At 55.0% G+C, this 101,970-nt stretch carries 100 protein-coding genes and 2 pseudogenes; 61 read left to right on the top strand and 41 right to left on the bottom strand.

Annotation, left to right across the window (positions count from 1 at the left end; genetic code table 11):
* Positions 1–240 (top strand): annotated as a pseudogene (locus tag ACR0KX_RS20450) (hypothetical protein); the annotation flags it as partial.
* A 482-nt stretch (positions 241–722) separates the two neighbouring features.
* Here the strand turns inward: ACR0KX_RS20450 and ACR0KX_RS20445 are convergent.
* A complete protein-coding gene (locus ACR0KX_RS20445) occupies positions 723–1,022 on the bottom strand; it encodes an MBL fold metallo-hydrolase (RefSeq protein WP_170417797.1) in 300 nt (99 codons plus the stop codon).
* An 84-nt stretch (positions 1,023–1,106) separates the two neighbouring features.
* Between ACR0KX_RS20445 and ACR0KX_RS20440 the strand changes: the two genes are divergently transcribed.
* Positions 1,107–2,018: a homocysteine S-methyltransferase family protein gene (locus tag ACR0KX_RS20440; protein ID WP_170417800.1), complete on the top strand. Its 912-nt coding sequence runs from the start codon at positions 1,107–1,109 to the stop codon at positions 2,016–2,018.
* A gap of 464 nt (positions 2,019–2,482) precedes the next feature.
* Here the strand turns inward: ACR0KX_RS20440 and ACR0KX_RS20435 are convergent, their stop codons facing one another.
* Genes ACR0KX_RS20435 through ACR0KX_RS20400 form a run of 8 tightly spaced genes read right to left on the bottom strand, consistent with a single transcriptional unit; the run spans position 2,483 to position 9,863 of the window.
* Positions 2,483–3,310: a citryl-CoA lyase gene (locus tag ACR0KX_RS20435; RefSeq protein ID WP_170417803.1), complete on the bottom strand. Its 828-nt coding sequence runs from the start codon at positions 3,308–3,310 to the stop codon at positions 2,483–2,485.
* Positions 3,307–4,503, bottom strand: coding sequence for a CaiB/BaiF CoA transferase family protein (locus tag ACR0KX_RS20430; protein ID WP_170417806.1), 1,197 nt, complete (start codon positions 4,501–4,503; stop codon positions 3,307–3,309). The genes ACR0KX_RS20435 and ACR0KX_RS20430 overlap by 4 nt, the downstream gene beginning before the upstream one ends.
* Positions 4,503–5,948 (bottom strand): aldehyde dehydrogenase family protein, encoded by a 1,446-nt coding sequence (locus tag ACR0KX_RS20425; protein WP_170417809.1) that lies wholly within the window; start codon positions 5,946–5,948, stop codon positions 4,503–4,505. Before ACR0KX_RS20425 ends, ACR0KX_RS20430 begins: the two co-directional genes overlap by 1 nt.
* Positions 5,945–6,640: a hypothetical protein gene (locus ACR0KX_RS20420; RefSeq protein WP_170417812.1), complete on the bottom strand. Its 696-nt coding sequence runs from the start codon at positions 6,638–6,640 to the stop codon at positions 5,945–5,947. Before ACR0KX_RS20420 ends, ACR0KX_RS20425 begins: the two co-directional genes overlap by 4 nt.
* Positions 6,637–7,647: an agmatinase family protein gene (locus ACR0KX_RS20415; RefSeq protein ID WP_170417815.1), complete on the bottom strand. Its 1,011-nt coding sequence runs from the start codon at positions 7,645–7,647 to the stop codon at positions 6,637–6,639. The genes ACR0KX_RS20420 and ACR0KX_RS20415 overlap by 4 nt, the downstream gene beginning before the upstream one ends.
* Positions 7,644–8,519, bottom strand: a complete 876-nt coding sequence (locus ACR0KX_RS20410; protein ID WP_170417818.1) for an arginase family protein — start codon at positions 8,517–8,519, stop codon at positions 7,644–7,646. The genes ACR0KX_RS20415 and ACR0KX_RS20410 overlap by 4 nt, the downstream gene beginning before the upstream one ends.
* Positions 8,519–9,193 carry a hypothetical protein gene (locus ACR0KX_RS20405; RefSeq protein ID WP_170417821.1) on the bottom strand — a complete coding sequence of 225 codons (675 nt, stop codon included), beginning with the start codon at positions 9,191–9,193 and terminating at the stop codon, positions 8,519–8,521. The genes ACR0KX_RS20410 and ACR0KX_RS20405 overlap by 1 nt, the downstream gene beginning before the upstream one ends.
* Positions 9,186–9,863: an arginase family protein gene (locus tag ACR0KX_RS20400; RefSeq protein ID WP_170474326.1), complete on the bottom strand. Its 678-nt coding sequence runs from the start codon at positions 9,861–9,863 to the stop codon at positions 9,186–9,188. The genes ACR0KX_RS20405 and ACR0KX_RS20400 overlap by 8 nt, the downstream gene beginning before the upstream one ends.
* 178 nt (positions 9,864–10,041) lie before the next feature.
* Between ACR0KX_RS20400 and ACR0KX_RS20395 the strand changes: the two genes are divergently transcribed.
* Positions 10,042–10,749 (top strand): IclR family transcriptional regulator, encoded by a 708-nt coding sequence (locus tag ACR0KX_RS20395; RefSeq protein WP_170417827.1) that lies wholly within the window; start codon positions 10,042–10,044, stop codon positions 10,747–10,749.
* An 8-nt stretch (positions 10,750–10,757) separates the two neighbouring features.
* On the opposite strand, the gene ACR0KX_RS20390 is transcribed toward ACR0KX_RS20395, so the two are convergent.
* From ACR0KX_RS20390 to ACR0KX_RS20375, 4 genes are read right to left on the bottom strand one after another with little or no spacing between them, the layout of a single operon-like run.
* A complete protein-coding gene (locus ACR0KX_RS20390; protein WP_170417829.1) occupies positions 10,758–11,561 on the bottom strand; it encodes an ABC transporter permease in 804 nt (267 codons plus the stop codon).
* A gap of 10 nt (positions 11,562–11,571) precedes the next feature.
* Complete coding sequence (locus ACR0KX_RS20385; protein ID WP_170417832.1) at positions 11,572–12,474, bottom strand: ABC transporter permease; 903 nt, start codon at positions 12,472–12,474, stop codon at positions 11,572–11,574.
* On the bottom strand, positions 12,471–13,559 hold the full coding sequence (locus ACR0KX_RS20380; protein ID WP_170417835.1) for an ABC transporter ATP-binding protein: 1,089 nt from the start codon (positions 13,557–13,559) through the stop codon (positions 12,471–12,473). Before ACR0KX_RS20380 ends, ACR0KX_RS20385 begins: the two co-directional genes overlap by 4 nt.
* 60 nt (positions 13,560–13,619) lie before the next feature.
* Entirely contained in the window at positions 13,620–14,678 is a 1,059-nt protein-coding gene (locus tag ACR0KX_RS20375) for an ABC transporter substrate-binding protein (RefSeq protein WP_170417838.1), read from the bottom strand.
* A 520-nt stretch (positions 14,679–15,198) separates the two neighbouring features.
* Here ACR0KX_RS20375 and ACR0KX_RS20370 point away from each other — a divergent pair.
* Complete coding sequence (locus ACR0KX_RS20370; RefSeq protein ID WP_093037018.1) at positions 15,199–15,831, top strand: tyrosine-type recombinase/integrase; 633 nt, start codon at positions 15,199–15,201, stop codon at positions 15,829–15,831.
* Between the two features lie 122 nt (positions 15,832–15,953).
* Here ACR0KX_RS20370 and ACR0KX_RS20365 read toward each other — a convergent pair whose 3' ends face one another.
* From ACR0KX_RS20365 to repA, 5 genes are all read right to left on the bottom strand, one after another.
* The gene (locus ACR0KX_RS20365; protein WP_170417841.1) at positions 15,954–17,615 is read right to left on the bottom strand and encodes a caspase family protein; all 1,662 of its coding nucleotides are present in this window, start codon (positions 17,613–17,615) and stop codon (positions 15,954–15,956) included.
* A gap of 329 nt (positions 17,616–17,944) precedes the next feature.
* Positions 17,945–19,054 (bottom strand): Fic family protein, encoded by a 1,110-nt coding sequence (locus ACR0KX_RS20360; RefSeq protein ID WP_170417844.1) that lies wholly within the window; start codon positions 19,052–19,054, stop codon positions 17,945–17,947.
* 154 nt (positions 19,055–19,208) lie between these two features.
* Positions 19,209–20,264: a helix-turn-helix domain-containing protein gene (locus ACR0KX_RS20355; protein ID WP_170417847.1), complete on the bottom strand. Its 1,056-nt coding sequence runs from the start codon at positions 20,262–20,264 to the stop codon at positions 19,209–19,211.
* A 177-nt stretch (positions 20,265–20,441) separates the two neighbouring features.
* A complete protein-coding gene (gene repB, locus ACR0KX_RS20350) occupies positions 20,442–21,410 on the bottom strand; it encodes a plasmid partitioning protein RepB (protein ID WP_170417850.1) in 969 nt (322 codons plus the stop codon).
* Positions 21,410–22,594 carry a plasmid partitioning protein RepA gene (gene repA, locus ACR0KX_RS20345; RefSeq protein ID WP_170417853.1) on the bottom strand — a complete coding sequence of 395 codons (1,185 nt, stop codon included), beginning with the start codon at positions 22,592–22,594 and terminating at the stop codon, positions 21,410–21,412. The genes repB and repA overlap by 1 nt, the downstream gene beginning before the upstream one ends.
* A gap of 836 nt (positions 22,595–23,430) precedes the next feature.
* Between repA and ACR0KX_RS20340 the strand changes: the two genes are divergently transcribed.
* Positions 23,431–23,688 carry a type II toxin-antitoxin system ParD family antitoxin gene (locus ACR0KX_RS20340; protein ID WP_170417856.1) on the top strand — a complete coding sequence of 86 codons (258 nt, stop codon included), beginning with the start codon at positions 23,431–23,433 and terminating at the stop codon, positions 23,686–23,688.
* Positions 23,685–24,029, top strand: a complete 345-nt coding sequence (locus tag ACR0KX_RS20335) for a type II toxin-antitoxin system RelE/ParE family toxin (protein ID WP_170417859.1) — start codon at positions 23,685–23,687, stop codon at positions 24,027–24,029. Before ACR0KX_RS20340 ends, ACR0KX_RS20335 begins: the two co-directional genes overlap by 4 nt.
* Before the next feature lie 54 nt (positions 24,030–24,083).
* On the opposite strand, the gene ACR0KX_RS20330 is transcribed toward ACR0KX_RS20335, so the two are convergent.
* Together ACR0KX_RS20330 and ACR0KX_RS20325 are read right to left on the bottom strand one after the other, a co-directional pair.
* Positions 24,084–25,139 carry a tyrosine-type recombinase/integrase gene (locus ACR0KX_RS20330; RefSeq protein ID WP_170417862.1) on the bottom strand — a complete coding sequence of 352 codons (1,056 nt, stop codon included), beginning with the start codon at positions 25,137–25,139 and terminating at the stop codon, positions 24,084–24,086.
* Between the two features lie 184 nt (positions 25,140–25,323).
* Positions 25,324–26,658, bottom strand: a complete 1,335-nt coding sequence (locus ACR0KX_RS20325; RefSeq protein ID WP_170624856.1) for a tetratricopeptide repeat protein — start codon at positions 26,656–26,658, stop codon at positions 25,324–25,326.
* Between the two features lie 99 nt (positions 26,659–26,757).
* Between ACR0KX_RS20325 and ACR0KX_RS20320 the strand changes: the two genes are divergently transcribed.
* The 3 genes from ACR0KX_RS20320 to ACR0KX_RS20310 are packed head-to-tail and all read left to right on the top strand — an operon-like array spanning position 26,758 to position 29,461.
* A complete protein-coding gene (locus ACR0KX_RS20320) occupies positions 26,758–26,976 on the top strand; it encodes a hypothetical protein (RefSeq protein ID WP_170624857.1) in 219 nt (72 codons plus the stop codon).
* A 25-nt stretch (positions 26,977–27,001) separates the two neighbouring features.
* Positions 27,002–28,468 carry a guanitoxin biosynthesis MBL fold metallo-hydrolase GntH gene (gene gntH, locus ACR0KX_RS20315; protein ID WP_480588556.1) on the top strand — a complete coding sequence of 489 codons (1,467 nt, stop codon included), beginning with the start codon at positions 27,002–27,004 and terminating at the stop codon, positions 28,466–28,468.
* A gap of 12 nt (positions 28,469–28,480) precedes the next feature.
* A complete protein-coding gene (locus ACR0KX_RS20310) occupies positions 28,481–29,461 on the top strand; it encodes a CobW family GTP-binding protein (protein ID WP_170624858.1) in 981 nt (326 codons plus the stop codon).
* Positions 29,462–29,808: 347 nt separating this feature from the next.
* On the opposite strand, the gene ACR0KX_RS20305 is transcribed toward ACR0KX_RS20310, so the two are convergent.
* Complete coding sequence (locus ACR0KX_RS20305; RefSeq protein ID WP_170624859.1) at positions 29,809–31,047, bottom strand: tetratricopeptide repeat protein; 1,239 nt, start codon at positions 31,045–31,047, stop codon at positions 29,809–29,811.
* A gap of 106 nt (positions 31,048–31,153) precedes the next feature.
* Between ACR0KX_RS20305 and ACR0KX_RS20300 the strand changes: the two genes are divergently transcribed.
* The 4 genes from ACR0KX_RS20300 (at position 31,154) to ACR0KX_RS20285 (ending at position 34,847) form a co-directional block, all read left to right on the top strand.
* Positions 31,154–31,528 carry a hypothetical protein gene (locus ACR0KX_RS20300; protein ID WP_170624860.1) on the top strand — a complete coding sequence of 125 codons (375 nt, stop codon included), beginning with the start codon at positions 31,154–31,156 and terminating at the stop codon, positions 31,526–31,528.
* Positions 31,529–31,561: 33 nt separating this feature from the next.
* Positions 31,562–33,190, top strand: a complete 1,629-nt coding sequence (locus ACR0KX_RS20295; RefSeq protein ID WP_480588552.1) for a sulfatase-like hydrolase/transferase — start codon at positions 31,562–31,564, stop codon at positions 33,188–33,190.
* A gap of 67 nt (positions 33,191–33,257) precedes the next feature.
* Positions 33,258–34,004, top strand: coding sequence for a hypothetical protein (locus tag ACR0KX_RS20290; RefSeq protein WP_170624862.1), 747 nt, complete (start codon positions 33,258–33,260; stop codon positions 34,002–34,004).
* Between the two features lie 198 nt (positions 34,005–34,202).
* Positions 34,203–34,847 (top strand): hypothetical protein, encoded by a 645-nt coding sequence (locus ACR0KX_RS20285; RefSeq protein ID WP_170624863.1) that lies wholly within the window; start codon positions 34,203–34,205, stop codon positions 34,845–34,847.
* 45 nt (positions 34,848–34,892) lie between these two features.
* On the opposite strand, the gene ACR0KX_RS20280 is transcribed toward ACR0KX_RS20285, so the two are convergent.
* Both ACR0KX_RS20280 and ACR0KX_RS20275 read right to left on the bottom strand, forming a co-directional pair.
* Positions 34,893–36,098 carry an adenylate/guanylate cyclase domain-containing protein gene (locus ACR0KX_RS20280; RefSeq protein ID WP_170624864.1) on the bottom strand — a complete coding sequence of 402 codons (1,206 nt, stop codon included), beginning with the start codon at positions 36,096–36,098 and terminating at the stop codon, positions 34,893–34,895.
* An 81-nt stretch (positions 36,099–36,179) separates the two neighbouring features.
* Positions 36,180–37,208 (bottom strand): LacI family DNA-binding transcriptional regulator, encoded by a 1,029-nt coding sequence (locus tag ACR0KX_RS20275; protein WP_170624865.1) that lies wholly within the window; start codon positions 37,206–37,208, stop codon positions 36,180–36,182.
* Positions 37,209–37,320: 112 nt separating this feature from the next.
* Here ACR0KX_RS20275 and ACR0KX_RS20270 point away from each other — a divergent pair, with 112 nt between their 5' ends.
* From ACR0KX_RS20270 to ACR0KX_RS20220, 11 genes are all read left to right on the top strand, one after another.
* Positions 37,321–38,832, top strand: a complete 1,512-nt coding sequence (locus tag ACR0KX_RS20270; protein WP_170624866.1) for a tripartite tricarboxylate transporter permease — start codon at positions 37,321–37,323, stop codon at positions 38,830–38,832.
* Positions 38,829–39,284, top strand: a complete 456-nt coding sequence (locus ACR0KX_RS20265) for a tripartite tricarboxylate transporter TctB family protein (RefSeq protein WP_170624867.1) — start codon at positions 38,829–38,831, stop codon at positions 39,282–39,284. Before ACR0KX_RS20270 ends, ACR0KX_RS20265 begins: the two co-directional genes overlap by 4 nt.
* Positions 39,285–39,328: 44 nt before the next feature.
* Entirely contained in the window at positions 39,329–40,288 is a 960-nt protein-coding gene (locus ACR0KX_RS20260; RefSeq protein ID WP_170624868.1) for a tripartite tricarboxylate transporter substrate binding protein, read from the top strand.
* A gap of 55 nt (positions 40,289–40,343) precedes the next feature.
* Positions 40,344–41,765 carry an acylating sulfoacetaldehyde dehydrogenase gene (gene sauS / locus ACR0KX_RS20255; protein WP_170624869.1) on the top strand — a complete coding sequence of 474 codons (1,422 nt, stop codon included), beginning with the start codon at positions 40,344–40,346 and terminating at the stop codon, positions 41,763–41,765.
* Positions 41,762–43,273, top strand: a complete 1,512-nt coding sequence (locus ACR0KX_RS20250; RefSeq protein ID WP_170624870.1) for an AMP-binding protein — start codon at positions 41,762–41,764, stop codon at positions 43,271–43,273. The genes sauS and ACR0KX_RS20250 overlap by 4 nt, the downstream gene beginning before the upstream one ends.
* 198 nt (positions 43,274–43,471) lie before the next feature.
* Positions 43,472–44,560, top strand: coding sequence for a P-loop NTPase family protein (locus tag ACR0KX_RS20245; RefSeq protein ID WP_170624871.1), 1,089 nt, complete (start codon positions 43,472–43,474; stop codon positions 44,558–44,560).
* Positions 44,557–46,155, top strand: coding sequence for an ABC transporter ATP-binding protein (locus ACR0KX_RS20240; RefSeq protein WP_170624872.1), 1,599 nt, complete (start codon positions 44,557–44,559; stop codon positions 46,153–46,155). The genes ACR0KX_RS20245 and ACR0KX_RS20240 overlap by 4 nt, the downstream gene beginning before the upstream one ends.
* Positions 46,146–47,705, top strand: a complete 1,560-nt coding sequence (locus ACR0KX_RS20235; RefSeq protein WP_170624873.1) for a sensor histidine kinase — start codon at positions 46,146–46,148, stop codon at positions 47,703–47,705. Before ACR0KX_RS20240 ends, ACR0KX_RS20235 begins: the two co-directional genes overlap by 10 nt.
* Positions 47,702–48,370: a response regulator transcription factor gene (locus tag ACR0KX_RS20230; protein WP_170624874.1), complete on the top strand. Its 669-nt coding sequence runs from the start codon at positions 47,702–47,704 to the stop codon at positions 48,368–48,370. The genes ACR0KX_RS20235 and ACR0KX_RS20230 overlap by 4 nt, the downstream gene beginning before the upstream one ends.
* A gap of 312 nt (positions 48,371–48,682) precedes the next feature.
* A complete protein-coding gene (locus ACR0KX_RS20225) occupies positions 48,683–49,231 on the top strand; it encodes a cupin domain-containing protein (protein WP_170624875.1) in 549 nt (182 codons plus the stop codon).
* Positions 49,232–49,254: 23 nt separating this feature from the next.
* On the top strand, positions 49,255–50,439 hold the full coding sequence (locus ACR0KX_RS20220) for a mandelate racemase/muconate lactonizing enzyme family protein (RefSeq protein ID WP_170624876.1): 1,185 nt from the start codon (positions 49,255–49,257) through the stop codon (positions 50,437–50,439).
* Between the two features lie 85 nt (positions 50,440–50,524).
* On the opposite strand, the gene ACR0KX_RS20215 is transcribed toward ACR0KX_RS20220, so the two are convergent.
* Entirely contained in the window at positions 50,525–51,052 is a 528-nt protein-coding gene (locus tag ACR0KX_RS20215) for a MarR family winged helix-turn-helix transcriptional regulator (RefSeq protein WP_480588548.1), read from the bottom strand.
* A gap of 121 nt (positions 51,053–51,173) precedes the next feature.
* Between ACR0KX_RS20215 and ACR0KX_RS20210 the strand changes: the two genes are divergently transcribed.
* From ACR0KX_RS20210 to ACR0KX_RS20185, 6 genes are all read left to right on the top strand, one after another.
* The gene (locus ACR0KX_RS20210; RefSeq protein ID WP_170624878.1) at positions 51,174–52,433 is read left to right on the top strand and encodes a ferric reductase-like transmembrane domain-containing protein; all 1,260 of its coding nucleotides are present in this window, start codon (positions 51,174–51,176) and stop codon (positions 52,431–52,433) included.
* Between the two features lie 26 nt (positions 52,434–52,459).
* A complete protein-coding gene (locus tag ACR0KX_RS20205) occupies positions 52,460–52,951 on the top strand; it encodes an enoyl-CoA hydratase (RefSeq protein ID WP_170624879.1) in 492 nt (163 codons plus the stop codon).
* Positions 52,952–52,991: 40 nt separating this feature from the next.
* A complete protein-coding gene (locus tag ACR0KX_RS20200; RefSeq protein ID WP_170624880.1) occupies positions 52,992–54,338 on the top strand; it encodes an efflux RND transporter periplasmic adaptor subunit in 1,347 nt (448 codons plus the stop codon).
* A complete protein-coding gene (locus ACR0KX_RS20195) occupies positions 54,335–57,454 on the top strand; it encodes an efflux RND transporter permease subunit (RefSeq protein WP_170624881.1) in 3,120 nt (1,039 codons plus the stop codon). Before ACR0KX_RS20200 ends, ACR0KX_RS20195 begins: the two co-directional genes overlap by 4 nt.
* A 23-nt stretch (positions 57,455–57,477) precedes the next feature.
* Positions 57,478–57,813, top strand: coding sequence for a potassium channel family protein (locus ACR0KX_RS20190; RefSeq protein ID WP_170624882.1), 336 nt, complete (start codon positions 57,478–57,480; stop codon positions 57,811–57,813).
* 133 nt (positions 57,814–57,946) lie between these two features.
* Positions 57,947–58,750, top strand: coding sequence for a bestrophin-like domain (locus ACR0KX_RS20185; RefSeq protein ID WP_170624883.1), 804 nt, complete (start codon positions 57,947–57,949; stop codon positions 58,748–58,750).
* 200 nt (positions 58,751–58,950) lie between these two features.
* Here ACR0KX_RS20185 and ACR0KX_RS20180 read toward each other — a convergent pair whose 3' ends face one another.
* Complete coding sequence (locus ACR0KX_RS20180) at positions 58,951–60,285, bottom strand: tetratricopeptide repeat protein (RefSeq protein WP_480588544.1); 1,335 nt, start codon at positions 60,283–60,285, stop codon at positions 58,951–58,953.
* 410 nt (positions 60,286–60,695) lie between these two features.
* On the opposite strand from ACR0KX_RS20180, the gene ACR0KX_RS20175 reads away from it, so the two are divergent.
* The 7 genes from ACR0KX_RS20175 (at position 60,696) to ACR0KX_RS20145 (ending at position 68,689) form a co-directional block, all read left to right on the top strand.
* On the top strand, positions 60,696–62,363 hold the full coding sequence (locus ACR0KX_RS20175) for a sulfatase-like hydrolase/transferase (protein WP_170624885.1): 1,668 nt from the start codon (positions 60,696–60,698) through the stop codon (positions 62,361–62,363).
* A gap of 68 nt (positions 62,364–62,431) precedes the next feature.
* The gene (locus ACR0KX_RS20170) at positions 62,432–63,163 is read left to right on the top strand and encodes a hypothetical protein (RefSeq protein ID WP_170624886.1); all 732 of its coding nucleotides are present in this window, start codon (positions 62,432–62,434) and stop codon (positions 63,161–63,163) included.
* 112 nt (positions 63,164–63,275) lie between these two features.
* Positions 63,276–64,385: an HlyD family secretion protein gene (locus ACR0KX_RS20165; RefSeq protein WP_170624887.1), complete on the top strand. Its 1,110-nt coding sequence runs from the start codon at positions 63,276–63,278 to the stop codon at positions 64,383–64,385.
* 120 nt (positions 64,386–64,505) lie between these two features.
* A complete protein-coding gene (locus ACR0KX_RS20160) occupies positions 64,506–65,354 on the top strand; it encodes a formylglycine-generating enzyme family protein (protein WP_170624888.1) in 849 nt (282 codons plus the stop codon).
* Positions 65,355–65,574: 220 nt separating this feature from the next.
* Positions 65,575–66,231: a YSC84-related protein gene (locus ACR0KX_RS20155; protein WP_170624889.1), complete on the top strand. Its 657-nt coding sequence runs from the start codon at positions 65,575–65,577 to the stop codon at positions 66,229–66,231.
* 59 nt (positions 66,232–66,290) lie between these two features.
* Positions 66,291–67,487, top strand: a complete 1,197-nt coding sequence (locus ACR0KX_RS20150) for a DUF3300 domain-containing protein (RefSeq protein ID WP_170624890.1) — start codon at positions 66,291–66,293, stop codon at positions 67,485–67,487.
* 50 nt (positions 67,488–67,537) lie between these two features.
* Positions 67,538–68,689: a BamA/TamA family outer membrane protein gene (locus ACR0KX_RS20145; RefSeq protein ID WP_170624891.1), complete on the top strand. Its 1,152-nt coding sequence runs from the start codon at positions 67,538–67,540 to the stop codon at positions 68,687–68,689.
* Positions 68,690–69,030: 341 nt separating this feature from the next.
* Here the strand turns inward: ACR0KX_RS20145 and ACR0KX_RS20140 are convergent, their stop codons facing one another.
* From ACR0KX_RS20140 to ACR0KX_RS20130, 3 genes are all read right to left on the bottom strand, one after another.
* Positions 69,031–69,984 (bottom strand): helix-turn-helix transcriptional regulator, encoded by a 954-nt coding sequence (locus ACR0KX_RS20140; protein WP_152460691.1) that lies wholly within the window; start codon positions 69,982–69,984, stop codon positions 69,031–69,033.
* Positions 69,985–70,171: 187 nt separating this feature from the next.
* The gene (locus ACR0KX_RS20135) at positions 70,172–71,461 is read right to left on the bottom strand and encodes a helix-turn-helix domain-containing protein (protein WP_152460690.1); all 1,290 of its coding nucleotides are present in this window, start codon (positions 71,459–71,461) and stop codon (positions 70,172–70,174) included.
* Between the two features lie 367 nt (positions 71,462–71,828).
* Positions 71,829–72,287 carry a hypothetical protein gene (locus ACR0KX_RS20130; RefSeq protein ID WP_170624892.1) on the bottom strand — a complete coding sequence of 153 codons (459 nt, stop codon included), beginning with the start codon at positions 72,285–72,287 and terminating at the stop codon, positions 71,829–71,831.
* Between the two features lie 419 nt (positions 72,288–72,706).
* Here ACR0KX_RS20130 and ACR0KX_RS20125 point away from each other — a divergent pair, with 419 nt between their 5' ends.
* The 19 genes from ACR0KX_RS20125 (at position 72,707) to ACR0KX_RS20035 (ending at position 87,311) form a co-directional block, all read left to right on the top strand.
* Positions 72,707–73,063, top strand: a complete 357-nt coding sequence (locus tag ACR0KX_RS20125) for a hypothetical protein (protein ID WP_142638830.1) — start codon at positions 72,707–72,709, stop codon at positions 73,061–73,063.
* Positions 73,064–73,111: 48 nt separating this feature from the next.
* Positions 73,112–73,525, top strand: a complete 414-nt coding sequence (locus tag ACR0KX_RS20120) for a thermonuclease family protein (RefSeq protein WP_170602109.1) — start codon at positions 73,112–73,114, stop codon at positions 73,523–73,525.
* Positions 73,526–73,999: 474 nt separating this feature from the next.
* Entirely contained in the window at positions 74,000–74,623 is a 624-nt protein-coding gene (locus tag ACR0KX_RS20115; protein ID WP_152460688.1) for a hypothetical protein, read from the top strand.
* The gene (locus tag ACR0KX_RS20110; RefSeq protein WP_152460687.1) at positions 74,620–75,045 is read left to right on the top strand and encodes a TSCPD domain-containing protein; all 426 of its coding nucleotides are present in this window, start codon (positions 74,620–74,622) and stop codon (positions 75,043–75,045) included. Before ACR0KX_RS20115 ends, ACR0KX_RS20110 begins: the two co-directional genes overlap by 4 nt.
* The gene (locus tag ACR0KX_RS20105; RefSeq protein WP_152460686.1) at positions 75,042–75,686 is read left to right on the top strand and encodes a lytic transglycosylase domain-containing protein; all 645 of its coding nucleotides are present in this window, start codon (positions 75,042–75,044) and stop codon (positions 75,684–75,686) included. Before ACR0KX_RS20110 ends, ACR0KX_RS20105 begins: the two co-directional genes overlap by 4 nt.
* Positions 75,683–75,964 (top strand): HAD family hydrolase, encoded by a 282-nt coding sequence (locus ACR0KX_RS20100; protein ID WP_152460685.1) that lies wholly within the window; start codon positions 75,683–75,685, stop codon positions 75,962–75,964. The genes ACR0KX_RS20105 and ACR0KX_RS20100 overlap by 4 nt, the downstream gene beginning before the upstream one ends.
* 3 nt (positions 75,965–75,967) lie before the next feature.
* Complete coding sequence (locus ACR0KX_RS20095; RefSeq protein ID WP_152460684.1) at positions 75,968–76,246, top strand: VirB3 family type IV secretion system protein; 279 nt, start codon at positions 75,968–75,970, stop codon at positions 76,244–76,246.
* Entirely contained in the window at positions 76,221–78,605 is a 2,385-nt protein-coding gene (locus tag ACR0KX_RS20090) for a VirB4 family type IV secretion/conjugal transfer ATPase (RefSeq protein WP_480708738.1), read from the top strand. The genes ACR0KX_RS20095 and ACR0KX_RS20090 overlap by 26 nt, the downstream gene beginning before the upstream one ends.
* On the top strand, positions 78,602–78,739 hold the full coding sequence (locus tag ACR0KX_RS20085; RefSeq protein ID WP_170425207.1) for a hypothetical protein: 138 nt from the start codon (positions 78,602–78,604) through the stop codon (positions 78,737–78,739). Before ACR0KX_RS20090 ends, ACR0KX_RS20085 begins: the two co-directional genes overlap by 4 nt.
* Positions 78,739–79,485 (top strand): type IV secretion system protein, encoded by a 747-nt coding sequence (locus ACR0KX_RS20080; RefSeq protein ID WP_152460682.1) that lies wholly within the window; start codon positions 78,739–78,741, stop codon positions 79,483–79,485. The genes ACR0KX_RS20085 and ACR0KX_RS20080 overlap by 1 nt, the downstream gene beginning before the upstream one ends.
* The gene (locus ACR0KX_RS20075; protein WP_152460681.1) at positions 79,482–79,982 is read left to right on the top strand and encodes a hypothetical protein; all 501 of its coding nucleotides are present in this window, start codon (positions 79,482–79,484) and stop codon (positions 79,980–79,982) included. Before ACR0KX_RS20080 ends, ACR0KX_RS20075 begins: the two co-directional genes overlap by 4 nt.
* A complete protein-coding gene (locus tag ACR0KX_RS20070) occupies positions 79,979–81,034 on the top strand; it encodes a TrbL/VirB6 family protein (RefSeq protein ID WP_152460680.1) in 1,056 nt (351 codons plus the stop codon). The genes ACR0KX_RS20075 and ACR0KX_RS20070 overlap by 4 nt, the downstream gene beginning before the upstream one ends.
* Positions 81,035–81,060: 26 nt before the next feature.
* Positions 81,061–81,696 carry a VirB8 family type IV secretion system protein gene (locus ACR0KX_RS20065; protein ID WP_170624898.1) on the top strand — a complete coding sequence of 212 codons (636 nt, stop codon included), beginning with the start codon at positions 81,061–81,063 and terminating at the stop codon, positions 81,694–81,696.
* On the top strand, positions 81,696–82,511 hold the full coding sequence (locus tag ACR0KX_RS20060) for a TrbG/VirB9 family P-type conjugative transfer protein (RefSeq protein ID WP_152460678.1): 816 nt from the start codon (positions 81,696–81,698) through the stop codon (positions 82,509–82,511). Before ACR0KX_RS20065 ends, ACR0KX_RS20060 begins: the two co-directional genes overlap by 1 nt.
* Positions 82,511–83,191 carry a hypothetical protein gene (locus ACR0KX_RS20055; RefSeq protein WP_152460677.1) on the top strand — a complete coding sequence of 227 codons (681 nt, stop codon included), beginning with the start codon at positions 82,511–82,513 and terminating at the stop codon, positions 83,189–83,191. Before ACR0KX_RS20060 ends, ACR0KX_RS20055 begins: the two co-directional genes overlap by 1 nt.
* Before the next feature lie 11 nt (positions 83,192–83,202).
* Positions 83,203–84,036, top strand: a complete 834-nt coding sequence (locus tag ACR0KX_RS20050) for a TraB/TrbI/VirB10 family type IV secretion system protein (RefSeq protein ID WP_170575215.1) — start codon at positions 83,203–83,205, stop codon at positions 84,034–84,036.
* A 118-nt stretch (positions 84,037–84,154) separates the two neighbouring features.
* A complete protein-coding gene (locus tag ACR0KX_RS20045; RefSeq protein WP_421597054.1) occupies positions 84,155–85,255 on the top strand; it encodes an ATPase, T2SS/T4P/T4SS family in 1,101 nt (366 codons plus the stop codon).
* A gap of 12 nt (positions 85,256–85,267) precedes the next feature.
* Positions 85,268–85,426 (top strand): DUF4177 domain-containing protein, encoded by a 159-nt coding sequence (locus ACR0KX_RS20040; protein WP_152460674.1) that lies wholly within the window; start codon positions 85,268–85,270, stop codon positions 85,424–85,426.
* Positions 85,419–87,311, top strand: a complete 1,893-nt coding sequence (locus ACR0KX_RS20035) for a type IV secretory system conjugative DNA transfer family protein (protein ID WP_170474331.1) — start codon at positions 85,419–85,421, stop codon at positions 87,309–87,311. Before ACR0KX_RS20040 ends, ACR0KX_RS20035 begins: the two co-directional genes overlap by 8 nt.
* Positions 87,312–87,525: 214 nt before the next feature.
* Here the strand turns inward: ACR0KX_RS20035 and ACR0KX_RS20030 are convergent, their stop codons facing one another.
* The 3 genes from ACR0KX_RS20030 to ACR0KX_RS20020 form a co-directional block, all read right to left on the bottom strand.
* The gene (locus ACR0KX_RS20030; protein WP_214646850.1) at positions 87,526–87,864 is read right to left on the bottom strand and encodes a c-type cytochrome; all 339 of its coding nucleotides are present in this window, start codon (positions 87,862–87,864) and stop codon (positions 87,526–87,528) included.
* A gap of 245 nt (positions 87,865–88,109) precedes the next feature.
* On the bottom strand, positions 88,110–88,577 hold the full coding sequence (locus ACR0KX_RS20025) for a DUF411 domain-containing protein (RefSeq protein WP_170417767.1): 468 nt from the start codon (positions 88,575–88,577) through the stop codon (positions 88,110–88,112).
* Positions 88,578–88,651: 74 nt separating this feature from the next.
* On the bottom strand, positions 88,652–89,281 hold the full coding sequence (locus ACR0KX_RS20020) for a cation efflux transmembrane domain-containing protein (protein ID WP_170417770.1): 630 nt from the start codon (positions 89,279–89,281) through the stop codon (positions 88,652–88,654).
* Positions 89,282–89,355: 74 nt separating this feature from the next.
* On the opposite strand from ACR0KX_RS20020, the gene ACR0KX_RS20015 reads away from it, so the two are divergent.
* Positions 89,356–89,772: a MerR family transcriptional regulator gene (locus ACR0KX_RS20015; protein ID WP_170417773.1), complete on the top strand. Its 417-nt coding sequence runs from the start codon at positions 89,356–89,358 to the stop codon at positions 89,770–89,772.
* 209 nt (positions 89,773–89,981) lie between these two features.
* Here the strand turns inward: ACR0KX_RS20015 and ACR0KX_RS20010 are convergent, their stop codons facing one another.
* From ACR0KX_RS20010 to ACR0KX_RS19965, 10 genes are all read right to left on the bottom strand, one after another.
* Positions 89,982–91,019 (bottom strand): hypothetical protein, encoded by a 1,038-nt coding sequence (locus ACR0KX_RS20010; RefSeq protein ID WP_170417776.1) that lies wholly within the window; start codon positions 91,017–91,019, stop codon positions 89,982–89,984.
* 87 nt (positions 91,020–91,106) lie between these two features.
* The gene (locus ACR0KX_RS20005; RefSeq protein ID WP_170417779.1) at positions 91,107–92,942 is read right to left on the bottom strand and encodes a relaxase/mobilization nuclease domain-containing protein; all 1,836 of its coding nucleotides are present in this window, start codon (positions 92,940–92,942) and stop codon (positions 91,107–91,109) included.
* On the bottom strand, positions 92,939–93,358 hold the full coding sequence (locus ACR0KX_RS20000; RefSeq protein WP_170417782.1) for a hypothetical protein: 420 nt from the start codon (positions 93,356–93,358) through the stop codon (positions 92,939–92,941). Before ACR0KX_RS20000 ends, ACR0KX_RS20005 begins: the two co-directional genes overlap by 4 nt.
* A 472-nt stretch (positions 93,359–93,830) precedes the next feature.
* Positions 93,831–94,031: a hypothetical protein gene (locus ACR0KX_RS19995; protein ID WP_170417785.1), complete on the bottom strand. Its 201-nt coding sequence runs from the start codon at positions 94,029–94,031 to the stop codon at positions 93,831–93,833.
* Positions 94,032–94,714: 683 nt separating this feature from the next.
* A complete protein-coding gene (locus ACR0KX_RS19990) occupies positions 94,715–95,257 on the bottom strand; it encodes a hypothetical protein (protein WP_170417788.1) in 543 nt (180 codons plus the stop codon).
* Between the two features lie 22 nt (positions 95,258–95,279).
* On the bottom strand, positions 95,280–95,570 hold the full coding sequence (locus ACR0KX_RS19985; RefSeq protein WP_152460667.1) for an addiction module antidote protein: 291 nt from the start codon (positions 95,568–95,570) through the stop codon (positions 95,280–95,282).
* A gap of 5 nt (positions 95,571–95,575) precedes the next feature.
* Positions 95,576–95,869 carry a type II toxin-antitoxin system RelE/ParE family toxin gene (locus ACR0KX_RS19980; protein WP_170417791.1) on the bottom strand — a complete coding sequence of 98 codons (294 nt, stop codon included), beginning with the start codon at positions 95,867–95,869 and terminating at the stop codon, positions 95,576–95,578.
* Between the two features lie 115 nt (positions 95,870–95,984).
* Entirely contained in the window at positions 95,985–97,850 is a 1,866-nt protein-coding gene (locus tag ACR0KX_RS19975) for a ParB/RepB/Spo0J family partition protein (RefSeq protein WP_170417794.1), read from the bottom strand.
* Positions 97,851–98,068: 218 nt separating this feature from the next.
* A complete protein-coding gene (locus ACR0KX_RS19970) occupies positions 98,069–98,473 on the bottom strand; it encodes a DUF3768 domain-containing protein (RefSeq protein WP_152460664.1) in 405 nt (134 codons plus the stop codon).
* A 527-nt stretch (positions 98,474–99,000) separates the two neighbouring features.
* Positions 99,001–99,252: a WGR domain-containing protein gene (locus ACR0KX_RS19965; protein WP_170418006.1), complete on the bottom strand. Its 252-nt coding sequence runs from the start codon at positions 99,250–99,252 to the stop codon at positions 99,001–99,003.
* A 251-nt stretch (positions 99,253–99,503) separates the two neighbouring features.
* Between ACR0KX_RS19965 and ACR0KX_RS19960 the strand changes: the two genes are divergently transcribed.
* The 4 genes and pseudogenes from ACR0KX_RS19960 to ACR0KX_RS19945 all read left to right on the top strand — a co-directional run.
* Positions 99,504–99,896 carry a GFA family protein gene (locus ACR0KX_RS19960; protein ID WP_152460663.1) on the top strand — a complete coding sequence of 131 codons (393 nt, stop codon included), beginning with the start codon at positions 99,504–99,506 and terminating at the stop codon, positions 99,894–99,896.
* A gap of 102 nt (positions 99,897–99,998) precedes the next feature.
* Positions 99,999–100,301 (top strand): SH3 domain-containing protein, encoded by a 303-nt coding sequence (locus ACR0KX_RS19955; RefSeq protein ID WP_152460662.1) that lies wholly within the window; start codon positions 99,999–100,001, stop codon positions 100,299–100,301.
* 155 nt (positions 100,302–100,456) lie between these two features.
* A pseudogene (locus ACR0KX_RS19950) lies at positions 100,457–100,597 on the top strand (DUF6429 family protein); the annotation flags it as partial.
* Positions 100,598–100,712: 115 nt separating this feature from the next.
* Positions 100,713–101,970: DUF7986 domain-containing protein (locus ACR0KX_RS19945; protein ID WP_480708737.1), on the top strand; the 1,258-nt coding region annotated here is incomplete at its 3' end.

Below are 101,970 nucleotides of genomic sequence, written 5' to 3'. Positions count from 1 at the left end.
CCTGCCCTGGATGGCAAGACCCCGCGCCAGGCCGTTCGCAGCACGGCGGGCAGGAAGAAAGTCATAGACTGGCTGAAGACAATCGAAAACCGCAGCGCGCGCCAGACCGGCTCTCCGGTGGCTGAGTATGATTTCGGCTGGATGTGGGACGAGCTTGGTCTGTCAGACTACCGAAATTGGACCAGCGATGGTTCTTGCAAAAACCGTTCCAAAGCTTCGCCTCCTGAACCCATCGACTAACCCATGTTTTCCCGGCTGCGTCTTGCAGAGATGTGGCAAGGGTTATGCTGTCGCTGCGCGTCCAGATGGTTTGCCTCGTGACAGCTGGGGCACAACAAAATTTCAGTCTCCGTGGACACACCGGTTTCATAATCGAAACAGTACTCTTGTCCACATATTTCCAGCACCTCTCCACTCTTGGCCAGTTCCGAACTTGTCACCTCGCAGTGATCACAAATTCCGTCCAAGAGAGCTGATTGGAGTTCAGAAAGAACCACTGTTTTCTGAAAATTGCACACTCTGTCACTCATAACTGCTTCAGGCTTTCACAAAATGGTGAAGAGAGAAAGCTTGTGAAACAAGAATTCAAGGGAATGTGACATAGCCCAATGGGTTCGAGATTTAGTTTCGCCGATCATTGCCTGTAAGCTGCGCGGCGCGTCGAACTTTCACGTCAGCCGCCATCCCACAACAGACCCGCGCACATCAAAATACAACCTGGGCTAGTCCTCCCAGCGAAACGCGTCGTTGTCCGCCTTCACCCGACCAATAGACGGCAAAGCGAAGTGGTTTCCCAGCACAATACATCCCGTTTCCGAGGCGCTTTCCAACAGTTTCCGACGGGATGTCACGGCCATCTCAGCATCGGAATCAAACATAAAATGCCACTCGGGATGCCAGCACTGGGCGGTTGTATGGATTGCATCACCTGTAATCAGAGCGCGCCGGTCGCCACTGGTGATTTCGACCGAGACATGACCTGGTGTTTGGCCTGGCGTGGGGATCAGAGTGACGGAATACACCCTGTCGCAGTCCTAAGGTTCACAGGAGGCCCGAGACAAAGTAGGTTTCTTGTGCAGAGGTAACGGCAATAGGCGTGGATCAGAATGGCGCGACAGCTCCCACTCGAAGGTAACAAGCCCTTTCTGGTTTACGCCGGCACTGGCACCGACCTGATTTTCAATCATGGAATTGAGCTTCCCGGTTTCGCGTCGTTTCCATTGCTGGAAGAACCTGGCACCAGGGTGATACTGGCCGGTCAAATGCAGGCTCTTGTCGATCTGGCCCGTGAAATGAATGTCGGATGCATCCTTGATGCGCCCACATGGATGGCGAACGCCGACCGGGCAGCGCCCTTGGGGTACGATGCAGAGCGGCTCGCCGAAGTAAACAAAGATGCGGTCAGTCTAATGGAAGACGTGCGCCAAGCTGCCGCTCGCGATGATGTACTGGTGTCGGCCTGCATCGGCCCGCGCCATGATCCTTACGCCGACATCCCGCCGGTACCCGTCGAAGATGCACGTCAATACCACGCCGCTCAAATGCACAGCCTGAAAGACACAAGCCTCGATCTGGTCACCGCTTATACATTCAACCGCCCAAGCGAGGCAGCGGGATGCATCCTCGCCGCCCGGGACGCTGAACTGCCGATCATCATGTCTCTGGTTGTTGAGACAGACGGGTGCCTGGCAGACGGGACCAAACTTGTGGACGGAATTGACCAGATCGACGCAGCAACCGACTCGGCGGCGCTGTTTTTTATGGTCAACTGCGCTCACCCTACCCATTTCGCCGGAGCGCTTGGCAACCACCCCCGGCTGAGAGGCCTTGTGGCGAACGCTTCGAGTTGCTCGCATGCGGAACTTGACGAAGCAGATGAGCTGGACGAAGGCGATCCAGCTGAACTTGGTAAACAGATTGCCGCGATTGCGAGGCAGAATCCGTCGATCCAAGTATTTGGAGGATGCTGCGGTACCGACATGCGCCATCTGAAATCGATGATCAGCGAACTAGCATAGCCAACTTGGTTCAATCTGAGCGATAACGCTGAGATCTAAGGTGATCCCGTAATTTCTTTCCACAACTTGTTAGGAGATCGGCCCATTCCTGCCGTTGACCGAGGGCGCGCATCGCTGCGGTGCGGCCCACCAGACCGGACTTTAGCTGCGACTGCGAAATCCAGCGATCGACAAACTCACGCATCGCGGACCAAGTGTGAATTCGCCGCGCTTGTCGCGATGGCAGCTCGGTGCGCTTCGCTGACGTCAGAACAAGCGTGAAAATGTATCGATTCTCGCCTGGATTGAAATACCTTCAAAGACAACACCAAAGAAGTGAATCTTTGTTCAGACTAACATGTTGGGTCTGCTTCTAGGGGGGGATGCCCAATGACCGAGACCGGCAAAACAGTCCACACGCCAGTGGCGCTTCAATGCCAAGTTCGGTGTGAATTTAGGCGTTCGCACCATCAATGGTCATCGGGTTAGCGCTCCGATTTGACACCAATATATTCCGGCAGATAACGCGGCGGCATTGGCCCCTTGTTCCGCCCGCCCTGTTGAATCTGTTCCCAGCCATGAGACAAGACGCCAACCGAGCGGGAAAGACAGAACAATCCCCGGGAAAGCGGTGCCGGGAACCCCAATTCGCAAAAGATAACAGCCGTGGCCCCATCGATATTCATCGCGATATCGGCACCGCGCTTACGTCCGATTTCCGTCTGTATAGCTTCACCGATATCGGCAAATCGCCCTTCTACAGTGCCTGACATCGCGGCCTCGCGTACCAACGCCATCAATCGCGGTGCGCGGGGATCGACGGGCTTGTGGAAACGGTGGCCAAAACCCGAGACGATCTTGCCATTTTCCTCACACCAGGCGGCGATACCGTCGCGGACGGCAACTTCCTGTTCAGCGCCGTCATCCATCCGTTTGGCGACGTCGAAATAAAGCTCGGCGCATTGTTCACCGGCGCCGCCATGCACGTCACCCAACATGTTGACCCCGGTGGCCATGACGTTGTTGAGCCCCAGCCCACAGGTCGCGGCCATACGCGCTGCGGCTATCGATGGCGCCTGCGGACCATGATCCACGCCCGCCACCAGCGCGCATTCAAAAAGCGCCGCCTGTTCTGGCGTGGGCAAATTGCCGCGCACCATGAGCCAGATCATCTGAGCAAAGCTGACGTTTCCGATCAGGTCCTGGATCGGGTGGCCGCGAAAGGCGATCCGCCCCGGAGCCATGTCGATAATTTCGGTGCGCCACCAGTGGCAAATGGCATCGGCGTCATTGCGTCCTGCGGGGTCCGTCATATCGCGCCATCCTTTGCCAGTTTTTCAATGTCTTCCGGTGAAAGACCTAACTCGCTCCAGATTTGAGAGTTGTGCTGCCCCAATGTGGGCGGTGGTGCATCGACGGTGGGCGCGCTGCCGTCCAATTTGATCCCGGTCGTGGCAACCTGAATGTCGCGTCCGACGCCGGGGACGTTTTCAAACTGGTCGAGGAAACCGCGGTCTGCAACCTGCGGCATTTCCAATACTTCCGGCACTGTCAAAACCGCTCCTGATGGCACACCAATGCTATTGAGTTCCTTGGCCCAGTCGCGCGGTGACCGGGTCTTCAACACGGTCTCCAGCTCAGTTTTCAGAGCCAGCCTATTGCGTTTGCGATCCTCGCGCGTGGCATATTCAGGCCGCTCGCGCAGCGCGGCCAATCCCAGGTGGTCCGTCAGTAGCTCCCATTGCTGGTCTTTGTTTGCGGCAATGTTGATCAACCCGCCCTTCGCTTCAAACGCACCGGAAGGCGCCGAAGTGGGGTTTTCATTGCCATTGGCAGTCGGATTGACGCCGGCGATCAGATAGTTCGACACCACCCAGCCCATTGTCGCCAGCACCGATTCCAGCATCGACACATCAATAAAGGTGCCGCGCGGATTGGCGTTCAGAGCAGATGAAATCGCAAAGGCTGCGGTGATGCCCCCCACAGTGTCTGCCACCGGATATCCAACGCGCAGCGGCGCGCTGTCGCTATCCCCGGTGATCGACATCACACCCGAGGTTCCCTGTATGATCTGGTCATAAGCCGGGCGGCGTATCCACGGGCCCTCTTGGCCAAAGCCGGAGATAGCACAATAGATGAGGGTCGGATTGGCCTCTTTCAGGGTCTGGTAGCCCACGCCGAGGCGCGTCATGACGCCGGGCCGGAAGTTTTCAACCACGACATCTGCAGTTTCGACCAGTTTCAGAAAAATCTCTCGACCCCGTGGGTTCTTGAGGTTGACCGTGACCGATTTCTTGCCCGCGTTCTGGGCGAGAAAGGACACGCCCATGTTGACTTTGTTCAGCTCTGGGTCGGCCCCCAGTTGGCGGGCGAGATCGCCCCGACCGACGGCTTCGACCTTGATAACCTCGCCGCCCAGATGCGCCAGATGATGACAACAGAACGGACCGGCAAGGACATTGGTCAGATCAAGAACACGAATGCCCTTCAAAGGTGTCTGCGACATTATCCGCGCCCCGCGTGTACAACCTTGGCCGCCGTGAAAAACTCGCGGCAATAGCTGCCTTTTTCCGGTGCACCATAAGAGGATCCCTTTCGGCCCGTAAAGGGTGCGTGGAAATCCATGCCGGCGGTGGGCAGATTGACTTGTATCATGCCTGCTTCGGCGTTCTGCGAGAAGTGATCGATTTTGGCGGGATCCCGCGTGACAATTCCTGCGGACAATCCAAATTCGCAGTCGTTGGACGTGGCCAGGGCGGCGTCGTAATCCGGCACGCGTAACACGGCGGCGATGGGCCCAAAGATTTCGTCTCGTGCCACGGCTGCGTCGGGTGACACATCCGTAAACAACGCAGGCGCAAAGTAATGGCCGGTTGTTTTGGATTTGACCTCGCCACCACCTGCGGCAAGCGTTGCACCGTCATCCACAGCCTGAGACACGTATCGTTTGTCGATGGCGAGCTGCGCTTCACTGGCGACCGGACCAATCTGGGTTTCCGGAGCGCGCGCATCACCGATCCGAAGGTCTTTCATTGCCGCGCAAAGACGGTCAACAAATGCGTCGTGAATGCCCTCGGTCACAATCAGGCGGGAAGACGCTGTGCAGCGTTGTCCGGTTGAGAAAAAGCTGCCCTGAACGGCGCAGTGCACCGCCAGATCCAGATCGGCGTCATCCAGCACGATCAAGGGGTTCTTCCCCCCCATCTCCAGCTGCATTTTCGCTCCTCGCGCAAACAGCGCCGCCCCCATATGGCGACCGACGGGTGTGGAACCGGTGAATGTGACCCCGGACACCTTGGGGTGCGTAACGATTGCCTCCCCAACCTCACGGCCTTTTCCCATCACAAGGTTGAACACCCCCTCAGGCACGCCCGCACGGGCAATAATATCGGACAACATCCATGCCGATCCGGGCACCAGTTCGGCAGGTTTGAACACAACCGTATTGCCATAGGCCAGAGCGGGTGCGATTTTCCATGCGGGGATCGCCAGTGGGAAATTCCAGGGCGTGATTACGCCCACAACGCCGATTGGCTCGCGTACAACATTTAGCGACACACCTTCGCGCAGAGATTGGTAGGTGTCGCCGGTCGCACGATACGCCTCAGCCGCGAAATATTTGAACAAATGCCCGGCGCGATGCGCTTCGGCCTTGGCTTCGGGCAAGGTTTTGCCCTCTTCGCGGGCCAGCATATCGCCCAGCTCGTCTACACGGGCGAGGATTTCCGACCCGATCCGGTCGAGCGCTTCGAACCGGACCAGAGGCGATGTCTTGCGCCAATTCGGCAGGGCCGCGGCCGCGGCCTCGATTGCGTCAACCGTTTGATCGGCGCTTGCCCGGGCATACTCGCCGATCGTGTCGTTCAGGTCGGACGGGTTGACATTGGGGGCCGCGTCGCTGCTAGCAACCCATGATCCGGCGATAAAGTTGGCAAAGGGGTTTGCAGTCATAGCGCTTCCTCAAGAACTGGTCGCCACCCGATATCTTCATGCCGGTGGTCCACAGTATTCACGTAAAAATAGGTCGGGCCATGATAGCCCCTGCACACCCGCCCATCGGCCCGTCTGGCAACCGGTTCGGCGGTCCAGCTGACCGCGCCGAACCAGTTCCACAAACGGTTATGAGGCGAGGTCAGATGATCCGGGCAAAGCGGTGCTGTACTATTGGCCGGGTCCGGTTGCGGAGCGTTCAACGCCCCGCTGCCCCCCACCAGCGCATCCCATTCATTGGGGCGCGTCGCCCCCTGAAAAGGGTCACTACAGGGCGTATCCCCCCCCGTAAGCAACCGGCAGCGAAACAGGCGTCCATCAATCGACAGCTCTGTGCCATGGACATACCCCGCATCATCCAGATCCTGCCAGCTGACGCGGCTCATAAGCATCCGGTCGGCGACCATCAATCTTCTTCCACCGTCCTCAAATAGATGCCAGTTCAGGCGCAGGTTCGGGTCTTTGGGACTGTCGGTGAGCGCCCAGTTGTCCCAATTCGGGTCGCGTTCAAATTCCGGTAGGTTCCCGGGTTGCAGGCCCTCGTAAGGGCAAAGCGCTGACAGGTCTGTGATCCAGGGCCGTGTCGCGGGCGCAAGTGTTTTTCCTGCATGGGAAAACCCACCCAGCTGCTCTGTTCCTTTGTAGTCCATCATTGCTCTGTCACCGCCCCGGTCACAGGTTGTGTGCGGAAGCGACGCAGGATCCGGAACAACATTTCTGCAGCCAGAAATTCGGTACGCTCCGACGGATCAAGAGGAGGGGACACCTCAACAATATCCAGTCCACCCAACGGGGCCTCGGCCAGCCCATCCAGCAGATCGTAATACTGACGCGGTGTAATACCGCTATGAACGATTGAGCCGGTGCCGGGGAGGTAGCCAGCGTCCATCGCATCGATGTCGATTGACAGATACAGTTCGTCACATCCCTTCATGGCATGCTCCAACGCCTGACGAATTGCCTCTGCCGTCCCCAATTTATGTACGTCGCCAGCCGAAAACACCCGACCGCCCTGCTCTTCGATCAAGGCGAGTTCACCGCTGTCGACCCAACCGGTGATCCCGACCCAAACCATATTGGACACGTCGACATTGGGCAGTTCGGAAATCCGACGGGCATTGGTTGCGTGGTTATGGCTGCCCCACGCGCCAAGCCGGTCAGAGAAATCCAGATGACCGTCGATCTGGATATACCCAAAACGTGCATTTGGTGCGCGTTTGGCCAACCCACGGGAATAGCCAAGGCAGGCCGGGAAGCTATTATAGTGATCACCGCCCAGTGCCAGAGGGATCGCCCCTCCAACGCTCAGCGCCTCGGTCATTGCGGCAATGGCCTCGGTGGTTGCGTCTACATCCTCAGGGGTGATCACTGCATCCCCGCAATCCACGAGCCAGTCGCTGGCCGTTGCGCTTCTTTGGCCCGTATCTGGATCAAAACTGACCCCCTGCGGTCGCATGGATTGCAATACCGTCGTTGCCTTACGCAGCGCCTCGGGACCAAACCTGGTTCCGAGCCGGCTTGAATGTGTCCAATCGCTGGGCATACCCACCACACCGATTTGGCCCGGACGGACGTCGGCGGCATCGAGCAGAGGCCCATCAAACAGCCGATACCCCGGTTGTGCCAGAGGCGGGAGAAATGTCGTTATCGCTGCAGTCATGTCAGTACTTTTTCCTTGGAAGTTTGGCGGCGCGGAAAATCAATCCCAAAGCCGAGGCGCGCATAGATAAACGCCAGAAGAGCCGTGACCATCAGGCGTTGGCCAACCTTCACGACACCCATTCCGGGACGGTTCGGATTCAGACCGGTCAACATAATGGCGCTGACCTCGTGCCGTCCCAAAAGCTCAAGCCATTGCACCACCGTCGCAAGATCGCAGCCCCCCAAACGGGGCCGATCACAAAGCGCACTGAGCGATGTTTCAAACACCGAGAGATCAAACCGAACAAACAACGGCTTTGATGGATCCCGCCACTCTGAAAACGCGGCACGCTGCGCGGCAGTATCTCTATTTACCGGCGTGGTCGTTCCGTTCGGCAAGGGCGCAATATGAAAATCGCGCGCATCGGCTGGTGTACCGCCAAGCTGCACTGTCTGACAATGAGGGAGCGCGCTCCGCGCCGTCTCGGACATGCGATCTGATCCGCCCAAAAAGATTGCACAGGCGCCATTGTCGCTGATCTGACGCATGGCCGCCTTCAAGGCCGCGTGGATCGCATCTTCGGACCCCGGTGCAATATCTCCGAGATCACAAAGCCGCTCGTGCAGGCCATCGGTACTGATATCCTGACGCGCATCGATATCTACGGGGTGACTGAATTGTGGATTTGCGTGCCAACCGAAATAGACCGAGGTTTCGCGTAATGCACGCGGCGCCAGAGATTGCCCTGCATGAGGTGCGTTTGTATCTTCAAACGGGATGCCCAGTACGGCCAGATCTCCAGACCGGACGTCGCCGATTGCTTTGGTCTGAGAGCGCATGAACGACAGATGCCCTGCCATGCGCGGCAACGGGGCCGAACGTAGAGGCATCAGCCTGCTCCTTTCTCAAGACGAGCTGTGACCGCTTGCAGGATCGCCAGTGCAGCGCGGGTTTCAGCCTTGCCACGGTTGTCCAGTTCCGGGGCAAGCCCAAAAACCGCAGCCGCGATGGTATCGCCCGGGGTGGCGTCAATTTGCGCGATCATTTGTGCTGGTGACATTCCCGTCAGGCGATGCGGGTGCGATACCCATTTGCCCGCAAGCTCTTGTAAATCCACAGACAGGATGACCGGTTGGGTGCGGGGCAAATGGCTCACTGCGCCGCCATTGACCCCAATGATGGGAACATCCGCACCTGTGACCTGTCTTGCGGCGACGTCAAGCGCTTCCAAACCGCTGGAATCGCCGCCTACCAACACCATGCGGGCACCGGTTTCAAGAACCGATTCACATTGCGAGGCAACTGCGAGAAAATGCTTGTCAGGTTCTAGCGGAAAGACGTTCACGTCCCCAAGGTCAATTGCATTCGCGGGTGTTACTGTGGGGCAGGACGCATACCGAAGCTGGCGCGCGAGATAGCGTTGCCCTGCCGATGGCCGGGCGAGATTGTCACAAAAATAGCCTGCAATCGCGACCTGACCGGGCACGAGATCTTCCAGATCGCCAATGGATGCGCCCAGAAAACTGGGGATCGCGTCAAACTGTATTTGCGCCGCTTCACTCATTGTGCAACGCCGCGTTCAGGGTTTCGATCGCCGCCAGTTCCGACATTCCCCTGGTGTCGCGCGCAGGCGCAAGGCCGGTGATCACAATCGCCTGCCATTTACAGGACATGGCACCAATGACGGAAACCAGCGTTTCAGGTTTCATCCCGCCGGGATTTAGGCCGACGCTGCCAGCTGCATGCCCCAGATCAATGACCGATATGTCGATCCACAAGACAGCGCGCTCGGGCGTGTCAGAATAGTCGCCGTGCCCTTCATCCAACTGCCGCGCGGTGCGCCAATCCATCTTGCGCTGGCTGATCAGATCCCAGACACCAGCAGGTTGATCGCCGTTCAATCCCACCCAGATCGTGTTGGCTGTTCGCGTCGCGATATCACGCCGGGCCAACGGCATGGCCGCGACAACTGGCAGATCAGGCAAGGCCCCCAGCACACCCGAGGCGACATCAGACGCGCCACCCAAGACAACGGGTACAACACCGTGATCCACCATTTGCGTCACAAGTTGTTCCAACGCGGCAGGCCAATCCCCTGACAGGTCCAGATTGCCAAGATCCCGACCATCTACAGGCAGTCCGATCCCAAGTTGGGCAGTCATTTTGCGCAGCGCATCGGGTGCCAGAGAGGTGCCGGATCGGGGCCCGGTGTTAACTTCGCTCGGAACGCCCATAACCCCAACACAATCAGCCTTACATTGCGAATGAATGCCAAAAGGAAGGTCCGCATAACCAGCTGTTATCATTTGTTTCCGCGCGCTATTCATTGCCAGACGCCTTCGTTATTTGCGATTTCCAATTGCGCTCAAACCGGCTATAAAAAGCGACGGATTTGCGTCGAAAGGTCTGCCTATGCCCGACAAGCCCCGATCCCCTGACGCCAATGGTGGTGTCGAAGCGGTAGAGCGCGCATTGCGTGTGCTGGACATCTTTGAGCCGGGCGATGCAGGCCTCTCTTTGAAGGAGGTTGCGGACCGCAGCGGGGTCAACAAGGCGACAATTCTGCGTCTGAGCGTGTCGCTTGAAAAGTTTGGTCATATTACGCGAGACGCCGAGGGTCTGTTTCACCTCGGGCCGTCTTTGTGGCGTCTTGGATCCGTGTTTCGCCAAAACCTGCGGATGGGGCCAATTGTGCGACCGGTGCTTGCGAATTTGGTGAATGCGACCGGCGAAAGTGCGTCGTTTTATGTGCAACGCGGCAACTCTGGCGTGTGCCTCTACCGGGTCAATTCGCCAAGGCTTGCGCGGGATCACGTTCAGGAGGGCGAGATCATTCCGCTGAGCATGGGCTCTTCGGGTCAGGTGCTGGATGCTTATTCCATCCGGCAGGGAAAACAGGCGGCCAGCATCCGAAAGGCCGGGTATTATCTCAGCCTTGGTGAACGCGATCCTGACGTCGCCGGACTGTCGGTTCCTGTTCTTGGGTTCGAAGATGAATTGCTGGGCGCGATCAGCTTGTCCGGCCTGCGCGTCCGCTTCAATGACACAGCCGTCGAAAAGTATCGCGCGGCGGTCCTTGATGCCGCCCGCCAGATTCGGGTGGAGTTTGGCGAAAAATAAGACCCGCATCATTGTGCCTTGTCTTTCCGACGCCCGATCATCTGCACACCGATAAGCGCCGTGATGGACACGACAATCAGACAGGTCGAGATCGCCGCGATTGTCGGATCAAGCTGATCACGCAGTGAATTGAACATGCGCCGGGTGATTGTGGCGTTTTCCCCGCCCGAGACCAGCATCGAGATCACAACCTCGTCCAGCGACGTGATAAATGCCAGAAAAGCCCCTGTCTGGATCGAGAATTTCACCTGCGGTACGGTGATTGTCCACAATGCGTATGCACGGGACGCCCCTAAGCTGCGCGCTGCAAGCTCCTGATCGAAATCATAATTCTGCAATCCCGACATCACCGTCACGATCACGAATGGCAGCGCCAGCGCAGTATGGGCGATCACGATCCCGGTCAGTGTGTAATTGAGCCCCAGCTTGGCATAGAGGCTGAACACTCCAACAGCGATCAGGATCACTGGCACGACAATCGGCATGATCACAAGGATTTGAGCCGCGCTCCTGATACGAGGCGCAGAGCAATGCAGACCATAGGCACAAAGTGAGCCCAGGGGCGTCGCGATTGCCGTGGTCAGCGCCGCCGCGATCAGCGAGGTCTTTGTTGCGCTCATCCATTCCGGCGACGTGACATAGGCCACGTACCAGCGAAACGAGAGCGATGTCGGCGGGAATTCCAGATAGGATGCCCCCGAAAACGACATCGGGATAACGATCAGCGTGGGCAGGATGAGAAAGAACAGCACAGCAATGCCGACCACTGTCAGCCACAGGCCGTCGATTTTACGTTGTCCGACTTGTTCCATTTTCAGATCCTCAGCGCATAAACAGTTTGTCGAGCCCGAAGACACGGTTCATCAGCCAGATCATCGCCAGCGCCAGCAACAGCAGGACCACGCCCAGGGCTGATGCGGCCCCCCAGTTCGAATAGACTGTGATGGTGCTTTCGATACGCTGCGCCAGCATCTGAACCCGGCCACCGCCCAGCAAAGCCGGTGTGACAAAGAACCCAAGCGACAGGATGAAAACCAGCACGATGCCGGCAAAAAGGCCCGGCAGGGACATTGGGAAAAATACCCGCCAAAAGGCCCCGCGCGGGCTGGAACCAAGGCCCACGGCGGCTCGGACCAGGTCGCCGTCAATATTGCGCATAGTGGCGTAGAGCGGCAGAACCAAAAAAGGCAGCATGATATGCACCATGCCAATGATGGAGCCGGTCAGATTGTGCGCCAGTTGCAGCGGTTCTTCGATAATGCCAAGTGACATCAGCGACGAATTGATGATCCCATTGCGCTGCAAAAGCACCAGCCACGCATAGGTCCGCACCAGAACCGAGGTCCAGAAGGGGACCAGCACAAACACCATCAGAATGGCCGCTGTTTTGTTCGGCATCTTTGTCAGCCAGTAGCACAGCGGGTAGCCGAGAAGGACGCAAATCACCGTCACGGCAATGCTGATCTGAAACGTGACGACAAAGGTTCGCCGATAGAGAGCACTACTAAAGATGCGCGTGTAATTTTCCGTGCTCAGTTCGCCTGCCGCATTGAAAAACGACAGCGAAGACAGCCAGAAAATCGGCAGGAAGACGACGATCAAGATCGTCAAAACCGCAGGCATCGAAAGCCCAAGAAACGTCAGTTTTTCGCGGCGTTCTTCGGATTTGAGCGTGCTGGCATTCTGAAGAGTCCCAGCACCTTCATACGTCTCGGCGATACTCATGCCACATGTTCCGGTACGATGATCGTATCTTCGGGATGCAGGGCAAGGCCGATTTGCTCTCCCTTCGACGGCAACCCGGTTTGGCCCGCGCGATTGGCAGGCACACGCACATTGATCTGACCAGCGCTGTCGTGCTGAACGATCACTAGAACGCTGTCGCCCTGATAAATGATGTCATGCACTTGGCCGGACAGGTCATTGGCGGCGTCTGGCACCGCGCCTGCTGTGACTTCCAGCAACTCGGGCCGGATGATCAGACGATGGCCTCCGCTGCCCAGCGCAATAGGCGTATTGGATTTCAGAACGCGCTCGCCAAGCTGCGCCGTGTCATTCGCTACACTAACCGGCAGGGAAATGGATTCCCCGATAAAATCCGCCACAAAGAAACTATGCGGCTGGCGATAGAGCCGCTCAGGCGTCGCGATCTGTTCGATCCGCCCATGATTGACCACTGCAATCCGGTCCGACATCGTCAGGGCTTCGCGCTGGTCATGGGTCACGTAAACGACAGTTGCATCCAGCTTTTCATGCAGCGCCTTCAATTCGATTTGCATATGTTCGCGCAACTTCTTGTCGAGCGCTGACAACGGCTCATCCATCAGAATGATCTGCGGCTCAAAAACCATGGCGCGGGCAAGGGCCACGCGCTGTCTTTGTCCCCCGGATAATTGCGTGATGCGCCGGTCGCCATAACCGCCCAGCTGCACGGTCTCCAGCGCGCGCTCGGCGCGGGCCTTCTGATCGCTTTTGGACACCCCGCGAATTTTCAACGGATAAGCCACGTTTTCTGCGACCGTCATGAACGGAAACAACGCATAGCTTTGGAACACCATGCCAAGGCCGCGCTTGTGGGGCGGCGTTGCAATCATTTCCTGTTCGCCAAACCGGATCGACCCGCCATCAGGACGCACAAATCCGGCCAGCGCCATCAAAAGCGTCGTCTTGCCGGAGCCTGATGGCCCCAGCAATGTCAGGAACTCGCCCGCGGCGATGTTCAAAGACACGTCATTCAGCGCTTTGACCGATCCGTAGGCCTTGCACAGGTTGGATATATCGATGGGAAGGGAGTGGGCTGCAGGTGACATGGGGGCTCCTAACCTGACAAAAATGGGCGCAGCACAAGATGTGCCGCGCCCAGATATTTTTTACTGTTGGATCAGCGTGTCAAACTCTTCGGTCAACTCGCCCAGCTGGCCGATGTAAAAGTTCGGATCGACCAGAAGCTGCTTGCCATAGTTGTCGGGATGTGTGTTGACCTTCACTGCCATCTCATCCGAGATTATCCCGGTGCCGAAGGCACCCGAATTCACCGGACCCAACGGCATGGTCACCGCCAGCCTCGCCTGTGCTTCGGCGCTCAGCAATTCGTTGATAAGGCGCATCGCGTTGTCTTTATTCGGAGCCCCCTTGGGAACCAACAAGCAGTCCACGTCCATCGTGCCGCCATCAAAGGCATAGGCCACATCAATGCCCGACGCGATCACGCTTTCTACGCGGTTATGGCCCATATGGATCACGTCCACTTCGCCGTCACGCAGCAACTGCGCCGATTGCGACCCGCCGCGATACCAAACGGTAACTTCGGGGGCAATCTCACCCAGCTTGTCCCATGCGCGCGCCTTGCCCTCATTCGTGGCCAACGTGTCATAGATCTCGGCCATCGGCACACCATCCGCCATGAGCGCGGCTTCGAGGTTATAGTTCACCTTGCCGTGCATACCGCGCTTGCCGGGGAAGTTTTCCAGATCCCAGAACTCTGCCCAATTGGACGGGCCATTGTCGCCAAATGCATCCTTGCGATAGGCAATCACCTTGGTGAAGTTGATGAAGCCGATGTAATTGTCATGGATCAGCTCTTTCGGAATGCCTGTGGTGTCAACAATCGAATAGTCGATCGGCTCAAGGCTGCCTTCCCGGCTCAGGGTTTCACACGAAGGCAAATCCTGTTCTGTAACGTCCCATGCAACGGCACCCGCCGTGATCTGCGCGCGCACGTCCTGAATGCCGTTTGTCGTATCTTCCTTGACAGTGATATTCAGCGCACCAGCGGCAGGTTCCAGCATGGCTGAGCGCAAGGCATCCTGAAACGAGCCTCCCCAGGACGCAAACACGACCTCTCCCTCGGCAAAGGCAGGCGAAGCAATGGCCAGGCCACCTGCCACTAGCGCCGTGGTGAGCTTCAGTTTTTGGTTATCTTTCATCATGTCAGGCTCCTCCCGAACTGTTGGTTGGTTTGTGGCTTCGCGACATGCGCGGCTCCACATAATCATTCGCAATCGTTTCATCTAGCAAAACGTCATTTCAGTTTTACTAGAGCTGATGTTGGAATTGGTCAAGGATTCTTTTGCCCCGTAGGATTCACACTCCCGTTTCCTGAGCATCAGAGCCTGGAAAATCTCGCAATTCGCGCATTGGTGCAGCATTCATCTGGGTTCGATCTTGCACATATGGCGTCTGAAGCGATCTTCGTCTGACCCGAAGTTAACTGCCACCGATTGAAGCATTTGGTGGAACGTGCGGACCGCAAACTCTCACTCGCTTTGCGTTGATCCGCGAATTTGAGTGGCAGCTTCTTGACAGTATGCGCCAATTGATCCTGACGACAGAATTGGTCAATTTGGGCTCAGCCCCGACCTCGGATGCGACGCAGCATCCCGTGATATGGAGGCATCGTCAACGTCAGGTTGTCGTTGTGGGAGGGCATGGCGGATCGGAGGATCAGTCATGGAAACACCAAACTTACCGGCCATTCGTGCGCTTCGCCCGGCTTGGAACAAAGGGCGCATCGTTGGGCAAAAACGGCCACTGAAACCAAAACACGTCTGGGCAATCCGTGTTCGACTTGAACTCGCCGAGAACCATCGGGACCTGGCGCTGTTCAATATGGCAATCGACAGCAAACTGCGTGGCTGCGATCTCGTGAAGATGAAAGTCGTCGACGTGATGGCGTCCGGCCAGATCAAGGAACGAGCTTCGGTGTTGCAAAGCAAAACGCAGAAGCCGGTTCGTTTTGAAATCTCCGAAGGCACACGCGCCTCGGTTGAAAAGTGGATGGAAGATGAGCTCATGGTCGGCTCGGAGTACCTATGGCCGGGTCGTTTCCATGAACGCTTGCACATCTCGACACGCCAGTACGCCCGGATCGTCCGGGATTGGGTCACGTCGATCGGTCTGGAGGCCAGTGCATACGGAACGCATTCGATGCGGAGGACAAAAGTCACACAGATCTACAAGAAGACCGGCAACCTGCGGGCGGTCCAGCTGCTACTTGGGCACACCAAGATGGACAGCACCGTCCGGTATCTCGGTGTTGAGCTGGAAGATGCGCTTGCGATCGCAGAGGCCATTGAAATCTAACAACTTGGGCCGTCTTCGCGGACGGCCCAAACAAGACCTTGGCGAAATCTGCGGCGAACAGCGACGAGGAGCCCAGAGCGACGGTCTTCTTGCGGAGCAGGCAAGGACATCGCTTTAAAGTTTCAACTGACACGGCGTATTAGAAAATTCAGAAAAAACTGCCCGTCAATCCTGCGCGGCTCGTAGACAAGCCTTCTTCCTGGCGAAAGTCCTTCGGGCAGTTTGACGCTTATATTGACCTTATAGGGTGTCGCCTGCCCGAAATGCGAACTCAATGTGAAGCGCAATTTCAACTGACCGGAGTCATCGAATTTGCCAGTGAAGTCCCTAAACCAAGGCCCTTCGGCCGCAAAGCCTTGGGCAGATAGCAAGGTCAGCTTGTCTCCATTGCGATTGATGCGCAAGGCTGCAAGTGGCTCGATTTTTCCGGGGAAATAGGCCTTGTCGGGCCGACTGGTTGTTTGCCAATAATCATCGTCCCATCTGCGTCTGATTAAGACAATGTAGTCACCATCAAAAGTCGCGAAAGACGGCGCGACCAACTGATTACAGACTCTTCCTTGCTCTCCTCGAAGTGCGGCAAGAGTTTCACTGGTCTCGAGGCTCTCAGGCGTCAGTCCAAGATTCTCTCTAGCGCTGATATACCGAGAGAAAGCAGATCTCGTGCGTGGGCCCGCAACACCGTCCGCTGTGCCAGCGCTGCAGCCAACGCGATTTAGCTCAGTTTGTATATCACGGATCAGGCTGCGCGTCTCTGTATCATCCTTCGCGCTTTGAGGCGATGTCGGCACAAGAGCTGCTACTTTGTCTCGCGCAGTACTACTGTTGCCCGGCACTTCGTCCTTCTGGTGCTCAGCAAGCAAGTCGTCCCGCAACGAAAGGGCGAGCGCGACTGCAAAATGATCCCTTTCGCCTTCGTATCGCTCCAGAAACATCTCGATCGCATCAAGCCTTCCGAGCGAACGCGCAAGTTCAAAGTCCGCATAAATCTGGTCTTCGACACGCTCAATTTCTTCCTCTGGCGTCGAGCCTGCAGCCGCATCTGGAACAAGAAAAATGTCTCTGGCGGGAAGCGAGCCATAAGTAAATGGCTCCTGATAGCCTTCTGTCAGAGTGTAAACCCTGTCGCGGACTCGCCGAAACAACTTGCCAATCTCAAGTCCGGGTTCCTCGATGTGGTTGAGCAGAGCCTGAGCATAGGGGCTGTTGCGGCCATCGCCGTCAAGCGCCAGCGTTCCGCTCCTTGCAGCATATCCAACCAACACACCTCCCGGATCGATACGTGCAAGTCCGCGTCCAATTGAGCGGGTGCTGTTTGTGCGCTCCATAGTCGCGAGGAATGGATTGTTGCGGCAGGCGTCAACCAACACGATCTTCAAGCCGGGTGCGCCCGCGATGGAGCTAATCAATGTGTTGAGGCGGATTGCCTCGAGTTCGATGTCACGGTCGCTCCGCAGTTCCGCACTGACAGGGATCAGGAAGTTCGTGTTGTCCAACTCGATGCCGTGGCCGGCGAAGTATACGATGACCGACTCGGCGTTTTTTGCCTTTTCTCCAAAGTCACGTATGGCAAGGCGCATGTCGCGGTAATCCAGATCAAGACCTGTTGTGACCTCAAACCCGATCCTGCGCAATGCCTCTGCAATGTCGATCGCATCATTCGACGGGTTTTTGAGATTGCTGACATGTTGGTAGTTCGCATTGCCAATTACCAAGGCAACTTTGTCCGCCAGCACCATCGCAGGCAGAAAACAAAACACAACTGAGAACAGGATACGCTTCATGTGAAATATCGCCGTTAACGCGTCTACCATATGAACGTTTCCACACTTTCGGAATTCAATCAATATGACCGGCGTGGACAAGCTCTAGCTCGGCTTAGGCCGCATAGCGGAGTTCGGGATTGACACGACGAAGGTTCGTTTCCCGCCCATTGCGCCAGTTTCGGCATGGACCATTCATATGAAGTACGAACTCGGAGCCGCCTTGCGGCGGGACAGAAAGATGCTCGCTTGGGAAGCTATCTAAACGTCAGCTTCCGCATTTCCTGCGAGCATGCGTAGCGACTGCAGCGAACTTCCACTTCCCGCGCTTCGTGCCGTACTTCAGCCCCCTACCCGTCCCGATCTAGCTTTAACCAATATCGCGTGTACCGGAGTTCACCCGTTCGGATCAAAGCGCCCTTCTCTACCAGGTTCTGGAGATCCCGCGTTGCTGTGGCGCGCGATGTTCCCGTGATCGAGATATAGTTCTCAGCGCTCAATCCCCCTGTGAACCCATCCGGCCCAGCCTTGAACAAACGGGCGATTACCTTGCTTTGGCGAGTGTTGAACTGATCACGGTACCGATCATAGAAGTGCGTCTTGGAAATAAAGAAACCAACCCGCTCAAGCGTCACCTGCTGTGCTGTAAGGACAGTTTCGGCAAACCAGACGAGCCACGGTGTGACTTCCAGCGTCTTTTGATGGCGTTCGAGTTGGTCGTAGTAAGCCTTCCGCTCTCGCTCGATCGTGAAAGCAAGGGCAATCAGACTTGGCTGACCGATATTCTGGGCCAAGGACTTTTCAGCCAGCGCCCTACCCAACCGGCCATTGCCGTCCTCAAAGGGATGAATGCTCTCGAAATACAGATGGCTCAAACCGGCCCGGATCAGTGCGCGCAATGGTTCGGGACCATCCGGTGCGGTCCGGTTGAACCAGGCTACGAACTGGTCCATTTCAGCCGGAACCTGATGTGAAGGTGGAGCTTCGAAATGCACCGTTGGGCGGTCGAGCCTGCCTGAGACGATTTGCATCGCATCCTCATGGCTCCGGTATGATCCAATCGTTTCCAGATGCCTGTCATGGGACAGAAGCATGTCATGCCACCGAAACAGGGTGTCGTGTGACAGTGGTTCCGAATAGTTGGAATAAACATCCACCATCATTTCAGAAACGCCCTGCTCGCGCGGTTTGGATGGATAGCTGTCGGGAGCCAGTCCAAGATGTCGGCGCAAGGAAGATTGCACGCTGAGACGATCCAGCATCTCACCTTCGATCGCGCTGGTCTTCATTGCTTCTTCGCTTAGCAGGTCGATACGCAATTGATCTCGATCCGATGTGTTCACATGATGAACCGCTCCAAGAACTTCCCCTGAGGACAACAGGAACTGTTGCTCGTATGGTTCGAGTCTTGCGGCGTCGTAACGAAAGGTAGGCCAGTCAGGGTTCTGCCAGTTCCACATCGTGAGGTATAAGCTTCCTTTCTATAACTCACTATTTATGGTTGCGTGATTTATAGAGGTCAATCCTATAGCTCACCTTTTTCAGACCCTTCGATCCAGTCATCACTTGGAGGTGTAATCTGAAAACGGTAAATTTCATCCTGTTTCCCCAAATTTACGTAGCATTGGATGTCCGCGAGAGCATTGCCTTTGGAGACAATTCGCCCTTTTCGATCTTGGCCAGCAACGAAATCAGGTAAGCCCCTGGAGATTGTATGTTCTCAGCACGTTGAAAGATGTATCCGAGAACAATGAAGCGAATAGCTGGGCCAAAAGTTGATTTCATTGCATACCAGGTTTGGCCAAGCCGTAGATACTCGGCGATATCATCCATAAGCCGATCACAGTGGTGCTGATCTTTTGCAAAGCGTAGTTCTGAGCATAGCCGTGGAAAACTGCGCTCCATTTGGTCTGGAGAAACCTGAATCTGAGAAAGCTTTTCTTTCTTAACTTCCGGATTCAAAGAGTCCTCTTTGTGCCCCTCAATTTCACTGTCACTGGCCCTCAAATTTTCTGTATCAGTCTGTGTTATCTCGGAGATTTCCACAGAGATTTCTGCCAACAGCTCGCTGAGTACATTCGCATCTGGTTTGCGACGCAGAGCATTGCGTACGGTGGTCACCAAATCAGAGATCGCGGTGTCATTTGCTACGAGTTCCTTAAGGCGCGCCAGAGCGGCGGAAACTTTGTCACGGAGTACAGTGAACTCGAGAACGCGATCAGCATGCCTCTGGGCTTCCTGAATGAACTCAGCGTGCCGTTCAGACAAAGGCATCAAGGAGAGCCCAGTTGCGGTGACCACCCTGCCCTGGCGATCCCGGCGCGCCCATCGCTTACCGTTTGCGCTCATGACGCGGCGGATAAGTCCAAGGTCCACCAGCGTCGAGATATGACGCTCAACTGTCTGCACGCTGACATGAGTTCGTTTGGCTATCGCCGCGTTGGACGCGAAACAGATGTGATGATCATCCTGGTCCGCAGCAATCTGATCACCGCCCATAAAGGAAACCATCGCTCTCAGGACATTGAGAGTTGTGGATTTTAACCCAAGAGGTTCTCTGGCCTCTTCAACGGCGCGAAGAAGTATCCATTTTTTGGGCGTACTGTTCCCCTGCCCTGCCGTTCCCGACAAGGTCGCTCCAATTGGAGCCAATGCTGTTAGTGTTTTCATGATTATCTATCGGCAGACAAAAATTACCCGTTCGCTCAAGAGCGTTTTTTCTTGTGTGGCGATTCGGGTGCTGCTAGATTCTAGGTGTCTAATCTAAGAATTGCGCTTTGCGCAGCAGCCCTCGAAGCTCCGGTTTCGGGGGTTTTGTTTGTTTGCCTTCCTCCTTTCTGCTCGTCCTCAGTTCTTTTTCTTGGCGTTTACAGCTGTAAACTCAGCGTGTGAGCGCTTAATGATTTCAGCCATGTTTTCGTCCAACCAGCTAGCGAAGCCAGCGTTAGCTCCGGTCCTTTTGACCGAAACAGTTAGTGATCCGTTGGTAGATTTGATTGTAACGCCTTCGATTGGGTTGAGTTCGGCTGCACCTTCTCTTTGTCTTGCACCGCGTTTGGCAGCTGCTTTTAGGAGCATTTCCAGCCGATCATCTGACGACATCGATGGCTCAATGGTTGCAAGAAGATTTGCAGCTTCATCTTCCGCTAGCTTGCCTGCAACGAAGTGCTCTGCAAGCACGGTCCATTTTGGGCGGCCTGATTTTGGGGCTGCGCCGATCATGTCACCAATCTTTGCAGGAACATGTTGCGTAATTTTTGTCAGGTGAGACAGCCCTGATTTCGAAACGTTCAATACTTGCCGCACCGTTGCCGTGTCATGCCCGGAAGTCAGGATCGCCTCGGCGAAACGTGCTTTCTCGTAGAAGGAAAGATTGCGCCTCGCAGCATTCTCAAGCCCTTTGGCGAGAAGCGCTGAAGCATCGTCGATATCCTGAACATTGGCGCGGACTTTAATACCAAGTTCACGACAGGCTTTGAGCCTCCTCCGTCCATAAATTGCCTCGTATCGACCGTCGGATTTCGATCTTCTGACAAGAATGGGAACTTGTTGGCCACCGTCTTGTATACTCGACATCAAGCTTTCAAAACTATCGTCTTCTTCGTCAATGTTTACAGCTGTAAACTCACCGAGCCTATCGGCAGGCCCCCAGTCGTCGATCAGAGCAGGGTCAATTTCCCTGATTGCGGCAAGAGAGCCCTGAAGCGCACCAAGAGCAGGGGCATTGGGTTTTGGAGTTTTATCGATGGCCTTGGGGCCAGAGCGCGCGATGGTGTTTGCGATCCCCGACATCTCCTGAAGCGACTTTCTAGCCATTAGCTGCGTCCCCATGCTTGATGGATCATTTGCTCTACCTCAGAGCCGATCGCATCCATTGAGTTCTTTGCCCGATCATAAGTTGCGCGTGTCATTTCTGACCGCACGACTTCGTAAATTGATTGTTTGAGCATTGTGGCGTCACTGACCGCGGTGCTTTTGAGGGCTGTGGCTGACATAACGCGATCCTGAAACAGTGCCCGCATGAACGAAGCCAGTTGTTGAGACGGTACGTCTGTTGGCTCGTCACGCGTTATCAGGAATTTGAAGTTGTCGTATTCGAGCGTAGCGCCGGCATCTTCAATGACTGCCATGTAAGCACCAGCGAGTTCGAGAAATTGAGCCGTCGAAGACACGTCCAGCATCGAAGGTGTAAGTGGCACAAGCAATGAACTGGCGGCCGCCATCCCAGCAATTGTCAAGAATCCTAGCTGAGGTGGGCTATCAATCAGAACAAGGTCAAAATCTCCTTCCACCTGGGCCAGGGCATTCCGTATTCTTGTAAAGAACGGATGGTCTGGGTTGGAGTGAACGGCAGATTCTGTCTCAAATTCGGAAAGAACAAGCCGTGACGGAGCCACAGAGAGACCGGGGAAGTACGTCGGAAGCACGACGTCCGCCATATCTACCGGATCTTCATATCGAATAGCATCGTAAATCGTCAGCCCGTCAAACTCTATTTCGGGGCTTATGCCGCACATGGATGTAAGAGAGCCTTGAGGATCCAGATCAACAGCCAGCACACGGTAACCGCGAAGCGCAAAATAGTGAGCCAAGTGAATTGTTGTGGTGCTCTTACTGCTGCCGCCTTTGAAGTTCATCAACTGCCAGACTTGGAGCTTTTCTCCTTCAGTCCGGCGAGGGACATAGCGCCCTTTTTTGCGTGAGGTTTTCTCAAGCGTTTCGCGAGCCTCCCAAAGTTCTTGGGCAGTATAGTAACGCCTACCGCTGCGTACGTCATTCGGTTCAGGAATCGTTCCCTCTGCGTGGACTTTGCGCATGAATTGACCTGAGACTCCTAAGAGTTCAGCAGCTTCTGGCGCTGCAAAATTTCGCAGTGATTTGGTGTTGTCGGGGGCAAATGCAGCAAGTAGATGTTCCCGGATAGCCGAGTTTAATCTCTCAGATATTTCCGTGGCGAGTGCCGATGGTCTTTCTGCCGCAAGTGGTGTCACGGGAATCATGTAGTTGCCTCAAATTAAAGAATGTGGTCATTTTTGCGCCACTTGAGATAAACAGCCGTGATTCATAGCACTAAGTCAAGGATTTTCGCCTATATTGTAGGTTTTCCAACGCGGAGGACTACATACGCTTTGCATCAGAGCAGGGTGGTTTACAGTTGTAAACTCGGTTGAGCGGGATCATGGGTTCTTTCAGTCGATGAAGTTCTAACGTAGGCATGCGAAGGCATTCCTGTAAAACTCCTCCCTATGCTCCGCTTTGAGTAGAACGCCTCTAGCATGGAGTTGGAGTGAAGGCCGAACGGCTTTTGGCGCAAATTGCGCAATTGGGAAGGGCAGGGAGCTAGTTGAGCTGATTGGTCAAATTCTCTCACCAACAATTTCGTTATCGAGTTTTCTGCGATACCAACTTCGTAACAATACTTCTGCGCCAGTACGGGAGTACGATGCGGTGAGAATGGCATGGCGATCTGGGTCAGATACACCGAGCTCAGCCCGTGCGCAGAGGAAAACACGCGAACATTCCGGCTAGAGTCAGCCGCTCGCCAATTGCCCAAGAAATGGCATACCGTGAGGGCGGGGTTTCGGGAATTGTGCGCCTGTAAGTTGCGACGGAACACGGAACTGTCCTCGATCCAGTGCAGCTGTGCTTGCGCGGCGCGGCTTTTGACGCAAGTCTCTACCGTCATTGGATTCATATGGGATCACAGACATGATCCGTGTGTTCACGTCCCATTAGCGTCCATAAAACCAGCTTGCTCGAATTAGTGATTTTGGGCTCCTCAATCGTTGAACAGACGGTCTCGTTGGCATATATTGCCAAAAAGGAGGCTTACGCCATGGTAACCCGCAATGTTGTACTTACAGAATCGCAGGATCAACTGGTGCAGAATCTGGTTGCGTCCGGTCGATATCAGAACGCCAGTGAAGCGTTGCGCGCCGGCCTTCGGCTTTTGGAGCGGGAAGAAGCGGGGCTGGAGTCTCTCAAACAAGGCTTGCAGGAGGGTGTAGCGCAGGCTCAGGCCGGAGATTTGGCAGAAGGCAGGGGTTCGGATGCGATCCGTCGTGCCTTTGCAAGGGCACGAGCCAAGGCGTGACCAGACCCTTTCGACTGACACGCCGCGCTGAATCCAGCCTGGTGGAAATTGCCCGATGGACCATCGACAAGTTTGGATCGCATCAAGCCGATCTTTATGAACAAGAACTAATAGCGCGCTGTCAGGCCATCACAGAGGGCAGGGTGGCCAGCCGAAGTTGTTCTATATTGGTCGAAGAGGCGGCGGATCTCAGATATGTGCGCGCAGGAGAGCATTTCCTGGTTTATCTGGATCAGCCGGACGCGGTGATCATTGTTGATATCCTGCATTCCCGTTGCGATCTGCCGCGACATGTTTCCGCGCTGGCCACGTTAACAGATGCGACAGGAAACAAGACATAGGCACAGCAGCCGGAGTTTCCCTCAAGCGGGGATTATTAAATAGTCAGTAACTACTCACCCCAGTAGATCAGTCGCCGGGTTATCCGCGATGTCCACATCGTCGTAGTATTTCTGCGCCTGGGCCATGGAGCGATGCAGGGAGAGGCGCATCGCGGCCTGGATCGGGGCGCCGTCCAGCGCGGCCTGGGTCAGGAAGCCCGAGCGCAGCCCATGGGGGGAAGCGAACCCGTCCGGCAGGCCCGCCAGTTTCGCCCGACGCTTGACGATCTGCGCGATGGCATCCGGGCTGAGGCGGCGGGTTAACACCCGATCGGCTTTTGAAACAGGCCGGAACAAGGGGCCGTCCTGAATCTCACCCACCTCGATCCAATGGGCCAGCGCTTGGGCTGCGCGGCCTTTCAACACCAGCCGCGGCGTTTCACCTTTGGTTGTCGTCTTGGTCTCCAGCAGTGAAATCCAAACCAGGCTTTTCTCGTCGAACTCCTTCAGCGAGACGTCTTCAAACATCAACCCGGTGATCTCCGAGCGCCGTCTACCACCCGAAGCCCAACCCAGCATCAAGATGGCGCGGTCGCGGCAATCCCGCCGGGACCCCCGACAAGTGGACAGCAACTGCTCGAGCACATCGCGGGTAATCGGTTGCTGCGATTTTGGGGCAGGGGGCCGGGCGGCGGCGCGGCGCGCCTTGGCACGGGCCTGCTTCACCTGCGGCGCATCAAAAGGGCTGGTCAGGTTCTTCATTCGATGAAAGGCCAGCCAGGAGGCGATGCGCCGGTCCAGCGTAGAAGGGGCCGGGCAGGCGAGGGACTTGCGTAGCCCTTGCGCGATCAACATCTCGGCACTCTGACGCGCGACATCCTCGGGCGCGGCATCTCCCAGATCGCGGGCGTGATCGAGAATGAAGGCCAGCGCTGTGGCCTCGCTCTCGGGCCAGTCCAACGGCACTCCGAACCGTGCTGCCTTCCAGGCCGTTACATAGAGCAAATCGCGCTCATAGGCCCTGAGCGTGTTGGCGGGTGTGCCGCGGACATAGAGATCGGTCAGGGCGTCCTGGTCAGACTGCGACAGGGCAGGGGAGGGGGCGGGGAGATAGGGCTCAGGGGTGCTCATACGGCCCACTCTGCGCCCATTTTCCCGCAAAATCAATTATACTTGATAAGGGATACTTATCGTGTTTATTTGATGAAAGCTGAAACTGGAAATGTTGTGAGCAAAAAGATATGGAATTGCACATTAAGCGGATGGAGCCGTGCAAAGCATCATTTTTTCGATGAGTTGCGCGCGGCTGGATTTGTCAGTACTTTTTCAATGTTTCGAAAACTGCATTGCGAGTTGCGTCGTCGTTTTGAAAAATCCTGTCGGCGAGAAACTCAGACGGAAACTCGGGCCAAGTTTTGCGCATCTCGTTTACGAGGCGTTGTGCCTCTCCCGAATTTCCCAACTGATCCTGTGCAACAGCTTGGAATAATAGGGAAGGAGCGCTGACAGGATCACCAGCGGCTGGTGCGCCCTGAAAGGCATCGACAACATTTTCGTAGTTCCCGAGCATAAGTTGCGACACGCCCCAAATGTTTCTTGCGCCAAAGCGGCCAGATCCTGATCTGGGTCTTTCTGGATTGCTAACTTCGGCGGCGAGTGCAGGGGCATTGGCCATGATAGCAGTGATGCCTGTAAGGTCGAGAATATGGCCATCCTTTGGCGCCAGTTCGACTGACATTCTTGCGTATTTCAATGCCTCGTTTGGCTGGTCTTTGACAGCCAGCACCCAACCATTTACGCTGTTTGCCCACGCGTCGGTTGGAGATAACTCAAGTGCTTTTCCAGACATTTCTGAGGCTTGATTGAAGAGATAATCCCTTTGTGCTTCATCCGGTGACAACACCGCCAGGATCGCAAGGACCTGCGCTGATCCAGCATAGCCGTCGGACAGAGCCGGGTCGAGTTCCATCGCGTGCTGGAACATTCCCAGCGCTATTTGCTGACGCTTGACATCAAAAACGGGGAAAAGCATGCCGCGGGCTTGATCCGCAAGATTGGCTGCCTGGAGTCTTGTCAACGATTGTTCGCCAAGCGCCACACGTTCTGCTTGTTCGATGGATCGAGTTGTTGGCACAACCTCCCTGTTATCCTGGCTCATCCAGATTCCAAGCACAGCGACTAATGCAAGAACACCCAGTCCGGCTGGCAGCAGTTTCAGCGAACGCCGCCACCCATCAGGCTCATCGCTGTCACAAGTACCTGACGCGCGGTTTTCGATTGTAGGTTCGTATGAAAACCGAGGCTTGTATCCGCCGGGGTCGACAAAAATGCGAACACCTTCACCGTCCCAGTGATCTTCGTAAAACGCGTGTAGCAGTCGACGCAGCCGCCTGGCTTCGACGCGAACGAGGTTTTGACTGCCAGTGCCATCAATGCGACGCTCATAGACCTCCACAGCGATAGCTTTACCTCGGATCTGATCGCTTCGACCCGATAAAGATTCCTCTACTATATAGGTTAGAAATTGCTTCAGGCGGGGCGAGGCTTGAAACCCTTCACTTGATACAATTTGATTCAGAGCTTCCCGGATGAGCTCCGGAGAAGGCTGTCCAACATGTTGATTTATTGGCAATTCGTTGGATTTGTTCAATGTCAACTCACCCCCAACTCACGGTGACTCACTTGGCCTTTGCGGTCAACCGCACTCATCTTGATTTGAGAATAGATAGTGGGTGTCGGGATTTTTCCAGTGACGGTGGACCTGATTGAAGAAATTCCAGAACTTTCCGATGTGCTGTCGAGGCACATTGAAACGGACGCGCTTCTCGGCGAGGTCATCGAAGACCTGAAGAAAGCATCTGCGTTTTCGAAAGACGCATCGATCACGGCCTCAGAGCGCGCCGAATGGGCCCACATCAAATCTGAACTCATCAACGAGCTTCGCCGGATATTGAAGCGCAAACTGTGAGATACTTTTAACTGAGGACCGATCCATGACCAAGGAAGACAATAGAAAAGACCAGGACGACAAACAGGCTCAGGCGTCAGACCAAATTGAAGACCCGTCGCGGCGGAGTGTTCTAAAGGGCTTGGCTACTGGAGCGGCTGCGACAGGGGCAGCTGGGTTTGCGGCAGGAAGCGCCGAGGCCCACGAAGGAGACGGCCCTCTAGGAGAAACACTCAAAAACCCATATGGTGGTCGACCCGCAGGCGGCATATCTTTGCCGGAGTACTTCCGTCCTACGAAGTACATGACTGGTTCAAACGCGAACTATTTTCCACTGAGTGAGGAGTTGGGGCCAGATGAGATGCGCATCTCATTCTGTGGTTCAACACCCTATCCGCCGCGCGAAGATCAGGCGGGCACCTGTATTATGGTCGAGCTGGGTAACGGAAAAAGGTTCTTCTTCGATTTTGGATCCGGTTGTGTGCGCAATATCATTGCCATGCAAGTGCCGGGGCAGCTGATCAACGACATCTTCATCTCTCACCTTCATGTCGACCACTACGCCGATATTCCCTATATATACCCATTCCGTGCCTGGTCGGGTGGTTACACGCCACTACGCATCCATGGTCCCTCTGGTCGGACACCCGAACTTGGCACAGCTGGAATGGTTAAAGGCATGCAACAGATGCTCAAATGGCATTTGGAGGCCTTTGATGTTTTCCCGATTGGGGACGGCTACGAGATCGAAGTCAATGAATTCGATTTCCGCCAGGAAGGTGGCATCGTTTATGACGAAGACGGCGTGACTGTTCGGTCTTGGCCGCGCAGTCATGCAAAGGACGGCGCAGTTGGGTATCGGCTCGATTGGAACGGTCTGAGCTTTGTATGGACCGGCGATGGTCGCCCGGATGAGCTTTCACGGAAATACGGCGAAGGTGTGGATGTTTTTGTAACCGAAATGTCGGGACAGGATATTGGTCAGTTGATGACCTACAAATACGGCATTCCACAGGATCTGTTCAACTACACCATCGATACACATCACACCTCCCACTATGCTGTGGGCAAGCTCTTTGCTGATACAAGGCCGCGTCTGGGAATGGTGACACACTACACTCAGGACGAGGATATCGACGCTGAAATGCTGGCGGGCATTCGCGCTCACTACGACGGACTATTCCAATGGGGGCTTGATGTGGCTGTCGTCAACGTTACCAAAGATGCGATCTGGTACCGGAAGGCGGCGTTGCCCGGAAAATCTGGAACTGTTCCGCCATTCCGCGAACTGGCCGCGGCAGCAGAGGCCGGGCGCATTGAGCTTCCAGACGAAGTTACCTTGCCGAACCCAAGGCTCACCCGCGCAGATCAACAAGATCAGAAGTACCGGGATATGGAGATCGATCCGCGCGAATACTACCCGTCAGATGTCTTTCGTGCGCCTGGTGGGGAATGGCCCCAAAACTTCACGATCAAGGTGTCCGATGTAATCGGTCCGCGAGACGAGGACTAGGAGGTGAGTGCCATGATTGAGTTTGGCTCGACCGCTGCTGTCCCAGTCACCATTCTTACCGGCTTTCTAGGAGCCGGTAAGACAACACTTCTAAACCGCATCCTGACCGGCAACCATGGATTGCGCGTGGCCGTTCTTGTGAATGATTTTGGATCAATAAACGTGGACGCCGACCTCGTGGTAGGTGTTGAAGATGACGTAATGAGTCTGGCGAATGGCTGCGTATGCTGCTCGATCCGAGATGACCTGATCGAAACGGTGGAGGCCGTTCTCGCGCGCCCGGAAAAACCGGAATACATCGTGCTTGAAGCAAGTGGAGTGTCGGACCCTTCGTCGATTGCGATGACTTTCACTGACCAACGGTTCCGGGACATGATCCGTTTGGACAGCATCATGTGCCTTGTGGATGCTGAACAAGTATTTGCTGCGCCCGAGCAGATGGAGCTGAAACTACGCCAGATCGCCTTCTCTGACATGGTTATCCTCAACAAGATTGATTTGGTTGACCGTACTACTGTTCAGAAGGTTCACGACTGGCTTGGATCAAGATTCCGTCGCTACCGACTTGTGGAGGCCGTTAACGCTGAAGTACCGCTCGACATCCTTCTGTCGGTGGGGCGTTTTGCCGCCAAGCAGCTAGATACCGAAGTACCAGATCATCACGAACATGGTCCCGGTTGTGGTTGTCCGAACCATGACCATTCTGCCCAGTTCACGACGACCTTCTTGCAATCCGAACGACCCGTCCCCTTGTCCGGACTGCGTGACGCGATCAAGCGTTTGCCTGGCGAGGTCTACCGGGTGAAAGGGTTTGTGCTATCCGAAGAGGATCCGGACCATCGGGTAGTAGTGCAAGTCGTCGGCAAACGCGTCGACATTGCAAGAGAGGAGCCGTGGGGTAACCGCAAGCCCGAAACCCGTCTGGTTGCAATCGGAGCACCTGGAGCGGTTTCAGAGAGTATGCTGGAGGACGTGTTTCTCGAGCCAGTCTGATTGCGTGTCGGATTCATGCAAGTCGATCTGGTGTGTGCTCGAAGCCCTAGTCGTCAGAATTCTCCTGTTGTGAAAAAGCGGTTCGCGCATGGGTCACGCTCACGCGCGGGCTGACCCGTAACCAACTGGTTGACCTTTGTGTCTTCGAACACCTAGCCCTCAAGGCACGGGCACCTTTGCTAAGAGCAACCATGACGTCCAGAGGGTTAACTTGACCGTTGGAAGGTACATAGAAAGCCGATTTCACATCGTCTGTTTCGCATGAATCAGGCATTGCGCAGTTGCTGAGCATTCGGTTTCGATGACATTGAGAGCAAATCTAGCGGCCAAAGTTTGGATTTACGCTCCTAGCCTGGTGGCTTCCAACTGGCCTGTCTCATTGCATTACCAAGGTCTTCCCCGTGTTTCGGATTTGCAAAAAGCTTCTCGAATAGCGCATCCACGCGACTGTCAGGCCAATCGCGTGAGAGTTGTTCCGATAGAGTCCGAGCTTCAGCCTGATTGCCCATCATCTGATGTGACGCAATTAGGTAAGCAACGGATACAGGTCCGACAGGGCCTCCTTTTTCCGTTGCTCGTTCAAAGGCTGACACGGCGCCTTCATAGTCCTTCATATGAAACTTTGCTGACCCCATCGCGTTCTGAAACACGTAACCCCGCTCTAGCTCGATTTTTGAGAGTGCGTCCTCGCTAATTTCTACGACTTGTTCAAATGAACCGGAAAAGAGCAGGACCAGCGACACGAACTCCAACACATGTACGTCGTGTGGTGCCAAACGCTGTGCTCTTTGTGCAAATTCTATGGCCTCAGGCCAGTTTCCCATTGCAAACTTGACCCAAGCCATTGCGGACTGGCTCCAACCCGTTTCCGGGGCCAACTCGATGGCCCTGTTGGCCCGAGCGTCGGCGTAGTTCAACATTTCCTTGGCTAGGTCGGCATCGGATGTCAGCACAGCAATTGTCGCAGCGACCTGCGCAGCGCCTGCATGGCCGCCGAAATAGCTGTCGTCGTTTTCAATTGCCCCCTTGAATATGGTTAAGGCCGCGTCAATACGCGCAGGTTCCAAGGCCGGGAAGATTAGATCACGACCAGTATTGGCTAGATTTACAGCCTGAAGACGCATAGGGGATGCATCAAAAATGGCGCTGCGCTCGTCACGACTCAGGCCATCGACTGGCGAAACGACTGGATCGGCTAGTTTTTTCGATAGCAACACAACAACAACTACAAAACAGGCTAGAACGAAGAGGCCGGCAACTCCAACGAAAGGGCGACGCCAAGTGTTTACTCTGATTTCCAGCCCAAACGGAGGAGGTTGAAGCGTCTCGGGCGACCTGACCAGAATCTCAGGAGCGTAGCCGCCCTTTGGCAGGTCGAATATCATGCCCTCTTCGAGACCATCTCCGGCATAGAATTCGGCAAGCTTGCGACGCAAGCGACCGGCGTCGACCCGAACGACGTTTTCACGGCGCGACATCTCTGACAGGGTCCCACCATAAACATCCATGGCGATGGTCTTGGCACGAATATCGTCAGCTCGACCGTTGAGCGATTCTTCGACCACATACACCAGAAAGTCCTGCAATCGCTGTGAACCCGCGAAAGTCGAAGACCTGACAAGCCGCTGAAGTGCCGCCCGCACATCTTTGGGAGCAGGTGACCCGCTCTCATTCAATTGAGTAGATGTGTTTTTGGATAATCCCATATTTTCAGAAAGTTACGCAATTGGTTACACCGTATTATGCCCCGATAAACCTTTTGTGAGAAGTGAATTCGGGGAAAACTCAGCGAAGTTTGTTGATCCATCGAATGAGCCATCGCAATTGGACGGTTACGCTTTTGATACCCTGTTTCCCGATCACCAATCCGCAATTGCGGATTTACGGCTCGTGGATACGGAATTCGATGAGATCTGCCGCGACTATCAGCTTCTTTGTGACGAGTTTCTGTCAATGAATATCGAGCCGGGAAGCCACTTGTATCAATTCGCCTGCGATATCCGCGATACCCTGGATGGTCTTCGGGATGAAATCACCCAATCGTTGCGGCGCGCAGGAAAGATGTAATCCATAGGGGAAGGGATACCGATGAGATCAATATTGAAACATGCCACAGCCATGGTGCTGATGGCTGGCGCGGGTTTTGCCCAGGATGCGCCTATCATCCATGATGGCGAGTTTGAGTTCCTACGCGCACAGTTTGGCGAGCAATGGGATGCGCAGGACTCCGAGATTGAGGCGAAACTTGCCGAGATCCGCGACGCCAATGGCGGCCAGCCGCCCAATATCCTGTATATCCTGATCGACGATGTCAGCTTCGGTCAAATGGGTAACCGGACGATGAACTACGTCACAGGTTTCGACACGCCCAACATCAACGACTTTGCCAACGAAGGCATGTCCTTGATGAGAATGTATACTGAGCCATCCTGCACACCGACACGAACTGCGATGTTGACCGGTCGTCATCCGGTGCGCGCCGGCGTTGAAGAGGTCAAAGTTGCGCTGGTTGGCGAAGGTCTTGCAGCTGAAGAAGTCACGATTGCCGAGATCCTGAAGGAAGAAGGATACAACACTGCTCATGTCGGGAAATGGCATCAGGGCGATATTGAGCAGGCTTACCCGCACAATCAGGGTTTTGACTGGGCCGCATTCCCTTTGCATCAGCAGGTTCAACTCAGCCTGATGACACGGGATGCGATGGTTGCCAACAATATGCTTGGCTTCCATCCGTCCGGACAGTCCAACCAATTCCAGCTGGATGAGCGATTCAAGCCCTATGGTCTGGTAACCGGCGTTGAAGGGGAAGCAGGTGGCCTTGCTCGCGAAGTCGACATGGCGCCGGGCGAAGAATGGACACAGGCTAAATACGAAGAAATGAACCTGCGCTATCAGCGTCAGGCACTGGAACAGCTTGACCGCCTCGCCTCGCAGGACGACCCATTCTTTATGCAATACTGGCCACTCTATCCGCTGAATTTTGCTTATCCGGATCAGGCCGTTTCCCGCAATGGTGGCTTCCATGCCGACAAGTTGCAGGTTCTGGACGGCTGGATCGGTGAAGTTCTGGCTAAGCTGGATGAAACTGGCAAGGCGGACAACACCATCGTTATGATTATGGCTGACAATGGCCTGATGTATCACTACGAAGGAACGTCCGGTCTGAACCAGTTGATTTATCGCGGCGGAAAGACGCAGCACCTTGAAGGCGGAGTGCGAACTGACGCGTTCATCCGCTGGCCTGGCGCTATCGAGCCAGGCAGTGCAGCAGGTGACATCGTACATGTCTCGGATTTGTTCACGACCTTCGCGCGGATCGCAGGCGCAACTGACCGCATCCCGCGCGACCGCGTGATCGACGGCATTGACCAGACGGCGCTGTTACTTGAAGGCGAAGGCAACTCGCGTCGCGACTACGTCTATGTGTACGAAGGGCCCGTATTGCGCTCAGTCGTGAAGCAAGAGTTCAAGATGCATTTGCCGGCCCCCGGTCAGCCCGGCGCTGCGGCCCCCGTGTTCAATGTCTATCGCGACCCGCGTGAAGAGCATCCGCTTGTCGGGTATTCACTATGGTCCGGTGCATCTTTCCAAGACATGGTGAAGCGCCATCAGAAAACCATTGCAAAGCACCCGCATCTGCCGCTGGGCAAGGGTGTGCCGTATGAAGGTATTGAGAATCTTCGTCCCGAAAGCGAGTTGACCCGAGAAGTCTTCTCCAGCTGGCAATGATGAAGGTAGACGGCGGCGAGAACCTGTCGCCGTCTAACTTGACCATCCAACTTCTCTTAGGTGTCTGATGTCACGCATCTTCCATTGTCTTGTTCCTCTGATCTATGTACTGCTCGTGGTAGGCTCTGCATCAGAAGCTGAGGAAAACGCGTCAAATCCTTTGGCTGCGGTTAACAATACCGACATTCGATATCAGTATTTTGATCTGGGAGGGGGTGCAGACCGTCAGGATGCCTTTGTCGACGGTGCATACATGTTACGCCCCGATCTAAAACTAAAATACGAGCTCCACTACAATTCAACGAATGCGACTGGTGAAAGGTTCGACGGGTTCGAAAAGACCAGCTTCAAGCTGATCTACTTTCCCTCACAGAAACCCTTGAATGACACCTGGAGCGTGAAGTCTGCACTTGGTTTGGAGTGGATCCTCGATTTTGGTGACCCCGACGAAGGCATCGGCACCGGGTCGGATCAGATAGCCCCATTTGGTGGGTTCGCTTTTGCAAACACTAATACTGGGCTGACTCTGATCCCTCTGGTCCAACACTTTGCTTCATATAACGGTTCGACCGATGTCAGCCAGACTGCGATGCGCCTTATTGCGCTTCAGCCATTTGGTGACGGGTATTGGGCCAAAGCAGATATCAAGGCGCCATACGATTGGGAAAATGACGCGTGGCCCGCGACCGCCGAATTCCAGATCGGTAAGAACCTCAGCCCTGGAATTGCACTCTACGCAGATGTGTTGGTCGGTATTGGTACTGACAGACCCTACGACCAAGGTGCCGGGATAGGTCTGAGGTTCAACTACTAAGCGCCGCCAATATGCAAGGAAAATCCGATGCTCCATCGCAGATCAATTAGCGCCCTCGTATTTCTGACCGGCGTATTATCTATGCCCGGGCTTTCCCGTGCTCAGTCTCTACCTGCGCCAGGTCAAAACGAAACAGGCTGGCGGCATGGAGCCTCATTCTATCTGTTCACACCCCTACGAACCACGGGTACGTCAACCGTGGCTGGACAATCCGCGGATTTGGATCTGGACCTTGGTGACGTCCTGGATGTGCTCGATTTCGCAGCAGCCGGCCGGTACGAGGCATGGAACGGGGATTTTGGCATCATCGTGGATGCAAATTATGTGGGGATCGAACAGGATTCCAATCTGCCTGGCCCTCTGGGTGCCGGGGTAAACGTGGACGTTCGTCAAAAATGGTTTGGTGTGCTTGGGGCTTACCGTATTTCAGATGGCGAATACGGCAGCAGCGGCCAGAGGTATGCAATCGATCTCCAAGGTGGTCTGAGGTACAACTCCATCCGTCAGGAAATCGACCTAACTACCCCAGGACCGGGGAACCCACCTACGTTGGGTGGAGATCAGGGTTGGATAGAACCAGTCGTCGGCATACGCGGGATGTGGCGGCTAAACCAGAAATGGACTGGGATTGGGTCCTTGGAACTTGGCGGTTTTGGTGCCGGTGGAAATGACCTCCAGATTGGTGCAAATGTTGGTTTCGACTATCAACCTTGGGAGAAGACCGCGTTCACGTTCGGGTATCGTTACTTTAGCGTCGACTATAGCGACACACTGAGTTCCGGTGAATTTGCCTATGACGTCGACCAGCATGGTCCATACATTGGTATCAAGTACTTTTTCTAACGAACGGGCGTGAAACAAATTCCATGAGAAACAATCGAATGGCGGTTAACACGACAATGCGCCGTGAACGGGCTGCGGTTCGCAAATGCCCGGCAGCTCAAAGAGGCCAACCAAAGGCAACGTTTCGCTGACACGAGCAGCGAACTCAGATGACACCACAATGCGGTAGTTCGTACGGCGGGTGATCGCTTCTAATCGCGCCGCGTAGTTCACGGCAGACCCAATCACGGTGAAGTCAAGTCTATTTACCGCGCCCACATTCCCATAAAGCACTTCACCAATGTGCAAACCAATCCCAAATGAAATCGGCGGATCTCCTACATTACTGCGGTCGGAGTTTAGTCGATCTACGTTTTCGCAAGCTTCACGCGCGGCATTTAACACCGACGAGCACACTTTCGAAGGATCATCGACGTCTGCCGGCAAAGCAAAAAACGCTAGAATGCCGTCTCCCAAAAACTTTAAAATTGTACCTTGGTATTTTTCAACCGGTTTGGCCATAGCGTCGAAAAACTGATTTAGCATTCCAATCAAATCGCTACTGGATAGTGCTTCGCTCATTGACGTAAATCCGGCAAGGTCGCAAAACCATATGATCCCGCTTTGAGTTTTACCGGACCCACGCGTGATTTCACCATTCAGAATGCGGGTACCGGCATCATGCCCCACGTAAGCATCCAAAAGATGAACAGCCGTTCTGCGAGCTGTGAGCAGTTCAACAACACATCCGAGTGCTGGCAAAAGTGATGCGATTTTCATGACGTGTTTTGGAGTGAAACCCGAGGGCTGATCTGTTGCGCAGCACAGAACCTGTGGACGATTTTGACTGAAGCGCAAACTCATAAAGACGGCATCTGTGGCGCCGTCTGACTTGAGGGATTGCCCAAAAGCATACTCAATACTCAAGTCATGCAGCCGTATCATCGGGACACCAGAAAGTATTTTTGGAATAGGACTATTTTTATAGCTATCCAATAGCTGTGCTCCATGAGGGCGGGCAAGGATTTGCGTACCCTTCTTTGCATCCCAGACATAGGTTTCAGCAAATAGTTCGGGGTGGAGTTGCTCCACCCCGACAAACATTTTGACAAGTGGGATATCGAGTGCGGTCAGACGGACATTCAGGGACTCTAACAGCTCACAAACGTTTGCCTTGTCACGACCAGCGCTCAATAGCCACTGGTTTACGGGCGACATCGCTTCGCTTGTTTCAGGAGAGATTTCCGGTAATTTTGCTTCTTGTTGCTGCATGCAGGTCAAGCCCCACGTTTTGACTTCACTATGGTTTGGCATTCGCATTAGGTTGACCAGAATTTTGTTCTGACGTTGAACCTATACTACCGCTGGACCAGTTGTTCCTCTGACGACGCACTCTAATTCGCAGCAGATACTGAAGTGATCTGGATCGTCTGACATAATATAATTGGTGAATCTTTCGCCTGCGAGTTTTCCAATGGTTGTTGCTGGAATGCGAATAGTGGTGAGCCCTGGCTCAACATCCGCGGACCCCTTGAAATCTCCAATACCGATGATTGACAGGTCATTAGGAACCTTCAAGCCAAGGTTTTGGGCCGCAAACAAAGCGCCCTGTGCGATGACGTCGTTTCCGCAAAGTAAAGCGGTAGGGCGAGTACGTTCAGTTAGAAGAGATGTGGCCGCCTGCTTAGCCTGAGATATGCTGTATGGGGCTTCAGAATCTCGTTCATTCGGAATGGAAATACCCTTTTCATAAAGCGCGTCACGTACGGCAGAAAGACGATTTTGCGCCCGGTCATTGTCTGTAGTTTTGGGAAAGATCAGCCCAATGTCACGGTGCTCCAATGCAAGCAGGTGTTCTGCCGCAAGGCGCCCGGCCAAGCGGTTGTCGGCTCCGACACACGGAAGCGGGCAGTCATTTGAGTAGTTCCATATAGCGAGCGCCGGTGTTCTCTGCTGCTTGATCAACTGAACAGTGGCTTTAGAATGCTCCAGCCCTACCAGCGCCACCCCGTCTATCCGATGCTCCAGCAGCTTGCGGACCATCGCGTATTCTCGGTCGAGATTATAACCGTGTGATGCCAGCAAAAGGGTAAACCCGGCACTGTCGATGGAATCTGAAAATGCCTGAATGACTTCGGCGAAAATTGCGTGGTTGATGGTAGGGACGACTAGACCGATTGTGCCTGACCTTTTGCCGTGCATCGTCTGCGCTGCTCGGTTTCGGATGTATCCCAACCTTTGCACTGCTCGGTTGATCTTCTTCCGAGTCGCAGGGTTGACCAGATTGGGGTGATTAAAGGTGCGGGACACCGTTGACGGTGACACTTTTGCGGCCTTTGCAACCGCTACAATATCCACCTTACCCTTTTGATAATTAGCCATAATATTCTTCCATTCGGTCGAATTTATGAAAACATTTGCAATACTATTTTCATCGCCTACCCTGATTTGTCAACAAAGTAAAAGTGTGGACCGATGGGTTGGGAGGCCCTGAATGGAATTCATTTATTACTTCGGAGACGTCTTCACACCGTTGTCGTTTTTGTTGCTGTTGGGCGGCACGATTGGCGGCCTGATCCTGGGGGCAACGCCGGGCCTGTCGCCGACAATGGCTGTCGCACTTCTGATCCCGTTTACTTTCCAGCTTGAGGCGGCGCAGGGTCTGATCCTGCTGGGGGCAGCCTATACGTCAACCGTTGCCGGAGGTGCCGTAAGTGCCATACTTCTGAAGATCCCCGGCGCGCCTGCAAATATCGCCACAACGTTGGACGGCCATACCATGGCAAAACAGGGGGAGGGTGCGCGGGCTTTGCAACTGTCTTTTCTGGCCTCGGCGGTTGGCGGTATTTTTGGCGTATTGCTGCTGATCTTCCTGACCCCGGTGCTGGCGAAATGGGCGCTGGCTTTTGGCCCGTCACACCTTTTCTGGCTGGCCATTCTCGGCGTGACCGTGATTGGCACGCTTGACTCCGCCTCGGTGGTCAAAGGCCTACTGTCGGGATGTATCGGGTTGTGGCTGGCCACAATCGGGTTCGACGACATCATGGGCGCGCAGAGATTCATTTTTCACCCAGCACTGGGTGGCGGCATCAACATAATCGCCGCGTTGATTGGCCTGTTTGCGATACCTCAGGTGCTGACGATGTTTGCTAAGGGTCGCAACAACACGGGCGCCGAGGTCATCGAAGTACAGCGTCACTCAGTCCTCGCAGCCTTCCGCGAACTTTTCAGTCGCACACGTGCGCTGAGCATCGGCACGCTGACCGGTTCGATCATCGGTCTTATCCCCGGCGTCGGGGGACAGATCGCGGGACTCGTGGCCTATGATCAGACCAAGAAATTCTCGGCCGAGAAAGACAAGTTCGGCACTGGGCACTCCGAGGGTGTGATTGCTGCGGAATCTGCCAACAACGCTATGGTCGGACCGTCGTTGGTTCCGCTATTGACCCTTTCGATCCCCGGCAGCCCGACCGCTGCCGTGCTGTTGGGTGGCTTGCTGATCCACGGGATCTTCCCGGGCTCGGATTTGTTCGACAATCATCCTGACGTCGCCTGGACCTTCATCAACTCGATGCTGATCGGCCAAGTGCTGATGTGCATCTTTGGCCTTTACGTTGCAGGGCTTGCGGCGCGAGTCGCACAGGTTCCGCAATCCGTCATGGCAGCTATCGTTCTGTCACTGTCGGTCTTTGGGGCCTATTCCGTTCAGGGCTCGATGGGTGACGTCTATGTCATGGCCTGTCTGGGCATCGGCATGTTCTTTCTGGAACGCTTTGGCTTCTCGGCCGCGCCGCTGGTGCTGGGACTGATCCTAGGACCCATCGCCGAAGCCAACTTTATCCAAGGGGGAATGATCGCTGACGCGACCGTCGGTAAGGCGTCGTACTTCCTGACCGGTGGGTTGAACCTGTTCCTGATCGCAGTGGTTCTTGCCTCGATCGCCTACTCAGCCTGGATGGAACTGCGAAGCCGCCGCTACACCACCAAAGAGGAGGCACAGGCATGAACCGCTCGCAGCACATATTCGGGTCGGGTATGGTATTTGCAGTCGGCCTTTGGGTGACCTGGGTCAGCTATACCCAGCAACCGGCCGAGGCATTCCTGTTCCCGCGTCTGATCGCAACTGTCTTTGTGGTGCTGGCCGGGTGGACATTTGGCAAGGCGGTCATGGGTTTGTCCAAGATCGGCAACGGCGTGACGCGGACAATGTTTGTGAACATGCTGCCCGGTCTTATCGTCACACCGATCTACGTGTTCTGGGCCGCAAAAACGCTGGGGTTCTACACCGCAACAACCATCGCTTTTTTCATCCTGCTGTCGATCTATGACCCCGCACCGCATTCCGAGGGCAAAACCTGGATCAAGCGCGGGATCATCACAGCAGTCTTTGTAACAGTGATGTACGGGCTCTTTGCGATGCTTTTGAACGTCTACACACCAAGAGAAATTCTGTTCTGATCCCGCAGGCGCGTGGTCGAACCAAATCAGGGAGGAAAGGGAAAATGAAAAGATTGATTGCAGGGGCAGCAATGGCTCTGGCGTGCCTGACGGGCGCGGCAACGGCAGAGGACTATCCCGAACGACCGCTGATGATGATGGTCAGCTACGGGGCTGGTGGGGCCACCGATTTCCAGGCACGGATTGTAACCATGACCGCCGGGAACGAGGATGCACTGGGAATGCCCATCGCCATCATCAACAAGCCCGGTGCGGGCGGGCGTGTCGGATGGAACTGGTTCGCAACGCAAGCTGATCCGGACGGCTACACTTTGGCGGCCTATAACGTGCCCCACTTCATCGCCCAGTCGATCAAGGGTGGTGTCGAGTATTCGGCGGACAGCTTTGAGCCTATTGCTAACTGGGGTGCAGACCCGGCGGTGTTCGTGGTTGGTGCGGATAGCGAGTTCAACTCGATGGAAGACGTCGTGGCCTACGCCAAGGAAAACCCGGGCAAGCTGACCGTATCCGGCGCGGGTCTTTTTGTGGGTCACCACATCGCGGCGCTGCAGATCGACAAGGCCGCCGGAACCAAGATGGCCTACATCCCGACCAAAGGCGGCGGAGCTGCGGCGATGAAAGCAGTGATAGCCGGCGAAGTCATGGGCGGCATCAACAATCTGTCCGATGCCTTCCGCGCGCAAGAGGCAGGTAACGTCAAAATCCTTGGCGTCGCCGATCTGGAGCGCAATGCGTTCCTGCCCGACGTTCCGACGATGATGGAACAGGGGCTGGACGTCGACAATTCCTCGGTCAACTTCCGCGGTGTAATGGTGCCCAAAGGGACGCCGCCAGAGGTGATTGAAAAACTGGCCGCCACCGTGCCCGAGATGTTCGCCAACTCGCGCGTCACCAAGAAGATGGAAGCGGGCGGCTCGCCCATGCACATCATGACACGTGACGAAGTGATCGAGATGTGGGCGCAGCGCCAACAGACGCTGAACGAACTGCTGGCTGGCCTCTGAACGACCCCCACCGGGGCGGGTCTGGTCCGCCCCGGAAAACACATCGAGGATGAACATGAACGCTCAGAACGAGATAGCCCCCGAGATCGCCGAAGTTGACCGGATCATGGCGCAGGCGCGCAAGGCGCAGATCGCCTATGAAGCCGCAGGCAGCCAGACACTTTATGACAAGGCGGCGCTGGCAGCGGGTTGGGCGATCATGGAACCCGCGCGCAATCGGGCGTTGGCAGAGCTGGCCGTGGAAACCACAGGGCTGGGCAATGTCCCTGACAAGATCACCAAGAACCATCGCAAGACCCTCGGCCTGCTGCGCGATATTGCCGAGGCAAAGACTTACGGCGTCATCAGTGACGATCCTGAAACAGGCATCACCGAAATCGCCCGCCCGATTGGCGTAATCGGCGCGGTCGTCCCGTCGACCAATCCCGCTGCAACTCCGGCCAACAACATTATCAATGCCCTGAAGGGCGGCAACGCGATCGTCGTCGCGCCCTCGCCCAAAGGTGTCGCATCCTGTGAGCTGCTGCTGAGTTTCATTCACGCCGAGTTTGAAAAGCTGGGGCTGGACGCGGATCTGGTTCAAATGCTCCCCGCGCCGGGATCGAAGGCCAAAACCCAACGGCTGATGGAAGGCTCGGATCGGGTTATTTGCACCGGCAGCCAGAATAACGTGCACCGGGCGCAGTCCTGCGGGACACCCGCCGTCGCGGTTGGTGCGGGCAACGTCACGGTGATAGTCGATGAAACCGCCGACTTAGCGGCCGCCGCAGCCAAGATCACGGCCTCGAAGTGTTTCGACAACGCGACCTCCTGCTCGTCCGAAAATGCCGTCGTTGTTGTAGAAGCGGTCTATGACGACTTTGTCGCCGCAATGGCAGCTGAGGGAGGCGCGCTGATTCCGTCCTCTGACGAAGCAGGGATCGTTTCCCGCCTTTGGCCGGACGGACACCTGAATCGGTCAGCCATCGCTCAGGACGCTGACAAGATGCTTGAGGCGCTGGGAATGGCCGGGAAAGTCCCCGAAGGCACCAAGTTTCTGGCGGTCGAAACCGACGGCATCGGCCCCAATCACCCCCTGTCCGGTGAGAAACTAAGCCGCGTTCTGGCCCTGTATCGGGCCTCAGACTATGCCGCCGCGAAAGCCACCGCAGCGCGCATTTTAGCCCATCAGGGGGCCGGACACTCGGTCGGCATTCACACCAGCGACGACACGCGCGCGGTTGAGCTTGGTCGCGACCTGCCGACCTGCCGGGTCATCGTCAATCAAGCGCATACATTTGCCACTGGTGGCAGCTTTAACAATGGCATGCCCTTTTCGCTTTCTATGGGATGCGGCAGTTGGGGTGGGAACTCAATCGATACCAACCTGCATTGGCGGCACTTCGTCCAAACGACCAAAGTCGTGCGTGAAATAGCCCCGCGCGAACCCGCGCTAGAGGATGTTTTCGGCGCGTATTGGCAGGAGACCGGGCAATGATGGAACCGCCAAAAGGCACAGTCCGCGACTGGCTGGACCGTAGGGCCGATCAGGGCGGAACCGGGTTTGTGTTCCCCGATGGCGCACCGGATCTGAGCTGGGCGGAGCTGAGCAGCTCGTCCCGAAACGTTGCAAGCATGTTGACCCGCTTGGGCGTGCAAAAAGGCGAGAGTGTCGCCCTTGTTTACCCTAACTGCCGCGAGGCGCTGATTGCCTTATTCGGCGTTCTGTGTGGTGGGTTCCGGGCAACCATGATCAATCTTGTTGCGGGCGACAGTGCCGTAGCCTACGCGCTTGAACACAGCGGCGCACGCTTTGCCTTTGTGCACCCAGATCAAACCGAGTTGTTTGACCGAACTGCCGATCCTGCAGTGACCACGGCCTTGCAGGTCACCGACGCCGGTGACGCCACTGCCGAGCTTTACGATTTGGCGCCCGATGATCACGCCCTGCTCATGTACACTTCGGGCACAACCGGCCGTCCCAAAGGTGTCGTTCACACCCATTCCAGCCTGTTGGCTGGAGGCTGGACCACTGCTATCGCGCATGAGCTGTCAGACACGGACCGTGGCTTCTGTGTTTTGCCGATCTACCATATCAACGGGCTTTGCGTGACGGTGATGGGAACGCTCGTCTCGGGTGGATCGCTGGTCATGTGCGAACGGTTTTCGGCAAGCCGGTTCTGGGACAACGTCGGGAAAACGCAAGCTACTTGGTTTTCGGTGGTCCCGACAATAATCTCTCATCTGCTGCATTCCGACAACAACCCGGATGCCCAGACACGACAGCAGTTGCGGTTCGGGCGGTCCGCGTCATCCGCGCTGGCCCCGGATGTGCAACGCGCATTTGAAGAGCGGTTCGAGGTTCCCATCATCGAAACTATGGGGCTTACAGAAACTGCGGCGCAGATCCTGTCAAACCCCCTTCCGCCAGGCGTGCGCAAGATCGGCTCACCAGGTGTTGCGTACGGAAATAACGCCGCGATTCTGGACCTAAATCAGCAACGGGTTCCACATGGGACTGAAGGTGAGCTGGTTATAAGCGGACCGAACGTCATGCTTGAATATCTCAAGAACCCGGATGCGACTGCAGGTACTTTTACAGCCGATGGCTGGCTGCGTACGGGTGATCTGGCGCGTATGGATGAGGATGGGTACGTCTATGTCACCGGCCGCCTGAAAGAACTGATCATCAAAGGCGGTGAAAATATCGCCCCGCGTGAGATCGACGAAGCGCTGTACTCCCATCCCGACGTTGTTGAAGCCGCAGCTTTTGCGCGCCCCTGTCGCAGCTATGGTGAAACCGTTGAGGCCGCCGTGAAAATCCGGGACGGATCCGAACTGACGTCGCTGACCCTATTGCAGATTTGCGAAACCAAGCTGGGTCGATTCAAATCCCCCGATCAAGTCCATGTCTTGCCGGAATTGCCAAAAGGGCCATCAGGGAAAATACAAAGAAACAGAATACTCGAGATTCTCAACGACAAGATCGGTGGTTCGACGATGTAACCCGCAGCAGTTTTTTTATTAACAAAACACTGCTGACCTTTTTTTCATTGTTGCAGATCTGAGGAATTTCAACGGCCGTTGCTCGTTCATATCTCGTTAATATTTGCTTAACGCGTGCGTCACTCATGCGTCAGGCTTTGCAACCGCGTTCCGGACAAAGTGTGATTGTCAATACAATCCACGGCTCAGGAGGAACACATGGAAACCCACGCGACACTCAATTTTGCTTCCGTGCGGCACAAAATCAAATGGGCGTTCACGACACGCCGTGCGTTGCGTTCGGACATCGCAGGGCTTGCCCCACTCACACCAGCCACCCTGCGTGCTGGCGACCTCATATTGTGTGAGGTCGCCAGTATTGGGCAGCACAAGAAGATTCAGCAGGAAAATCAGCGCTTGTCAGTTATGTATCCTGGCGATCTCGTGGTGGTCTGTCTCGGAGACCGCTACGCTCCGGATCAGTTCCTAGGAGCCGCAAAGCTAAGTGGCGACATGCTCGATTTGTTGGCTGGTGGCGGCTTGGCGGGCACAGTTGAAGCTGCTCATCACGCGATGTCAAAACCAACACAGCTGCGCCCCATAGGTGCGCTGGCGGATCGTCACGGCATTGTAGTCAATATAGACCGGTATGCGATCGATGCCGCAACCGTGCCGGAAAACATGACGGTGTTTGGTGTTTTTGGCGCATCGATGAATGCGGGCAAAACCACCGCTGCTGTCTGTCTGGCACATGGATTGATGCGCGCGGGCTATGAGGTGGCTGGAATCAAAGCTACAGGTACTGGAGCCTTCGGGGACTTCAATGCCTTTGAGGATGCTGGCATCCCGGCGAGTGATTTCACTGATACTGGCTATGCTTCCACCTTCCGGGTGCCCTTGGCAGATATCGAACAGTCCTTTGATACGCTGGTTGGGCAAGCGGCCCGAGGTGGTGCTACGGTGGCCGTGGTGGAGATTGCCGACGGAGTATTCCAGAAAGAAACCCGCGAAATCCTGCAAGACTCTTCAATCATCCGCCGCATGGATGGCCTGCTTTTCGCAGCTCCAGATGCACTTGGCGCTGTCGGCGGCACGCAGTTGCTCTCGACCTGCGGCCTGTCACCCTTTGCTATCTCAGGCAAGGTCAGCCTGTCGGCACTTGGTGCGCGGGAAGCAGGCCATGTCACCGGAGTGCCGATCTTGACACGGGAAGAACTGTGTACCCCTGGCGTCGTTACCGATTTGACCGCTCACCTGATGCGGAATGAACGAGTTGAGACACATTCGGATGGAGCGGTTGCCGCATGAGTGATTTGAGGCTTCCTAACCCTCTTGCCCGGCCACGAGGTCGGGCAATTTTCGCCATGGTGATGCTCGGTGTACTGCAGGCGGCATGTCTGTTTCTGGCGGCACTTTCCACACGAGGCCTGTTCGAAGCACTGCACGGAAGCGCTGATGTTCCATTTATGCTGGTGGGGCTCTTGTGTTTTTCGGCGGCTGCCACGGCAACTTGCAATGCGCTTGCGCGAACAAAGGCTGAAGCCATTGGACATTCTTTCGCTATTGAACTGCGCGAAGTCGTCTTTTCGGCGATTGCGCGGCTTCCACAGAAAGTTCGAAATCGCAGAAGCGTCGGCGGGCTCTCTTTGCGCTTTGTTGGGGATATGACCGCAGCCCGGGGCTGGGTTGGATTGGGAGTACATCGGCTGATTGTCGGGGCCTTGGTTGCGCCTGCAGCATTTACTTGCTTGTGGTGGCTTGATCCGCGCCTGGCTGCTGCGGGTGCGCTCCCACTGCTGGCTGCGGTTCTGCTTATGGTAGGACTCGGTACAATTCTTCGCCGACGCCACAGGCGATTGAGAAAAAGCAGAGCCAAATTGGCAATCTTTGCGATGGAACGGATCATGATGTCGGACGCTCTGACCCGGCTTGGGCGATTGCGCCGCGAATTGAAGAGCTTGAAGAAAGAGGGCAGGGCGGTCGCAGATAATTCGGTTAGTCGCATACGTCGCGTCTCATTGTTACGAGCCTTGCCTGATGCAGGTCTTGGTTTCGGTGGAGCGGCCATCCTTTGGACTGCTCTTAATTTTGAGGTTGCGCCGGGCACAACGGCTGGAGCGTTAGCAGTTTTGGGGATAGCTGCACTGCCAATCAAAGAAATGATCGGTGTTTGGGACCGATATGTAGCTTGGAGCGTGGCGCGAGCGCGCTGCGAGGCGCTTTTGGCCTCGACCGAAGAGGAACCATCACGTTCGTCTGTTGACGCTCCGATGAGCTTGTGGCTCAAGAAGGATGGTGATCTACGATTTTACTGCCCAGCTGGCCAGGTCACTGGTCTTTCGATCCTTGAGATTGACGACGCGGTAGACGCTATGCATTGCATCGTATCTGGTTCTGAGACCAGCGGCTGGGCCGCGGAATTCGATGGTGAATCTGGGTCCACACTGCAGGTTGGTTTTGTCAATGATGATCCTTCGTTATTGAAGGGATCTCTTCGTCGCAATCTCTCGCTTGGCTGTAAGCGTCGTCCGTCTGATCATGAGATAGAAGACTGCGCGCGCGCGAATGGTCTGGGTTCACTGATGGACCGACTTGGTGGTCTTGATGGGACGGTAACCGAGCGTGGTACCAATCTTACCGCGACTGAAAAACTGAGGATTTCCGTAGTTCAAGTGATACTGGCAGAGCCAGTTTGCATTGTGATTCAGAGCTATGTCTGGTCGCATTTGGCTGACCGCGATAGGCTTCTGCCGAACCTTGGAAATAACGGTGCGACCATCGTGCACACCTTGGGAGCAAAGGAGGCGCCGGGTACGGAGGTTTGGCTCTCGGACGGGTGCAGCGATCTGAAGCGGGCTGCCAGTCATGGCATAGTAGAGGGAGACAACAGAAAATGCGCCTGACCAGTGTAGTAACTGGATATACGTTTGGAGTGTTTCTACTTGCGCTACTGAGCGGTGGTCTGGCCTTTTGGGCTATTGACCGGACCAGCAATCATATTGAGCGTATGGCTCTGGCGCAGGCCTCTTATGAGGCACATCTTCGTCTGTCCACAAACGGTTTTCAGCTATTCAAGCACTACGGCAATACGCTTTTGACGCCCGACGTTGATGATGAAACAGAAACACGCGCGCTCGCTGACCAAATTCGGTCAGATATCGCGGAGATCCGAGGTATCATCGCAACTGAGATTGAGATGGTTGGCGAGGAAGAAATTGAAGAACTGGAACTTCTAGAACGCCTGGAAACAAAGCTCGAGGTATTGATCCGGCACTTTGAACGCCGGACGAAGATACAAACACTTAACGAAGCCAGTACCCGCTGGATGGCGTTTGTCGGTCTGCTCGGCAACGATACCGAGGCTGGGTTTCGTGCCTTGATGACAATGGCGTTAGACGAGGAGCAGGAAGAAGTTGCGGAAACACGGGAAGAGCTTCGCCAAGAGGTACTTTTGGTCACAACCATGGGTGGTGCGTTTATTGTAGTTGCTGGAGGACTGGCATTTGCGGCAATTCGGTTTTTCCATCGCAACGTGACCAAACCGCTTCAAGGACTGCTGAGCGGCGTGGAAGGCATGGAGCGCGGAGAGTTAGATAAGCGCATTGCTGTTTCAGGAAGCCAAGAGATAGATCAAGTCTCAGCTCTGTTGAATTCCATGGCCACAAAGGTGAGTGAGCGCCACCAGATATTGGAAGATAAAAACACCGATCTTGAAACCATCGTGAAACAGCGGACGAGTGAACTGGAGCGGCTCTTAGAGGAGGCTCGTGTCCAGTCTGGCGGGCGGCAACGCCTTCTGGCTGATGTCAGCCATGAATTGAAGACGCCGCTTACAATCATCCGCGGCGAAGCAGACATTGCCCTGCGCAACAGGCAGCCCGAGGTTAGTGAACTCCAGGAGGCATTGCGCCGTTCTAAAGTCGCTGCGGAGCATACATCGGCCATTGTCGACGACCTGCTTTTGATATCCAGGCAAGAAAGTGGCGAACTGAAGCTCAAGAAAGAGGCGAGCAACTTATCAAGGATCGTCCAGGATGCGGTTGCACTCTCACCAATTGTTTCTGAAATTTCTGAACCGGATGGGTCTATTCCAGTCAGTGTGGACCGCCTTCGTCTACGCCAGGCACTTCTGGCTGTGCTTCAAAATGCCAATAACCATGGGGCAACAACCACTATCATAACACTTAGTGAAAACGGGGATACATGTGAGATTTCTGTTGCAGACAATGGTCCAGGTATGAGTGATGCAGAGAAGCAAAACGCATTTGCTCGTTTTTACCGGGGATCCAATGCAGGAGGGAACCGCGATGCAGGCTACGGGCTTGGTTTGCCAATTGTAAAATCCATAGTTGAAGCTCACGGCGGATTGGTCAAACTGTCAGATAGTGAGTTCGGCGGATTGCAGGTTCTGATATCCTTGCCACTGCGCGCTCCATTGAGATCTGTTTCATGAATATTTTGATAGTTGAAGACGAAGATGGGATTGCCGATTTTCTGGTGCGCGGATTGAGAGCCGAGGGCATGATTCCAACTCATGCACAAGATGGCGAAACGGCGTTGGAGCTATTAGGAGAAAACGAGTTCGACGTGGTCGTATTGGATGTCATGTTGCCTGGTATCTCGGGCCATGAAGTTTGCACCAAGATGCGATTTCGCAAGGACTACACGCCGGTCCTGATGCTGACAGCCCTTGAATCGACACATGAAAAGATCGCAGGTCTAGAAAAGGGTGCGGATGATTATCTGGCCAAACCTTTCGATTTTGACGAGTTATTGGCCCGGATTGCGGCTCTTAGGCGGCGCTGCAAGACCTGGGTGATGTGTTGTGAGCCGGAAGAAAACGTAGGCCCAATAATCCTGGATAAAGACGCACAATGCGTCCGTGTTGATGGTGCACGTCAAGACCTATCCGTCAAAGAAATGGCCATACTTACGATGCTGATGACAAATAAAGGCAAAGTGATGAGTAGGGAGCGTATCCTTAACTCAGTCTGGGGTGCGACTGCGGACCCGTTGACGAACACAGTGGACGTGCATGTGGCAAGGCTTCGCAAGAAGATTGCGCCGCATGGTGATCTGATCGCCACCGTGCATGGAACCGGTTATCGTTTCGGATGAGGCCGGGGCGAAAAGGAGATGAGTGCGAAACCTACGGAATTTCAGGTCTCAGTGCGGTGTGGATGTAGTGTGAAGATTTGTGACCTGATGGGGCCGCGCTTTGCGGCTGCGGTCGGCGCAAACGGCAGCTGCAACTCATCTGACATGGCGGGAAGCGACTGAAAAATCAAAACATTTCGAACCGATCCAGCCAACACGTTGTTATTGCGAAAGCTGTGGAAATGCCACAACTGGCGCAGAATGAAGCTAAGGCGTGATTGAACCAATTTGTCAGAAAGACAGGAGGCTATGACACGCGAAAGGAGACAGACCATGATCCCAACAATCCTAGATGATCTTGTCGGCCAAATCCGCCAAGCTGCCGCATCAGAGGATCGCTCCACAGCTATTCGGGCTTTTCTGGAGGGAAGTCTGTCGCAGATGGATGACCTGGCAGACGCCATCGCGGCAACGGAAGAGGACGAGGTTATGCTGTTCGAGGATGAAAGCTGCTCGATCTGGACCTGTCGCTATGGCGCGGAAGTCGTTTTTGCACCGCACGAACATTGCATGTCGGTACATATCGCTGTCTATCGCGGTGCCGAGGTCGAAGTTCTTTACAAGAAAGAACCCGGGAAACTGCGCCACGGCGGCAACCGTATTGTTAAGGCAGGCGAGGTTGTACGCCTTGGGCCCGAAGCCATCCACGCGATCACGGCGGATGGCAAAGAACAAAGCTGCGCTATCCACGTCTATGAAGGTCCGTTGACACAGGTAGAAAGGGCACTCTTTGACTGGACCACCGGCGATGAAATCGAGTTCACAATGGAGAACTTCCATTCAATGGCGCGTCGCAAGGCGGATATGGCAGAGTTTGACTAACCTCGGAAAGCAAGATTGACCCCATGAAGATAACATCTGTGGACGTCTATTTCCTCGATGCCGGAGATCAGAGGGGTATGCGCAATCCGATCGTTTGTCGCATCCACACCGACGAAGGCATCTATGGTGATGGTGAATGCGGCATCGGCTATGGTGTCGGCTCGACCGCGGGGTTCGGCATGGTGGCCGATCTAGCCGAGATGATAATCGGCATGGACCCGATGGAGAACGAAGTCATCTGGGACCATATGTTCAAGGAAAGCATCTGGGGCCAAGGCGGTGGCGGCGTGGTGTTTTCGGGCATCAGTGCCATCGACATCGCGCTGATGGACATCAAGGGCAAGATGCTGGACCTGCCCTGCTATCAGCTGTTGGGCGGCAAGTTTCGCGAAGATCAGCGCGTCTATGCCAGCCAGCTGCAATTTGGTTGGGACGATAGGATTGGCCCGTTCGGCAAGGCGTCTGACTACGCCATGATCACCGAGTACGCTATGGCGCAGGGCTATGACGCGGTGAAGATCGACTTCACGATGTACGATCGTGAAGCAAATCTTATCCCGAAATCCGCTTTTGAGGGGATCGTGCCGAATGCGCTGCTGGCGCTGGTTGATGAACGATTGGCCGCGATCCGCTCTGCCTGTGGTGATGAGGTGGATATAATCGTCGAGAACCACGGTCGGACGGATGCTCCTGGCGCCATCGCCATCGGCGCGCTTTGCGATAAATATCGGTGTTTCGCCTATGAGGAGCCCACCACCCTAATAAACCCAGAGACGCACAGGTTGGTGCGGGAAAAGGTGAACACTCCGATTGCCTCGGGCGAGCGGATCTACTCCCGCTGGGGATTCATGAATTATTTCCGCGAGCACGCGATCCAGCTGATCCAGCCGGATATTTGCTGCGTCGGCGGGATGACCGAGGCCAAGAAGATTTGCGACATGGCGCAAGTGTTTGACGCCACAGTGCAAGCACATGTCGCCGGCTCGCCAATTTCGACCGCAGCAGCGCTGCATTTGCAGGCGGCAATCCCGAATTTCTGCATCCATGAACATCACTTCCGCTCTACACATCCCGACGTGGTTGCCCTGTGCAAACACGACTACCAACCGGAGAATGGCCGTTATCGCGTACCGGAAAGGCCTGGTCTGGGGCAGGAAATCTCAAACCAAGCAATCAGGGGAGCGTTCATGCACAAACGTGTCGCTTGAACTAGCTGAATTGGAGATCTTCAATCTAACCAAAGGGCCTGCGAAACAGATGGCTAGATGCAAGAATCAATTTCTCAGGATAGTATTAGTCAATTGTTGAATCTGAGATTCTGGCAATCTTTTTCAAAAGGCTGACGACTTGCTTGCGTTCATCCATTGAAAGCATCTCAAGAGTTTGGTCGTTTACTTGCCGAACGATTTTCGGAAGTTGCATCGCTTTTTCGCGTCCAGCATCCGTCAAAAAAATTAGAAACGAACGACGACTGTCCGGGTCGGGCCTTCGTTCAGCGTAGCCAGCTTCGACCAGCGCATCGATGTTTCGGCTCGTGAAATAGTCCGGGAAATTGAGTTTTTCACCCAAAGCCCTCTGGTTGATCCCATCTTCGTCAGCCAGCAGCATCAAGTTGGCGAACACTTTTACGTCGACGTCCACTTCTTTCAGCGCGTGCTTCATCCGAGCGTCGATTTCGCGGGCTAAGGTCTGGATCAGAAACCCGAAACTGTTTTCTCGAATGTGCTTTGTGCTTTTCATTTGGGTCATCAGGAATGCGCTCCTGATCATGGCCTTAATCCCTAATCTTGCATCCTGCAAGTGTTGCAGTGATTTTTGCATTTACAATGATTGTAAGTGCAAGTATTGCGATTACAAGTCAAGCAGCAGGTTGAGTCGGTGTTTATCAGTCGAAATAGCTGAGGTGCCGCGCTCATAGCCAATATCATGAGGAGTGCGGGCGATGCTCAAGCGGCAGGGTGTTTTGTTGATCTTAGGCCTGATCGCAGTTTTCGGGCTTCTGCATGTCGTGTTTGCGCCAACGGATCATGACTCGAGAACTACCGCTACGACCCTGCTAGGTGGGGCTGCGTTTCTCCTGATGACCTGCTCGGTAGTGTTGTCCACGCGCGCTCCGGTTCTAGAAGACTGGTTTGGTGGGTTGGATCGAATGTATCAGACCCATAGAGTTGTCGGAGTGCTTGCCGCTCTGCTCGCGCTTGTTCATTTTTTTGGCGTACCAAAGGAGCTTCCGGCGGGCGTTGATCCTCTGCAAAACCCGCTGGTTCCTTCTGCCCCACTTGGGATGTTAGGACTTATCTTTCTCGTAATCGGTCTGTTCATCGCTTTGAACAGAAAAATCCGATATTCCTTCTGGCGACCCACACACAAGATCATGGCGCTTGTATATGTGCTTGTGATCGGACATTTCTTCACAGCACCTCAGATCTTCTTTGTGCAGTTTAGCCCCTCCGGTTTGCTGCTGCTGGCCGCCGCAACATGCGGTGTGGTCTGCCTGATCTATTCAATATTCGGGATGAACAAGAGAACTGCGGCACCCTACACAATCGAGGCTGTTAATGCGCTTGAACGGGCCACCGAGATCGTCCTTAAACCCACAGGACCGCACCTTGACTTCAAGCCCGGTCAATTTGCCTTTGTTGAGATTGCAGGCAAAGGGTGGAGCGAGCCTCATCCTTTTACAATCTCAAGCGCTCCCAGTGATGGGCACTTGAAATTTACTATCAAGGTTCTGGGTGACTGGACGCGCAAGGTGCGCGAAGAACTGCAGCCTGGTGGTCACGTCAATGTTCGTGGGCCATACGGGCGATTTGACGCGACGAAGGCTGGAGATAAGCAAATCTGGCTGGCCGGTGGCATTGGATTAACTCCGTTTCTGTCAAAAATCCGAGCTATGGAGTCTGGGGATTCCCGACAAATTCATCTGGTTTATGCAGCTCGCGAAGCGCAGGATGCGATTTTTCTGGATGAACTTCGTGATCACGCTGCCCGATTGGGGAACGTCACGTTGGTGCCCTTGTTCTCAGACGAGGGGAACTTTGCTCGCGTAGACATGATGAAACAGAAACTGCCCGATCCCTTGGATAGCTATGAGTATTTCATGTGTGGTCCAAAGCCGATGGTGGACGGTTTGATGAAAGACCTCAAATCCGAAGGCGTTCCACGCAGCAAGATTCACACCGAGGCATTTGAGTTCCGTTAATCACCAATTCATCAGGCTGTATTTCCATGAAAAAGCTTCTCTCATTCATCGCTGAGATTGGAACCATCATGTATGTGGGCGGCATTCTATCCCACATTGTAATCGGTGCCATCAACGCACATCCATCTCCCGAAACAGCTGCTGTCATTTACCACTACAAGCTGCAGAGCGCTTACATTCTCATTCTGCCCGGTCTTGGTCTGAAAATCCTGGTCGATCTGATCCTATTCTTTGGCTTTGCAGAACGCGCCTGGTGGATGCGGATCAAACTTGCGATGACGGCCTTTCTGACAGTCAATGCGTTCGTTTTTCTGGTCCCGATGATGCCGGAACTGCTGGAGATGGCTAAAGCCTCAATCCCAGACGGCGAACTGAGCAAGGCTTTTCTCGACCGTGAAAACACTGAGAAGCTGGTTGGGATGTCGAACGTGATCCCCTTGGTTACAGAGATGATCATGGGGGCGTTCCGACCTAGGATTTCAAAGGCTGAACGGATGCAGTTGGTCGAACGGGCCTGACCACAACCTCTCAACCCCCAAGACGCCGAGGAATAGTCACATGAACTTCCGACCCCTGTTGTTTCTCCCCCCTCTGGCAATTGGCGTGGGCGGGTTCATGTGGCTAACCAGTGAAGACGCGGCGGAAGTAACACCTCCGGCTGAAACAGTAACGGTCGTGCGCACGATGGCGCTGACCCCAACTTCCGCAGTACCGAACGCATCCGGGTATGGTCGCGTCACTGCCGTGGACAGCTGGCAAGCAATTTCGCAGGTCGATGGGCGCGCAACCTTCGTGTCTCCTGAACTCGAGGTGGGGACAGTTATTTCAAAAAACACGGAAATTTTGCGGGTTGATCCCCGGGACTACGAAATCTCACTAGCGAGGGCGACTGCATCCCGAGACAGCGCCCAAGCTGCATTGGATGAACTGGAAGCGACCGAGCAAAACACGAAGGCTTCGATTGAACTGGAAACCCGCCTTTTGGATGTACGCAGGGCAGAGTTGGCGCGGCAAGAAACTCTGTTGGAACGCGGAAGTGCATCCCAGTCTGTTGTTGATACGGCTATCGGTAATTTGCTCGCGCAAGAAAAGATGGTTTTGAATCTTGAAAATGCGCTGCGGTTACTCCCCGCGCAGCGCGCCTCGCTGCAGGCTACGATCGACACCCGTGCTGTCGAAATCGAAGAAGCCGAGCGAGCATTGGCAAACACGACCATTACCACTCCACTCACTGGGCGTGTTGTAGCCAAATCGGTGTCACCGGGACAGTTCATTCGTTTCGGTGACACCGTAGCCACAATAGAAAGTACCGCCGCATCGGAAGTCACGGCAGAATTCCAAACTCGTGTTCTTGGCAATTTGTTCACAACGCTAAGAGGTATTGAACCCATCGATGCGCTGCGAGGTATGGATGTATCTGATGCTTTTGATGTGTTGCAGAGCTTTGACCTTCAAGCAGAAGTGCGCATGTCTGTCGCAGGCGAGGTCTACGCATGGCCAGCTGAGCTCGTTCGGTTTGATGGCAGCGCAGACCCGACAACGGGAACGGTTGGTCTGGTTGTCCGAATAGAAAGCCCAAGCGTACCAAACCCCGACAGACGCGGGCCACCGCTTTCAAATGGCACCTTTGTTGAAGTCCAAATATCTGCGCCGTCCGCGCTAGAGGCACTGCGTGTCCCACGCGCAGCTTTGCATACCGATGGACCAACCCGCTTTGTCTATGTTCTGGACGATGAATCCCGGCTCGAGCGGCGGGAGGTGGAAACTGGTTCGGTTCAGAACGACGAGGTCATTGTCCACAAAGGTCTCGCAATCGGCGATCAGCTCGTCTTGTCCGACCCCCGACCCGCAGTCATTGGTATGTTGTTGGAGCCTGTTGAGGAATCTACAGGCCAAGAGTCATGATCGCATACTTCACACGGCATCCCGTCGCAGCAAACCTCGCCCTGATCGCTGTCTGTTTAATCGGCCTATCCACACTGCTGGACATGGAGCGTGAAAGCTTCCCGGAATTCACTGCGTCCGAAGTTTCGGTCTCGGTCGAATTCCCGGGCGCGTCGGCCAGCGATGTGGACGAGCAAATCTGCCTTATTCTCGATGAGGCGTTGGGAGCAGTTAACAATCTAGAAGAGATTGAGTGCCTGTCTGTTGAAAACCTGGCGACGGCCACCCTCACTATGGCGGAGAACGGAGATATCGGGCAATTTTACAACGATATCTCATCAGAAGTCTCCAGTATTAATGATCTACCGTCAGAGGCCGAACTTCCGTCGGTCAGCATTCTTGGTCAAACGGAAGTGATCGCATCTGTAGCGGTTTCGGGCATTGAAACACATGATGGCCTGATTCAATACGCTGACGCGTTTGCGGAAGAATTAGCCAATTTGCCAATGATCGCGACCGCCGAGGTCACGGGTATATCGGAAGCCGAATACCGTATTTCGTTTGATCAACTGGCATTGCGACGGTTTGGGCTTAGTCCGAAGGACGTCGCTGACGCTGTTGAGGCGCGCAGTTTGCGCGCGCCCTTAGGTACAGTCGCAACGACGGGGCGCGAGATCACCCTGCGCTACTTCGATGCGCGCCGTTCAGCAACCGACCTGGAAAACTTGGTTCTGGTGGAGACGCCGGAAGGCGGGATCGTGCGTCTGGTAGATGTGGCTGAGGTCACATTGTTTGAAGCCGCACCAGAGCAGCAGTCTTTTATTGACGGGGATCGGGCCGCAATCATTCAGGTCAGCAAACGCAAAACCGATGACGCCATTAAGGCCTTTGCACAGGTGTCTGACAAAATTGCGCAAGAAGAAATGCGGTATCCTGCGCCGTTTCGAATTACGGTCGTCAACAATTTGACCGAAACCGTTGAGACCCAGATCAATCTGGTTCTAGGCAATGCTGTCCAGAGTTTGCTGCTCGTGGTTTTGGTCATGTGCCTGTTTTTTTCCGTGTCCGAAGCAATTTGGATTTCATTCTCGCTGCCGTTTTCGTTCCTCGGTGGTATTTTCCTCATGGGTCTGGTCGGGGTGACGATCAACACGATCTCTTTGATCGGATTGCTGATGGCAATCGGTCTGATCATGGATGACAGCATCGTCATAGCGGACAATATCGCGAAATGGCGCCAGAAGCTGGGGCCTAAAGAAGCTGCAATCAAGGGCGCTACGGAAGTTATGCCAGGTGTACTGTCATCCTTTCTGACCACTGCGTGCGTGTTTGGCCCGTTGATGTTTCTTTCAGGTGAAACCGGAAAAGTGCTTCAGGTGATCCCGATCGTGTTACTGCTGACGATGATCACCAGCCTGATTGAGGCATTTCTGATCCTTCCTCATCATATGGCTCATACACGTGCCGATGCGGTTAAAAATGCCCGGCGTTTTGTACCACGCTTGTTGGATCGCTCGCGCGATGGGTTCTTCATTCCAGTCGCTTCGGCTCTGCTACGATGGCGGTACGCGACGTTGGGATCGGTCTTTGCGATCCTAATCCTGAGCATCGGAATGCTGGCATCCGGGCTAGTTAAAGTTGTCGGCTTTCCAGAGACCGAAGGTGACACAATTGAGGCGCGTATCGCCTTGGCTTCTGGCTTACCCATCGAGCGCACTCAGAATGCTGTGGCGCAACTGATTTCGGGTCTGCAGCGAGTAGACACGGAGCTGACGCCTGGAACCGAAGAGGCTCAGCCTCTAGTCGAGCGTATTCTGGTTCAGTATTCGGTCAATCAGGACGTCAAAGACAATGGTGCCTATACGGCTACTGTTACCGCAGATCTGCTTGAAAGCGATTTGCGCAACGTCGCTGCAAATGACGTACTGGCCCTTTGGAAACAAGCTACGGGACCTCTGCCGGATCTGGTTCAAAGCAATTTCACGCAGATCGCGGCTGGCCCCGGTGGAGACGATCTGGACGTGGAACTCGCCTCACACGATCTTGAGAATTTGGAGGCTGCGACCAATGAGCTACTTAAAAGGCTGATCGCTCGAGATGACGTGACCGAAGCCTATCAGGATTTTTCGAAGGGCCGATCTGAGATTCGACTTTCGCTGACGGAGTTCGGCTATGTCACCGGATTGACCCCACAGGGCGTAAGTGCGCAACTACGGGCTGCGTTTTCGGGAACTGAGACAGATAGCTTCCGCCAACAGTTTTCAGATGTCGCAATCCGCGTTGAGCTTGGCGACTCAGTACCAACACTTGCCGATCTAGAGCAGTTTCCAATTACAATCCCAACCGGTGAGCAAGTGGCACTGTCGGGCGTTGCCAACATTGAACTTACTCAAGCCTACGCGCAGATCACCAGAAAGAACGGGCAAGCCATTTCCCGAATTATTGGAAAGATCGACCGCCGAGCGACTACTTCAACCGCTGTCTCGGCCCTCGTCACAGACCAAATCGGGCCTGATTTGCAACAATCGTACCCCGAAGTCTCGATAGGTATCGGGGGTGCCACGGAGGAGCAGCAGAAGACGCAGGCCTCGATTTCTACTGCGCTGCTGACGGGCCTTGTCGGAGTCTATCTGATCCTCGCCTTTCAGTTCCACAGCTACACCCTGCCGTTCATGATTATGCTCAGCATTCCTTTTGCGTTAATCGGGACCATTTTTGGGCATTTTGCTCTCGGTATCGACATTTCAATGCCGAGCTTCATCGGCTTTGCTTCGTTAGCGGGTATCGTAGTGAATAATGCTATCTTGTTCCTGACGTTTTTTGAATCAGAGATCGAGGATGGCGATTATCTGAACGCAGCAATTGACGCGGTTCGCCATAGGTTCCGTCCCGTGGTTTTGTCCTTTGCAACAACCTTCGCCGGTTTAATGCCTATGCTCTTTGAAACCAGCCCACAGGCTCAGGTCCTTGTCCCATTGGTGGCGGCGGTAGCTTTTGGTCTGCTGGCCTCAACACTGCTCGTGATCTTCGTCTTCCCAACTGTGATTGGGATCTATTTCGACTTTGTCGATGTCAGAAAGTGGCGTGCAAATCGGCAGGGCCACAAGAATAACAGTTCAACACTGGAGCCTGCCTAACGTTTCAATGGCCGAGAACCGGAATGCTGAGTAACTTTCTATTCAATTATATTGGCCTGTTTCGAGCCTTGGCTATGGCGTTAACAGATGGACGGTCGCTGCACTTGCTCGCAATGTCCGCGTCACTGGTCTTTGTCAGTACTTGCTTTTACGTACTCGTCGAGGGTTGGAGCATTTTGAATGCGATGTATTTTTCAGTCATCACCATGTCGACTGTCGGCTACGGTGATATTGCGCCCATCACCGCAGCGGGAAAGGTCTTTACGATGATCTTCACCGTTGCTGGCATTGGAATTTTCGTAGCTACGATCACAACCATCGCCACCATCTTTGTTGCGAATTTCAAGGTGCGAAAGTGACTAGTGACAGGCTGAACCCCAAAGCAGCCGTTCATGCTTTCCGCAGCATTCAAAGGAACGAGATATACGGGCGCGCCATGCAACCGTTACCTAGCCTTGTTGATATTCAAAGCTATTCCAGAGGCCACTGACGATGGGTCCAATCGAGTATTTTTCAGCCTTTGCCTTCATTGGTTCAATTATTGTCTTAGCGCTTGTCAGCTATTTCTTGGCGCGTTTGGCTTTTCGCAACAGGATTGTGAAGGAGGAAACACGTGAGTTGGCAGTCTCTGTCCTGTTTCGGATTGGAGCCTTGCATGGATTGGTTCTGGCGCTTGTATTTGCGCAGGACCTGGCGGGAGTACGCAATGTTACGCAAGCTGCGGCGCGAGAAGCTTCACTGGTTAGCGACATCTACCATGACGCCGAACGTTACGGGCATGTCGAAACACATGCGTTGCGGCAGAGCTTTGCTCGATATGCCTTGATCGTCACGGAAGAAGAATGGCCACAACTCGCCAGTAAAAAAGAGCTTTCAGAACTGGCATGGCAACATTGGGAGGCAGGATATGCCCTGTTGCTGCGGATGACCCCTGAAACTTCCGAACAAAGCCGTTTACACCAATTCATGCTTGAAGATGTGCGAGAGATATCTGAATTGCGGGAACGGCGCGAGAACGCAGCGCGTGGTGCATCAAGGGCGTTGTTCAGTATGGCTGCTCTTGTGGGTATTGTTCTGATATCAGCGGCCTTTTTTACATGGCCCGCGACGGCATTGAATTTAACACTGGTCTCCATGTTTGCAGCTTATTCTGGGCTGATCCTGTTCATGACCGTTTCTTTTTCCAATCCGTTTGAAGCGCCGGGGAGGGCTCCAACATCTGGTTTTGAGCGGTTCTTGACTATTGAAGTACGAGAGATGGCAGCGACCGATTTTGATCAGGCAAACAGCGATTAGTGTCGCGGTTTGAGAGCATCTGGGCTGGAAATCGGAGAATTCAGCCGGAACCAAAAAAGGCCAATGCCTTAGACGAATACCTTGAATTTCACTTGTGCAGGCAAAGGAATCTTCTTGGCTAGGATTGCAATGATTGCCACGATCCTGGACAGAAATTTCAAACTTCAAGGGTAGGGCTTTCACTATGCTGGCCGGAATGATTAGGGCACCCATCCAGCCTGTCGCATCTGAGCAATCAGCTTCTCTGCATCTTGCGGATTTTGAAACAGGCGGAGCATGAGTTCTTCGATCCGGCTATCTGGCCAAGCTTCATTGTATTCCTTAACTAGTTTTTGCGCCTCTCGTGTTCTACCCGTCGCCTGTAGAGCAGCGATCAGATGCGCGGTATTGATCTCACTGACCGGACCACCCGATGCGGCAGCTTCCATCAGGTGTTTTGCGGCCTCGTTGTAGTTTCCAGTGTAGAAACTCGCATTGCCAAGTACGTTTCGCCAAGGAAAACGCGATCCTCGCCGGTTCAGGTGCAAACCCGGGTCTGAGTTGGCGATAGCCCTTTCAAAGTCACCTGAAAAAAAAGCGATGATCGCGTCGATTTCAAGTGTGATCAGGTCATCCGGGTCCAATGAAACTGCGCGCTTGGACAAGCGGTTTGCGTCATCGAAATCCCTCTCGAACATCAAAAGGAATGCCATGGCAGATTGGCTCCAGCCTTCTGCGGGAGCTAATCGCGATGCTTCCTCGGCGTATTGTCGCGCCTGCTCGAACATCTGATCGCGGTCTGGCCCATCTGGGGCTAGTCCACCAAACATAGCTGCGGCTTGCGCAGCTCCGGCATATCCACCGAAATAATCGGGGTTTAACTCGATGGCTTTTTCAAAAAGCGTTAGCGCAGCAAGCAGGCGCGTCGGCTGCGTTGCCGGAAATAACAAGCCGCGCGCTTCCTCGGCGAGATTGCGCGCTTGAAGTGCAGTGGGAGACTCCTCAAACAGGGCCGCTCGTTCTGCGTTTTGACGAGAGTCAGACTGGGAGTTCTTCGGCACCTTGTTTGGGTCATTCACCGAAATCCACAAAGTGATCGCAGCAATAGCCAACAATCCAAACGCACCGGCACCAATAAAGTACAGTCTAACATAGCTCTTTTTTGGTTTAGTCTCGTTTTCTTGGCTCTGTGCAACTTCAAACTGAGGCGTATAGCCACCCTTGGCGACTTGAATTCGTAGCGGATCTTTTGCCCCTTCGTCTGAATAGTACACTTCCAGTCTCCGTCGCAGACGACCCGCGTCGACTCGCACTACATTTGCAGTAGAAATGTCCTTCTGAGACTTCCGGCCATAAACGTCCTGAGCAATGTTTTTTCCACGTATTTTGTCGCCGCGCCCCGCAATACTTTCCTGAACAATGTACCTCAGAAACTCTTTGAGGCGGTCAGCTCCGGCGAAGGCTTTACTCGACACGACACGGTCCAAGGCACCCACGACTGCGTCGCTGTCCAAAACGATCTTACTTTGACCTTGCATTCCGAATCCCAAAGCCATGAATAACAACATAATATCATGAAGTTACGGGTTCAGTGTAACCGTAACATACCATATAAAACTATACCTAATTTTCTCATTCAAATATTCAATCCTTGTCCGCTAGTTCCCGGAGGCCTGCTGTGGAAATCGAAGAATTGTGGAGTGCTGGGTTAGAAGAGTGCTTCGAGAATGGGTTTGAACACGTTTGCGCGCTCTATCAGCGGGATGAAGTTTTTGCTGAGATGTGCCGCGACTTTGTCGAAATTCACAAACTGAGCAATCTAGACCACACCACAGATGTACATGTGCTTGAGTGCTTGATTGGGCTCAGACAAGAAATCCAATCCCACTTCCAGAGCGTACAATCATCGATCACTCCAAACCATCCGTAGAGAACTGGCAAAGTCAATCAGAGGAAATGTAAGAGTATGAAACTAACCTGGTTAGCAATTGCTCCTATTGCCTTGGCAGCGCAGCCGCTGCTGGCACAGGAAGCGCCGATCAATCATGACGCTGAGTATTATATCCTGCAATCGCAGCGCAGCACTCAGTGGGCTGAGGATGACGCTGCCGTTGATGATGCGCTGGCAGGCTTTCGCGAAGCGAACGGCGGCAAAGCGCCAAATATCATCAGTGTTCTGATTGATGACTTGGGTTTCGGCGATATGGGCATCCCGGAATTGAACGCGCTGCGCGGATATGAAACGCCAAACATAAACGATTTCTCGGACGAGGCTATGCGCCTGGTGCGCATGTACACCGAGCCATCTTGCACGCCAACCCGTGTTGCACAAATGACTGGCCGTTTGCCGGTCCGTATGGGAATGGGCGACACTGCGGTTGATATCGCGGGCTTTGGCCTACCGGGTGATGAAGTCATCCTGCCGGAAGTTCTGAAACAGGCCGGGTATGCAACCAGTCACGTTGGCAAGTGGCACATGGGTGACATTGCTGAGAGCTGGGCCATGAACCAGGGCTTTGACTATGCCCAGATGGCGGTACACCAGCAGGGTCAGCTCACGATTTTCAATGACGACGCCATCAAAGAGGGCGTGTCGGTCGCGAATAATGACTACTTGCCCACTTACACCTTGGACGCATTCTTTCGACCTGACGCATCGCACATGATGACCGTTATCGAAGGCGAAGCTGGAGGCCCGATCCGTGAGATTCGGATGGAAGAAGGCGAGCGATGGAATGCCGCGAAATATGGTGAAATGAACCAGGCGTTTCAGGACAAAATGATGGAAGAGCTGTCCCGCCTTGCTGGAGGAGAAGAGCCGTTCTTCCTGCAATACTGGCCGATGCTGCCGCTCGACAACACGCGAACTGGTCGGGAGGGGCCGCAGTCGCCGAATGGGGGCCTTTATGCGGACAAGATGCAGTTGGTCGACCGTTGGCTGGGCGACATGTTTGATGAAATGGAGAAGCTGGGCATCGCTGACAACACCATCGTTGTGGTGATGGGCGACAACGGTCATTTCACCAAGTATTCGCCGCAATCCGGCTATACCCCGATGATTTTCCGTGGCGGCAAATCGGATACGACCGAAGGGGGTGTGCGTACAGATGCCTTTATCCGCTGGCCTGGAATGATCGAGGCGGACAGCATGCTGAACAGCATCATCCATGTGTCTGACATCTATACGACGCTGGCACGCTTCGCCGGGGCTGATGAGTATATCCCGCGTGACCGGCTTGTAGATGGTGTGGACCAGACAGCGTCAATCCTGTTCGACGATGAGCAAAAGGGACGCCGTGACCATGTCATCATCTATTCCGATGATAAGCCAAAGGCCATTGTAAAGGATCAGCTGAAGCTGAAGCTGCCGCCTCCAGGCGAGAACCCGATCGTGGCGAAATTCTACAACCTGTACCACGATACACGCGAGGAATACTCGGTTTCGACAGAAGTCGGCGCATGGGGTGGCCAGGAATTCGTGCGTATTCTAGCTCGGCACAAAGCGCGCAAAGAGAACTATCCGGACACACCACCCGCTTTTGGAATGCCCTACGAAGGTATAGAGAACATTCGGCCAGAAACACAGGCCGCAGTTGATGCCTTTATCGTCCGCAAGGACTCTCCCAATCAATGACAGAACTCCGGCGGCCCTGATCTTGGGCCGCCGGGCATCTAGTTGCCACACGAAGATGGAGAAGTTGTTTGAAACAGCTCATTAGCACTACCGCGTTGACCGCGATCATGACTTGTGTCGCAGGGCCATCCTTTGCTGATCAAAATAATTGGGACTTCCGCGCGTTTATCTATCTCTGGGCGCCTGAATTGGGTGGTACCACGGTCACCGGCGAAAGCATGACCGTGAGTTTCTCAGACTTACTTGATAACCTTGATTTCGGTTTGATGGGCGCACTGGAAGCAAACAACGGGCCGATTTCAGTATTAGGCGATTTTCAGTACCTCGATGTAAGCGCAGATCAAGACAGTGCTGTAGGACCGGGCATCCCGGCCAGCGCAGATGCGGACGTTACAGGTTTCGTATTCACCGGCTCCGTCGGGTATGACTTCAGACATACGCAGGATGGTCAGTTGGTCGGTTTTGGTGGCTTCCGCTACCTCGACATGGACACGACGGCGAACCTGGCTGTTGGTAACGGTTCACAGCGCGTTTCCGGGTCAATCTCCAACACTGATGCCATCGTAGGCGTGCGAGGCGTCTTCCCAATAGCAGATCGTTGGGCCTTTTCATTTATTACCGACGTTGGCGGGGGTGATAGCGATCTGACCTGGCAGGCAGGTATCACGTTTGACTACCAGATCAACAATTGGAACCTGAGTTTTGGGTACCGCCATCTCGACTGGAATATCGGGAACTCAGACGTTGTGAGTGATCTCTCATTCTCCGGGCCCATAGTCGGCGCGAAGCTCTCGTTCTAATGCCGCGAAAGAAGCAACGACAACCGACTCCCAACTAAGGAAACCCGTGTGAATGGCCTTCCTATTGCCGACGGAGTTGATTGGATGATGAATACCTGATGAGGCACATTAAATGCTGATTGTTTTGGCACTGTATTTCGGGCTCGCCTGGCTCGTGTTCTCAAAACTCCGCCTGTTACCGTGGAACGCTGTCTCTAAGACTGTCATCTATGGTGGCAGTATTCTCATCGCGTTGGTTGTCATCGGGGCATTGAATCATACGACACCCACAGGAACGGCATCCGTTCAAGGCGCGGTGATCAATATAGCGCCCAACGTTTCTGGCCCGGTGACGGAAGTGGCTGTGAAGCCCAATCAACCGGTGGCAAAGGGCGATGTGCTTTTTCGGATCGACAACACCGAATACTCCGCAGAAGTGGCTCGGCTTGAAGCCGCTCTTTCTTCTGCGCAGGCTGAAGCGGACCAGTTGGGCCATGACCTGACAGCCGCCGAAGCTGATATTGCATCACTTGAAGCCCAGCTAACCTTTGGCATTGCGCGGCGCGATGACATCATCCGTCTCGCAGACCGGGGCGCATCGTCAGAGTTCCAGCTGCAGGAGGCCGTTTCCACAATTGAGCAACTTGAGACGAACCTGCGTGCGGCGGCGGCCCGAAAAGCGGGCCTTGAGAGGCGTCTCGCAGCGCAGGTGGACGGCGTCGATGTGGGTGTCGTCGAAGTGGAGAACATGCTGGCTCAGGCACAATGGGTGCTTGAACAGACGGTAATTCGCGCGCCTGCCGATGGTTTGGTGACGGGGCTCTCGCTCAGGCCCGGAAACCGGGTTACGACACTGCAGGGCGCGGTCAATTTTGTGGTTCCGGGAGATCGCGTCCTGATTGCGACCTTGCCGCTGAGCAGCCTTGAGAACGTCTCCGCGGGTGACAAGATCAGGATCGCGATGCGCAGTGCTCCAGGCCAAGAGTTTGAAACAACCATCCGAGACATACCTCCTGCAACAAGTGAAGGAGCACTTGATACAAGGAGCGGCCTCCCCTCGCTCCGTGAATTGGCCGGATCATCGGAATACATCGTGATCGCAGACATTCCGAACGACCTGAGTGACAAGACGACAAAGCTTGGTGCGTCCGGCACCGCCCTAGTGATTACCGAAGAGGCCGGAGCGATCTCCGCGCTGGCAGAAATCCTTTACTGGATCACAAAGAAGCTGAATTACCTATGAACAAAGCGATGCAACAGGTGCATGTCTATGTCGGTATCGAATAGGTCTTGCTGTGCCCCGAGTCCTCAAAAAAATGCGAACGCAGGAATATTCGCGCTGAGAGCCGGTGCCGCAGCACCGATGCTGGACGGGACACTCGAAATCCCTGGCGGCAGCCCAATCGTCGGCACTTCGCATCCGTTGATACCTGACGATGGTGAAGAGACGCGGCGGTCCAAGCCGCTCAAGCCGTTTCGCATTGGTGCGACCACAGTCACCAATGAGCAGTTCAAAAGATTTGTCGATGAAACAGGATACGTCACGGATGCCCAAAGAATTGGATGGTCCTTCGTTTTTTGGCTCGATGTGCCGGATGATACCCCCAACCCTCTTGGTGTCGCAGGTACGGAATGGTGGCGTCGCGTTGAAGGCGCCAACTGGATTGACGTTAACGGTCCCGGCACGTTTGGGACCGCCTGGTTTCCGGATCACCCTGTCGTACAGGTCTCCTGGAACGATGCCCGGGCATACGCAACTTGGGCAGGTGGCCGATTGCCGACCGAGGCGGAGTGGGAACATGCGGCGCGCGGCGGGCTGGGGGATGTGAGATATCCTTGGGGTGAAGAAGACCCGAATGATCGCGATTTCTTTCCCTGCAACATCTGGCAAGGCACTTTCCCGCATCGGAACATTGAGCTGGATGGCTACGCAGCAACTGCACCTGCTTCGTCATTCAAGCCAAACGGCTATGGTCTCTATAATGTCGTTGGGAATGTTTGGGAGTGGACTGCTGATCCATACCGAATTCCCTCTTTGAAGAAAAGCGTCCGCAAGAAGCTCGATCGGATGAAAGGTTTTCGACTGCTGAAGGGCGGATCGTACCTTTGCCACGCGACCTATTGCTGGCGGTATCGAATTGCGGCCCGGTCGGGAAACACGCGGGATAGCACCACCACACATCAGGGCTTCCGCATGGTGTTTGATGTTTGAATGTTCGTCATTTTCCAATCGCGCGACCGGTGCAGTTTTGCCGTGCTGGAGTTCAAGGAAATGACATGCGGACGACGTCTGAATTGGGGGGGTTTCTGTTTGAGGACCCAATGGCAGAAACGGCGTACGTAGCGACCAAGCACGGCTGTCAACGTACCTGGCAAGAAGGCTTTTTAGCGCGGCGCAAGTGATGCACCGGCAAGTCAAGTGGGAGGAAGAAATGCAACTTACAAAAGCAATCACAGCAATCGCGATAGCTGGGTTTGTACATCTGTTACTGGGGCAACCCGTGAATGCTCAGAAGCTGCTGGACAAAGTCACAGAAGGCGTTTCTGGCGTCGCCAAGAAAGTTGGAGATACCGCAGAGGGAGCAAGCGAAGCTGTTGTGGATGCGACCGAAAGCATGACAGCGGCTCAAATTGACAATGGCGTCAATGAGGTTCTTACGCAGCTCTACGCAAGCTCACCTGAGACCAAAGAGCTGTCTGAGAAGGCTGTTGCAGTCTTGGTGTTTCCCAAGATTACCAAGGGTGGGCTGATGGTTGGTGGGCAATATGGCGAGGGAGCTTTGCGGGAAAACGGCAATACGACCGGATACTACAATATTGCGGGCGCATCGTATGGGTTTCAGGCGGGCGTTCAGCAATTCTCTTACGCCATGTTTTTTCTAAATGACACGGCTCTCGAATACCTTAGCAGCAACAATGGTTGGGAAGCAGGTACTGGTCCAACGCTGGTTGGTGGCGACCAAGGTTGGTCGGCATCGATGGGCACAAGTGACCTGAATGGAGACATCGTTCCCATAGTCTTCGGCCAGGAAGGTCTGATGGCAGGCACGAGCCTTCAGGGAACGAAAATCAGCAAGATCGAAAAGTGATCCACTCTGTAGCTACGCAGAGTGCAATACCGTTGTGAACGAGGGGGTCGGACAGGGCCATGTCGATAAAATTTAATCTTCTTTGTGTTGCTTGTCTGGCTGCGTTTGCGACAACCACCCATGCGCAGGACGCTGTTCCCGACCAAGACGGCGGCGTCGAAACCACATCTGAAACAAATGACGCAGCAGTAGACGCGGACTTGCTTACGCAGGCGGAACTGGAAGCGCTTGTCGCACCCGTTGCCCTTTTTCCCGATACCGTCCTGACCCAGTTGTTCATCGCGGCAACGCAGCCCCTCGAAGTGGTGAAAGCGGAACGCCTTCTGGCCGAAAATGAGGGTGCCACCGCAGATGAGCTGACCCCGCTGATCGAGGCGGAAGGATTTGACGAAAGTGTGGAGGTGTTGGCCATTGGCTTTCCCGAGGTCATATCAGGTATGGCCGCCAATATCGATTGGACTGAAACCATGGGGCTGGCGATGCTGGCGCAGACAGAGGACGTCTTGGGCGCAGTACAAACCATGCGTCAGACTGCGATCAATGCCGGCACGCTTGTTTCCGGTGATGAAATGACGGTGACGCAAGATGCAACGGATGCTGTCGTTGTTCAGCCCACTGATCCGGAGGTTGTCTATGTCCCGCAATATGACACCGAAACAGTTTACGTGGAGCAGGAAGACACGACCGGCGACGCACTGCGCAACATCTTATTTGCGGCAGGCACAGTCTATCTCATAAGCGAGATTTTCGATGATGATGATGACCGATATTACTACTGGGGGTGCCGCAACTGCGGAGGATGGAACGGACGCCCGATCATCGGCAACCCGAACACACGTCCGAACATCGACGGGGATGTTAATATCGATATCGACATCGAAAACTCCCGAAACACCGTCTGGCGTCCCGATGATGACCGCAAAAGGGAAGCCCGTCGCGAGATCAACGACACCCGGCGCCTAGCGGATGGCAATCCCTCCACGCTGCCCGCAAAGAACAAGCCGTCCCGTACAGATGAGCTAAGGCGCGACCTGAAGGCCCGCCAGCAGGGCGAAGGTGTTCTGAGCAACGGGCCCGCGCCAAACCCACAACCGCAATTCAGCCAACCCCCTGCCAGCCCACCTGCAAGCGGTAGTTCGCGCCCCGCCCTAGGAGACGCAGGTGGTGGCACTCGTCCCGCTCTGGGAGGCGGAAGCGGAGGCCGTCCCAAACCCGGCAACCGCGCCGGTGGAGGCGACAGGTCTATCAGGCGCTAGTCCAGTAAGATTTGGCAACCAAATCGGATCGGTCAGAGTAGTCTAAATCAATGGCGCATTTGTACCCAACTGAGTTTAAGAGCGCGATCAAGAGGTGTCTGCGTGGCACGGTTCCGAGCATACTATTACTTCAAGGTGTTCTCTCGTTTGCTGCGGGCGCAAATGAAACCGCTATCGAAGAAAGCTTCGGACCGACCCTCGAACAGGATACCAATAAGGCGTACGGGCTACGAAATGGTTCATTTCTCGCCGTCCCGGTTCCGTTCTCAAACCCGCTTTTGGATTCTGGTCTTGCACTTGGTGCCGGATATCTTTTCCAAACGTCTGAAGACTCAGATACATCCTATTTTGGTCTCGGTGCTATGAGATCTTCCAATGGAAGCGAAGCTTATGGCTTCTCCGGAGATTTGTCTTTCAGAAGCGGGTGGAATTTCGACGCAACGCTAGCCACCGCGAATCTAAACTATGACGTTTTCTTTGGCGGCACCCGCTTCCCATTGGAACAGGAAGGCCAATTCGTGGAAGTCGGTTTTGATCGTGATCTAGGTCGTAACTTTTCGGTAGGTGCAGGCGTTCGGTATCTGGAAAGCACGATCAAACTCGCGGCGGAAGATGATCGCATCCCTGATGAATTACTTCCAGATCTTACTGGCGAGTATCTGGCCCTTAGCCTGCGTGCTGACCGAGATACACGGGACGACAGTGATTATCCGACAACAGGAACAAACCTAAGTTTTGAGCTAAATCTTGCAGACGTTATTGAAGGGGTAGAACGAAGCTACACTTACGCGTTTGCAAATTTTGATACTTTCCATTCGTTGAGCCAAAGTTCGGTGTTGGCAACCCGCCTGTCTGCGTGTCAGGCTTCAGATGAAACTCCGTTTTTTGACAAGTGCTCCATCGGCTTCACAGATGGGTTCCGCGGTTTCACCCCGACTGAGTTCTTCGATACTAACTTAGTCTCGACGCAGATTGAGTATCGGCAGAGGCTGAGCGGTCGGTTCGGTTTTGTCGTATTTGGAGGCATCGGATGGACCGGATCGAGTTTCTCCTCATTAACAGACGATGGAAATCGGGTAGCAGGTGGTCTGGGACTGCGGTATCGGGTTTCCAATGACTTCCCGATAGACTTTTCTGTCGACGTAACGAGAAATAACCAAGGTGATGGTTTTGTCTACGTCTATGTCGGACAAAGCTTCTAAGGACTGGTATCCATAATCACCGTAACTAAGCAAGTGGTGCGAATAGCAATAATTCGCGTATGCACCGAATGCGGCATTGAAGAGCTTCGCTGGACGTCTCTTCTTGAGCCGCACGCTCGACTTTGCAAAGTCCTGGAAATCGGTGACATTCGGACCGTCGGGCACAATTCGGTCTTAAGCTGCGTCTAGTTCGAATGGCAGTTCCCCAAGCAAAGGTGTCCCAGTAAATTTGTAATTAACATAAGATTGACTACGGCCAGAAGGACGGCCTGTAAGCGAAATTATGTGAAACTTGCCCCTGCTCACAATTTTGCAAATCAAGCGGTGCACGTGGGCCGAACTCAGAGATGCCTGATCCACACGCATTGATCCCGGTTGGGCCCAAGTTCTTCGAGGATCCTTTCAGCATCCAGATTGAAGTCTTTGGCAATTTCCTGGACCTGAACCGCCTGAAAGCTATCCAAGTTCCGCACCGTTCGACCATCTTCAAAGGTGATCAACTCGTGTGATCTTCCAGACCAACGCACGATCCCGCCGCAAAGGGTCTGTCCTTCAACATCCGCAAGTTCGGCGACCGGGTCGGCAAAGAAATCGGTCCATTTAAGAATACCTGTGCTGACAGCTCTCGCCACTGCTTGTTCCGTTGTCCGGCACTTGAGTTTTGTGACGATCGAAGACGTCAAAGCATGCACCATTCTGGAGGAGAGCCCCGTCTGGCCAGCAACTACGGATGGGATCAATCCTGATGCGAGCATCTTCAGAACATCCATCTCCTGATCGGACAACGCATCCGTAGGAAAGTTGAAAACCGTATCAATCACATCGAGCGCGAGTAGATGCAGGACCTGCGCTTCGTGGCGAAGGGCAGGGAGCATACTCCCGACCAAGGCGTCCCAGTCGGAACGGCGCAGGTTGGAGGTAACCGTAAAGACGCCACGCTCCCCAAACGGATTGATAACCGGAATGGATAGTCCGTGCTGACCCACACCAAATTTTCTCGCTGCATCGAATAGCGGTGCGTGTTCACGCTGATCATCAAACACAGCCCAATCAATCGGGGCAATCATTGCGGCGCCAAATCGAATAAGGGGATCAATCAGAACCAGGTCGTTGTCGACGTAATGCCTGACCCATTCGGCCGGGAACGTGGTGCAACCGTGGACAACGTTGTGATGCTTGTCGATATGGGCGTAGGACGCATTCTCCAGCTCAAACCTGGAACAAATTTCCTGAAGGCGCGCCTCCCCGGTCTGTCTGAAATCCAGTTCAGAATTGCCAATGTCCGCGATTTTCATAGACCGTCTTCCTGTTCCGCGTTGCCGTCGAGGCCGATTAGCAACCTAAAGCTGAACAAACCACTCGGGATTTCCCGTAGCCAATCACAGATTTGAATACGCTTCTGTTCTGGAGGCGGAAACAGAGCAAAAACCTGCCGATGAGACACATGAATTGGAGAAGCTGGCAGCGCGCAACCCGACACGGTTAAATCCGCTTCTTGGGGTCTTGCGGAAACCCGTCTTCCTCCTCCCGGGCTCTTCGTGCCAACAAACCCATGAAACTGGAAATCAGGTTCAACTCCCCGCGCTCATCTGCGCGCACCATACCGCGAAGGTATCCGCCCGGATTAACCACGGGCGGCAGGCGCGGATCACTCAGCCTCGCGTCTATGATCAACCCGGCCAGGATTGCACCCATCACGGTCAAACGGTCAATCGCCGTATGCCATGCGGAGGCATTGGCGCCGATCTCCGACAATCGCGCCGAAACGCCGGTCTCAATCGCGTAGAGCGACGGGCTGGAATTCTGATCTCCGCCACCGGCGATATCGATATGCATACGCAGCTCGGGTGAGGCCAGTTCATATAGGATGCGGTTATTCACCTGCGGTAGTTTTTGGGCCTTGCTTGATGCCGTATCTGTCGGATGATTGCTTTCTAAGCAATGCGGAGGGCCGTAAGGCCCGGAGCCAGAACAATCTGGTTCCGAGGCTTCAGCCGAGGGCATTGTAACTTCGCCATCGGCGTTACAAGACAGAATTTCTTCTTCAATTTGGTCTTGTATATGGCACCCGAAACAGGCTTCGGGTTCACCCGAAAATTCACCGGGTTTTTTAACATATATTTCGATCCGCTTCCAAAGATCGTGAGCTGCCTGAACATGTGATCTGAGCCCATCCAGCGACATGTATTTCAGCTTGTCGGCACGCGGCCAGGATCGAAGTTCCCCCATCATGTCTTCCAGGCCTTCAGGACTGCAGGGGAGCGAGGCAAACACTGCCAAGCTGTGTTTCACATGTCGGTAAAGCCGTGATCGATCCCCGCGCAGCTCGTCATGTTCTTTCTTCTCGGCTTTGCTTTGCTCGTCTGCGTCGCGCATCTCTGAAATGAGGTTTAGGGCAGGGGTCAGAAAGAGGCCGAGCCCCTTGCGCTTACAACGCGCCCCATTTGCACCAAGCCTGCGTTCGAGCAGGCCAATCATTTCCAGTTCTCGTTCGTGATTGTGGATTGTCCGATCTGTCACGCCTCGACCGGCAATGAGGGTTTCCTGGCGCGCGTAGCAAAAGGGTTCCTGAGACGGGTCTCGAAAAGCACATGGCGTAATCATATCGATGATGATCTCTAAGGTGCGAATACAATGGGCTGATGCGCCTCTGATCTGCGCATATCCCACGCAGAGCTGCCGAAACCTGTCTCGATTCCAACCCTCGGGAAGGCCGTTGTGGAAGCGTATATTTTCGTGGTGATGGACGGATGCGATCTGCCGAAAGCTCATCGTATTGGCTTCCCTTGGCAAAGGTCAGTATTGGCATCGCAGCTTAGCGGGGCAGGGTGTTCGGTATGGTTAAGGGGTCTCATAGTCTGCTTCTCTTTGGGGAAGCAAGGCAGGTTGAACCTCAGCAAATAAACACAGAAAAACCGTTCGCACAGATGCGTTTGTCCTTGTCAGTAATTTTGGAGTTTCCTATAAATCAGGTGATCAAACGTGACTTAAGAAGATCCCCGCTGAGGCCCCGCCTTGCGGGGGTTTTTGTTTCTGGGATTAAGTTTTTCCTCCGGGCCAATCGGCCTGGTTTAAAAATGCAGCTGGCGATTTTTGGTGGCATAGCCAGGAGCAACGCGTTGTACCGCAGGTCAGCACCTCAATATCGGATGAGTTCGTAGTCGCTGAACCCGAATGTGTCGGTCCACTCGACGCCAACGCCGCGGAAGTAGCTGGGAGGTTCACAGCGATTGCCCAGTGGCAGCCAGTAAGGGATTGGGGCAGGAGCGCGCTCGGACCAGCGAAAATTCGTATTATCGTCGTAGGTGCCAACCACAAGATCAAGCGAACGCTCGCAATCTCCCTCCCTTGAACGACGGCGATAGCTGTAGTGGCGCACATCCCAAACCCTGATGGATCTCACAACGTCGAAATCGGAAGAAGAAAGATCGACGCTGATCGGGGTGGCTTGGAAACCGTCACCGTATTGGCCGTGATGTGCATCGATCCTTCCTATCGAGATCGCTGCGTCTACCAGTATTGGCTTAGCGGTGTCATCCGATGGAAGCTCTGGAACTGGGCTAGCACTGGTGCGCTTGATGGCTTCCAACCGTTCCATAGGACCCAAGTCCGAGGGGCTGTGTGACGTATTCATCGGACAGCGCCAGAGTTGAAGCGGCGGTTCGACCGGGTAGGGTGTGATGCGCCGAATGAACTCCGCCTTGGCTGCGACGCAATCAGCCGAACTTGGCCAACCCCCGGCGAGGCAAAGGAATATGGCACAGTCAATTGGATAGGCACGAGCCTGCGTGGCTGGCAGTGCAGCGAGTGCAACTGCAAGGGCCTTCGCGCGAGTTCGATTTCCGGATTTTGAGTGTTTCAAGATGGTCTCTCCTGCTTGCGAATCGCCTAAGCAATATCCGGCCAATATATTTCTGACAATCCAATATCGTATATTGGCGGGTTTTCTTATATTGACGTAGATTGTGTTTTAGTCCACAACTTTTGGATGTAGAAGACGGCCCATAGGGGGTCGTCATGGCGGACAACAAGAGACAATACACTGTGGTAACCATCGAGATGGTCCGGGGCCTGAAAGAGGATCAGGTTCCCTTTACATGCCGCTACGAATTTATCGGACTCGCTTCCCTTGGACGACCTAAGTACCACTGCATTTACAGCTCGCCGAACTATGTCGGGGCCTTGTGCAAGTCGAAGATCTCTCGAGCGGGCGCTGAGCCCAGAGAGTTCGATCTTTGGCCGGGCCTCTTCAAGCATCATCAGGAATTTGGTGATGGGCGCATTCTCTGCGTCAAATCAGACTATACGATCGAGTCGATTACCCCAGAGGGTCTCGAAGCAGCTCAGGCCCTGGACGCGAAATCCAAAACCTGATCGGTCACGTTCGAGAACCCGGCTCATCAAAATGCTGGGGCAGGGCGCATGAAACGGCTCTTGTTTCTCAGCGCTACACTCGCGTCTTTGTTTTTTGTTGCGGTCTGGATTGAACCATCAAAACAAACAATAACCCTGAGCGCATCCGAGGTGATTGCCGTTGATGGTGACACCATCGACCACGGTGATGACCGCTACCGCCTCATCGGTTTCGACACTCCTGAGACCTTCCGCGCACAATGTGAGGCCGAGAGAGCTTTGGGTCTGAAAGCCAAAGACCGCCTGACGGAGATCATTCAGACCAGTGGGCAGATAGAATTGGTTATCCAACCAGACCTGGACGTGCATGACCGTTTCCTCGCGGTCGGACGTTCAGGTGGTCAGGAGATAGGGAAAACTCTGATATCCGAAGGTCTCGCGCGACCCTATTCGGGCGGCAAACGCGGGTCCTGGTGCGGCTAGACGAAAGGACTGAGCGACGACTTGCAGAAAATGGAACAAAACCACCGAGCAGTGAGCGGTCCTGTCGATTGCGCCAACAACCGACAGGACAAGAAACGCCCCAAATCCATCCGGGCATTCCTCAAACATCAAGAGAGAACTGTACTATGGTAAAAACAGTAACCCTAGATGCCGATCTTAGATCGGACAGCACCGCGCCAGAGTCAATGGGTGCGACCCTGGACAACGTGCCTGCACCTCCGACCGCTTAGCGCTGTCTGACGATTTGGGCGAGCGGGACATCCGAACGTTTCAGCTAGGCCATCCGACTAAGAGATCCGAACCAGACATTGGTTTTTTGCGGCGCCTCTGAAGGTTCCGTGTTGTGTCCCGGCACCCTTTTCCCACGGCCCAGATGACCTGATGTCGAACCCCATAATAGTAATTATGTAAAAACTACTGACCTATTTTTTGAAAGGCGGAAAGGTGATCACAGTGGCCTTCGACACTATCGAAAGCAAGATTGATCGGCGCTGGGTGCCTGCCGCCCAGAGCTTCGAGCAAGCCCGTAAGGACATTCTCACCGTAATCCGCCACCTTGCCGGAGAACGGTCAACCATCAAGCGCGGAATGCGCGAATACTGGCTGGAAAGCGATGCCCGCGCCACGGCTTTCGGAATCGCGCTCGAAATGTTCCATGTCCTCAATGATCTTGAGTATGTCCGTGCAAATCGGCTCTACAAAGCCTTGAAGTTGCACGCAGACGTTAACAAGGCGTTGGGTCCGAAAGAGCTGTTCCGCTTTGCTTCACCGGAAAAGGCCGCTGCGCTCATCCAAAGCAGCAGCCGAGCAAACTATGCCAACTCATACGCAACCCTGAAATTCGGTTGCGACCTGTCAGGCACAATCGACGCCGACACCGCGCGCGACGTTCTGAACCGGCATGAAGCCCTTTGGTTCGTTTACCCAAACGCCACCTATCACGTTCACCTGATCCGTGAGGGTGTCTGGCTGGACATCGTTATGCCGCTTGAAGTGGTCGTTGAGCTGCGCCTTGAAGTGGATTTCGCAATGCAAATCCGACAAGCGGAACTTGATGCGCAGGGAGCTTTGTCATGAACAAGCCTGCGCGCAAAGTTCTTCCTGATCGTCGGCTGGCTGAAACACGCCGCGTTGAAACTCCGCAAGGGCACACTGCCTTTGTCACCATCGGGTATGATCCGGCGTCGCCAATCAAACCCCGTGAAGTGTTCTATAGCGGCGGTTTTCGCTCTGGCAGCGACCTCGAATACCATCTGCATGATCTGTGCGTTCTGATTTCGCTGTTGCTGCAGCACGGCGTAGCAGCTTCGTTTCTGTCGCGCTCTATCGCTCGCAAGACTTCGGCCCTTGGTGGCGAAGAATACGCAAGTCTCGCAGGCTGGTTGGTGGATGCTGTCAGCATTCCGCCGTCCTGGACTGATGAGTACGTGGCCGCGACCGGCGACGAACAGAACCCCTCCAATTCCTCGCCAACTCAAGCAAAGGAGAAATCCGAATGATCGCAGCAATGCGGCCCCTTCTGCTCGTCTCCACGGCATTTGTGGCGACCGGCGCAAGCGCCCAGGTCATCGAATACGAGCCGGATGGCAGCGTGTTTCTGAACGGTGCGCGGGCAGAAATCGTCAATGGCGTCGTTCGGCCAATCCGGATGCGTGAGTACACGCTTGACGAAAAACCGGAAGCGCCGAAGGCCAAGCCACAGGAAAAGATCGAGATTGCGGGCAAGGCACCGCGGCCTCGCAGATCCTCGGGCGGCTGGTCGCAGGAGCGGATCGTCAAAGAAATCCACGCAGCGGCGGAACGCCATGACATTCCGGCCGAGTTGTTCATGGCGCTGGTCTGGCAGGAAAGCCGGTATCGGGCTGACGCTCTGTCACCCAAGGGTGCCTATGGCTTCGCACAGCTCATGCCCGGAACGGCGAAAGACCTGGGCGTGAACCCAAAGAACCCTGCAGAAAATCTCGACGGTGGTGCCCGCTATTTGGCGGCGCAGTACCGCGAGTTCGGAACCTGGAAGCTGGCGCTTGCCGCCTACAACGCCGGGCCTCACCGCGTCGTCGAATACGGCGGCGTCCCCCCCTTCACCGAAACCCGCAATTACGTGCGGATCATCCTAAGCAAAGTGAGCACTTCCTCATGAAAAGAACCCACTTCTACCAGCAGATGGCGTTTTTCGCGATCACTGCGTTCATCATCACAGCAGCGCCCGCCTCCGCTGGCTGGCTGCAAGATGCCATTGGCGATTTCATCAACGAAACGCTGGCCGACTCGAAGGTCGTTGGCGTCAGCCTTGCCGCTGTCGGCTTCATCTGGGGCTGTCTCGCCTACGTGTTCGGCTGGGGTTCGCTGAAAGGCCCGGTAATCGCTATCGTCGTCGGCGCTGTTATCGGCCTCGCTGATACATTCATCGGAGGCTGATTGATGCCGCGCCGCAATACGGTCTTTCGCGGCCTGAGCCGCCCCGCAGAATGGGGCGGCTTACCCGTGATCTATCTGCTGGTGATCCTCGGGATGACCATGCTTTCGTTCTTCATGTTCGGGATAGCGCCAGCAATCATTGCGGGTTTTGTTTTCTACACCGGGCTTCGCCTCTTTTACGAATGGGAACCGGCTTTCTTCCGCGTCCTGTCCGTAACCCTTTCCAAAACTCCGCGCACCAAAAACCGCCAGCATCATGGGGGAGATTACTATAGTGCCTAAGCCTGCTGCACAGGATTTGTGGACCCTTGCCCGCTCGTTGATCGAGCCGAGCTGGCGCAAGGATGAAATGAGCCTCTTTCAGATGTTGCCGTATGGCTATGTCGTGGACGATGAGGTCATTTCTACACGCAACGGTGGCCTCATCGCCGCTGCAGAAATCACCGGAATCAACGCAAACACGCTGGACGAAAACGAGTTCGAGTTCCTGGCCGAACGGTTTGAGCGTGTATTGCGCACGACACCCAATGAGGTGGCCTTTTATGTTCATCGACTGACCGTCCCAGCTGAGACTGGTCATGTCATCACAGATCCAACCGGCTTTGCCGGTGCAGTGGCGCAGGCCATGCGCTCAGCGTCCGTCGATGCAGAGCTGAAAGAACGCAAGATCATCATCAGCGCCATTCTGCAAAAGCGGCAGGATGAGCGGGCAAAACAGATGTTCGGCATGTCGTCTGGAACGATAGACGAGGAACGCCGCGAAATGATGGAACAGCTCGACGGTGTGTTCACAACACTGGCGGGCACGCTGGGCGAGGCCCGTATGCGCCGGCTGAAGCTCAGCGAGGGGCGTTGGCTCGGCTATTATGGAATGCTGTTGAACGGTCGGTATCAGCCGATCATTCACACGAACATTGCAGAACCCATCGCCTTCAACATGCCGCAAGAGGATGTGCTGTTTCAGGGCAAGCGCGGCAAACTGGTCACGGGCGACGATCAGGAACGCTCCATCCGTGTCTATTCCCTGAAGAATTACCCGATGGCTTCGTTCCCCGGCATTTTCGACGGGCTAGACCTGCCGGTTGATGTCGTGATTTCGCAATCCTTCCTGCCGATCAGCCGCGCCCAGGCGCAGGAAATGGAACGCCGCAAGTCGGGACAAATGCGCTCGGCAGGCGACAAGGCAAAGTCGCTTGAAGAGGATTTGTCCATTCTGGCGGACGGCATTGCCTCCGGCACCATGTCACTCGGCAAGCACCACCTGTCGATCTGCGTGTTTGGGAACGAGGAAGATCTGAAAACCGCCGAAAAACACATCATCGGTGAAATCCAGATTTCGGGTGGCACGGTGAAGCGCGAAGCGATGTCGGCCCGTGCCGTGTACTTCGCACAGCACCCCGGCAATTTCGCGTTCCGCGCCCGTGAAGAACTGATCACGGACCAGAACTTTGCGGATATGGTTGCGTTCCACATGCGCCCCAAAGGGTTGGATGCGGAAAAGCTACCTTGGCCGGGGCCATTGGCGACTTTCCCGACGACACACGGGGACAGCTACGATGTTTCGCTGCACCTTCCCAAGACCAGCAAAGACGCTGAAAACCTGCCCTCCGGCCACACAATCATTCTGGGGCCGAACGGATCGGGTAAAACTGTGATCGCGATGCTGCTGGCGACAATGGCGGTGGCACAGGGCGCGCGGATCATCGCTTTTGACAAAGACCGGGCAATGGAGGCTCCAATGCGGGCGCTCGGCGCACAGTACACCCGCGTCCGAGTTGGTGAACCAACAGGCATGAACCCATTTCAAACCGAGACGGATGAGGCTGGGCAAAGCTGGCTCGCCAATTGGGTCATTGCCCTATTGAGCTATGACGAACCACTGACCACCGATCAGAAGGATGAAATCACAAGGGCTTGCCAAGCCAATGCCACTTTGCCGCCTGCGCTTCAGAACTTCGATTCACTGGTGGAACGGTTCAGAGCCTTTGACGATGACAAGAACCTGTACAAGCGTGCAAGTGAATGGGCGGGCGAAGGCCGCTTGTCCTGGATGTTTGGCGAGGGTGGCTCAGATCCGTTTGCTGCTGGCGACCGTCATCTTGTGTTCGATATTTCTGAGGTTCTGGATGACGAATTGGTGCGGCTGGCATGGATCAGCTACGTCATGCGCCAGATTGAACGCCGCTGCGCCACCAAGATACCCACTGTCTTTGTGATTGATGAAGCATGGGTAATTGCTGGCAACCCTTATGGCGCTGGCATCCTCATAAATGCCTACACCACGTATCGGAAGCTGAACGTCATGATGATGATGATGACGCAGATCCCCGATCACCTCCTGTCGTCAGCGGCAAGTAAGTCGATCCTGGAAAACACCAGCACGCAACTCTTGTTCCCCTCTCGATCCGGCAATGAAGCAGACTACCGGGCAATCGGCTTGAACGATTCAGAGCTGGGCGCGCTGAGGGCGCATTTTGGCGACCGCGTAATGCTCATGAAGAAAGGTGATGAGAGTGTTTGGCTCGATGTCGATGTCGGCGCGCTCGGCCCGCTTCTTCGTGTTCTGAGCGGATCAGACGGAAAATCGTTCCCTGATCCTGACTGGCGAAAAAACCCCAACTTCTGGAAGGAAATCACATGAAAGCCCGCCTTGTCATCACCCTTGTAGTTCTGGCCGCTGTCTCGGCCTGCACCAGCACCTATTCGGGCTATCGCAGCAAATGCGCCTGTGACTTTGAGCGCATGACCTCCCCTGAAAACTTGGAGTTTGTCTGATGGATATTTCAAAGAAATTCCGCACAACCATTGCTGTTTCGGTTCTGGCCGCCCTGCCAGTTATGACGGCAGCCCAAGGTGTTCCGACCATCGACGCCACGGCCATTGCACAGGACGCAGCCAATTCGGCCCGCGAAGTCGCGGAAATGGTCCGCCAATACGAACAGCTGATGCAACAATATGAGAAGCTCGAGCAGCAGAGGGCACTGCTCGAAAACTCCCTCAAAACCATCAGTGGTCTGACGGATCTGGACCAGTTCAACAGCCGCAGCTTTCTGAAACTGGCAACGGCAGCTGACACGCTTGGATACGCCTTGAACGCGACCGAAGATACGATTGGCGATCTTCCAGGCGTCGCCGGACTCGCGATGGAACGCCGATCAATCAGCCTGGGGCTGAACAATGGAATCCTTAAAGAATTCAGTACGTCAGACGTGCCAGCCCGGCGCATTCTCTCGGAGCGAGGTGGCGCTGGCTTGATGGCATCGGCCTTGGGTGAGAATGGCTATGACATGGCCGGTCAGCTCTCCGAAGATGCAGAAAAGCTGCGCGGTGAAATCGGTCAGCAAGAAGATCTGAAGGATGCAATCGACTACAACACGGCGGTTCTCCTTAAACTCCTTCAGGTTGAAATTGAAATCTTACGCGCAACCTCGGCTAATGCTCTGGCGTCGGGCACGGATCTGGCTGCAACCGCTGCCGATCTTTCGACACTCAGCAACTATGTACGAGGAACCTCACAATGAAACTCCGCTCAACTCTCATCCTGACCATTGCAGCCGCCGCCGTTATGTCGGGGGCTGCATCGGCACAGGTGAAGCTGCGCCCATCACCCAAGGTCGATATGCCGTTCGGTGAATATCGTAAGTGCCTTGGGTACTCGGGTGCGCGTGAGTACGGTCGTCAATTCGTCAAAAACGATCAAGCGCGCATGGCCGAAGCGGGCCAATCCGCAGACAAGCAGCCTCTTGTGACCAACTGGTCGGTGGTGATCCTGAATGAACAGGTCATCGCTGCGCACGAGGCCACCATCGAGCAATGCATTCTGCGCAAATCTGGCGAGACCTTCAGCACCGAATGTCCGCTGGGCGGTTTAAGCCGTGAGGACGCCGCCCAAAAGGTCGGAGCTGACCAAGACGAGTTTTGGACCCAACCGTCCGACAATCTTGCCGCGCTGAAAAAAGAGCAACGGACCCGTCTGGAAGCTCTGCGCCCTGCAATTGAGGAGGCTTGTGGGCCGTGATCCAAGATTTCGTCAGCTCGATTGAGGCTGCGCTAAATAACTTCTCGCAGCAAGCATACAACAGCCTGGCGGCGGATCTAGCATCCGCCCTCTGGGCAATAGCCGCGCTGATCTTCGTGGCAATGCTGATCAACGGTGTGCTTCAAATCCGAGAAATCGGGTTTGGTGGCTATGTCGGCTGGATCATTCGGGCGACGATCATCATTGGTATGGCTTCTAGCTGGAGCTTCTTTCAACCCATTTATCAGGGCATTTCGAGCCTCCCAGACACGATTGCCGGAGAACTGACCGGCACAACAAATGTCTGGGAAGCACTCGATGACATTGCGCTTCAGTGTTTCTTGATGGGCCAGCAGGCTATTGAAAACGCAACCTGGGGTCTGAGCATCACCGGGGCTATTCTCTGGGTTGTTGGGGCTGTCATCGTTGCTTTTGGCACCGGCATGGCGCTGATCGCAAAAGGCGGTCTAGCGGTCCTGCTGGGTCTAGCGCCTGTTTTCATCGCAACGCTGCTCAGCTCGGCAACAGCCAATATCTTCGCAGCCTGGGCGAAAACGACTGTTGGCCTGATCATGGTCATCGTCGTTCTGACAGGCATCGTTTCTCTTATTCAGGCCCTTTTCAGCTCCGAACTGACCGCTGTTGAGGATGTGAACAATATGGAGGCCAGTGGCCGGTTTTTGGCGATCTGCATTGTTTCAATCGTGATGCTCACGCAGATCCCGTCGCTCGCGGGCGGGATGTCGGGTGCAATCGTTTCGGCATCCTCGGGTCTTGCCGTGGCAACTGGTGCTGCAGCAGCCGCAAGAAGTGCATTGGGCACTGCAAGCGACGGCGCAAGGGGTGCAGTAGCCGGTGGGAAAACTGCCGCTGCTATGGCTTCCGCAGCACGTGACGGGACTGGCGTTCGTGACAGCGCGTCTCGCGCAATGCAAGCGCGTCGGGACATAGCGCACAGAGCCCGAAATCAGGATGGGGCAGCTCGTCAGAGCTACGCCGCTGACCGTTACCGGCAGAGCATTCGACAAGCTCGCGCCAATAAATCTTCATAAATCGAGGTACAGAGCAAATGTCACACGTGACAGATCACGAAAAAGAACTCTTTCTGGGCGCACGCCGCGATGCCTTCAAATGGCAGGTATTCGGCATGGTCGGCATGGCAATGGGCGTGGCCTCTATGATTGGCTGGGCGATGCTCCTTCCCCTGAAGGAAATCCGCGCGGTGCCATTCTCCATTGATCCGGACACGAAACTGCCGGTCCTGCTGACTGAAAAAGTCGAAGAACTGGAACCTTCTGAGGCGATGGCCTTCCGTGAAGTCGCAAATTATGTGCGCGACCGGGAAACCTATGATGTCCAGGACAACAACGAGCGCCTGAAATCGGTGCTGCGTCGTTCTGATGAGCTGGCCGAAACGTCCTACCGCGAACTGTGGGACGGTTCGAACGACAACCATCCTGACGAAATCTATACGCCCAAGACAAAGGTGCAGACCGAAATTCTGGGCGTCTCGCCGGTCAACGATGAGACGGTGCAGGTCGAGATCCGCAAGTCCCTGATCGTGCCAAACCAAGCAACGGCCTCAGCCCGCTACGTGGTCACTGTGACCTACGGGTTTGAGGAAAAAATCGTGACGTCGATGGATGAGCTTCTGGAAAATCCGTTCGGCTTCGTCGTCACCAACTACCGCGTAGACGCCATAGGGAAGGTCTGATGCAGCGTTCTTTCAAAACACTCACCGCCACCGCCGCAGCAGTTTTGGCATTCTCTACGCCTCTGCTCGCTGAAATCACACCGACGCCAGACGGAAAGAATGCGGATCATCGCATCACGCATTTCCATTACGTCGAGAACCAGGTGTACCGCATCACTGTAGGTGAACGCCTGATTACCTATGTTCACTTTCCGCAGGGCGAGACCGTCCGCAGCATTGGCGCGGGCGACACTGAGAGTTTTCAGATCACCCGCCTGCAGGAAGGTCGCGTTATTGCGTTCAAGCCAGAAATCCTGAACTCGGATTCAAACCTGACCGTCCTGACCAATCGCGGGACATACAACTTCTATCTGGTTCCGGCCGAGAGCGCCGCCGAACGCAAACGTGTTCCATTTCGGGTCACGTTCTACAACAAAAACAACAGCGGCGGGACCACAACGCGTCGCGGCACAGTCGCTCGGAGCGAGCCGAAGCCAACTGGCCGGTTTGTGAACCAGAACTATTCGCGCTCGGGCAAAGCGGACTTTGCGCCCACCGCCGTGTGGGATGATGGCGTTCACACCTATATGCAAATCCCGCAGGATGCGGAGTTGCCGGGGATTTTCCGTGTCCTGCCTGATGGCCGCGAGCTGATGGTGAACACCACAGTCAAAGAGCGCGGCATTATCCAGGTGCAGGGCCTTTCCGACCTTTGGACACTGCGCATCGAAGACACTTCGATCTGTGTACGAAACGATGGCGACGCGTTTCAGCAGGCGAGTGCAACGGGCAGGCCCGTTACTTCACAGACAGTTAAACCGGGGGGCAGCAAGTAATGGATCGCAATCAGACAATTGCGGCACGGGCGGCGGCTGAACAGCCGTCGCAACGTGTCCGGAAGAAGTTCGACCCAAAGAAGCTGATAACCGTTGCGATCGCAGGAGCGGTGTTCCTGGGCTTTGTATGGTTTGTCATGGGCCATGAAAACAAAAGCACGAACACGGGTGTCCGCGTTGACGCTTTGCAACAAGGTGGTGGCGAGCGATACGGGCTTTTGACCGCACGGGGACCAGAGGCCGATGAGCCGGAACCAGAGGCTTTGCCCGAGGAAATTGAGGTGGCAACACCGGCAACAGTGCCGCAGGTCGATTCCGAAGGGCTGAAACAAGCCTTGAAAACTATCGAGCAACAGAACGGTCGGATTTCCGATCTGCAAGACGAGCTGACGGACGCCAAAGTTTCGCTGTCCGAAAAAGACGGTGAAATCGCAACGCTGAACCTGACCAATGAACGCCTTCAGGTCAGATATGATGAGCGAGAGAAGAAGTTCCAGACGGAACTTGCCCAGGCCATCGCAGATGCGGAGGCCCGGGCACTTGCCAGCGTAAGCCACCTTCAGGCGCAAGGTCTGACCGATGACGAGCGGCGCAGACTCGAAGAACTGAAGAAGATGCGCCAGCGGCAGAACCAGTCGGACGGCATTGTGTTCGATGAAAACCCATACGGCAGAAACTGATGGAGCTGACGATGAACAGAACAGCACTCACCCTCGCCCTGGTCACGTTGGCCTCAAGCGCGATGGCACAGGACGCACCCGGTCAAAACTACCAGCCGATCAATGGTGGATCGCAGCCGGTCATTTTCCAACCCTTCCCTGCAGCGCCGCAGCCGGTTCAAGTCCAGCCAGACGACACCCGCCTGCCTGAAGATCAACGCGGCTATCAGGAAAACCAAAACACGACATGGCAAAACAATCTGGTCGAAGAATATCCCCCCATCGTCGGGGCCTCGATCATTGACGATCCGTCGCGCACCCTGACGCAAGGCACGGTTTTGTCGGCTGTGTTCGGTGGCGCGGTCAGCTCGGAGTTGCCCGGCAGTGTCGTGGCGACGATTACACGTGGCGTCTACTCGATGGACGGCACGCGTTTGCTTCTGCCGCGCGGATCGAAGCTCTTTGGCGAGTATCGAGCGGACACGACATTGGCGCAAACGCGCATCATGATCGTTTGGAGCCGTGTCATCACGCCTGACGGCCTGTCAACTCAGGTCGGATCGGCTGGTACGGACGGTCAAGGCCGGACTGGTGCGACCGGCAGGGTGAACACACACTTTGGGAAACGGTTCGGAACTGCAGCGCTGTTGTCCATCATCGGCATTGCGCCGGTGGCACTGGTCTCTGACAACGATAGCAACAACTCGGTTCGCACTGATCTGGCAACGCAAGTGGGGTCTAACCTGCAGAACGCTACGGCAGCGGCGCTTGATGAATACCTGCGCATTACTCCGACAGTCTTTGTCGATCAGGGCAGTCGCATCAACGCCATCCTGCAGCGCGACGTTGTGTTCGATAGCTTCTGAGCGCGAGCCAATGAGCCGACCGCCTCAGCAGTCTTTCCGGCCGCTGCCAGCATGATCGAGTGCGGTAGCGGCCTTTTTTGAAGCAAATTCAGCACTTTTTGGAAGCAATGAATCTTATGTGGATGCCTTCGTGTTCGAGGCAAAGCCGAGATGCAGCGAAGGCAACCTCCAGTGTTCAAAAAAGTGCTCTACCAAGGACAAGAACATGAGCGGGCGGAACGGCAATAGCCTTCTGGAATACTATACAGGCAAGATCGAGCATCTGTTGCACGATGAAAGCCTGAGCGAAATTTCTGTGAATCCTGACGGATCGGTCTGGGTCGAAGAAATGGGCACAACACACATGACCAGGACAGACATTACTCTGAACAGAGATGATGTGGAAAACATCGGGCGCTGCGTGGCCGGATTCAGCGATGTGACATTCGGAGAAAAGAAGCCGATTGCGACGGCCAACGTGCCGACACAGCAGGGTAAAGCGCGGGTGCAGGTTGTGATTCCGCCAGCAACAACCGGCGTGGGGTCCGTGGCGATCCGCCTGCTCCGCGTGAAAACCGTCGATCTGGGCGCGTTCAGCTTCGCCAGCAAAGAGGCGGCGTTGGCAGAAAACAATGATCACAGCGCGCTTGAAAAGGCTCGGGCTGCTCTCGCTGCCGGAACAATGAACTTTGACGAGCTGGCCGACCTTGCGATGCTAAGCAAATGGAACGTGATCATTGCCGGGGGCACCTCGTCTGGCAAAACCACTGTTCTCAATGCAATGCTGAAGCGCGTCGATCCTGGCGAACGGATCGTGACGATTGAAGAAGTGGCCGAGCTGGACATCGAGCAACCCAATTCTGTCGATCTACTTGCTGACCGTTCCGAAGAAGATGGCCCTCGATCACCAACAAAGCTGCTGGAATCGGCGCTGAGGTTACGGCCTGACCGCCTCGTCTGCGGTGAAATTCGGGGCGACGACGCAAATATGTTCCTGGAACTGGTGAACACCGGCCACGATGGTTCTGTTTGTACCATGCACGCCAACTCACCAGTAGATGCCATTGGACGTATGAGCAAGATGGTGCGTCGCGGATCTCCGACCGTTCAAAAGTCAGAAGTGGTCGATGACATCCGGGCCACCATTCACATGATCGTTCACATGAAGAAAATCGGTGACGAACGGAAGGTCAACGGAGTGATCTTCCCACCCCTGATGACCGCTGATCAACTTATCTGAAGGAGAAATAGAATGAAAAAATTTGAGTATCGTAATGTCTTGATGCGGGTAGAGGAAAATGCAGGCGAGAAGTTTGCGAAGCTCGGGCAAGACGGTTGGGAAATGGTCGGCGTCGTACCTGCCGAGTTTGGCATCGTGTGCTTCTTCAAACGCGAGCTGACCGATGGCTGAGTTTCAGGATCTACCCAAAGGCAAGAAGGTCGCGATAGCCGGTACTATGGGCTTTATCGCTACCTCGGCTTGCGCGGTGTTGGTGGTCGGGCTGGCTCTCGAATACATCAACACCAGAGGCTTTCGCGGGCTGGACATCTGGGCGATCCCAGAGAAGTTCATGGCACAGCCTGCAGAGACGCAGCAGATCATGGGTCTGGTGGCGGTGGTCGCAGTGGGTGTTTTGACCTTTGCATTTGTGGCGGCTGCGCTGCGTGGTCCCTCAACGAAATACGGTGATGCGACCTTTGCAAAGGCCCCTCAGCTCGTCCAGGAAGGCTATGCGTCGGTTCTGAAGCTCAAAGACAAATTGGATAGTGAAATCGTGTTTGCCAAATTTGGTGAGCCAAAGGACAAAAACGCGATCTACTATAAGCCCGGCCCCGGTGTCCAAAAGCCGCACGCGATGTTCATTGCCCCGTCTGGTTCGGGCAAAACCAGCGGCTTTGTGATCCCGAATGTCCTGCGTTTCAATGGGTCTTGCGTCGTCCTGGACATCAAGGGCGAGATTTTCCAGACAACCGGCGCGCGTCGGGCAGCAATGGGCGATGAGGTTTTTATGTTCGACCCCGAGAACCCCGACAAAAGCCACAGCTACAACCCTCTGCGCCGCGCAGCACGTGCCGACAATCTGGACCGGCGATGGGAAGAAGTGATTCAGGTTGCAACTCAGATGTTCGACACGCCCAGCTCGTCCGCGCAGGGCTTTATGGGTGGTGTTGAAGGCATGTTCTGCGCAATGGCGATGCTGGCGATCAAAAGAAAGCGGCCATACATTTCCGAAGTCCTGCGCCTGGTCAAAACGACCAAGCAAAAGGACTATGAGAAAATGGCTGAAGAAGTTGGATATGCGCGAGCTGCAGATGAGTTTCTGAATCTTGCAGCCGAAGAATCCAAAATCCTGCGGTCAACGATTTCGGTTATGTTGAACTCCGGCCTGCAGCTCTGGCGCAACCCGTCGGTAGCAAGAGCCACGCAGGGCAATGACATCAACTTTGAAGATCTGCGTCGGCGCCCCAGCTCGATCTACTTTTCCGTGCCAGGGAAAAAGGTCAAAGAGTTCCGGACGCTCATTCGCCTGTTCTTCCTCGATCTGGTGAACACCATCGAAACTGTTGAGCCGGGCGAAGATGAGCCGTTCAAGGTTTTGATGCTGCTCGATGAGTTCCAACGCCTCGGCCATCTTGAGCGCGTTGTTGAAGCCTATGACACCATGCGATCGTTCGGGGGCAGGCTCGTGGTGATTTCGCAAACACTGTCGCGCCTACAGGACATTTATGGGCACGAGGGTGTGCGGGCGATGCTGGCAAACGCTGGAACCCAGATGTTTGCCGCCTCAGAGGATTCCGAAGTACGCGAACATGTGTCCAGGTCCATCGGGGACAAAACGGTCATAAGCAAGTCGAAGTCTCGAGCACTCGGCAAGATGGAAATGGGCAGCATATCAGAGCGTGAAGAAGGCATTCGGCTGCTCCGGCCAGAGCACGTTGGTCGTCTGCCGGAAAACGAGGTTGTGCTGATCCGCGAAGGCAAGATGCCGGTGATTGCAAACAAGATCCGATACTTCGAAGATCCGTATTTCATGCAGTTCTTGGGTGGCGAAAGTCCGAAGATCAAAGGCACACACCTCGATCTGGCTGTAGAGCAAGCCAGGGACACGGCAAAGGCAGTGGCTGATGCGAAACCGGCCCCTGCCCCGGACAGAGAGGTTTCTGAAAAAGACCAGGAACTTCAGGCGGCATTTGATGCGCAGCGCACGGTCGCAAAGCGGAAAAGTCGGTCAGCGAAAGATATGGCGATGGAGAAAATGAAAGCCAAACGGGCTGAAAGTAGCGCCTTCACTTGACGGGGGTAACAGGACGCGGCCGAACCGGACCTTACTTCAATATGCAGAGAACGGCAGGAGAGAGCCCTAACCTGCTCGTGCTGCGACTTACATATATGTCCGCTTCCGTGAAGCTTACTAGAATGGCGCATTGTCAGCTTTATGCCTGCTGAGAATTGTCGTCATAGTATCGACAGCAAAAACACTCATCAAAAACCAACAGATTGACGACAGATCAAGGGAACCCCGCACGCATATAAACGATGATCTTCCAAAGGTCTTCTTCGCTCAGCGCTTCCTTGAAGGCTGGCATGTCTGTTCCGAAGCGTTCGCCGCCCTCGGAAATTGCCCAAAGAAGGTACTCGTCCCCCGACATCGGCATCTGAACGAACCATCGTAGGAGAGCGGGAGAGGGCGCGAGCGAACGTCCGGCTTCACCATCGCCCAAACCCTCAGCTCCATGACAGCTTGCGCAGTTTTCCGTATATAGCGTCTTGCCCTCCGAAACATTCTCGGGCGTTGCACGAATGGTGCTCCGAGCCCCGCGGTAGGCTGCGGGCACGTCCTCGTTCATATACGTCCAATGTCGTTGCATGCGCTGCTGCTGGCCAGGCCCCATATTGCCGTGCCCCCAACCACGCATGTGCTCAGACCTCATGTGGTTAGATCCCATTGGCCCGTGACCCCACCAATCTCCTCGTTGTTGTTGTGCGCAACCCACTGTAGCAATGGTGATAGACAGAACGCTTAAGGTAAGAGTGCGTAATCCAAGCTTCGTCATCTTCTCCTCCTTACTGTTTCCGCTCGATGAACGTCGCCTCAGGCCGCTTCGTAACTCTTGAACACCTCGGTGCTACCGTCCTTGAGGATCAAAAACACGTCGTAGGCCTCACGACGATCTTCCGGCCCCATCCCAGGGGAACCGTAGGGCATGCCAGGAACAGCAAGTCCAACAGCACTGGGTTGCTCCTCCAGCAGACGACGAATGTCTGCAACCGGCACATGCCCCTCGATCATATAGCCATCGATCTCGCCTGTGTGGCAGGACATCATTTCTTCGGGAATGCCGTTGTCCAATTTGTGGCGGACAAGCTGTGTTCCAAAGCTGCGCTCCTCGGTAATGCGAAAGCCTTCCTGCCGCAGGATGTCGATCCAAACCTGGCAACAGCCGCAGTTCGGATCCTTGAGAACACGGACGGAAGGCGTGTCTTGCGCAAACGCGGCAAATGGTACTGTGCTGGCAAAGCCAGCGGCGTAAGTCAGTACTTGGCGGCGTTTCAGGTTCATGGCGAGAGTCCTTGGTATTTCCAACTAAATTGAGCCGATTTCGTATCATTCGAGATCAAAGGTCATAATCCACGTCAAACATGCTCATGTTCGCCAACTTCCCGACGCTCGGCGAGCGCTTGGCGCACGATCTGGAAAGCAGAGGAAAGAAACAACGTTGCCATGACCGCCGCAACAATCAGGTCAGGCCAACCGCTAGCTGTGCCCCAGACGCCTAAAGCTGCAAACATAACGGCCACATTGCCAATGGCGTCATTACGCGAACATAGCCAGACAGAGCGCACATTTGCATCGCCGTCCTTGTAACGGACGAGCAAGAGAACACTTGCGAGATTGGTCATAAGAGCGAAAAAGCCAACGATGCCCATGATCTCGGCCTCCGGCACTCCGACATAGAACACCCGGTACACGGTCGATCCAAACACCCAAAGACCCATCAGCAGCAAGCTCACCCCTTTCGCCAGAGCGGCATTGGTGCGTGCACGGATTGAAGCCCCGATCACTGCCAGCGAGATACCGTAGGTCAAAGCATCCCCAAGGAAGTCTAGAGCGTCGGCCTGAAGTGCCTGAGACTTTGCATAGTGACCGGCAGTCATCTCGACGACGAACATCACCGCGTTCAGAGCAATGACAATCCACAGCCTCCTTTTGTAGTCGTCTGATACGCCGTCGAATTTGGCGTTGTGTCCGCAACATGCTGACATTGGGAAGCCCTTTTTGTATCTGTCGTGACCATAGTGTAGTGTCTCTAGTTACTAGAGGTTCAAGAGGTATTTTCATGTTTTCTATCGGGGAGCTTTCCAAGCGCACGAAGGTCAAAGTTCCGACTATCCGCTACTATGAGGAAATGGGCCTGCTTGCCGCACCAGAACGCACCGAAGGCAACCAACGGCGCTACGATGTGGCAGGGCTAGAGCGTCTCAGTTTCATCAAGCATGCACGCGATCTTGGTTTCTCAATTGAAGCGATCTCCGAATTGATTGTGCTTCAAGGCCACCCGGATCGTTCATGCCAAGCCGCAACGGACATCGCCGTCTCACAACTTTCCGAAGTAAGAGCAAAGATCAAACGACTACGGGCTCTTGAAAAAGAGCTGGTTCGGATTTCGAAGGGCTGTGATGACGAAGGAGTGTCAGAGAACTGCTATGTGCTCGCGTCTCTTGCCGATCATAAACTCTGTCACCACGATCACTAAACTATGAGCGGACATTGCTTTAGTCCCAGCGAAAGACTGTTTTGTCCGCTTCTTGCCTATTCAAACGTGGTGCAGCGAATGCCCGGAATGTCCAAGGACAAGAGTCCGTCCCAATCGGAACAGACCCCACATTACTCCAACCCGGTGGTCTCGCTGTTCCCGGCAACACATTCACCGGCGCGAACAATCATCTATCATGTCCTCCGTGGTTAAAGACTGTGTCCATCATACTCATGGACGTGGGTAGCCTGTTCGCGGGTATGGGCAATCTCTTGCACCACGGCGGCAATCTTGCTGGATGAAACTTGGTGCAGCTCACCAACAACGGCCTCCGCGCGCTCGTAGCTGTCCGGAACGCCTTGGCTGTTGAAATGGGCGGCAGCGGTGGAAATGTCCGCGTCTTTCCAAGTCGCCGTTGTGCCGATTGAAACGCTGTCATGATCGTTGTAGCGGGCCAGGAACTTGCTTCCGTCGAGACCGAAGCTGTGCGCGGTCGCCACAATGTCATCACGCACAGCCAGCCATTTTTCGGCTTCCGTGGGGTCCAGGTTGTCCAACTCGGCCGCATTCATGGATGTGGTGTAGCTGTCATCAGCCAAAGTGTATGCCTGCAGGTCGGTGTCATATGGGCGCAGTTCGGCAACATCGCCTTTCAACTCCCCGATCTGAACGTCCATTGCGGCACGCAAGTGTGGATCTTCGACCTCTCGTGCAAGAGCCTCCATGTTCTCGATGGAGTTCACGATGTCCTTGGTCTGCTGCTCGTAGTTCTCAAAGATGGCCTCCCCCAAAGCGGATTGCATATACTGAACATAGCGATCACCGGGCGACTGGTAGTCGTCGGACTCCTGAAAATCCTTGTCACCACTCAGATCCGCAAGGGACGAATAGTAAGGGTGATACAGATCGTATTCCTGAGCATCACTCATGTGCTGAGAAACCAAAGCCTGCATATCGTTCAGATCAACCGGCTCCCCTGACCGCTCCGCAGCTTCAAATTCGATTTTGAATTCTTCGACCAGATCTTGTTGCGCAGTATGTTCGTCAACACGGCGGTTGGCCTGGTCCTCGATGTCGAAGCTGTTTGAGGCGATGGCTGCACGATCAAAGCCCATCGCCTGCTGTTCTTTCCTGATGATGTCGATCTGCTCTGAAACGCGATCTTCACGCGGGGCGGATTGATCAAATCTGGAATAGGGTGCGAAGTGTTCGACTTCGTTCAAAAGATAGTCTGTACGCGAAACCATAGTTTTTCCTTTGCGAGTTGATGGAAAACTCTGTGATGGGTCTGCCTGGGGCGTTGGCGCGCGCATCAGGCAGACCGGTTAAAGTCCTTACAAGCTGTGCCCGTCATCGTCACCGCGCCCCTGCAAGAGCGGGTGCGTTGCGTGGGCGTGAACGTCTGAAAGTTCTTCTGAGATTGCGATGATCCTGGAAGACGCAAGCTGGTGCAGCTCGTCAACAACGGCCTCAGCGCGGTCGTGGCTGTCGGGTAATCCTTGCGCCTGGAAGTGGGCCGCGGCGGTCGAAATGTCGTCGCTGCGCCATCCCATTGTTGTACCCAGGGTGACGTTCTGATGATCGCCAAAGCGGGCAACGAACGCCTCGCCATCGAGGCCGTAGCTGCTGGCCGTGTCGGTGACTTCTTTGCGGATCGCTGCCCACTTGCCGGCCTCTGAATAATCCAAGACATCCATTTCGGCAGTGCCCATTCCCATCATCGTTGAATAGCGGCGGTCCTCGATGATGAAGGCTTGAAGGTCCGGATCGTTGGTGCGCAGGTCCGCAACGTCGCCCTTCAACTCGCCAATTTGAATATCCATAGCGACACGCAGATGAGGGTCGTCAACCTCACGGGCCAGCCCTTCCATCTTGTCGATGGATTGCAGCAATTCTTTGGTCTGAGTCTGGAAGTCCTCATAGGCCCCCTTGCCCAAGGTGTCCTGTATATAGACCTCGTACCGGCGTGCTGCCGGGGCATAATCAGCGGACGACTGGAACGCCTTGTCATCGACAATATCAGCAAGGGCAGACAGATACGGATGGCTCTGTTCGTTGTCCCGAACGTCGCTGATATGGGCAACAACCTGAGCCTTCAGCTCGGGTGCGATTGTTTCCTCAGAACCGCCTAATTCGATGTGTCGCCGCAAGTTGCTCATGACTTCGGGCGACACATAAGACGGGTCTCCTGGCTCGCCGTAATCATCAAAATGATGGGCTTGATCCAGCAGATGTTCCATTCTCGATACCATAGGTTCCTCACTTTCAACGAGTTGGATGGCAAACTCTTCGATCCGGTCTTTGACAGCGTTGGCGCGCTCATCAAACAGATCCGACATTCTTGCGATGGAGAGTGTCATCACATCACCGGCCATGTCGCGGGCCGTAACTTCAACCTCCGGAGTGCTTTCAACAACAGACAGTCCGGCCTGAACCTTCCACGTGTCGGTCTCAACTTCCTGCCGCAAACCGCGCTCAAGGCGGGTCGTTGCGGTCAGCTCAATTCCGTATCCTTCGGCAACCTCAACCTGGATAGAGCGCTGAACGTCGATGTTCATGTCGCTGCTCATACCCATAGCCAACCACTGCCCATGTTCCACGCCTCGGTTATTCACAACGATGTGGACATGGGGGTTGTCAGTGTCGTTGTGGAACACGGTCAGATAGTCCCAGGTATCGCCAAAATCACCGCTCCCAAACAGGCGATCCGCGAAGTCCAAACCGGCCTCATGCGCGGCATCCGGATAGGTGCCTTCGGGAAAAGAAACGATCATGTGACGGGTATAACCATAGTTGGTTTTCCCGTTGAAATCCTCGGCCCAGGTCTCGATCAGATCACTCACCTGATCGGCATCGAGCGGGGTCACACCATTGTCGCGGATGTCCAACACGCCCTCTGCCCTGACGGTCAGGTAATTGATCTGGCGGCGCAGCTCATGCGCTTTTTTCACCCCACCTTTGCGGACGTGTTTCACAACCGCCTCGGGCTTTCCAACCACAGCACCAAGCCGCGCCTTGATGGATGAGGCCCGCGAGATCATGAACTTCATGCGCTTGGCGGTTTGCAGCTGCTGGCTGATCTGCTTGGACCGATCGATACCCTTCTGCGCTTCCCGGAAGGCTAGCTCCAGAAAGTCCCCTGCCGTCAAATTGTGAGCCGCGACGTTCATGCTTCAGATGTCCTCTCATCGTCGCGCAAGATTCGGCGAATGGCGGAGTCTGGCTCTCGGTTTCGGCGGGCCGCGGTGATCAGCGCCTTCAGGTCTTGCCGGTGCTGGATGATCGCACGATGGAGGTTTTCGACATCGCGCCGGTCGTCATCGGTCCAGATCACCGAACCGCGTTTGGCCGATTTTGCGAGCTGATTGAGGTTGGTGTATCCACCCTGAACCTGCCGCAAGTGCGTCTGCCAGAGATCGACAACGGCCGGGTCAGGATCGAGATACCCGATCAGACGATAGATCAGTCGTTGGATGATCTGGTTGCGGCTCTTGGCCCCAAGCGACTGCACGGCCTCCTCCAAACGCACCAACGCATCTGACGGCAATCGAACGGAAAAGACAGTGGTGTCGCCGGGCTTGCTCAATGTATACCTCTGGTTGTTTTTATGACTTGTAACACAACTACCTTATCCTGTCATACTCTCCAAGAGGAAACCGGGGGTGATTTTAGAAATCCGTATTTTCTCAAATTGCCCCCGGAACAGTTTTGCTCTTGGAGGCAATCTCCACGCCGGGAAAAGGGTCCTGCCCCTTTTCCAGCCAGCAGGCGTGGGTGCCGGTGGACCGGCGCAGGGCAATCACGCAAAGCGGGAGCTGCCCGAACAGCGCCCGTCACATACCGGCACGTTCAAGGTCAGTATGGCATTTTCCGCGCGCCTCAGCGCGCTCAATGTCCCGCCGCTTTCGCGGCGGGTGTGGCAGGGTTGTCTGCTGCCGCATTGGGGCAGGTCGGCACCCCTGCCCGGTCTTAGGACCGCGCGCCACCTGTGGCGCATATGTGGTCCGGCCTGCGGCCGGAGCAGAAGAAAGGGCGGCTTGCGCCGCCCTGCCCTCCCGTCATTCGGTGACGGGATCGTCATCGGTGCGCTTCGGGAAGGCCACCATCTCAACGCCAGGGAACATGCTGTGCTTGACCTGGATCGAGGTGATGGTGCCGGTCTCATCGGTATTGACGAAGAGCACCCCGCATCGATCCCAGAATGTCTTGCCTTCTTTTTCACCGGTCTTGACGCTCAGTTTCAGAGTTTGAGTTGCCATTGTTTGATCCTCGCTATGGCGTGTTTCGATGAACAAGGGAAAAGCGGGCATCAAGGGGATGTCAGCAGGGAATTTGATCCGCGCGGAATGCGCCGCAGGCGCAGGGGACATTCCTTGTTGAAGCGCGGCGCCCGGCCCGGGCGCCGCGCGTCTTCCCCGACTGCCCGCTTATGTTCATCCCTTCAGAAACACCGCAGCCGAGGATCTTCTCCGGCAACGTACTTGAAACTGTCAGACCTGGTGAAAGGCAAGGCTTTCTGGGATCGCTGCGCGCGGAACATCTGAACAAAACGATGTCTTTGATGGCGGCAACATCACCTCGATCCGACACAGGCGCGGCGCTCAGTTCTAAGTTGGGGGTTGCCCTTCTGGGTCGGTATGACCGTCGTCGCAAAGGATGAAGAATGACGGACGGTGCAAACCGCCCTATCCAACTGGCGGAGGCCAAAGACCGGACGGTCCGGCCCTGGTCCGTGCTTGTGCGGATCAGGTAAACAGCCGGACTCAATTTGGATTGGCGGGTTCGGTAGGACGCCCCGGTAATCCGCAAGAACTCTCTCAAGCGCTGTCGCGGGGCGAGACCGGCGCACGGGCAGATACAGTGATGAGTACGCCAAGAAAAAGGCCCACCGAAGCGGGCCACGAGTTTAACCAAAGGAAAATCTGGAGGTATTCTTTACAGGCTAACGCTTGCGCGCGCGATCGACAACACCGTCAGCTGTGATCGTGGCAATGCGATCCTCTGTGCGGCGGGTCATTTCCACCCCGTCACCCGTCATATGCGCCTCGGCAAATTCCGTGAACTTGAAGATGCTGCCATCTGCTTCAACATGGGTTTCGTCCTCTGCCGAGCGCCGCTTCACCGATCCGTCATGGCGGATTTCGATGATCGTGTTGTCGGCCATTCGGACCGTCACGGTATGCTCATCTACAGCGACACCCTGCCACCAGGCATCTGCATCGCGGCGCACAACAATGCGGTTTGGGTGCAGCTTGATCTGCACGTCCTGTACCTCGTCCGGATCAGCGGCTTTGACGACCACGATGGCCTCCTGCGCGCTGGGATCACCATGGATCGACGCGCTCCCGTTTTTTGGCGGCCAGAGCTTCGGCTGTGTGCGCGGCTTGCCCTTCTGGTCTGTATGAAACCCGACGAACATCTGCGCGGATTTCCAGACGCGGCGGGCGGCTTTTTCAACCGTAGACGGAGCTGCATCGGTGGACATGGTGGATAGCCTTTAAAGTGGGTTAATTCACGTGCATTTTCGGGGTGAGCGTCACACCCACAGCGCTCAGCACTTTCAGCACCGTGCCAAACTCGGGATTGCCATTTTCGCTAAGTGCGCGGTAGAGGCTTTCCCGAGACAGACCAGATTTGTCGGCCACACTCGACATACCTTTGGCCTTGGCAACATCGCCAAGTGCCGACGCGATCAGCGCCGTGTCGCTGGTTTCAAAAGCCGCTTCAAGATAGGCTTGAATGGCTTCCGGGCTGTCCAGATAGTCAGCCGCTTCAAACTTCGTTGTTTTGACACCCATGTTTTTCACTCCAACTCTCTTGCCATCGCCTTGGCGGTTTTGATGTCGGCTTGCTGGGATGACTTGTCTCCCCCGCACAGCAAAACGATCAAAACGTCACCGCGCGACACATAGTAAACGCGATACCCCTTCCCTTCGGAGATACGCAGTTCACTCACACCTTCACCAACCGGTTTCACATCACCGGGATTGCCCAGGCTCAACCGCGTGATGCGAACCAAGATCCTGGCTCTCGCCCTTTGGTCCTTCAGGCCCTTGAGCCACTTGTCGAACAGGTCCGTCTTACGAATTTCTATCATACCTATATGTAGCCTACAGGCTACAACCTTTCAAGTCAAAACAACCTATACCATTGAACTAAAATCAAAAATCATTGCTGAAAAGCAGGGCGCGTTGCGCCCTGCCCTGCCAGTTTCAGAAGCAATCCGGCACCCATGCATCGATCCGGGCTTTCTGTGCCTCGGTCACGCCCAGTGCCTTTTGATGCTCTGGATCATTGAAGAGCTTGTGCAGCGCCTCGTTCTTGGCACCCTTTTTGGATTTCGCGAAGGCTTTGAACATGTCGGCGTCGATGTGCAGGTCCAGCAGGTCTTTGTAGAGATCATCCAGCTGCCAGCCTTTCAGACGCTTGAAGCAGTTTTCAGCCGAAGGGGTCCAGATCGCGCGCATGTCAGCCTCGATCTCAGCCTCGATCTCCGCCATGAACTCCGGGCGTTGGGTCAGAAACCGCCGGGCCAGAAAACCCGTGATCTCACCATTGCGGGTCTTCTTGCCCAGATCGCGAAACGCTTTGAACGCTTCCACGCTGCCTTGTGCGGCAATCTCGTGGAACTGGTCATAGGCTGCCTGTGCCGCTTCATCCCGTTCTCCGCCAAGACGCGGGTCGAGGATGAACTGGTCATCGATCTCGGGTGTGTTCCGCTCGGCACCACCATAGCCAAACCCAAACAGATTGCTGCTCAGACCGGAGGCCGGGGTGGCAAAGAAAGCAAACAGGCTCAACACATAATCAGGCTTGTCCAGCAGGGCCGTTTGAACCGCTGCCAGCCGGATCGCCACCATGTCGTCGATGAACTTCTGCGAATAAACTGGTTTTGGTTCTTCCTTGATCTCCGGTTCTTTGACCGGGGCCAGAACACCAGCCTCAATGGCAGCCTGAACATGTTCCGCCGCGACATAGGCCGGGGATGTTTTGATCTCGCCATTGTTGGTGACATAGACAAACACGCCGGACAGCTTGCGCTGCGCGTCAGAATAGAACGGCGCCGTATAGTCCTCAAGCGCGGCCAGCTCCTTTTCACCATCCGCGTCCAGAGCCTCACCCTCATAGAGTTCGGCAAGTTCGTCATACCGTTCGGCCTGTCCTTCGGTGAAGTCCCGGCTCACCATGTCCAAACGGTGCATGTCTTTCGTACCCGAGAACCCATAGGGAATGTAGCTTTCCTCATGGGTGTCCACCCAGTCCCAGCCTTCCGCGTCGCGCAGTTTTTCCGCTTCTACCGCCAGTTTCTCGGCAAACAGACGATCCAGTAACGCGCCTTCATTGAATAGGGTTTCATCGGCAAACAGATCAGCGGTGACGGTGCCGCCCGCCTCAACATAAGCCTTCTGCCCGACAAATACGGCCTTGCGGCTAGTGCTGCTAACAGCCTCCGACGTCAGTGCCTGTTTGACATCATGCTCACTGAACCACCGACATTCTTTGGCCCGTTCCAGAACCTCCAGAATTTTCTCTTCTTCGGTGCTGACGGTCATGGCCTTGGCCAGCCCCATGCTGATCTCACCGGCTTTGAGCGCATCCAGAACGGCGGCGGGCAGACTGGCAAGCGCGAGGCGGCGGCGCACATGGGATTCGGTCACGCCAAACGCATTGCTGATCTTGGCAATAGACAGAGATTTCTCGGCCATTTTGCCATAAGCACGGACCTCGTCCACAGGGTCCAGTTCTTCACGGGCGGTGTTCTCCGCATTGGCCCATTGCTCAGCCACGAAGGGATTGTCCGTGACCTTAACGGGAACCTGTGCCAGATCAGCGCGCTCAGTCACGGCGATGTTCAGAGCCCGTAGGCGGCGACCACCGGCAACGATTGCGACTTTGCCATCGGTATCGCGCAACCCGCTGAGGTTCTGGATCAAGCCACACATAACCAAACTGTCGGCCAGAAGTGCAATACCTTCCTCACCAACCTCCTGTCGTGGGTTGATGTCAGACAGGTAGAGATCGGACAGGGATACGGTTTCGATGGTTTCCGGTGCGGTGAATGTTTCGACTTTGCTCATGGGGCAAATCCTTGTTTGAGTGTTTGAGATCGTGTTAAGGGTGCCCTACCCCTTCCGGGGTAGAGCGGAGCCGTTTAGATGGCTGCGTGTTGGATCAGGAAGCGGCGCGCGATGTGGAAATTGTCGCCCTTCCTGATTAGCGCCCACGCTTCTGCGATACGTTGCTGCAAGATTTCATTGCTCATGGTGTTCACCTCCTTTCCGGTTTGGGATTGAGATCAGTATTCGCTGGGGCACATGATGGTCAGAACGCGGCGCGTCACTGACGTGTCAAACGGCCGGTCGGACCCATACGTGTAGTCCGTGTCGTAAAGATCGATCTTCCAGAACAGCTTCTGGTCACGGACTGTCACCGCCCCAAAGGTGTGATCGCCATAGGGGTCATTGCCCTCGTCAAACTGGTCATCCGACGCCACCGCTGCCAAAGCTGCAGTCTGGAACTCCATCCCTTCACCTGACACGCCGGGCGTGACAAATACCTGACCCTGAATTCCCTTAGAATGCATCTCGATTGCCGCAGTCGGATCGATCAGCGCTTTCCGAAATAGGTCATTCTGGGTCGCAATCTCTGCCGCCTGCAGGCTGGTGTCAGTGTCGATGTCTTTTGTCTTTTCAATGTCCAAAACCGTCTCTCCTTTTGTGGTGCGACCTCTGGGGTTGATCCCCTTTGGTGCTGGTTTTGAGCCGAGCCCTGAAAGGGCGTCGTCTCTAAAACCTGCCCCGTGGCGAACGCGGAGAGGGGCGAGACAGGACCAATCGACAAGAGTGGTGCGGCCCGCAGCGCAGGCGCGCGAGGACACGGTATTGTCTATTTGTCTTGTCCGAGGGGGGAGGCCGCGCCTTCCCCCTTACGGAAGGTAGCGTTTGGCTTGTCCAAATCCCGCCTGACCCACAAGGAAAGGACAAAGGATCTCTGATCCTGCGTGAGCGCAAAAGGGACCGTCACCCGAATGGGCAGATCACCACGGCATGGACCGACCATGACCCAAAGCCCCTGCCCCGGCTCGCAAGAGACGGGTCAGGGGCTACTGGGACAGGGAGATCATTCTGGGGTGTTCTGGGTGGAAGCCGATACGTCGGCTGAAACCTAGAGCCTGCTCACGAGCCGAAAGGCTCGGGATTTGCCACAGAAACAGACTGCAGCCCGAAGTCACTCACCGACCGGAACATACCCTCGACGGAGCTTTTGCTTTTCGAGATTGTGGAGCGCTTCACTAGCCAGGGCTTCGTCATCATACGTCACCATCATGGCTTGCCCGTTCGTGCCAATACGCCCCCAGGTACGAAGCACTGAAACCTCCCCAAACAACGTCGGCTGCAACTCGATGCCATAGAACCGCGCCATGTTGATCTCAGGGTCCACATGGATCAGGTGCACAGGTGTGGTGTCTGTCAGCTCCATGACGCGATTGTCGATCAATAAAGCTCGTCTGTCCAATGACTTTGCTGGAACAGTCAATTGGCAAGGATTCAGAACCGTGATGAAAACATTCGACAACTCAATCTGTCTGATGCTTGCCTCGTACCCATCCAGGTACAGGAGCTCATATTGGCACCATTCCACATTCCGCTGCTGGAACCGTTGTGACCACTGGCCAGAGTAGGTACGGTTTTCTCATATCTTGCAAAACGAAATAGAAGGATGAAGGCAACGTGGCTGAAATCTTGGAAGGCGGATGTTTTTGCGGTGAGGTTCGATACCAGGTCACTGGCAGCGCAGTAATGCAACTCATGTGTTTTTGCAGTGATTGCCTATCGATGACCGGAACGGACGGTTATGCCGGGTACATGATAAAGTCGGAAGACCTGCAGCTGCTGAAAGGCAAACCACGGACCTTTGAGAAGACCTCAAAGGAAGGTCGACCTGTCATCAAGCATTTTTGTGGCACCTGCGGATCAGGCCTGTGGGGCGTGACAGCCTTCGGATTGACGAGCATTGCGGCTGGGACATTGGATGAGCCAAACAACTTCAAGCCAACGAGCAAGGTTTTTGTGAAAGATGCCCCCAACTGGGCCAGGGTTCCCCACCATTTGGAAGAAATGTAGCGTTTGAAGCTTTGGTATCACCTACATTTCTGTCTTGGAGTTGTTCCTCTTGGTGACCCGAGTTGCTACGATTGTCGTTGAGGCAATAAGCAGGACATCGCGATGCGCAATGCAATCTTTTTACCCCTAATGGCTTTGTTCCTGGGGGTCGTCATGGACGTTAAACCGGCGGCGGCCGCGTCACTCGGAACATATGAGGTTTTTGGCGTCGAAGACGGTGACATGCTAAAAATGCGCAGTGGGCCTGGAACAGGGTTCAATGTGATCGTTGGTCTTCCAAATGGAACCGCACTACGAGTTCACGGCTGTGAGCAGACCGGTGGCACCCGTTGGTGCCGCGTCTCTTTGGAGCGCGCGCGCAAGCTTAAGGGATACGTCTCTTGGGCATATTTGCGGAAAATCTAATACGACAGCGATCAGCACCACCATCTTTTAGCAATCATAGAATACCGGCGGAAACGCCCTGACGAATCCACTAGTTGGGCTCACACCCGTCGTCGAAGCGGCTCGCAACATCCCCGAATTCGCTGGGTTCAGGACGGCCCTAAGGCTTTGACTGGGGAGCGCTTGATCGCCTGCACCGTAACGGATTGATCCTGGACCCGGTTGGAAAGGCAAAATCGGTGGTACTGACCGATGAAGGCCTGCGCCGCTCCGAAAAGCTTTTCACAGAGCTTTTTGGGCGGGAGCCAAAGACATAGCATTCGCCATGACAAGTCCCTCCATGTAACGCAGGTCTGCATACGCGTGTGGGCTGGCTGGCGGTTGCAATCTGCGCTAAATCGCCCCTGTCCGGCAAACAGGGAGAAGCTGAAGATGACAACGGGGAACGATCTTGGTGGGCTCATCGGGTTTATCACCCGTGACGAGATTTGGCATGAGCGGCTCGCTGATGTGTTGGACGAGCATTTTCTGCCAGCGCTCGAGGCCTTCGATCTTGAGTTCGAGGATCTGGGCGACTTGCTGGGCGAGGATTGGCCGATGGTCCTGTGGGGTGGTGGCCTGGAAGATTTGCTGGGCAGGACATTCGGAGCGGACGCCGAAAACGCTGCGGATGCTTATCTGAAAGGGAGCGGTTCCAAGGAGAGTGCGCAGACCCGCGCCTATATCAAAGGATTGCGGGACGCGTCGGTCAGCCTTTATGAGGTGAGCGAGGTAGACCCCGGCAGATCCATGGTCTTGCGCAACATGCTTTCGGACGCAGAGCCGGTTACCGTCCGGGAACACAGCGCGACGCAGATGCTGCAGCGATGGGATCGCATCGCAGCTCGGGTTGTCGCACAGGGGGATTATAACGTGATCTCGGGGGCGCTGCTCCCATTCGACCCCGACACCGTCGCGTTTTTTGAAGACGGGCTCCGCTCCGTGTTGAAATTGAACCCCGACGTTGAACTGAGGCTGACACAGGATCAGCTACACCGTTCCGCACCCCTCTTCACCAATGCCTGGCTCTTCGCACATCTGCCGAACCTACTGGATCCGGAACCACCACAAATCAGCAACAGCGATGGCGACAACCTGCTCTTTCACGACATGCGCTTCCCCCTCGCCAGCAAAGTGACGCAAAGCCAGGTATCTGAAAAGCTAACACAGTCCGCAGAACTCGTGATCTCAGGCCAGAAGGATTGGACCTGGCTTGACCTCGACACCCCGTCCGGCACCAAGCACGGCACCGGCCTCGTGTTGGACAAATCAATGTCAGGGGCCTCCGTGCTTGGGTCCCTAGATCTGAAAGGTCGGACACTCACACTTTCTGTGAGCTCTACAGCGCGCGCTGAACGCGGCGAAGCCCTGGTCCGGGACCTCCTGGGCGACCTGGTGAAATCTCCGCTGACATCAATCCAGACCGCCGAACAGATGATGGCGGATGACAGCACGAGTAACGGAGTGGCAGAAGAAGAGGACATCCCCCGTGCCCTTGCCCGTCAGATGGCCCACGAATATCTCGAACAGCATTACCGCGATACGCTTGACCAGCCGATTCCTGCCCTGGATGGCAAGACCCCGCGCCAGGCCGTTCGCAGCACGGCGGGCAGGAAGAAAGTCATAGACTGGCTGAAGACAATCGAAAACC

Source organism: Ruegeria sp. BG5 (assembly GCF_056538425.1).
Note: the sequence above shows the minus strand (reverse complement) of the source record. Positions and strands in the feature narration are given on the sequence as shown.

Excerpts from the sequence above, each read along its gene's own strand:
- ACR0KX_RS20250 (WP_170624870.1), top strand. The coding sequence starts at position 41,762 with ATGATGGAACCGCCAAAAGGCACAGTCCGCGACTGGCTGGACCGTAGG.
- ACR0KX_RS20380 (WP_170417835.1), bottom strand. The coding sequence starts at position 13,559 with ATGTCACCTGCAGCCCACTCCCTTCCCATCGATATATCCAACCTGTGC.
- ACR0KX_RS20435 (WP_170417803.1), bottom strand. The coding sequence starts at position 3,310 with ATGACGGACCCCGCAGGACGCAATGACGCCGATGCCATTTGCCACTGG.
- ACR0KX_RS20010 (WP_170417776.1), bottom strand. The coding sequence starts at position 91,019 with ATGGTTTCGCGTACAGACTATCTTTTGAACGAAGTCGAACACTTCGCA.
- ACR0KX_RS20400 (WP_170474326.1), bottom strand. The coding sequence starts at position 9,863 with ATGGGCGTTCCGAGCGAAGTTAACACCGGGCCCCGATCCGGCACCTCT.
- ACR0KX_RS20420 (WP_170417812.1), bottom strand. The coding sequence starts at position 6,640 with ATGATGGACTACAAAGGAACAGAGCAGCTGGGTGGGTTTTCCCATGCA.
- ACR0KX_RS19990 (WP_170417788.1), bottom strand. The coding sequence starts at position 95,257 with ATGTCCACCGATGCAGCTCCGTCTACGGTTGAAAAAGCCGCCCGCCGC.
- ACR0KX_RS20410 (WP_170417818.1), bottom strand. The coding sequence starts at position 8,519 with ATGCCTCTACGTTCGGCCCCGTTGCCGCGCATGGCAGGGCATCTGTCG.
- ACR0KX_RS20310 (WP_170624858.1), top strand. The coding sequence starts at position 28,481 with ATGATTGAGTTTGGCTCGACCGCTGCTGTCCCAGTCACCATTCTTACC.
- repA (WP_170417853.1), bottom strand. The coding sequence starts at position 22,594 with ATGATTCCCGTGACACCACTTGCGGCAGAAAGACCATCGGCACTCGCC.
- ACR0KX_RS20145 (WP_170624891.1), top strand. The coding sequence starts at position 67,538 with ATGGCGCATTTGTACCCAACTGAGTTTAAGAGCGCGATCAAGAGGTGT.
- ACR0KX_RS20140 (WP_152460691.1), bottom strand. The coding sequence starts at position 69,984 with ATGAAAATCGCGGACATTGGCAATTCTGAACTGGATTTCAGACAGACC.
- ACR0KX_RS20095 (WP_152460684.1), top strand. The coding sequence starts at position 75,968 with ATGCCGCGCCGCAATACGGTCTTTCGCGGCCTGAGCCGCCCCGCAGAA.
- gntH (WP_480588556.1), top strand. The coding sequence starts at position 27,002 with ATGACCAAGGAAGACAATAGAAAAGACCAGGACGACAAACAGGCTCAG.
- ACR0KX_RS20240 (WP_170624872.1), top strand. The coding sequence starts at position 44,557 with ATGAGTGATTTGAGGCTTCCTAACCCTCTTGCCCGGCCACGAGGTCGG.
- ACR0KX_RS20195 (WP_170624881.1), top strand. The coding sequence starts at position 54,335 with ATGATCGCATACTTCACACGGCATCCCGTCGCAGCAAACCTCGCCCTG.
- ACR0KX_RS20200 (WP_170624880.1), top strand. The coding sequence starts at position 52,992 with ATGAACTTCCGACCCCTGTTGTTTCTCCCCCCTCTGGCAATTGGCGTG.
- ACR0KX_RS20055 (WP_152460677.1), top strand. The coding sequence starts at position 82,511 with ATGGATCGCAATCAGACAATTGCGGCACGGGCGGCGGCTGAACAGCCG.
- ACR0KX_RS20260 (WP_170624868.1), top strand. The coding sequence starts at position 39,329 with ATGAAAAGATTGATTGCAGGGGCAGCAATGGCTCTGGCGTGCCTGACG.
- ACR0KX_RS20050 (WP_170575215.1), top strand. The coding sequence starts at position 83,203 with ATGAACAGAACAGCACTCACCCTCGCCCTGGTCACGTTGGCCTCAAGC.
- ACR0KX_RS20080 (WP_152460682.1), top strand. The coding sequence starts at position 78,739 with ATGGATATTTCAAAGAAATTCCGCACAACCATTGCTGTTTCGGTTCTG.
- ACR0KX_RS20180 (WP_480588544.1), bottom strand. The coding sequence starts at position 60,285 with ATGGCTTTGGGATTCGGAATGCAAGGTCAAAGTAAGATCGTTTTGGAC.
- ACR0KX_RS19975 (WP_170417794.1), bottom strand. The coding sequence starts at position 97,850 with ATGAGCAAAGTCGAAACATTCACCGCACCGGAAACCATCGAAACCGTA.
- ACR0KX_RS20120 (WP_170602109.1), top strand. The coding sequence starts at position 73,112 with ATGAAACGGCTCTTGTTTCTCAGCGCTACACTCGCGTCTTTGTTTTTT.
- ACR0KX_RS20330 (WP_170417862.1), bottom strand. The coding sequence starts at position 25,139 with ATGAGCACCCCTGAGCCCTATCTCCCCGCCCCCTCCCCTGCCCTGTCG.
- ACR0KX_RS20090 (WP_480708738.1), top strand. The coding sequence starts at position 76,221 with ATGGGGGAGATTACTATAGTGCCTAAGCCTGCTGCACAGGATTTGTGG.
- ACR0KX_RS20040 (WP_152460674.1), top strand. The coding sequence starts at position 85,268 with ATGAAAAAATTTGAGTATCGTAATGTCTTGATGCGGGTAGAGGAAAAT.
- ACR0KX_RS20190 (WP_170624882.1), top strand. The coding sequence starts at position 57,478 with ATGCTGAGTAACTTTCTATTCAATTATATTGGCCTGTTTCGAGCCTTG.
- ACR0KX_RS20275 (WP_170624865.1), bottom strand. The coding sequence starts at position 37,208 with ATGGCTAATTATCAAAAGGGTAAGGTGGATATTGTAGCGGTTGCAAAG.
- repB (WP_170417850.1), bottom strand. The coding sequence starts at position 21,410 with ATGGCTAGAAAGTCGCTTCAGGAGATGTCGGGGATCGCAAACACCATC.
- ACR0KX_RS20340 (WP_170417856.1), top strand. The coding sequence starts at position 23,431 with ATGGTAACCCGCAATGTTGTACTTACAGAATCGCAGGATCAACTGGTG.
- ACR0KX_RS20215 (WP_480588548.1), bottom strand. The coding sequence starts at position 51,052 with ATGCAAAAATCACTGCAACACTTGCAGGATGCAAGATTAGGGATTAAG.
- ACR0KX_RS20125 (WP_142638830.1), top strand. The coding sequence starts at position 72,707 with ATGGCGGACAACAAGAGACAATACACTGTGGTAACCATCGAGATGGTC.
- ACR0KX_RS20365 (WP_170417841.1), bottom strand. The coding sequence starts at position 17,615 with ATGAAGCGTATCCTGTTCTCAGTTGTGTTTTGTTTTCTGCCTGCGATG.
- ACR0KX_RS19980 (WP_170417791.1), bottom strand. The coding sequence starts at position 95,869 with ATGATAGAAATTCGTAAGACGGACCTGTTCGACAAGTGGCTCAAGGGC.
- ACR0KX_RS20155 (WP_170624889.1), top strand. The coding sequence starts at position 65,575 with ATGCAACTTACAAAAGCAATCACAGCAATCGCGATAGCTGGGTTTGTA.
- ACR0KX_RS19955 (WP_152460662.1), top strand. The coding sequence starts at position 99,999 with ATGCGCAATGCAATCTTTTTACCCCTAATGGCTTTGTTCCTGGGGGTC.
- ACR0KX_RS20245 (WP_170624871.1), top strand. The coding sequence starts at position 43,472 with ATGGAAACCCACGCGACACTCAATTTTGCTTCCGTGCGGCACAAAATC.
- ACR0KX_RS20395 (WP_170417827.1), top strand. The coding sequence starts at position 10,042 with ATGCCCGACAAGCCCCGATCCCCTGACGCCAATGGTGGTGTCGAAGCG.
- ACR0KX_RS20370 (WP_093037018.1), top strand. The coding sequence starts at position 15,199 with ATGGAAACACCAAACTTACCGGCCATTCGTGCGCTTCGCCCGGCTTGG.
- ACR0KX_RS19965 (WP_170418006.1), bottom strand. The coding sequence starts at position 99,252 with ATGGAGCTGACAGACACCACACCTGTGCACCTGATCCATGTGGACCCT.
- ACR0KX_RS20185 (WP_170624883.1), top strand. The coding sequence starts at position 57,947 with ATGGGTCCAATCGAGTATTTTTCAGCCTTTGCCTTCATTGGTTCAATT.
- ACR0KX_RS20385 (WP_170417832.1), bottom strand. The coding sequence starts at position 12,474 with ATGAGTATCGCCGAGACGTATGAAGGTGCTGGGACTCTTCAGAATGCC.
- ACR0KX_RS20075 (WP_152460681.1), top strand. The coding sequence starts at position 79,482 with ATGAAACTCCGCTCAACTCTCATCCTGACCATTGCAGCCGCCGCCGTT.
- ACR0KX_RS20355 (WP_170417847.1), bottom strand. The coding sequence starts at position 20,264 with ATGAAAACACTAACAGCATTGGCTCCAATTGGAGCGACCTTGTCGGGA.
- ACR0KX_RS20015 (WP_170417773.1), top strand. The coding sequence starts at position 89,356 with ATGTTTTCTATCGGGGAGCTTTCCAAGCGCACGAAGGTCAAAGTTCCG.
- ACR0KX_RS20165 (WP_170624887.1), top strand. The coding sequence starts at position 63,276 with ATGCTGATTGTTTTGGCACTGTATTTCGGGCTCGCCTGGCTCGTGTTC.
- ACR0KX_RS20210 (WP_170624878.1), top strand. The coding sequence starts at position 51,174 with ATGCTCAAGCGGCAGGGTGTTTTGTTGATCTTAGGCCTGATCGCAGTT.
- ACR0KX_RS19995 (WP_170417785.1), bottom strand. The coding sequence starts at position 94,031 with ATGGCAACTCAAACTCTGAAACTGAGCGTCAAGACCGGTGAAAAAGAA.
- ACR0KX_RS20150 (WP_170624890.1), top strand. The coding sequence starts at position 66,291 with ATGTCGATAAAATTTAATCTTCTTTGTGTTGCTTGTCTGGCTGCGTTT.
- ACR0KX_RS20425 (WP_170417809.1), bottom strand. The coding sequence starts at position 5,948 with ATGACTGCAAACCCCTTTGCCAACTTTATCGCCGGATCATGGGTTGCT.
- ACR0KX_RS20290 (WP_170624862.1), top strand. The coding sequence starts at position 33,258 with ATGTCACGCATCTTCCATTGTCTTGTTCCTCTGATCTATGTACTGCTC.
- ACR0KX_RS20085 (WP_170425207.1), top strand. The coding sequence starts at position 78,602 with ATGAAAGCCCGCCTTGTCATCACCCTTGTAGTTCTGGCCGCTGTCTCG.
- ACR0KX_RS20005 (WP_170417779.1), bottom strand. The coding sequence starts at position 92,942 with ATGAACGTCGCGGCTCACAATTTGACGGCAGGGGACTTTCTGGAGCTA.
- ACR0KX_RS20230 (WP_170624874.1), top strand. The coding sequence starts at position 47,702 with ATGAATATTTTGATAGTTGAAGACGAAGATGGGATTGCCGATTTTCTG.
- ACR0KX_RS20405 (WP_170417821.1), bottom strand. The coding sequence starts at position 9,193 with ATGAGTGAAGCGGCGCAAATACAGTTTGACGCGATCCCCAGTTTTCTG.
- ACR0KX_RS20265 (WP_170624867.1), top strand. The coding sequence starts at position 38,829 with ATGAACCGCTCGCAGCACATATTCGGGTCGGGTATGGTATTTGCAGTC.
- ACR0KX_RS19985 (WP_152460667.1), bottom strand. The coding sequence starts at position 95,570 with ATGGGTGTCAAAACAACGAAGTTTGAAGCGGCTGACTATCTGGACAGC.
- ACR0KX_RS20375 (WP_170417838.1), bottom strand. The coding sequence starts at position 14,678 with ATGATGAAAGATAACCAAAAACTGAAGCTCACCACGGCGCTAGTGGCA.
- ACR0KX_RS20105 (WP_152460686.1), top strand. The coding sequence starts at position 75,042 with ATGATCGCAGCAATGCGGCCCCTTCTGCTCGTCTCCACGGCATTTGTG.
- ACR0KX_RS20440 (WP_170417800.1), top strand. The coding sequence starts at position 1,107 with ATGGCGCGACAGCTCCCACTCGAAGGTAACAAGCCCTTTCTGGTTTAC.
- ACR0KX_RS20130 (WP_170624892.1), bottom strand. The coding sequence starts at position 72,287 with ATGGAACGGTTGGAAGCCATCAAGCGCACCAGTGCTAGCCCAGTTCCA.
- ACR0KX_RS20060 (WP_152460678.1), top strand. The coding sequence starts at position 81,696 with ATGCAGCGTTCTTTCAAAACACTCACCGCCACCGCCGCAGCAGTTTTG.
- ACR0KX_RS20020 (WP_170417770.1), bottom strand. The coding sequence starts at position 89,281 with ATGTCAGCATGTTGCGGACACAACGCCAAATTCGACGGCGTATCAGAC.
- ACR0KX_RS20205 (WP_170624879.1), top strand. The coding sequence starts at position 52,460 with ATGAAAAAGCTTCTCTCATTCATCGCTGAGATTGGAACCATCATGTAT.
- ACR0KX_RS20390 (WP_170417829.1), bottom strand. The coding sequence starts at position 11,561 with ATGGAACAAGTCGGACAACGTAAAATCGACGGCCTGTGGCTGACAGTG.
- ACR0KX_RS20025 (WP_170417767.1), bottom strand. The coding sequence starts at position 88,577 with ATGAACCTGAAACGCCGCCAAGTACTGACTTACGCCGCTGGCTTTGCC.
- ACR0KX_RS20135 (WP_152460690.1), bottom strand. The coding sequence starts at position 71,461 with ATGAGCTTTCGGCAGATCGCATCCGTCCATCACCACGAAAATATACGC.
- ACR0KX_RS20030 (WP_214646850.1), bottom strand. The coding sequence starts at position 87,864 with ATGAACGAGGACGTGCCCGCAGCCTACCGCGGGGCTCGGAGCACCATT.
- ACR0KX_RS20225 (WP_170624875.1), top strand. The coding sequence starts at position 48,683 with ATGATCCCAACAATCCTAGATGATCTTGTCGGCCAAATCCGCCAAGCT.
- ACR0KX_RS20035 (WP_170474331.1), top strand. The coding sequence starts at position 85,419 with ATGGCTGAGTTTCAGGATCTACCCAAAGGCAAGAAGGTCGCGATAGCC.
- ACR0KX_RS20100 (WP_152460685.1), top strand. The coding sequence starts at position 75,683 with ATGAAAAGAACCCACTTCTACCAGCAGATGGCGTTTTTCGCGATCACT.
- sauS (WP_170624869.1), top strand. The coding sequence starts at position 40,344 with ATGAACGCTCAGAACGAGATAGCCCCCGAGATCGCCGAAGTTGACCGG.
- ACR0KX_RS20415 (WP_170417815.1), bottom strand. The coding sequence starts at position 7,647 with ATGACTGCAGCGATAACGACATTTCTCCCGCCTCTGGCACAACCGGGG.
- ACR0KX_RS20430 (WP_170417806.1), bottom strand. The coding sequence starts at position 4,503 with ATGTCGCAGACACCTTTGAAGGGCATTCGTGTTCTTGATCTGACCAAT.
- ACR0KX_RS20175 (WP_170624885.1), top strand. The coding sequence starts at position 60,696 with ATGAAACTAACCTGGTTAGCAATTGCTCCTATTGCCTTGGCAGCGCAG.
- ACR0KX_RS20110 (WP_152460687.1), top strand. The coding sequence starts at position 74,620 with ATGAACAAGCCTGCGCGCAAAGTTCTTCCTGATCGTCGGCTGGCTGAA.
- ACR0KX_RS20160 (WP_170624888.1), top strand. The coding sequence starts at position 64,506 with ATGCTGGACGGGACACTCGAAATCCCTGGCGGCAGCCCAATCGTCGGC.
- ACR0KX_RS20360 (WP_170417844.1), bottom strand. The coding sequence starts at position 19,054 with ATGTGGAACTGGCAGAACCCTGACTGGCCTACCTTTCGTTACGACGCC.
- ACR0KX_RS20235 (WP_170624873.1), top strand. The coding sequence starts at position 46,146 with ATGCGCCTGACCAGTGTAGTAACTGGATATACGTTTGGAGTGTTTCTA.
- ACR0KX_RS20280 (WP_170624864.1), bottom strand. The coding sequence starts at position 36,098 with ATGCAGCAACAAGAAGCAAAATTACCGGAAATCTCTCCTGAAACAAGC.
- ACR0KX_RS20220 (WP_170624876.1), top strand. The coding sequence starts at position 49,255 with ATGAAGATAACATCTGTGGACGTCTATTTCCTCGATGCCGGAGATCAG.
- ACR0KX_RS20270 (WP_170624866.1), top strand. The coding sequence starts at position 37,321 with ATGGAATTCATTTATTACTTCGGAGACGTCTTCACACCGTTGTCGTTT.